We start from the raw sequence: 114,229 nt of genomic DNA on the forward strand, positions 1-114,229 counted from the left end.
AACGTTCATTTTTTCATACCCCCATATAAACCATTAAGGACTTCTTCTTTGATATGAAATGTATGCTTGTCTTCTGGAAATGTGTGTGCTTTTACTTCTTTCGTATATTGAATAAGCGCTTCTTCTAGTACAGTATCAATTTGCGCGTATTGTTTCACAAACTTAGGTGTTCTAGACACCCCGTATCCTACCACATCATGGTAAACGAGAACTTGTCCGTCTGCCTCAGCTCCTGCACCAATCCCGATGACAGGAATTTTCAGCATGTCGGTAATACGTTTTGTCAGTTCACCAGGTACGCATTCAAGCACAAGTGCAATCGCACCAGCTTCCTCACATTTTAAGCTGTCTTCAATCAATTTCTGCGCACTTTCGTGGTCTTTTCCTTGCACTTTATATCCGCCAAGTACTCCAACTGACTGAGGTGTGAGGCCTAAATGACTGACGACAGGAATCCCGCCTCTTGTGAGAGCTTGAATGGATTCAAATACGCCATCTCCGCCTTCTAGCTTTAAGGCATCCGCACCGCTTTCTTGCATGATGCGTGCTGCGTTTTTCAATGTTTCTGCTAATGAATAATGGTAAGACATAAATGGCATATCCGTCACAATAAATGTGTCTTTTGCGCCTCTTTTCACTGCTTTTGTGTGATGAATCATGTCATCGATTGTGACTTGTACTGTCGAATCGAGTCCAAGTACAACCATCCCAAGTGAATCACCAACTAAGATCATGTCGACTTCCGCTTTTTCTGCTTGCTTTGCAGATGGATAGTCGTATGCTGTCAGCATCACAATCGGTTCGTTTTGTTCTTTCATTTTGAAAAAATCTAGCTTTGTCTTCATTTGTTCCTCCTCATTCTGGAGAGGAGATGGCTTGCCTCACATCACATGTTTTGATCTCTCATGCGCGGCGAATCATCCCTCTGTCCAAGTCCCTTAGGATCAAGGCAGAAATTTATCAAATTTTTGTTTCTACAGGTACAGCTCTTTTTCAGATACTGCCCACACGAAGTATATCAAAAATGTGCCGGGTGTTCCACTTAAGTTAACTTTATCTCGATGTCTGCGGAGTAGATTTTTTGAATACCTTCCTCCGTTTCAAGCAATAAAACACCTTCTTCATTGATTCCGAGCGCTTTTCCAGTGTATTGCCCATTGACGGTGCGGGCAACAATATGCTGACCGATCGTCATCGCAAACGATTCCCATAATTGTTTAATCGGTGTAAATCCATGCTTCATATAATCGTCATACCTTTTTTCAAAGGTGGACATGATCTGTTGTATGAGGGCAGCACGGTCCACTTTTTCATTCAGTTCCATTCGCAGGCTCGTGGCGACATCCTTTAGTTCATCCGGAAAGTCATCAGCCGTTTGGTTCACATTAATGCCCGGGCCAATAATCACCGCATGAACCTGGTCCGCCTCTGCTTTTAATTCAGTCAGAATGCCAACGACCTTTTTCCCGTTTAACAAAATATCGTTTGGCCATTTAATGGATGGACTGAGTCCTGTTTGCTCTGCAATGGCTTCTGCGATGGCTACAGATGCTAAAAGCGTCATCTGCGGCGCTTTGTGCAGCGGAATTTCAGGCCGTAGAACGAGACTCATCCAGATGCCTGTCCCATTTGGTGAATGCCACGTTCTTTGAAGGCGGCCTTTCCCATTTGTCTGATGATCACTGACAACGAGCGTACCGTGGGGCGCACCTTCATTTACAAGATCATGGGCAATCAGCTGTGTGGAGGCGACTTCTTTCTGAAAATAAATGTGCCTGCCAAAGCTCTCTGTTTCTAGACCAAACAGAATTTCATCCTCACTAATTTTGTCCGGTTTACGAAGCAGGCGGTACCCCTTTCTTCTGACGGCTTCTACCTCATAGCCCTCTTTTCTGAGGCCCTCTATATGCTTCCAGACAGCCGTTCGAGAACAGCCAAGCTCATCACATATTTGCTGACTTGAGACAAAGTCCTCACTTGATGCTGTAAATAGTTCGATTAATCGTTTTCTAATTGCTGATCGCATGCTGTAAGCCACTCCTCTATGGCTTCTTTTCGGTTTTCCAAATGATTTTGCAGAACGGCTTTTTTCACCAAATCGAGCTCTTCTGCGATCCATTTTCCTGATGTCTTTTGCCGAAAGGCCATTAAATCTTTTCCTGAAACAGCGAGGTCTTGAAGCGTTTTAATCGGAAGGGCATCATAAGAACGCTTCGCTGCCTCAAGCTCGTCAAAGAAAATGCGGCGCTCGTGTTTTAGCTGTGAGATCTTCAAGCTAGATAAGAGCACGTGTTCACCAGCCTCAAACATCTTATCCGCATCCCAGTCACAATCGACGTATTGGCTAATCGCCACCGCGTCTTTCAAAAGCTTTGTTGACAGCTTCCATTCTTTTAAGAAGAGCACAGCCTCCGCTTCATCTAAGCCAAGCAAATGGATAACAGCCCCCCATACTTCTTCTAGTCCATCCAGTAAATAATACGGAAATGATTGAAAGGATTCTTGCAGACCATCCTTTTTGAGACCCGGCAATTCTTCATACAATTTGGTAGAAATGAGCACCTTAATCGCCCGCTCACAATAACGGCCTTTTAAAAGCTTCTCCATTTCAATCTTTTTGCGTTCAACTGATATGTTGGCAAGCAGGTGCTTATCTTTTTTCATCGCTTCAGCCGTTTCTGCAGCGAGCTCAAAGCCAAGCTGGCTTAAAAAACGGACCGCTCTCATCATACGAAGCGCGTCTTCCTGAAAGCGGCACGCAGGATCTCCTACGGTTTGAATTCGTTTCCGCTCAATATCCTGTTTGCCCCCTACATGGTCAATGATCTCCCCATTTATATCCATGGCCATCGCATTGATCGTTAAATCTCTTCTTAAAAGATCTTCCTTCAATGATGTGATAAACGCCACTTCTTTCGGTCTGCGAAAATCTTCATATTCTGATTCAGTTCGAAACGTCGTCACCTCATAGCTGACCCCATCATGTAACACGATGACAGTGCCATGCTCTTTGCCAACATCAACTGTTTTTTCAAATAAGGATTCGACCGTATCAGGCGTTGCATCTGTTGCTATATCGATGTCGCCGATTTCCCTGCCTAAAAGGACATCTCTCACTGCTCCGCCGACAAAGTAAGCCTGATGCCCATGTTCGTGCAGTGTATGTAAAATAGGGATCGCATGTGTGAATGGTTCATTCATGTTCATCATCACCTTCGATCAATTCTAGGTAAAGCTCTTCATATTCACTCACAATTTTTTCAGAAGAGAAATGGGCCTGAACACTAGACTGGGCCGCCGCAGACACTTGTTCATGAAGCGCTTTGTCTTTGAGTATAGAGACTGCGTGTTTAGCTGCCGCGTCTATATCGCCGAGCGGGACAAGGAAACCTGTTTCTCCATGTGTAATGACCTCTGGAATCCCGCCAACATCAGTCCCAATACATGGGACACCGCATGCCATCGCCTCAAGAAGCACAAGTCCGAAGCTCTCTTTCTCAGAAAGAAGCAGCTTCAAATCACTGATGGAATACAGCTCTTCTACTTTCTCTTGCTTTCCTAAAAATAACACGCGGTCTGTCAGCCCCAGTTTTTTCACGAGTTCGCATACGACCGATTTTTCAGGACCATCACCGATGAGCAGCAGCTTTGCCTGCACCCGTTCTGAGATCTTTTTAAACACATGAACGACATCATGCACCCGTTTGACCTTTCGAAAATTTGATACATGGATGACGACCTTATCGTCCGGTAAAAGACCATAATGTGTCTTTAGCACTTCGTGATCTTCGCGCAAATACACCCGTTCATCGACAAAATTATGGATCGTCTCGATCTTTTTATTTGGTTTGATAAGGTCATACGTCTGCGCAGCTAATGAATGCGATACCGCCGTTACCCGGTCTGATGATTCGATCGCAAATCGAATGACTTCCTTTAGTGATGGATCATAGCCTAATACCGTAATATCCGTCCCGTGAAGCGTCGTGACGACTTTCACAGAGTGTCCCGTCATCTGCTTCGCTAAGAACGCACAGACGGCGTGCGGAACCGCATAATGCGCGTGAATAATATCAAGCTTCTCTCGTTTTGCGACTTCTGCCAATTTACTTGCTAATGCAAGGTCATAAGGCGGATATTGAAAAACAGCATATTGATTGACATCCACCTCATGAAAATAAATATTCGGATACACTTTATTGAGCCTAAACGGAATACTTGAGGTAATGAAATGAACATCGTGCCCTTTTTCAGCTAAACGTTTTCCAAGTTCCGTAGCAATAATGCCCGAGCCGCCGACACTTGGATAACAAGTGATTCCGACCTTCAGTTTTTTCATAATTACCCCCCAAGTAAGTCGTCATCTATCAAAAGTGGTTTCTTTGTGATAAACCCTTCTGCATAAGCTTTATTGACTTCCCTTCCATACATAGACTCTCTCATTTTGACAAAATCAATATAACCGTTCACAAGAGGTGTCTCAACTGAATTCGCCGATTTAACAAATTGACTTTTATACGCATGCAAGCTATCAATTTTTTGGTGCATTTCCTCAGAAATATCAATCACAAAATCTGGACGATGATGGCCGTTAATCATGTAATAATACATCTGACTTATTTTATGCGCTGGCTGCTTGTATGAATCTTCAAATTTATGTATACCTGCCGAAAAAGCAGCCTCTTCTACAAGTGAGCCCGCATGACCATGATCTGGATGCCGATCTTGGTGATGCGGAGCAAAAATCAGTTTTGGCTTGTATGTTCGAATCACGCCTGCAATGTCCTTCATCGCTTCGTCATTTAGATAAAGTCCTCTGTCTGGCAGTGTGAGCTGGATTCGCGTTGACACACCTAAAATGGCGGCAGCAGCTTTTGCTTCCTCTTTACGGCTCTCTACCGTTCCATTCGAAGATAATTCGGCCTGGGTCAAGTCGCAAATCCCGACACGCGCCCCTTTTTTTACGTATTTTGCAATCGTTCCGCCCATACCGATCTCAACATCATCGCTGTGGGCACCGAATGCAAGGATATCAAGTCGTTTCATTTGTTCCTCCGTTTTTTGCTACATCTCGAAAATCAAACGTGCCTTTATTTAAATTCCTGACTAAAATTTCAGCGGTCCCCATATTGGTGGCTAGTGGAATGGTATACACATCACAAAGCCGAATGAGTGCAGATACATCCGGTTCATGCGGCTGCGCGGTAAGCGGGTCTCTAAAAAAGAGCACAAGATCCATTGCATTATCAGCAATTAAAGCACCAATCTGCTGATCTCCTCCAAGTGGTCCTGACTGGAAACGATGAATGGGAAGCCCCGTCGCTTCTTTCACTCTCAAACCTGTTGTCCCTGTTGCGTAAAGTGTATGATCTGCCAATATATCACGGTACGCAATGGCAAATTGGATCATGTCACTTTTTTTCTTATCGTGAGCGATTAAAGCAATGTTCATCAGGAATCCACTCCTTATTAGTCGATGATATTTTCTAAACCATAGACGAGCTGATCAATGTGCATGACCTGTTCAACTGAAAGCTTCACACCTGACATAAATGATGCACGGTTATAAGAATCATGGCGAATTGTGAGCGTCTGTCCGTCCATTCCAAACAGTACTTCTTGATGTGCAATCATACCCGGAAGTCTTACGCTGTGCAGACGGATACCGTCATAATCTGCGCCTCGTGCACCTTCGATTAATTCTTTCTCTTCTGGATGTCCCTGCTTTTTGCTTTCTCTGACTTCTGCAATCATTTCAGCTGTTTTAAGCCCTGTACCGCTCGGAGCATCTAGTTTTTTATCATGGTGAAGCTCAATGATTTCAACGTCAGGAAAGTAATTCGCTGCCATTTTGGCAAACTTCATCATTAAGACCGCACCGACAGCAAAGTTTGGCGCAATAATACAGCCTATGCCCTTTTCTTCTGTTAATTGCTGTAGCTCTTTCAGGTCAGCTTCAGAAAATCCAGTGGTTCCTACGACTGGTCGGACGCCATGTTCAAGTGCCTTTTTTGTATGTACTTTCCCGATTTCTGGTGTCGTCAAATCAATTAATACATCAGGTGCTGTCTCTGAAAGACACACATCAATATCTGTATAAATTGGCGCCTCAGATGTCGTATGAATCACATCAGATAATTTTTTTCCTTCGTGCGCGTGATCAAGGGCTGCCACAAGCTCAAAATGGCTCGTTTCTTCTGCCAGCTTCACAGCCTCTATCCCCATTCTTCCTCTTGCTCCAGCGATTACTACTTTGATGGTTTGGTTCGTCATCGTCTCTACTTCCCTTCTTTTTTCGTCCAGCGGTCTTTGTCTCTTGTATTGAATTTATGCATCACACGATCGTGTGCTTCCTCTAGTGATATATCTAGTGAATTAGCGAGGCATGTTAACACAAACAAAACATCGCCAATTTCTTCTTCCATGCTTCTTTCTGTTTCCGTTGTTTTTTTCGGCTTTTCTCCATAGTAATGGTTAACCTCTCTTGCTAGCTCGCCTAATTCTTCTGTCAGACGGGCCATCATGGCAAGCGGGCTGAAATAGCCTTCTTTAAATTGTCCTATGTAATCATCTACTTCTTGCTGCACGTGACGCAGCGTTTTTTCATTCGTCATGAAGCTCATCCTCCTATCCATCTCTTACATGTTAGCGAAATCATAAATATTTGACAAATGTTTAAGACTCAGTTTGCTTGTTTCTCTCCCATACCATATAATATTATCGCTGTCTAAGCAAAAAAAGGAGTGGTCTCTTGCTAAAAGAAATTCGTCTTAAAAATATCGTATTTATTTTAATAGGATCTGCGATTTTTTCTTTCGGTCTTGTTCATTTTAATATGCAGAACAATTTGGCGGAAGGCGGATTTACAGGTATTACACTGCTTTTATATTTTCTATTTCACATTGATCCATCCATTTCAAACCTTGTCTTAAACATTCCGATCTTTTTTATCGGCTGGAAAATGCTCGGCAGAACCATGTTTACTTATACAATTGTAGGAACCGTCAGTCTTTCTGTCTTTCTTGCCATCTTCCAGCGCTTTCAAATACATATGCCTCTCCAGCACGATTTGGCTCTAGCCGCGCTCTTTGCTGGTGTGTTTATCGGAACAGGCCTCGGGATCATCTTTAAGTTCGGCGGTACAACCGGCGGCGTGGACATCATCGCAAGACTCATCAACAAGCATTATCAGGTGGCCATGGGACGAACAATGTTCATCTTCGACGCATGTGTCATTACGATTTCTCTTACTTATTTAAATTACAAAGAAGCCATGTATACACTCGTCGCAGTGTTTGTTGCCGCAAAGGTCATTGACTTCATGCAAGAAGGCGCTTACGCAGCCAAAGGCGCCATGATTATCTCTGAAAAAGATGACATCATTCAAAAGAAAATCACAGAGGAAATGGAGCGCGGTGTGACCATTTTAAAAGGGGTTGGTTCCTATACAAAACAGGAGCGCAACGTCCTTTATTGCGTCGTCCCGAAAAACGAGCTTGTCCATCTCAAAAGCGTCGTGACCTCAGTCGATCCTCATGCATTTGTATCCGTCAGTGACGTGCATGATGTGCTTGGTGAAGGCTTCACATTAGATGAACACAAAAAGCCGCTTAATCCGCATTAAAAAAAGAAGCCCAAAAATGGTGCTTCTTTTTTTATGATTTCGGATAATCAGCCTGACGCTTTTGCTTCTTCTCTTTTTCAGCACGGTATTTCCGAAACCCAACATACGTTAACGTTAATAAAATGATACTCCCTGTTGTTAAAATGACCCATAAAAGCGATGGATCAGCTTCATCTTGATCGACGTGAGCAAACACACTCGATAAATCCTCTTCGAGCTTCGTGAGACGCTCAAGCTTTGTCCCACTTGATGCTTTTAAAAATTCACCTTGCTCAATCACTTCCATATGCTGCTTAATCGTTTGCAGCTTTTCAGGCGAAACATCAATGGTTAAACTAGGGTATATCATATCGTATAAAGAAACCAGCTCATTCCAAGTTTCATAAAACGTCGTCGACTCCGGATCCCTCACTTCTTTTTTCAAAGTAGGAAAAGACCCCATAATGGGCTTCTCCAGCGAACCCCAAAGAGGCTCAGAGTCTGACTGGATCGCATCGAGCAGCATTCTAAACTGAGAGGCATAACGAAGCTTTTCGCGCTCATTCAATTCTTCCTGCGGCAGCCCTTTTATAATATCTTGATAGCCAAGTGTAATTTGCCGAATCTGCGTATTTGTCAGAGTACCACGCCAATTCTCAGCTTTAAATGTCTTTTCAACATACAATGCGACCTGTAACGCCTCATCATATTTAGCTTGTCTCGTTAATTGAAAGATTGAATCTGATAGTTCCGTTAATTCTTGCAGCACGTTAGCGGCTGTTTCCTCGCCTTTGGCAACAGGTGGCTGTAATACGAGAAAAAATAATAGAATCATCGCGATTGGCTTTCGTTTCATGCAAGTCCCTCCTAGCCCTTCTCCATACAGCGTATGAAGAAAAGGACAAGGTTAGACCAATATTGTTAAGGGAGTTCAAGCTTGACCGATTTTTTCGATAGGACGAGATAATACGAAACAAGAAGAACAGCAATACTTAACCAAAACGTGACATAGCCGATCTCGTTTGAATAGGCAGACAGCATAGAATAACGCGGCATCATACCAAATACATAATCAATCACATCGTTATGTAAAATCCATATGCCGGCTACCACCAAATGACGCATTTTAAAACGATAATACGGTGCAAACAATACAGCTTGAACCGCCATCGCAAAGTGAGACCCAATCAGCATGTATCCTTCCCACGGAAAGTCATCAACAGATAAAAGCACAAAGATATTCATTCCTACAGCCCATAACCCGTACTTAATCAAGGTCACAAGGGCAAGTGCTTCAAAATAAGGAGCGTTTCGTTTCATCAAAAACGCAAGTAGTACAAATAAAAAGAAAAAGCTTGCCGTTGGGCTGTCTGGAACAAAAGCTAAAAAGATAGCCGGCGTCTCTACAAGCTGAGGAATATACCAATAGTAGCCGTACACAGTGCCAAGGAAATTGATCATCAGGACTAGCACAAGCATGTAGCGCGTGGCTAGCAGATATTGAATCCATCTCATACGTCTCTTCACTCACGATCTGTTAAAATCAGAAAAAAGCTGACAGCGCCAGCTTTTTCTCTTTTGAGTATATCCTTGTACTTGCTTTTAAACAACTGAATTATTTAGATTTGACCTCAGATAAATATTTAGAAAGCTTTTCAAGTTCTTCATCGCTGCCTTTAAAGATACCCTTAGGCATGTTGCCTTTTCCTTCAACAGCGATTTTAGCTATCTCCTCAGGTGCAAGACCGTTGTCAACAAGTGACGGTCCGGCTGCTCCGCCCTGCATGTTATCCCCGTGACAGGAGATACATGTCTGCTCCTGATAAATTTTATACTCTTCCGCTGAGGTATCAATCTCTGCTTCTTTCTTAATTTCACCTTGCTTCGCCGCTGCTTCCCAATCATGAGTAGCAACAGACTCCCACGTTAAATATGTTGCTGCGCCGACTGCAAGGATCATCATCCCCACTGCAACCGGTCTTCTATACGGTCTGCGTTCAGGACCAGAATCAAGAAATGGTGCGAGCAAAAGTGCACCAAACGCAATTCCAGGCATAATCATCGCGCCAACTACTGTATAGCCTCCTGCAGCAAATTCATATTTTAATAACTGGTACAAGAATAGGAAATACCAGTCTGGCAGCGGAATATAGCCGGTATCTGTTGGATCAGCCATCCGCTCAAGCGGAGGTGCATGAACAACAGTTAGGACAAGAAATCCAATTAAAAAAACGGCACCTACAAGCCATTCCTTTAAAAGAAAGTTCGGCCAAAAGGCTTCTGTTTTTCCCGGATATTCGGAATAGTCTTTAGGTATGTTAGGTTTTCTTTCTGCCGGAATTCTGGAGTCTCCGACAAACTTCATCCCTTTTCCCCTATGCAAAGTCATCCCCTCCTCATTGAACATTCATCAAACGCAACTTTTTTTATAGCGGTCCAGAAATTCCTTGCTTACGAATCATAATAAAGTGGGCAGCCATCAGCCCAAATAATGCCGCTGGCAAGAAAAAGACATGGATAGCGAAAAATCTCGTCAGCGTTTGTGCCCCTACAATGTCAGGATGACCTGCAAGCAGCGTTTTGATCTCTTTTCCAATGAATGGTGTGGCTTCTGCAATTTGAAGACCAACCTTCGTCGCAAATAGCGCCTTCATATCCCATGGCAAGAGATATCCTGTAAAACCAAGTCCAAGCATCACAAAGAAAATGAGCACACCAACAATCCAGTTCAGCTCTCTAGGCTTTTTATACGCCCCTTGGAAAAAGACCCTTAGCGTATGTAAAAACATCATGACAATGACTAGACTCGCACCCCAGTGGTGCATCCCTCTGACAATCTGACCAAATGCCACTTCATTTTGCAAATAATAGACAGATTCCCAGGCATTTTTAATATCCGGCACATAATACATCGTTAAAAACATGCCCGAAAGGACTTGAATGACTGTCACAAAAAACGTTAAACCGCCAAAACAGTACACAAAAGCGGAGAAATGATGTGCTGGATTGACATGCTCTGGCACCTCATGATCCGCAATATCTCTCCATATTGGTGTAATGTCTAGCCGCTCATCTACCCAATCATAAATCTTGTTAAGCATCGTTACCCTTCCCCTTTCGGCACAGCTTTTCCAAGATAGAGGTATCCGTCCTTCACTTGCTGCTTATAATGGTCAAGCGGTGCAAGCGGTGGAGTTCCGGGTACGTTTGTACCATCCTTGTCGTACAGCCCATAGTGGCATGGGCAGAAAAATTTGTTTGGATTTTTCGGATCACTGTTCCAGTTCACTGTACATCCTAAATGTTTACAGATTGGCGATAAAGCGACAATTTCATCCCCTTCTTTGTACACCCATGCTGACCTAGATTCCTTTGACTCATACCATGCATCTACTTGATCAATTTTAAAGTCAAAGCGCTTCGGTTCCTTCGTCAGTTCATCTACACTGACAACTTGAACCATATCCTGATCCTCTGTTCCTTTTAGCACAGGGTCAAGCGCAAAGCGAACCATAGGCATGAGCATTCCAGCGGCCATAAATCCCCCCACGCCGGTCAACGTGTAATTCAAAAATTGACGCCTGGACACTCCATGTCTCTTCTCGCTCATTTTTTTCTCCCCCCCTCAGGTCGTCAGCTACTTTATAACTGAATTAGAAAAAATTTCATAAAACTAGGACACCCTCATAATATATCAATCTATTCACAAGGTCAACAGCCTAAAAAGCTATGTACAATGCAAATGTAAGGGTTTTTATGAAGGGTTCCACTTTTGTAACAAAAAGTTCAAAATTTGTTCTACACTGTCTTGAACGATTTTTTGCTTTAATTCTACCTTTAAATGCTCGAGCGGAACCGGCTTTAACAAAAATAGCGCTTCACTAACCGCCGCTTGCTCTTTCCATTGATGATCAGATGAGATCAACACGACATGCTGAAAATGATCTTCTAGCGACTGCTTCATCGTGAAGATGTCTTCTAGTTTTCGATCATTGATCTCTACATATGTATGTGGCGGAAAAAGAAAGACCCGCCCTTTCAGCTGCCTTTCAAGTTCCTCTGCTACAAGAATGGTAAACTCACCTAAAGATACAGTTTGTTTGATTTGATTCGCATCTATTCCAACTATTGGAATGATAGAGGTATCAATGTAATCTTTAGATTGCAAAAAGCGATCCGCATCCTCCGCTTGAAACTTCATCAATTTCCCCTCTTTCATGACATAAGCCCTGCCTGTATAGGGCAAGGCTTATTCGTTCAGTTTATGACAATAGGCTTAATTCTTTTGCTAACTTATTAAATGTTTCTTGATCATGACGGTCAAGTGCCTCATCTATCTCTTTCATAAGCCGTTCTTTTTGGAACGTTGCGATCGAGTGTTCAAGCACTTTCTCCGCAAGATCCTTATCTTTTTCGTTCTCATAAAGATCCTTTGGAATATGAGGATTTGTTTCAAGCACAGCTGCATATTCCGGCGAACGATAAGCAGAACGGAAATTCAATTGAATAAACAAATCTTGCTGTTTATTCAAACGAATATCATGAAATGACTTTTCAGCATCTGTCGTCATGATGTTTTCTTTATAAAATCTAAAGGGAACTTCATCCACACAGTGTGTTGACATAATGATTCCCCTTGGGCAAAATTCTGCTTGCTCTACAAAATGAACCTTTTCCATCAAAGAGTCGTGACTCATTAAATAATTTAATATCCAAACACACTCTCTTCGTTTTAGCTGATAATGGTTTAAAAACCACCGGATGAATTCCTTCTTTTCATTGACAGAAACAGGGGTCTGCATGTTATTCCCTCCTCTATCGTAAATTAAATTGCTATACATGAATTATTCAACAAACCAGTTCTTCATTCCTGCAAACTATAAGGAAATTTCGTCTTCAATTCTTAAAATCGTTTCTTCGATTTCTTCATTCGTGCCATCTTTCTGAAGAACTTTGCGTAATAGCGGCAATGCTTCTTTTTGTCTGCCTTCTTCTAAAAGGAACGAAGCGTATTCATATAAAAAGTCACGCTCCTCATCAAAATCAGGCAGAGCCAGCTTGAAGTAATCGGCGGCTTCTTTGTATTCCTCTCGTCCAACAGAAGCAGATGCAGCATACCAATTCCATTTTGGATCAACTTCCCCAAAGCTTTTAACCTCTTTAATGACATCCAGGATTTCATCAAAAAGCTCTTCATTTAAATAGATCGCGAGCAATGTTTGAACCGCTTCAATATATCCCGGATCAAGAGCAAGTGCTTCTTGAAGCAGCTTTTTCGCATCTTCTGAATCCCCATTTTTCAAGTCAATCTTTGCACCATATAAATATAATTCTTTGTTATACTCATCAACTTTAATACCCTCTTTTACTACCTCTAAAGCCTCCTGATATAGTCCTTCTTCCTCATAACTTTTCGCTAAAGGCATATAAAGAGACGAATAAGACGGATCAATATCTTTTAGTTCTGAAAGCTGCTGAATGGCTGTTTTCGTTCTGCCGGCCCTCATCGCTGTAAATCCGTAGCCAAAAAGTGTATTCGGGTCTGTTTGATCTTTTACTGCCTTTTCGTACCATTCAAGCGCATCTTCAAATTCTCCAGCTGTGCTGAGTGATTCAGCGAGTCTCTGGTAAACATTGACGCCGCCAACCTCATGTTGTTGATCTGCGACTTTGTAGAAATAGTCGGCGGCTTTCTTTGAAAGACCTTGTGAAAAATACAATTCACCTAACGCAAAATCAATGATGGCTTCATTTGGAAGCAGTTCTTTCGCTTTTAAGAGCTTTTGTTCACTGACTTCAAATAGTCCTTGCATTTGATACAAATCTGCCATTAACAATAAACTCTCTGGATACGCATCATCATCTTCAGGAATCGTCTCTAATACCGAAATCGCCTTTTCTTCTTCATCAGAGTCAATCAGTAGCTCTGCATAAAAACATGTTAACCCTGTTTCCTCTGGATATAAATCATGTAAATCACTGATGAGATTCCGCGCTTTATCGATATCTCCCCAATCATAATATAACTGAGCTGCCTGCGCCTTTTCTTCATCATGCAAATGCTTTTCTGCCTGAGCAAGTGTTTGGAGTCCTTTTTCAGTCTCACCCGCCTCAACTAATTTTATGGCTTCTTGTAATGAACTATTCAAATCAAACCGTTCCTTTCTGTTTCCAAAAACCTAAACTATTGTTACTTCATATCATAATCGACAGGTACTCATCCAGCAAATATGTTGCTCTTTTAAAATGAACCCATTTTTTTGTTTTAAAGACTGTTTTTCATTTCATCCTTTACGAAACGGAAGTTTTGTAAACTGCAAGCACCTGAAATTCATTTTTTTATCGGATAAAATGATTTTTTTCCAGGTTTCATCTTGAGACAAGCTATGCTATCTTTCTTACAAATATGCATAAGGAAAGAAAAAGCCTGAGGACATCCTCAGACTGTTTTGGTTAAGTATTCAATGTGTTCAAAGAAATTCGGGTATGATACACGAACAGCATCTGTATCTTCAATCTCAACAGCTTGCTTTGTGATGCAAGCAGCAACCCCCAGCATCATACCGATTCGGTGATCTCCGTAGCTTGACACGACCGCGCCGCCTTGAAGTGTGGTTTTACCATGAATCTTCATACCATCATCAGTTGCTTCAATATCAGCACCGAGTTTTTTAAGTTCTGACACGACGGTATCAATTCGATTGGTCTCTTTTACTTTTAACTCAGCAGCATCTTTAATAATCGTTGTTCCTTCTGCTTGTGTCGCTAGAAGCGCTATAATCGGGATTTCGTCGATGAGTCTTGAAATCATGTCACCAGAAATTTCAATCCCTTTTAATGAAGAGGTTGAAATCGTTAAATCACCATACGGTTCTCCGTCTTTTGCATCTACTTCTTTGATCTCAAGATTCGCACCCATTTGTTTCAGTACATCGATAATACCCGTTCTTGTTTTGTTTAGCCCGACATTTTTTAACACAATCCGGCTGTTAGGAACAATAGATCCAGCAACAAGGAAAAATGCAGCTGAAGAGATGTCTCCAGGAACAAATATATCTGTTGCTTTTAATGTTTGACCGCCTTCAATGGAAACACTTTGTTCATCTTCGTCTAGTTTTACACCAAACATAGAGAGCATTCTTTCTGTATGATCTCTTGATTTATGCGGTTCAGTTAATGTTGTTGTTCCCTCTGCTTGAAGCCCCGCTAAAAGGACAGCGGACTTAATTTGGGCACTTGCCACCGGAGACTCATATGAGATACCTTTTAAATGACCGCCACGAATAGACAGTGGCGTATACTCGCCGTTTGCTCTGCCATCTATTTTCGCTCCCAGTTGTTTAAGTGGACCTGTTACTCGTTGCATTGGTCTTTTAGCAATACTCTCATCACCGATCAGTGTACTGTGAAACTCACAACCAGCTAATATTCCCATCATTAATCGAATGGTTGTACCAGAATTCCCAACATCGAGGACGTCAGACGGCTCCTTGAGCTCTTTCAGTCCCTTACCGTGGACCACAACATCTGTCCCTTTTTGTTCAATTTCAACGCCCATCTTTCTAAAGCAATCAATCGTACTTAAACAATCGGCTCCAGGAAGAAAGTTTTTCACCACTGTAGTCCCATCAGCAATTGCACCAAACATCACTGATCTATGAGAAATGGATTTATCACCTGGAATATGAATGACTCCATTCATAGGAGCATTTTTATGAATTTTCATGTTTGTCACCTCAGTCAGCATAAAATGTATCGTAATTCGCTCTATTTTTTATACAGATCTCTGCACGCTTACGGTCGTCATCTGTTTGAAAACTAATGCGCAAAATCCCATTAATGTCTTCTCGCGTTTCAATAATACGGATATTCGTAATACTGATGTTTTCATTTGCTAAATGCCCTGTAATCTCCGAAATGACCCCAGGGTGATCTGGAACATCCACATAAAGGTCATAAAAAGCAGGAATGGCACCTTTTTTCCTAAGAGGAAGTCCATCGCGATATTCCTTTGCCTCTTGAAAATAAGAGAACAAGCCTTCAGCGTCTTCTTGCTGTACAAAGGTCTCAATGCGGTCGATCTCTTTTTTCCATTCATGGAACCGGTCTAAAATCTTGTTTTTGTTGTGCAGAAGGATATCTCGCCACATTGCAGGATTGCTTGAAGCAATACGTGTAATGTCACGAAAGCCTCCAGCAGCAAACCGTTTGACAAGTGGGAATTGTTCTTCAAAATGATGTGCTTGATGCACAAGGCCGGCTGCAACAATATGAGGGAAATGACTAATCACACTTGTTACACCATCATGTTCTTCTGGGGTCATCTCAATGAAATGAGCATTTGTCCCTTTTAACAAGTCCTTCAAACGATCAACAGCCTGGCGATTTGTTTCCTTTGCCGGCGTTAAAATGTAGAATGCATTTTCAAATAAAAAGTCTTTCGCTGCAATGACTCCTGACTTATGAGAGCCTGCCATCGGATGTCCACCAATAAATTGGTAGTGCTTAGGAAGCGTTTTTTCAGCAAAATGGACGACCTTTTGCTTTGTGCTGCCAACATCGGTAATTGTGAGCTCTCTCTCAATTCCAGAGTTTGCAATATCACGAAGCATCTTGACTGTTTGCTGAACTGGTGTTGCCAATATAATAGTCGCAGATTCATCCAAACCTGCCGCAAATGAATCAGCTGCTAAATCAATGATACCCAACTTTGTTGCCGCAACCATTTGTTCTTTGGACACATCGTATCCTACAATTTTTTTATGGGGATACTCTTTTTTAATCGACAGTGCGATGGAACCTCCAATTAAACCAAGTCCAGCGATTAATATTGTTTCGTTTGCATCATTCATGTTCATCACCTGTTTTTTCACGAAAATTAAAAAAGCCATTTCAACAGCTTATATGTATATGAGGTTGGTACAATGAAAGCCATATCCTGCCTTAGGATATGACTTTATGGTTATGCTACGCACGAATGCCTTGCATTAAATCGGCAAGTGTACTTAGAATTTCTGCATTTTGCTCCATTGTTCCGACCGTAATACGTAAAGAAGTCGGAAAACCAAGTGCTTTACCAGAACGAACAATGTAGCCTTTTTTCAATAATGAATTGAATAATTCATCTGCATCTCTCTTAAAATCAATCAGCACGAAGTTTGTTTGAGACGGATAAATAAAAAGTCCAAAACGGTCAGCAAATTCTTGATATTGCTTGAGACCTGCTTCATTTTTCTGTCTGCAAGATTGAATGAAATCCTGATCTTTTATCGCTGCACGTGCAGCTGCCTGAGCGATACGACTCGTATTAAACGGCTCTCTCGCTGGTTCAATCGCAGTAATCAACTCTTCCGACGCAATGCCATAGCCTACTCGAAGTGCAGCCAGTCCATACGCTTTTGAAAACGTTCGGAGTACGATGACATTTTGATAGGAATGTAATAAAGATAAGCTGTTCGGAAAGTCTTCCGCACGAACGTATTCGACATATGCTTCATCTAGTACAACAAGCACATGAGCTGGTACTTGGTCTAAAAACGCCACAAGCTCAGATTCTGACAAATGATTTCCCGTCGGGTTATTCGGGTTGCATACCCAGACGACCTTCGTGTTCTCATCAATCGCATCCAGCATGCCCTTCAGATCGTGAGCTCCTCCGTCTAAAAGCGGCACCTCTCGAATCTCTGCCTGCTCAATGACGGCATTGTGACGGTATTGCGGAAAAGATGGAGCTGGGATGACGGTATTTGTATGTTGGTCAAGGAATGCCCTAGCAATAATTTGCACAAGTTCATCTGAGCCATTCCCGAATATTAATTGTTTTTCATTTACTTGAAGAAACTCAGCAAGCTCCGTTCTTAAACTTGCGCTGTATCCATCTGGATAGATCGCTAAATGTTCGAGCTCAGCTTGTATCGCCTCTCTTGCATGTAAGGAACATCCAAAAGGGTTTTCATTTGAAGCCAATTTCACAATCTTGTCTAATTGATATTCTTTTTTGACCTCTTCAATTGGTTTCCCAGGCTGATACGGTTTTAGTTGTTTTAATTGATCTTTGATTTGCAAAAGTTTCACCTCATTTGAATGAATAGAGGGGACTAAATGTTTTTGCATAGGTTTCAAATTCTCTTAAAGCTTCTTGACGTGTATCACTTGCTAACAATTGATCTTGAAGTTCTTCAATTTTTTTCACAAGTGCACTGCCTACAACGACACCGTCACTCAGTTTATTCATTGAGTCTACCTGCTCTCTTGTTGAGATGCCAAAACCGACCGCAACCGGTATGTGACTCAGCTGTTTCACTTGTTGAATAAAATCAGTAATCGATTCGTCAAAGGTTTGTCTGACACCTGTTACACCAAGAGATGAAACACAATACACAAAACCTTCTGCCTGCTCTACAATGTTTACTAATCGTTCCTTGCTGGTTGGTGCAACGAGCGAAATATATGAAATGTCATAAGTTTGACAGTTCCTTTGCAGCTCACTGCTCTCTTCAAACGGCAAGTCGGGTGTTAAGAGTCCCGAAATATGATTTTTGCGCAGTAAAGCGAAAAAGTATTCTGTGTCTAATTGTAACACAGGATTATAATACGTAAATAGAATTACAGGAATTTTTACACCGTTTTTTTTCATCTTCCCTGCTAATTCTATCGCTTTTACAATATTCATGCCATGATTTAGAGCTCTTTTGGAGGCTCTTTGAATGACAGGACCGTCCGCTAGCGGGTCGGAATAAGGGACACCTAGTTCAATCGCATGTGCACCGGCTGCTTGAAGGGACACAGCTAAATCAATCGTGACTTCTTCTGACGGATCTCCTGCCGTGATAAATGGGATGAATAACTTCTCGCCTTGCTCTAATTGAAATGTGATCATTTGGTTTTGCCCTCACTTTCAAGCACATTCATTAATGTATGCACATCCTTATCTCCTCTTCCTGACAGGCAGACAAGGACGATTTCATCTTCATTCATCGTCCTGCTCATCTCAAACGCCTTGGCTAAAGCGTGTGCTGATTCAATCGCTGGCAGGATTCCTTCCTTTTCCGTCAGCAGCTTTAGCGCATCCAGTGCTTCTTGATCTGTAGCACTCACATATTGAACCCGGCCGCTCGCATGTAAATATGCGTGCTCTGGCCCGATCCCAGGATAATCTAAACCAGCTGAAATGGAATAGGGCTCAATAATTTGGCCAAATTCGTCTTGGATTAAATATGTCAAAGATCCATGAATGACCCCTTTTGTCCCCTTCGTAATGGTTGCTGCATGAAGCGGCGTATCGATTCCTTTTCCAGCGGCTTCTACACCAATAATATCAATCTCTTCATCTAAAAACGCTCGGTACATTCCAATGGCATTACTTCCGCCGCCGACACAAGCAATGACTTTATGTGGGAGCCTGCCTTCTTTTTTAAGTATCTGCTCTTTTGCTTCATCACCAATCATCCGTTGGAACTCACTGACGATTTGGGGATACGGGTGAGGTCCTACAACTGAGCCGATCATATAGAAATGATCACTGCAGTGCTGGACCCAGTAACGAATCGCTTCGTTGGTTGCATCTTTTAATGTGCCGTTCCCGCTTGTGACAGGTATAACCTCAGCGCCAAGGAGCTTCATTCGGAATACATTGAGTGATTGTCTTTCCACATCCTCTTTTCCCATAAATACTGTGCAGGATAATCCAAATTTTGCGGCCACCGTTGCAGCTGCTACTCCGTGCTGTCCTGCGCCTGTTTCCGCAATGATGTTCGATTTCCCCATTTTTTTTGCGAGCAGGGCCTGCCCAAGTGCATTGTTGATTTTATGAGCGCCTGTATGGTTTAAATCTTCTCTTTTTAAATAGATTTTTGCGCCGCCGAGGTATGCTGACAATTGATCAGCATATGTCAGCGCAGTCGGTCTGCCTGAATAGTTTTGCAAAAGGGAAAGATACTCTTGCTCAAAAGCAGGGTCTTCTTTTAATTCGTTAAATGCTTGTTCGATTTCTTCGAGCGGCTGCATGAGCGTCTCAGGAACAAATTTCCCTCCAAATTCTCCATATCTGCCAAGCTCATTTGGATATGCGTACATCGTTTAACATCCTTTCTTCGAGCGCTTTGATCTTAGCGCTGCTTTTATTCCCGTTTTCTTCTATGCCGCTTGAAAGATCGATCGCTTTTGGGCCATAGGCAAGCAGCTCTGGCAGCGTTTCTGGTGTTATTCCGCCTGCAATGATACATGTTTTCTCCAGTCGTTTTGCCTGCTGAATGTATACAGGTACCGCTTCCCATGTAAAAGCTGTGCCAGAACCACCTCTCATCCCTTTTACTTTCGCATCAATGAGGAAGCCATCGACAAACGGCGCAAATGCCGTCATTTTATCGAGTGTTTCTTTTACATCGGGCTCGTGGTGAAAGACTTTCCACACAATCGCTCCTGTTTGTTGTTTTATTTCTTTTGCATCCTCTCGTGTTTCATCTCCATGCAGCTGCACGATATCTAAAGGAATATGCTTTGTGATGTCACACACTTTTTGGATTTTTTCATTTACAAATACACCAGTAATCTCTTTCTCGCACTGCGACTCGGTGAGCCATTGTTTCACTTGTTCTGGATCGACTTGTCTTTTACTTGGAGCAAAAATAAACCCGATCGCATCTGCTTGAGATTGCGCAATGCAATCTACATCTTCTTGTGATACCGCCCCGCAATATTTTAAAAAAGGCTTCATCTTCCTCATTCTCCAAATAACGTCTGAACGGCTTTTTCTTGTGATGGTTCTCTCATTAATGATTCACCTACAAGGACAGCACTCGCTCCATGTTTTTTGACAAAGGTCAGATCATCAAATGTCTGAATACCGCTTTCACTCACTAGTAAGACCTCCTTTGGAACAAGTGGTGCAATCTCTTTTGTTTGTTCAACTGTTGTTTTAAATGTCTTTAAATTTCGGTTATTCACTCCAATGATTTCAGGGGTGAATATGTTTAAGATATTTTCCAGTGTATCTGCTGCATGAACTTCGACAAGAATATCTAGTCCTTTTTCCTTCGCTTCAGCATAGAGCTCATGCAGCTGTTGCGGTTCAAGTACTTCTCCAATTAATAAAATTGCATCTGCACCGATACGTCTTGACTCTTCTATCTGTATGGAGTCGATGATAAAGTCTTTTCTTAAAATTGGACGTGCGACGTGTTCTTTAATTAAGGAAAGATACTCGTTCTTCCCTTGAAAAAATGGTTCATCTGTTAAGACAGATAAGCAATCAGCATTTGATTTTTCGTATGCTTTTGCTGTTTGCAGAGGATCAAAATTCGGCTGAATGATTCCTTTAGAAGGAGATGCCTTTTTCACCTCAGCAATTAGACCAATCGAGCGGTGAGGGTTCATGAGCGCTTCTTTAAATGATCGTCTTTCAAAGTCTCCATCCACAGGTAACTGCAACGTTTGAATATGTTCTTTTTTGCGTGCAATGATTTGATTAAGCATAGATCTCTTCCTCTTTCTTTTTTTGTTTTAAACGAGCCAATTGTTCTTTGGCTGTGCCGTTTTTAATCGTTTCTAACGCTTTTAATGTTCCTGCCATGAGGCTTTCTGACTTGCCTGCGACATATAAAGCCGCCCCGGCATTCAGAGCTGTAATATGAAGCGGCGCCCCTCCTGTTTGATGATTCAATATATTCTGAATCAATTTTGCGCTCTCTTCCGGTGATTGGACCTGAATATCTGATAAGTATCCTTTTTCCAGTCCAAAGTCTTCCGGGTTTAGCGTATATTCTGTCATGGTACCTTTTTTGAGTTCAATCACATATGAATTTGCTGTAATCGTTAATTCATCCAGCCCGTCTTCCCCGCTCACAAACAGGACATGTTCTGGCTCTAATGGGGCAAGGGCTTTCGCCATTAATTTTGCCTTTTCCTTTGAGTACACACCGATGATTTGCTTTTTGGCTTGCATCGGGTGGCAAAGCGGTCCTAATAGATTAAATACCGTCCGGAAGCCGAGCTGCTTGCGGACTGCTGCTACTTGTTTCATCGATGAATGGTACAGTGGTGCAAATAAAAAGCCCATGTTTTTGTCTTGTATTTGTCTTCTCGTTTCTTCTGGAGTGGATTGAATGTGAATGCCAAGACACTCTAGCACGTCGGCACTTCCGCTTTTAGAAGAGACTGAACGATTTCCGTGTTTTGCGATTTTAGCACCAGCGGCGGAAGCCACAATGGCAGCTGCAGTTGATATATTAAATGTAGAGAGTCCATCGCCTCCTGTACCGCATGTGTCAACGACATCGAGCGATCTTTCCGCTGGTGCTGCCTTTTGCCGCACGGCCCTCACGAAGCCTGTCATTTCTTCAGCGGTTTCTCCTCTGTGCGCTAAAATCGATAGACTTGCAGCGACTTCAGAGTCTGTTAAAGATCCGCTCATCATATCATGCATTAGCCTATGGGCTTCATTTTCTGATAGGAAGCCTCCGTTAACAAGAGCTGAAAGTCGCTGATTCATCCTGCACACTCTCCTTTTCTGAGAAAATATGTTCAGCAAGCTGAATGGCCTTCAGAAGCGCTCCTGCCTTGTTACAAGTCTCTTCCCATTCATTTTCTGGAACAGAATCTGCGACAATGCCAGCGCCTGCTTGTATGGAAGCGGTCTGATCTTTGATGCTCATGGTGCGAATGGTAATACAAGAGTCGATATTGCCGTCGAACCCAATATAGGCAATACAGCCGCCATACGTTTCCCTTGGCTCAGGCTCCATTTCATTTAATAATTGCATCGCTCTTATTTTCGGTGCCCCTGTTAATGTGCCTGCAGGAAAAGCGGACATGAGCGCATCGACTGGGTGTGTATCCTGCTTTAGCTTCCCTGTCACAATGGAGATGATGTGCATGACATGTGAAAAGTTCACAACTTTTGTAAAGGTCGGTACGGACACGCTGCCGTATTCTGCTACGCGGCCGACATCATTTCTGGCTAGATCTACTAACATGTAATGTTCTGCTTTTTCTTTCTCATCCTCTAACAGCTCTCTTGCAAGCGCAGCGTCCTCTTCTTTTGTTGTTCCTCGTTTTCTTGTGCCTGCAATGGGGTGAATTTCTAAGTGCCCATTTTTGGCATGGATTAATCGTTCTGGCGAGCTTCCGACTAAATCACGGTCTTTTAATTTCATAAAATACATGTATGGAGATGGATTCACAATGCGAAGCACACGGTATAATTCAAATGAACTCACTGACACTGGGATATCAAAGCGCTGTGAGAGTACGCCTTGAAAAATATCACCCGCTCGAATGTATTCTTTGATTTTTTCTACGTCCTTTAGAAATTGTGTTTTTTCATAGGTTGATGTCACATGTTCAAAGGACGGTGATTCGTTCATATTCCCTGATAAAATCAGTTCTTTCATATCGACCTTTGTATGGAGCTTGTGAATCATCTGTTCAAGCCGCTTTTGATTTTCTTTGTAAGCTCGTATTTTTTCGTCTTCTGTTTCATTTCCGGTTAGCTGGGTGTATTGGATAAAATGAACATGATTCGTTTCATGATCAAAGGCAATCATCGTTTGGCAGACAAATAGAGTACAATTGTCTGTCGTCGATGCGCTCAGGTGAGGCCTGACAGAAGGTTCAATGCTTGGAATAAGATCGTAACTTAAGTACCCAACTGCCCCGCCTGTAAATGGGATGTCAACATCTGGTGTCTTGATTTGGTATTGCTCTTTCATCCAGTCTAGTAAGTCTTTCAGTTCTTGCTTTTTCATGACTTCCTGCCCTGCATCGTCACGTGCAATATATTGGTTTTGGTCATCATGTAAGGTTAAAAAAGGATGTAATCCGATGAAGGAATATCTCGACCAGCTAGAAGACTCGTCTCTGCTTTCTAGCAGATACACAATATCTTGCTTGAGTTTTTCGACAATTTGAATCGGTGAGAGCGTATCAACTGTAATGGTTTCAACAATCGGGATTGTTTTGTGGGACTCGCTGTCCCTTAAAAATTGGGTCAGGTTTGATTGGGAATTCATAAGCACACTCCTTAAATGGGATTAAGGAGAATGAGGGGACATATAGAGGGTTTGTATGAGTATACGAAATAAGCCTAAAAGAGGGTTGCTCTTTTAGGCAGTATGATGAAATAGACGTATCGTATCTCTGCTCAACTCTACTCATCTCAACTACCCTAGTCTCATTCTCATCTTCTCTAAGCTTGCAATGCCGTTTACACCTGTGTGTAAACTTCGGCTGTTCATATCGTATTATAATTCCTTGTTTTTTGTCAACTGTAAATCAGGGCGAAGCGTCACAGCTTCTTCCAAGTACACATGCTGCACATCTTCCTGCTTTGTGTCTGTTTGGACCGTCATTAAAACGCGAATGCAATGCTTTAGACCGCCTTGAATGTCCAGCTCCTGCATACAAGTAACAGGCACATACGTCCATCCTTCAAACTGACGAAGGGCTTTTGCCGGAAAAACGGAGTGAATATCTTGTGTAGCTGAAATTAAGATCTGCACGACACGTTCTGGATCTACTTGATTTCTTGAAATAATCGCTTCTAGCAGCTGTTTCGTTTTGTTTAACACTTCTGTTTCTGTATCTTCTGTCACAGTTGTAGCTCCACGTATCCCGCGAAACATCATAGACATCCCTCCTCCCGTTTCCATTCTTCGAGCCAGTGATGCAGCTCATCTTTTGTGAAAGACTGCAAGACAGCGTCTCCAACCTGTTTTAATAAAACAAATTGAACGGTTCCGCCTCTTGCCTTTTTATCACCAATCATTCGGTCAACAAATGTTTTCGTGGAAATGTTTTGAGTGACTTGTACCGGGAATCCGAGTTCTTTCATCCAATTTTTTAGTTCCATCCGATTGAGGCTGAGTCCCAGCTTCTTTTCGCTCACATATAGCGCAAACTGCATGCCGATTGCAATAGCATCTCCGTGCGTGATAACGCCGTATCCATACTCTGCTTCAATGGCGTGCCCAAGTGTATGACCTAAATTCAAAAATGCACGCACGCCTTGTTCTCTTTCGTCTTTTTGAACAATCGACGCTTTGACTTGAATCCCTTGATACAGCATATGTGCCAGCTCGCTCTTTGAACATTCCGCCAAAGAACGAATGGACATCAGTTCTGATAAAAAGTCTTCACTTGAAATGAGGGCATGTTTGATGACCTCAGCAAAGCCTGACCTCAATTCAATTTGAGATAGTGTCTCAAGCATACTCGTATCATAGATCACAGCTTTCGGCTGATGAAATGCACCGATTAAATTTTTACCGAGCGGGTGGTTAATCCCTGTTTTCCCGCCAACTGCACTGTCATGTGCCAGCAGCGTCGTCGGAACTTGAATAAAATCAATGCCTCTCATATAACTAGCAGCAACAAAGCCAGCCAAATCCCCAATTACGCCTCCTCCCAGCGCAATGATGCACGAGGAGCGATCCAGCTGAAACTGAATGGCCTTCGTATGAATATGCTCAAACTCAGCAAAAGATTTCGACTGCTCTCCGCTTGGCACAACCACTTTATGCACAGACCACTTCTGCTTAAGTAATCGAACCATTTCATCACCGTAAATGGCATCAACAGCTGTATCTGTAACGATTAGGAGCTTCGTATAGGAATGCCCCGTGGAAGTCATCAAGTCGACGATATTGCGTTTAATCCCATCACCGATGTATACAGGATAAGTGGCTGAAGACGTCTTAACTTCCAGTGTTTTCATTAAAATTCCCTCTGAAGCTGGCGCATTTTTTCAACATTTTCTTTAATGCGGTCGATTTGATCAAGACCAAACTGCTCAACAACAGCATTGGCAATTTCCCAAGCCACGACTGCTTCTGCGACAACACTTGCGGCAGGAACAGCACAGCTGTCAGAACGTTCAATACTTGCGGAGAAAGGTTCTTTTGTTTCAATGTCAACGCTTTGAAGCGGTTTATAAAGCGTTGGGATTGGTTTCATGACCCCTCTTACGACAATTGGCATACCAGTTGACATTCCGCCTTCAAGACCGCCTAAGCGATTTGTTTTTCTCGTATAGCCCTTTTCTTCATCCCAGATGATTTCATCATGGACCTCACTGCCATTTTTAGAAGCCGCCTCGAAGCCGATACCGAATTCAACCCCTTTAAAAGCGTTGATACTCAGAACAGCACCTGCAAGCTTGCTGTCTAATTTGCGGTCATAGTGAACATAGCTTCCGACTCCAACCGGCATTCCTTCAACGATGACTTCAACAATTCCGCCAATTGAATCACCGTTTTTCTTCGCTTCATCAATGGCATCCATCATTTTTTGACCTGCTTCACTGTCGTAGCAGCGAACAGGCGACTCTTCCGTTACCTTTTGCAAATCTTCAATCGATTTATATGTCGTATTAGCTGCTTTCACTCCGCCAATTTCAAGAACGTGGCCAGCTACCTTGATTCCTAGATGAGCCAAGATTTGTTTGGCGACTGCGCCTGCTGCTACGCGAACGGTTGTCTCGCGGGCTGATGAACGCTCTAATACGTTTCGCATATCACGATGTCCATATTTAATCGCACCATTTAAATCCGCATGTCCTGGTCTAGGGCGTGAAATTTGACGCTTCATTTCACTCTCTTCTTCTTCTGTGATCGGCTCTGCCCCCATCACCTTTGTCCAATGCTTCCAGTCGTTGTTTTCAACGACAAGTGCAATAGGAGAACCTAATGTTTTCCCGTGGCGAACACCACTTAACACTTTCGCTTGGTCTTTTTCAATCTGCATTCTTCGCCCGCGGCCGTGACCTTTTTGTCTTCTAGCCAATTCATAATTGATGTCATCCTGCTCTATGTAAAGTCCCGCTGGAACGCCTTCAATAATTGTGGTCAATTGTGGACCATGTGATTCACCTGCTGTTAAGTATCTCATGACTTGATCTCCCTTCATCGCATTAACGCTTTTAAGTAAAACTATGATAACACACTTACTACTAAAAAGTCAGCTACAACCCCTTCTTTTGATAAAAGAAAGTATCAGCAGATGTCAGTCCAAACTTTTCTGGGTGAAAAATTTGTTCAGTAGAACCAACAAATAATACGCCATTTGGTTTTAAACTGCTGCTCATTTTCATGTAAATTTCTTCTTTTGCCTCTTCTGTAAAGTAAATGAGGACATTTCGGCACACGATAAGATCAAGCTGTTTTTCATAAGGATCTGCTAAAAGGTTGTGCTTCTTAAATTGAATGTGCTTTCGCACCTCATCCTTCACAGTGTAAAATGAAGAATCTTCTTTTGTGAAATATTTTTGCTTGATTTGATCTGGTACCTCTTGCAATGATCGTTCATGATATCTTCCTTTTTGAGCTGATTGCAGAACTTTATCATCAATATCAGTTGCAATAATTTGGAAGTCCTTCACAAGCGGATGGCTTGATAGAAGCATTGAGAGTGTATACGGCTCCTCTCCTGTCGAACATGCTGCACTCCATATTTTTAGGGTGCCGCTGTTTTTCGAAAGCAGCGGAAGAATTTTTTGGTCAAGCACTTCCCAGCGCTGATAGTTTCGGTAAAATTCTGACACATTGATCGTCATTCGATCCATCGTCTCATCTAATAGTGCTCTATCTTTTTCAAGGGCAGCCGCGAATGCTTCAAAATCTCTATATCCTTTTTTATCATAAAGTGATGTTAATCTTCGTTTCATTTGTGCTTCTTTATATAAATTCAGATCCACCCCGGTTAGTTTTTTCCATTTTCCGACAAATACTTGATATTGATCCATCAAAGTCCTCTCCTGTCTCATCTATCTTTGTCCTAGTATAGCTGTTTTTATCGAAAATTTGTATCTTCTCATGCGAAATTTCGTGTAGAAATATTCATATAAAAAAGCCAAGGTGCTCATTTGATGAACACCTTGGCTTGAACATTAATAAATCCAGCTTGAGATGGTTTGATCCCAGCTTGTGAGTTCTTCTTGTTTGAAGAATAAGTTGATTTCTCTTTCAGCACTTTCTGGTGAGTCTGAGCCATGGATAATGTTTTTTCCAACCGTCAATCCATAGTCTCCTCTAATTGTGCCTGGAAGCGCTTCCTTCGGGTTTGTTTTGCCGATAATCTGTCTTGTTACATCTACTACCTGTTCACCTTGCCATACCATTGCAAATACTGGTCCTGACGTAATAAAGTCAACCAATTCCCCGAAAAATGGTTTTTCTTTATGCTCTCCGTAATGTGTTTCTGCTACTTCTTTTGGAATACTCATTAGTTTTGCACCAACAAGCTGAAGCCCCTTTTTTTCGAATCTTGACACAATTTCACCAATTAATTGTCTTTCCACACCATCAGGTTTGACCATAAGAAATGTTTTGTCCATATACGTTCTCCACCCCGTCGTTATGTATGTATAGGCTTACATTGTTACAAAGTGATCGTATCATTTTTTTTTATAATAATCAATTTTTGACAAAAAATTTCACAAAAAAACCAATCAACAACATGTTGATTAGAATTTTCGTTTACCAATATATTTGGCAATGGAGGCGAGTGACGTTTTCGCTCGTCCTCGAGGAAGTTTGTCCAGCTGTTCAAATGCCTTCTTCAAATACATTTCACTCACTCGAATCGAGCGGTCGATCGCATCTGTTTGTTTGAGATGTTCAATCACAGGCTTCAGCTGCATTTCCGTTGTTTCACTATTAATCAGCTTTAATTGGCCTTCGAGTGCCTGGTTCTTCAGTGCATATAAGACCGGGAGTGTGACATTTCCTTGTAAAAGGTCTCCCCCAACAGGCTTACCAAGCTCTTCTTCAGTTGATGTGAAATCAAGCACATCATCAATGATCTGATAGGACATACCGACATAATAGCCAAACCAGTAAAGGGCTTTATGTGTTTTCTCATCTGTACCTGCTGCTATCGCACCTAACTGGCAGCTGCCTGCAATGAGCAAGGCTGTTTTTCGTTTGATTCTTCTTAAGTATGTACGCAGGTTTTGATCCATATTGTATTTGTCTTTCACTTGCTCGATTTCACCAAGACAGAGCTCGACGACCATCTTTGACAAAATTTCATGCGCCATTGGGTGATTGATCTTTGTCATATACTCAAGCGATCTTGCAAACATATAATCTCCTGTGTACATGGCAATTCGATTGTCCCATTTTGCCTTAATCGTTGGCTTGCCTCTTCTCAGCTCAGCATCATCAATGACATCATCATGAACGAGCGATGCCATATGAATCAGCTCAAGAGCAACGGCAACATATTTAATTTTATTAATGTCATAGTCGCCAAACATGCCTGAAAGGAGAACAAAAACGGGGCGGATTCGTTTTCCGCCCGCTTGCAGCAAATGAAGACCTGCTTCACTTAATAATGCATAATCAGAGCGAACTGTTTGTTCAAGCTCTTTTTCAATAATATCGATATCATGATTTAAAAAAGAGATCATTGCTTTTAGTTTCATTATTTTCACCCAAATATCGTTTATTCAAAGCTTCTTTCCGATATGTGTTGCTGCTACACCGCCTGTAAATGGATGATACGAGACATCAGACAGACCCGCCTCTTCGAAAAGAGCCGCCAGTTCTTTCATGCCAGGGAACGCTTTGGCTGATTCTTGAAGCCATGAATACTCCTGATAGCTTTTGGCAAACAGTTTACCAAAGAGCGGCATGATGTATTTGAAATAGACATAGTAGCCTTGTTTAAACCCAATCATTTCAGGCTGTGATGTCTCAAGACAGACAACCATTCCACCAGGCTTCACGACTCTTGTCATTTCCTTTAGCACCGTTAAGTAATCAGGGACGTTTCGTAGGCCAAAACCGATCGTGACATAATCAAATGTGTTATCCTCAAAAGGAAGCTCCATCGCATTGCCGTGAAGCAGTTCAATTTGATTATAGTCCCCAGTTTTCACCTTCGTTTCTCCAACACTCAGCATATTTTTACTAAAATCAAGGCCTTTGACTTCGCCTTTTTCGCCTACAGCATCAGCAAGCGCAATGGTCCAATCGGCTGTTCCGCAGCATACATCCAATGCTTTGGCTCCTTTTTGAACATTCATGAGTTTCATTGTTTTATCGCGCCACTTTTTATGCTGCTTAAAGCTGATGACAGAGTTCATTTGATCATAATTTTTATAAATTTTTTCAAATACACCGTGTACTCGCTGTTCTTTTGATTGCTGCATGACTTACCCTTCTTCCACTTTCTGATGGTACGCAGGCTCATTTTTCATATGATCCAAGCGATTTAATAGCTCTTTTTGAACGACCGGAGATGAAACAAGAAGCTCCTTGATCGATCGTTTGGCTTGCTCATAGCCTTCCTTCTCAAAGTTGTCAAAACATGTATAGGCGTCCGTATAGCTATCGTTCAAAAAAAGTTTTAAATGTTTGTCATCTTCTGCTTGTTTCATGAAACGCTTATAAACAAGGAAACGACTTGCAATCTCATTCCAATGCGTTAATTGAAAATGCTCAGAAACCCTTTGGAATAACGCAGACTCAACAGTTGCTACACTTTTGTAAAAGTGCGCTGCATCTTGAATGGATCGATCATACAGTCTAATTTTATGTTCATTGATCTCTTTGATCGCCGTTGCGAGCGTGCGAATCATGTAGATGTCTTTCATGTCAGAGAGAAGAGAATAATAGAGACCGCTGAAATAGTCTCCTGCTAGGATGGTCAGCTGACGATTTTTGAATTCGTCTTGTTTGATGGCTGCAGCAGTTGTGACTTCGTCATGGGTATCAAGGGCAATTTGTACAAGCATCGCCGTTAAAATATAATTTTCTTTTTTCTCTGCATCAATTTGAGCTTCATCAAACATTGCATGAAAAAGAAGGAGCTTATCTTCATCGATGAGTGGCGCACGTAAATGCTTCGCCAAATAAGGATGAGAAAGCTTTTTATTTAATTTTATATTTAGATTAGATAAAATTCCGTAGATGTCTTGCAAAGATATCACCCTTGTCCCAAAAATTACAGTTTCATATGTAGCCCTGCACATTGTATAGAGATTTATTATACCATATCAGCTCTCACTTTTATGCTATCAAGTGCATTCAAGTGCTTATTTCTTTGCTTCGCTTTGAATTTCACCGAAGCTCGTTTGAATGACAGCATCGCCTCTTACTTTGATCGCTGACGTATGCTCAGTAAATTGTGCAATGATGACTTCACCTTTATCGAGCTTTTCGGAATGGTGAAATCTTGTATCAGAGCCTCTAGTTAAGCCGATGACATTTACACCATTATCAATGGCTTTAATCACTACAAAATCAGATGCTTTATTTTCACTCAATCTGTTCACCTTCCATCTATTGAATTAGTCGTTTTTAATAAAGGAAAGCACTTCTGCTCTTGCCGCCGTATCATTTGCAAATGTACCGCGTACTGCTGATGTCACGGTTTTAGCACCTGGCTTTTTCACTCCGCGCATCGTCATACACATATGCTCTGCTTCAACGACAATCATCACGCCATGCGGATTGAGTGTTTCCACCATACTATCTGCAATGGTTGATGTAATGCGTTCCTGAAGCTGCGGGCGTTTGGCAACAGCCTCTACAGCTCTTGCAAGTTTGCTAAGTCCCGTTACTTTTCCGCCGCGCGGAATATAAGCGACATGGGCTTTTCCGTAAAAAGGTACAAGGTGGTGTTCACACATTGAATGGAAAGCAATATCTTTTACAAGAACGAGTTCTTCGTGGTCTTCACCAAAAATGGTTTTAAAATGTTCTTTTGGATCTTCATTTAATCCCGAGAACACTTCTTCATACATTTTTGCTACTCGTTTTGGGGTATCAAGAAGTCCTTCACGATCTGGATCTTCTCCGATGGCTTTTAATATATCGCGTACTGCGTGTTCGATTAGTTCTTTATTTATTTCACTCATGTATTATATCCTCCAAAGGCGATTACATTTCAATCAGATTCTAGCACACTTCAGATCCTAAAAGCAAAGGAGAGCGTTCTAAACGAACCTTTTGATTCAAAAGGAAAAGCCCCTTATGAAAGGGGCTTTTCTAGACCAGTGTGAAACTGTATATGTATAACTCCTGCAATAGGATCATTACACATAACGATTATTTACCTGCCACCGCGTCTTTAAGTGCTTTACCTGGTTTGAAAGCAGGTACTTTGCTTGCAGGGATTTCGATCTCTGCACCAGTTTGTGGGTTACGTCCTTTACGAGCTGAACGCTCACGTACTTCAAAGTTACCAAAACCGATAAGTTGGATTTTGTCACCATTTTTAAGTGCATCTAAAATTGTATCAAAAACAGAATCAACTGCTTTTGTCGCGTCTTTTTTAGATAACTCGCTTGCTTCAGCAACCGCGTTAATAAGTTCTGTCTTGTTCATGCCTTTCACCTCCTCCCAAAAATATGCATTCAGTAGATTGTTATCATTTCTTCACAATTCATCTTCTTTCTATACACTTTTTTCGAAAAAAAGAGCGTCTAGAAAGCGTTATACATGGCTATTCATTAGAAAACAACTCTTTGAAGGAATGTTTGTCCAACAAAGTGAAGATTTTCTGTAAGTAGATTAACACATATGAAATACCATATCAAGCATTTTAAAGGGAAGAATCCTTATTCGTCAAGGATTAAGGGCACTTTTACGAACGAATATTCCTAATTTCAGCCTGAATCTGACTAATCTTTATACAATTGTCTTTTTATGACTCATTCAATACGCAAAAAAAGACCCCTGTCAATGAGAGGTCTCACATGCTATAGAATAATGGCGATCAAACCGCCTGATCCTTCGTTGATGATTCTTTCAAGCGTTTCTTTCAGCTTATATCTTGCATTTTCTGGCATCAGCGACAGCTTTGCTTGAATACCTTCTCTGACAAGGGAGCTGAGTGAGCGCCCAAATATATCAGAATTCCAAATCGAAAGCGGATCATCTTCAAAGTCTTGCATTAAGTAGCGGACGAGCTCTTCACTTTGTTTCTCTGTTCCAATAATCGGTGCAAATTCACTCTCTACATCTACCTTAATCATATGAATAGATGGCGCAACCGCCTTTAATCTCACGCCGAATCTCGAGCCCTGCCTAATGATTTCCGGCTCATCTAAACTCATATCTGACAAGGCCGGGGCCGCAATCCCGTATCCCGTCTGCTTCACCATTTTTAATGCGTCTGATACTTGATCATATTCTGTCTTCGCATGCGCAAAATCTTGCATGAGCTCTAGAAGATGGTCTTTCCCTCTAATTTCCACACCAACCACTTCTTTTAGAATATGATCATATAGATCATCTGGGGCGTACAGGTCAATCTCCGCAATCCCCTGACCCATTTCAATCCCTGCTAAGCCCGCTCTTTCAATAAAGTCAAATTCGCTGAATTGACCAACGACACGGTCAACATCTCTTAATCTTTTAATATCCTTTACGGTTTCCTTCACTGAATCCTGATAACTTTCTCTCAGCCAATGATCTTCTTTCAGCACCATGACCCAGCTTGGCAAGTTCACATTCACCTCTAGGACTGGGAATTCATATAATGCTTCACGAAGCACACTAAGGACGTCTTGCTCTCTCATACTTTCTACACTCATGGCGAGTACTGGAATATCATATTTTTGGCTGAGTTCCTGCCGCAGCGCTTCTGTTTCAGGGTGATATGGCCTCACAGAGTTGATCACCATAATAAACGGCTTTCCAACCTCTTTGAGCTCATCAATCACACGTTCTTCAGATTCAATATAATCATGTCTTGGGATTTCTCCAATGGAACCATCTGTTGTAATCACAACACCGATGGTTGAATGCTCTTGAATGACCTTGCGTGTGCCAATTTCCGCTGCTTCATGGAACGGGATTGGCTCTTCATACCACGGCGTGTTGATCATTCTTGGACCATTTTCATCTTCATACCCGCGCGCACCAGGGACTGTGTATCCGACACAATCAACAAGCCTGATGTTGACATCAAGACCGTCACTCACATGGATCGATGCCGCTTGATTCGGTACAAATTTTGGTTCAGTGGTCATAATGGTTTTTCCTGCTGCACTTTGCGGCAATTCATCCTGTGCTCTTGCACGATCTGCCTCATTATTGATATTCGGGAGCACCACGAGCTCCATAAACTTTTTAATAAACGTAGATTTCCCTGTACGAACAGCGCCAACGACTCCTAAATATATATCGCCTCCTGTTCGTTCAGCGATATCCTTGAAAATATCGACTTTTTCCAAGTGATCCCCTCCCGGACTTGCTATCCTCGTTTTCAAATAAAATACTCTATTCTTCAATCAAACTGTGCTTGAAAGGTGTCTGGACAATATATGTGTATGACGTTGTCCTATTTGAATATGACACCTTTTTTGTTTTGAGAGTATGTTTAGCCATAAAAAAACCTTTCTCCTCATTTATATGCAGAGGAAAAAGGTTCATTCTTGTTTATGACGTCTTTTTTTCTAAAAAGTCAGGCTCACCTTTTTTGTTGATGGTATATGGGACAGAAAACGCGGGTACAAACGGGGTTTCCTGCCAATAGACATCTTGAATGTTTTCACCTGGTTTGAGCTTTTGTTTCGTATTCTTCAAAATATGAGCAAAATCACTGCGGTAGTCCACATAGATTTCGCCATTTGATGAAATCAGTAACGGGAGGGAATTCCCCGTCACCGGACTCATGACCGTAGGCGGCGATTTTAAGCCTAGCTTTTTTTCATTTAACGTATATAAATTGCTTGATACTACTTTGCCATATGGCGGATATGTATGTTCATCTTGATATATTTTGATTCTAAGCCGTAATTCACTGATGGTTTGCGTCATTTTGACATCAAGCAGTTTCACCGTTGGTTTTTTTTCGACGTCTGTGAGGACATACATATATTCGCCCCCGCCTTCAAAAGATGTAGACGGTACATCGTGTAAATATCTTGGTGACAAGCGCTTAAAGTCGATGACGTACTTCTGATAAACCGGCGTGTCTGCTTCTTTCGTTTCAATCGGCAAAAGGCCATTAGTTGCTTTTTGAAATTCCTCAATCGCTGTCTGAACGCTTTGCAGCTGTTCTTCATATGGCACATGGTTTTCAGTTTTGCGATTTTCTGGATACAGACATCCTGTTAGTAAAATAAGTGCTAACAACGTGACACTGACTTTTGCTTTGATCATCACATTCTTCCTTTTTCTTTATTCATTGACCGGCCCGCTAAATACAACTAAAAACACAATGATACCTGATATAAGCATCAAGCTGTATGCAACGGTCGAGGCTGTTATTTTAAGAAACCGGCTTTTCAGCTTAAATCGACTGAAATAAATGGTTACTACGGCTAAAAACATGAGCCCCATGGAACCAAGCGCAAACCACATCTTGATTAAAGCAAAACTCATCGTGCCTGTCCCCCTTCAAAACGAACAAATTGTAAGCGTTTATATTTCATTCTAAACCAAAAATAAGGTAAATATCAATCATTTTTCCAATCATTCAGAAAAAAGCGCATAAAAAAACTGAAGCAAAGAGGGGGACTCTGCTTCAGTCATTAAATCGACTATTTTTCCTCATTCTGTAGAGGCAAAGCTCTATTCAAACTTCATTGCTATGTTATGCAAGTCTTCCCCTTCTTGCATCCTCTACATGCCTAAGTTCAGTCTTCCATTTATTTTGTTTGGTTTTCAAACATGTTCACAAGGTCTTCCATTTCATGTGTTTTCACACGTGCCATCAATGATTCTACAGCATCGTCGACCTTTTTCCCTTCAAATAAGACGTGGTAAAGCGCCTCTGTAATCGGCATGCTGACCTTGTATTCTTTGGAGAGCTGATAAGCGCCTTTTGTTGTACGGACGCCTTCAACAACCATCCCCATTTTTTCAAGCACTTCTTCAAGCTTATACCCTTTACCAAGCAGATTTCCGCAGCGCCAGTTACGCGAATGAACACTTGTACATGTCACGATCAAATCTCCCACGCCTGTTAATCCGGCAAATGTCAGAGGATTTCCTCCCATTTTCGTACCAAGACGTGCGATTTCAGCGAGTCCTCTAGTGATGAGCGCCGCTTTCGCATTGTCACCATATCCAAGTCCGTCTGTGATCCCTGCCGCAAGAGCAATGATATTTTTCAGTGCTCCGCCTATTTCTACACCAATCACATCAGGGTTTGTGTATACTCTAAAGTTGTTGTTCATGAACAAATCTTGAACAAATTGAGCTGCTTCAATATTTTCTGATGAGACAGTGACAGTTGTCGGATGACGCAAGCCTACTTCTTCGGCATGGCTCGGCCCTGATAAGACAACAACAGCTTCTCTTTTCTCAGCAGGTACTTCTTGTTCAATCATTTGAGAAATTCTAAGAAGTGTATCTGGTTCAATCCCTTTACTTACATGGACAAACGGCACTTTCGATGTGATCAGCTCATTTGCCTGCTTTAATACTTCGCGAATGGCCTTTGTTGGCACAGCGACAATAATAGCGTCTGTCCCCTCTAACGCCTGCTTCATATCTGTCGTCGCCTGAATAGACGCTGGCAGTTCGACATTAGGCAAGTAATCATGATTTTCATGTTTCTCATTGATTTGATCAATAAGCTCTTGTCTATGTCCCCACATGTGTACATCATGATGATTATCAGCTAATACAAGCGCAAGAGCTGTTCCCCAGCTGCCTGCTCCAAGTACTGAAATTTTCTTCATCCTGCTCACCCTTTTTATTTTCTCGCTCTCGCAAATATTTTAATCGGTGTTCCTTCAAAACCAAATGCATCTCGAATGCGGTTTTCTAGGAAACGTTCATAAGAAAAGTGCATAAGCTCTGGATCATTTACAAACACCACAAAGGACGGAGGCTTAATAGCCACCTGTGTCGCATAGTAAATTTTCAGACGCTGTCCATTATGAGTCGGTGTTGGATTCATTGCCACTGCATCCATGATGATATCGTTCAAAATATTCGTTTGAACGCGCATCGCATGATTTTCACTAGCTGTAATAATGGATGGCATTAACGTATGAATTCTCTTTTTCGTAAGAGCAGACATAAACAAGACAGGTGCATAATCCAGAAATTGAAAATGCTCGCGAATGTTTTGCTCAAATTCCTTCATTGTACGCTCATCTTTTTCAACAGCGTCCCATTTGTTCACAACGATCACAACAGCTTTACCAGCTTCGTGTGCATAGCCTGCAATACGTTTATCCTGCTCAATAATGCCTTCTTCACCGTCTAGAACAACAGCGACAACATCAGAACGATCAATGGCTTTTAATGCACGAAGCACACTGTATTTCTCTGTTGTTTCATATACTTTTCCTTTTTTCCTCATACCTGCTGTATCGACAATGACAAAGTCACGCTGATTGTACGTAAACATCGTATCCACAGCATCTCTTGTCGTACCAGCGATGTTGCTCACAATGACCCGGTCTTCTCCAAGCATTGCATTCACTAAAGAAGATTTCCCTACATTCGGACGGCCGATTAAGCAGAACTGAACAACTTCTTCCGCATACTGTGTATCCGGTAAGTTTTTGAAGTGTTCTGCGACAGCATCAAGCAGATCACCTAGACCTAATCCGTGCGTTCCAGAAATCGGATACGGTTCGCCAAACCCTAGTGCATAAAAGTCATACACGTCACTTCTCATTTCAGGGTTGTCCAGTTTATTGACAGCAAGTACAACTGGCTTTTTCGTGCGATATAAAATTTTTGCGACTTCTTCATCCGCAGATGTGACACCATCTCGTCCATTCACCATGAAGATAATGACATCCGCTTCATCCATTGCGATTTCCGCCTGATGGCGAATTTGAGCTAAAAATGGCTCATCTCCAATATCAATTCCACCAGTATCTATTAAGTTAAAGTCATAATTTAACCATTCAGCAGAGCTATAGATTCGATCTCTTGTTACACCAGGTGTGTCTTCTACAATCGATATTCTTTCGCCTGCGATTCGATTAAAAATTGTAGATTTTCCAACGTTGGGCCTTCCAACAATGGCTACGACAGGTTTACCCATAGTACCCTTCCTTTCAATCCAGCCGCGATTCAATATGTTCATCATCATGTTTCAACCGGGATTTAAAATTTTCATTCAGTTTTATGAAATAAACCCTTCAAACATGAAGGGTTCAACTTATATATTATATCAATTTTTAATCAGACCACAATGAATAACTTAAAAATGTTTGACAATCAAGTAAAGATCTTCTCCAATTCCGTGTGCAATTCCATCTAAAATGGCCTCTAAATTCATGGCGTACATGTCGAGTTCTTCTTTATTTTCACAGAAAAAAACGGCTGTTCCGCCCATGACCCGCTCTTTATTTGTTGTAGCCACAGCGAGTATAAATTGTTCAATGGTGTTCGCCATGCCCTATTACCTCACTTTCTTTTTTATGAACTCTGTCGGCATTCTGATGGCATTTTCTAAAATAGGTACTTCTTCCAATACACGGACAGCCAAATCTTCACGATACCATTGCGGTAAAATGAACACGCCAAGTGTGCCGTTATTTAGATCACGTTTTGCGAGCGGACAGAGCGATGGTTCACCAGAGTCGCGATACACGCCAAGTACGTTGGATAAATCAAATAAAATGGCTTGCCGCTGCCCAAGATTGGCAATCGTTGTGGCTGAGTTGAAATTTTTCGGCGTCAAAATAAAGCCCATCCCATGCTCTAAAATGAGCTTTTGCTTTTCGGGCAGTCCGATATTCATGATGTAAATATCATTCACATAAAGCCCTGCCCCATCAAAGCGAAGCTCTCCTTTTTGTATATTGACAATATCCTTTAATTGGCTGCCAGACATTAATAGCTTTGCCAAGAAAAAACAAAGAATACCGACCACTGTACCAATAACGAGCGAGAAGAAAATACAGGCTGTGGTAGTAATCAGTGCCGTGAGAATCGCAATATAATTCCGGCTTTCAAAGGCAATGGCTATGCCTTCTATATATGTACTGCCTCTTGAGACTAGCTCATATGAATCCATTTGAGTTAACGTATTTCTTTCCATATTGCGGACATCTCGGAATTGCGTGGCCGCCAGCGTGAGAAAGGTAATCGCCGTAAATTCCTCCTGAATGAGTGCAGGCATAATGATCGCACCAAGTCCTGAAGCGATAAAACCAAGCGCAATATGAATCACTTGTCCATGAATATACGTGGGGTATTGCCGGTAATCTGTTCTTAGCATATAAAGTCTGGCCGCCATCCCAAAGATGACACCAATAATCACAGGAAACGTATAATCCGTCATGTTGATTTTGCAGCCCCTTTTACTGGTTTTCTCGATGAACGGGCGTTCAAGAGCTTTTCAAGCTGATCGACACCTAATAGGAAGATGGACCCTTGAACAACAAGGGACAGAAAAGAGAGATCTCCTATGACAATCGATGATGTCAGGCGGTGAATCGTCAGCGCATAAAGGGCTTCGCCAAGACATACAGACATCATCCATAGGGTGACTCGTTCTGTGAAATGATGTCCATATGTCAAAGACATCAAGATCAGCAAGGCAAATACGACCCAATCCACTTTTATTAGCGTGAACCAAACCGGGTCATATAATGCAAAAATCATAAAAAAGGCATATGCGCTCACCATAGAGCCTAATTGCATGATTCTCATCATTTGATGGCCAGACCGGAATATAACGAAACCTGCACATGCATATAAAAAGGTCATCAAGTACCCCGCATTGAGGCTCATATCAAACATGGATACCATGAAATGACTACATATAATATGGACGAGGACACAAACGCCTAGCATACTGCGCCATGAGCTTTTTTCCATAATAAATGTCACCATAATCCAAACGAACCATATGGACCAATAATAGTACAAAGCCTCCAACGTCTCATCACCTCAATTACATTATGGGAAAATCCCCAATTTTTAAACGTAAGGGATCGCTTTGGACATTGTATGAAATAAACAAGAGGTGACACTCTAATAATTGAGGAGGGATGCATGATGGGAAAAGATAGACAGGAAAAACGCTTAAAGGCATCAAAAAGAGTGGAATCTGACCGTGATCAATCCATTCATCATAAAGGGGCAACAGCATTAGAAGGTCCAGATAGCGCACGAAGAAGAAATCAATAAAAAAAGGCATGTGATGACCACATGCCTTAGATGTTTAGGGGCTAAACTTGATTTTAGTCCTTTTTCTTCTTTGATCTTAGACTATAGTACGTTGTGTCGATGCCTCTTTCTTTGAGCCAATGACTTGTTTCCCCGGAAATGACAACCTGGGTTTGTCTCAGTTCTTCAATGGTCTTCACGCCAAGCACTGTCATCATCATCTTCACATCTTCTTGAAGATCTATGATATCAGCGATGAGGCCGCTCTCCCCTCCGCCAGTCAGTGATTTTAAGAAAAAGCCAGCTAGACCAGCAGCGGATGCGCCAAGAGCAATTGATTTTGTTACATCAAGGGCGTCTTGTATACCTCCAGAGGCTAAAACCGTTTGATCTGGAAAACTTGTATGTACTTCAGCAAGACTCGCTGCTGTTGGAATCCCCCACTGGTCAAAATAATGAAGCGCTTTTTGGCGGCGAAGATTTTCGATCTTTGAAAAGTTCGTACCACCAAATCCTCCTACATCAACGGCCGCAACTCCAGCACGAAATAACTTTTTTGCCGTTTCCTTGCTCATGCCAAATCCGACTTCTTTTACGACAACAGGCACACCAACTGATTCAGCGATGGCTGCGATGCGCTCAAGCGCCCCCCTGAAATCACGGTCTCCTTCAGGCATGACGATCTCTTGGATCACATTTAAATGAATCTGGAGCATATTGGCCTCCAGCATCTCGACTGCTTCCTTCGCTTGCTTAATCGTTGCTTCACTGCCTAAGTTCGCAAACACAATTCCATCTGGATTGACTTTTCGAACAACTTCATACGTACGTCTTTCTTCTTTATCTTTCAGTGCAGCCATTTGTGATCCTACTGCCACCGGAATATTCGTTTCCTTCGCTGCGATCGATAAAGAGCGGTTGATCTCATAGGTCGACTTTCCGCCCCCGCCAGTCATTGCATTGATAAAAATTGGCGAACCGAAAGTCAGTCCGCCAATTGTCGTATGTGTATCAATTTGTGATGTCGCAAGATCTGGTAGACCGACGTGAACGAAGGAAACATCTTTTAAACCTGTTGCTGCATGCTGTCCAGTGGACAAGGCATGTTCAATATGCTGCTTCTTTCTTTCTGCTCTCGTCAATTTTGATCACCAAATTATTTTAATTTATTAAGCTTATCGCCGATCAGGTCACCAAGCTGGAATCCGCTTGTGTTTTCTTCTTTCGCCTGATATTGACGATAATTCTCTTCGATTTGTTTTTCAGGATTTTCTTCTAAATCACGGATGCTTAATGAAATGCGCTCTTCATCTTCATTCACATCAAGCACTTTCACTTTCACAGTCTGCCCTTCTTCAAGGACTTCTTGCGGTGTACCGATATGTTTATGAGAGATTTGGGAAATATGCACAAGTCCTTCGACGCCTGGCAGAATTTCAACAAATGCACCAAAGCTCACAAGACGTTGAACAGTTCCTTCAAGCACATCACCTTGTTTTACCTTTTCGCCAATCTGGCTCCAAGGTCCTGGTAATGTTTCTTTAATAGATAGTGAGATACGTTCGTTATCACGATCAACAGCAAGTACTTTGACCTGGACTTCCTGGCCTTCTTCCACTACGTCAGATGGCTTTTCAACATGCGCATGGGATAGTTGAGAAATGTGAACCAATCCATCAATGCCGCCAATGTCTACAAATGCACCAAAATCAGTAAGGCGCTGCACTTTACCATCAATCACACTGCCTACTTCAAGCTTTTGCAGGAAGTCTTGCTTTTTGTCTAATTGCTCTTGCTCCACTACTGCACGGTGCGAGAGAATCACACGATTTTTTTCGCGGTCAAGTTCGACCACGACAAGTGAGAGTGTTTTACCTTTGTAGTCTGAGAAGTCCTCTACATAGTGCGCTTCTACAAGAGATGCAGGAATAAATCCACGCACACCAATATCTACGACAAGACCACCTTTTACAACGTCTTTTACTTCAGCTTCAAATACTTCTTTTGTCTCAAACTTTTTCTCTAGGTCTTCCCAAGCGCGGTCTGCATCAACAGCACGTTTCGATAAAATCAAAGCATCGTCTTCGACTTTTGTTACTTTAAGCTCTAACTCGTCGCCATCTTTCACGACATCTGATGCTTTTTCAACGTGAAGACTTGATAATTCACTGATTGGGATGATACCAGGCTGTTTCACATTGACGATATCTACATTGACATGCTTGTCCTCAACTTTAGAAACAATCCCTTTCACTACATCTCCAACCTCTGGTACCTGAACATCGATTTGATTCATTTCCTCTGTCATTTCGATAACCTCCTTGGTCCAAACCTACACAGCTTAGTTAAAACGACTGGGCGAATATGTGTCTTAAGCATGATGATTACCAGCCGAATATGTATTAAAGAAACATTCAAATCAACATAATTGCTTGAATGATCAATAAAAATAGTATTAGTATAAACTTCTAATAAAAGACCTTGTTTGTCAAGAGATAAACCTCTAACTTATTAAAGTTTTCTAAAATTTCTTACTGTTTCTCCACGCGGTCTGCTGCATCTAAAATTTTACCTGCTACCTCTTGAATGGAAAGAGAAGTTGTGTCAATTTCAATGGCGTCATCCGCTTTCTTAAGTGGCGAAACTTCGCGCTCAGAATCAAGTTTGTCACGTCTTGCAATCTCTTCGATCAGCTGATCGTAATTGACATCGTAGCCTTTTTTCTGATTCTCTTCAAAACGGCGTTTTGCTCTTTCTTCTACTGATGCAAGCAAGAAAATTTTCACTTCGGCATCTGGAAGAACGTGCGTACCTATGTCTCTTCCGTCCATAACGACACCGCCTTTTTGACCAAGCTCTTGCTGCCTGCGGACCATTTCTTCCCGAACAGCTCTGTGCTTTGCGACAACCGATACTTGGTTGCTCACGCGGTCTGTGCGAATATCCTCTGTGACATCGGTATTGTCTAGATGAACTTTTTGGCCCTCGTCCGTTGAGACCAGATCAATCACAGTTTTTTTTAGTAATGCATCAAGTGCTGTTTCGTCCTCAAGGTCTACACCATGATTAAGTGCCGCAAGTGTAATCGCGCGGTACATGGCACCTGTATCGATATAAATATATGATTTTTTTGCTGCGACAATTTTTGCCACAGTGCTTTTTCCTGCAGCAGCAGGACCGTCAATTGCGATAGATAATTTCTTTTTCATAATACCTCTCCTTGATTGAATCTCCCTTATGAATTGTAACACGATCACCGCTCAAACGGGGGAATTTTCTATCAATCCTTCTGCTTAAACGTTTCGATCCAATCTTCAATGCTCATGTTATTTACACCCTCGTATTGCACGACTTTTGACAAAAAGAGTTCTCCTTTTGTCAAATGAAGTGTGATCTGAACGGCTAATAATAAGACAAGCTGAATGAGCACCGCTTTCAATAACCATCTTTCCATTGTCTTCATACAAAAAGCCTCCACGCTAGATTCTTTCACCTCTAGTATGGAAGCTTTTAACATCCTTTATTCTTATGCTTTTTTTACCCGTGTTAAAAGCTGCTGCTGGAAGCAGTACTTCATAATGTGCTGCTGGTGGTCATTTGTAATCTCAGAAAACTCCATGATCGCTCTTGTTTTGCCAGTCTGCTCATCTTGATATACTCGATTCATCTCTGCAACCGCTTTAATTTTCACAGGCTCTTTCAGCGGAAGTTCAAACTCTGTGACCACTTCTCCGTATTCTTTCAATGAGACACCTTCAGGAACAGCAATAGCTAAGCCGCCAGCACTCATATTGACAATAAACGTGTCAAAGGCTTCTTCATCCGTTGGCGTGATCGTCGCTTTGACCATTGTATCGACTCTCAGGTATTCTCTGCGCTGAAGCCGAATCATTTCTTCTTTTGGCGGAATGGAAATGACAATCATCGGAATATCTTCTTTCCTCTTTCCGATGACTTCGCTTGTACATTTGTATGGAATTTGATTTTCATCGAAAAAGAAAACGGTGATTTCTGTTTGCTGGTTTAAATAGATCGTGCGGCCCGTTTCTTTATCAGCTGGATAATTAATGCAAATATCATCGTTATTATTTTCCAAAACTTTCGATTTTGCAGTTTTCACTTCTTTGTTCTCATTGACGTATTCAATTGTGATTGCATCCCCTATTTGTAACATTCCTCATCACTCTTTTCATCTGTGAAATCATATCCTCTCCTATATTAAACCATGTATAAAACAAAAGGAAAAGGCTTAGTCGCCTTTTCCTCGCTTCCTTTTCTATAGGTCTTTATATATAGGTTCTGCGTTTTTTAGTTTATCTACTCGTTCTTCTTTTCCAGTATCCGCATTAATGAACATTCGGTACGTATCATTCTTAATAGTTCCGAGGAACTCATAGCACAAAACTTCCTCTGACATATCATTTTGAACAATCGCTACATGAGAATCTTCGATTTTTACATGCTGATTCAATGTTTTCTTCGCTTCTTTTTGTGAGATTTTAGGTGCTTTTATGTCTCTTGTTTTATGATTCGTTAAATAGTCTTTCGCTGAAAATCCAACCACCTCACCATCATCTAATGCGACCTTCATGCGTATACTATCTGGATAAAGCAGTACATTTTTTTGAAGAGGTACATAGGTAAATACACCGATATTATCAAATTGCGCGCTTTCATCTAAATGGAACGACTCTGCATCAAATCCTTGCTTCTTTAAGAAGCTGAGTGCTTTTTCTGATGCATCATTTAAACTGATTTTCTGTTTTTTTACGTCTCGATTTTGAAGAAGGTAGACTGGGTGCCCTCCTTTTTCAGTCAAGTCTAAATAGAAATTCGCTTTACTATCAGGATCTGACATCGATAAGCTGTACACATCTCGATTGGTTTTGCTTCCGCTTTTTCTGACCTTAAAATGTTGATTATGATCAGGTGCGAATTGCTGGGCAATGCGTATCGCTTCTTTCTTTGAGATCTTTTTCCCTTTTAAATGATTGTAACCACGTGTTTCTGATTCTGTCGACACATTTGTCGGACCGAGATTGACATCCGCAAATGCATCTGCATTTCTCTCGACTGTTTTCAACCCGTCAATGATGGTGTTATCATTCTTTCGGTCGCCATCAGCAAGCGCCATTTCAACATCCATCCATTTTAAATTTTTATTGAGGACAAGGTGCTGTACTTGTCTCAGTTCGTTTTGGATATCAGCCGCTTGATGATATAAAGACGTAATGGTTTTGTGCGTATTTTTGTTTAATGGTTCATCTGATAAGGATTTGACTGATGATTTGTAGCTAAAGTCTCCGACATTCGCCAAAAATTCTTCCGTTTTGTTAAAAGGCATTAATGTGAGCGGAAGCTGACTCACATTGTTATGTGCTTCTGATGACATTCTCCATACATCTGCAAGTGCTGGTGAAATCGACGTTTGGCTGTTCATCGCAAGCGTTGCCCCAAGTTTGTCGTGCAGCTGATCCACTTGGTACGTTAAATCGTGAAAAGCCCTTTGATAGTTGTTCTCTGCGTGCAGCAGCACTGCGTCTTTTTCTTGATGCTCTTTATAGCCCCAATAACCTGTTGAGATGACAGCAATTCCTAAAATGGCAATCAATATTCCTCTGATCATTTATTTACACCTCTTTTTATTCGCAGAAAATATGTTTCCCGATTCGTTTAATTTGTGGTCTTCCCCAAATCCATGGACTTGTTGCTGTATCAGGATTAAAGTAATAGACGGCGCTCTCAGATGGGTCCCAGCCGTTAATGGCATCAAACACAGCCTTTTTAGCAGTGTCATTTGGCGACATATAAAATTGACCATCCGCCACAGCTGTAAATGCAAGCGGTTCAAAAATAACACCTGCGATCGTATTTGGAAAAGTCGGGTTGTTCAATCGATTTAAGATAACGGCAGCGATCGCCACCTGACCTTCATACGGCTCGCCTCTTGCTTCGCTATAAACAGCTTGTGATAAGAGCTGAATATCATTACTAGAAAAACCACCTGGCATGTTGGCTGCCGTTTGTTTCGGTGTTTGGTTTGCTTGCTGATTGCCTGACTGATTCCCAGTCTTTCCAGATGTCCCGCTTCCTCCGCTTTGACTTTTTTGATTCTCTTTTGCCCCTTGAGCTGTCTTTTTTTGTGAGCTTCTTTTCGCAGAAGCTTTTGTTTGCTGATCAAGAGGTTTCCCGCCATAATGGGTAAACTCATTCCCCTTTTGCAGCTGCTGCTGAACAAAGTCTTTATAGTATTTTGTCTTTTGAACTAATAGGCTTTTTGTTTGTTTACCTACAAGTCCATCGACCTTCTTTACACCATATTGGCTTTGAAAGTTGCGAACGGCCCAGTACGTCCCCCAGCCATATACACCATCAATTTTGCCATTGTAAAAGCCATTATATTGGAGCCGTGCTTGCAGCTCGACTACATCTTCTCCTGTTGCACCTCGCTGGATGACTTGACTGGTGAAGGCTTCACTTTTTTCAGCTGACATCAGTGAAGTTGCGAGTAGAACAATTGAGAAGATAAGGACGATTTGTTTCATGAAACGAGCTTTGTCCATATTTGATCCTCCTGTACTTTTGATGTTTGAATATATATTTCTTCCGATCCCTATTTTTATACATTCATCACAGGAGTGAATTGGATGAAAAGACAAAAAAAACGCCCTATCAACTGATAGGACGTTTTCCACATTAAATTTGCACCATTTTCACTGAACGGGCCTTTTTTGCTTTCCGCAGGCCAAACCACCATAAAAAAATCATGAATGGCAGCATAATATATCCCCAATTTCTCATGCCAAGAAGAATAAAATCATATAAGCCGTGAAAAAGTACTGGGAGCGTTAAAGATAGGATCAACCATTTCACTTGCTCTTTTTTTGCAGAGAAACGGGCTTTCCCGATATAAAACCCCATCACAACACCGAATAAAGCGTGACTTGAGACGGGTAATAAAGCACGGGTGAACGCATATTCAACCCCATGCCCGACCAAGTAAAGAATATTTTCTAATGTTGCAAAACCAAGTGAGACACTTGTTCCATACACAATCCCATCATAGTGTTCGTCAAACTGGGCATGCGCATAGACGCTGACCATTAAAATAAACCATTTTAATGATTCCTCTAAAAAGCCCGACGTCACAAATGAAATCAAGATAGGGTTCGTTGCGATATTTTCCTCTTGAAGGACATATTGAATAAACATGGTTGGAAACACAAGTATGACACCTAGCATAAAAGATCTGATGACCATGTGAACCGGCTCATTGTCGTACTGATCTTTCAAATAAAAATAACTTAAAAGTGCGATGCCGGGAGCTAAACCTGCTGAGATGATTGCGATCATAACCAGACCTCTTTCCCTACATTATCCTTCATTATCGTACCATGATTTACCCTTTTTTTATATGACTCGAGCCCATTTTTATGAAAATATTCTTCTATATAATCCCATTTTATATCAAAAAGAACCGAATCCCTTGTAAGGATCCAGTTCTTTTTTTATCCGTTCATTCTTTTGTTGATTTCTTCTGCAATAAGCCCCCCATGAAACCTTCCATTTTCAATGAAAATTTCATTGGCATTATTTCCAGCTGCAATGACTCCTGCAATGAAAATACCTTCTACGTTTGTCTCCATCGTCTGTTCATCAAATGCTGGACGGCCTGATTCTTGATCAATTGTCACACCCATTTTTTCTAAGAAAGAATGATCTGGATGATAGCCTGTCATGGCAAAAACATAATCACTTTTCACTCGCTCCGTTTGATCTTGCTGGTTTGTAAAAATCACCTCTTCTTCTGTGATTTCCTTCACCTGCGCTCCAAACTCCATTCGGATGGTTCCATTCCGCACAAGCGCTTCAAACTCTGGTAAAATCCAAGGTTTGATGCTAGACGAATATTCAGTTCCTCGATACAGCACAGTGACTCTGCTTCCGCATTTCACAAGTTCTAGCGCTGCATCGACACTTGAGTTTTTCCCGCCGATCACCGTCACATCTTTATCAAAGTAAGGGTGTCCTTCTTTAAAATAATGATACACATGAGGAAGGTCTTCTCCTTTGACGTTCATATAGTTTGGATGATCATAGTAACCAGTAGCAATCACGACATAATCACATGAATAGTCGTCTTTTGATGTGCTCACGGTAAAACAGCCATCTTTTTTCGTCACAGCGGTTACTTTTTCAAAGGCATGCACACGCAGGCTTTTTCGTCTGACTACTTCTCGGTAATAAGAAAGCGCCTGGATACGAACGGGTTTGCGATTTTCAGTAATAAAAGCGACATCACCAATCTCAAGCTTTTCACTTGTACTGAAAAAGGTTTGATGTGTTGGGTAATGATAAATACTGTTAACGACATTCCCCTTTTCAATGACAAGTGCATCAATTCCGATTTGCTTGAACGCGATGGCAGCTGATAGCCCGCAAGGGCCGCCTCCTATTATGATCGCTTTTTCTTGTTTCATTTGTTCCACTCCTGTCGTTTCAATACAATAACAACTGCTAGCTGTTTGATGATTTGTTCCATTCCATAAAAAAATCTCCTATTTAAGGATAGGAGATTTTAAGGCGCGATGCAAATAAGCCGCTTAAATCCAGCCTCTGAATCGAGAAGCTTCAGCCATTTTACGTACGCCGACCATATATGCAGCAAGACGCATATCGATGCGGCGGTTTTGCGCCATTTCATAAATATTATTAAATGATTTCACCATCATATCTTCTAAACGAGTTTCGACTTCCTCTTCAGTCCAGTAGAACCCTTGGTTATTCTGCACCCATTCAAAGTAAGAAACCGTTACACCACCCGCACTCGCAAGTACGTCTGGGACAAGCAGTACTCCACGATCTGAAAGAATTTTTGTTCCTTCAAGTGTCGTTGGACCATTTGCTGCTTCTACGACAATTTTGGCTTTAATGTTTGCCGCGTTATCTTCAGTGATTTGGTTCTCAATGGCTGCAGGTACTAAGATATCACAATCAAGCTCAAGCAGCTCTTGGTTTGTAATGGTATCGTTAAATAATTTAGTCACGGTTCCAAAGCTGTCACGCCGGTCTAGCAAGTAGTCAATATCAAGACCATCTTCATCGTATAATCCGCCATAAGCATCTGAAATCCCTACGATTTTTGCTCCGGCATCATACATGAATTTAGCCAAGTAGCTTCCTGCATTTCCGAATCCCTGTACGACAACACGAGCCCCGTTGATGTCAATTCCTTTTTTCTTCGCCGCTTCTTTGATGCAGATCGTCACACCTTTTGCTGTTGCAGTATCACGTCCGTGTGACCCTCCAAGAACAATTGGTTTTCCTGTGATAAATCCTGGCGAGTTAAATTCATCAATTCTAGAATATTCGTCCATCATCCATGCCATAATTTGAGAGTTTGTAAACACATCTGGTGCTGGTACATCTTTTGTTGGACCAACGATTTGACTGATTGCGCGAACATAGCCGCGGCTTAGCTTTTCAAGCTCTCTAAATGACATTTCTCTTGGATCACAGATAATACCGCCTTTTCCTCCGCCATAAGGAAGATCCACAATACCACATTTTAAACTCATCCAAATTGAAAGCGCTTTTACTTCTTTTTCAGTAACGTTTGGGTGGAAACGAATGCCGCCTTTTGTCGGTCCGACAGCATCATTGTGCTGTGCGCGGTAACCAGTGAAAATTTTCACTGATCCATCATCCATCCGTACTGGAATTTTGACCGTTAATAGACGAATTGGCTCCTTCAGCAATTCATACACTTCTTGCGGATACCCTAATTTGTCTAGCGCTTTATGTATGACGGTTTGAGTTGACTTTAAAACATCTAGCTTATCTTCTGCGTTATGAGCGGCGTTTTGATCGGCTGCCATTAAAATAAACCCCCTAGAAATCTTTCATGATCTACTGCTCCCTTTCAAGCAATAGTATACACCTTCGTACTGGTAAAGCAAAGGTAAAAAACGTTTTTTATCAAAATAAAATATCAGTGTTTATAAATATAAAAAAGGATATAAAAAATACTGTTGTTTCATCACAACAGTATTAAATATAATAGAAAAAAGTGATTAAAAATACATTTGAATCGTTTTCACTGCATCATCTTGCATGATCACTTTTCCATATTCTTTTAGCCGATGAATCGTTAATGTCGTAGGAGAACCAAACTCCGCTAAAATGGAAATGACTGTATCAGCAGACAGTTCTTCAAAATCATCTAGGCTGAGAAAATATTGACCTTCATAATGGTAAACTGTACCCCCTAAAAGCCCAATACGACTTAAACTATGGGACAGCTGAATCACATCTTCAAACGAGGCAAATTGATAGAGCACATGATTACTCTCGTCGAGCTTGACTTGCATCTCAATGTAATCTTCATCAAACTCATCATCATCAGCATCTTCCTGCTGACTCTTTGTGACAATGACGACCATCCCCTGCGCCTGAAGAGAAAATACTTCAACAGCAATCGGTCCACTCGCTTCAAAACCGAGCTCCTGATTCGCCTCGTTCATCATGTCTTTAAACAGCTGATGGACTTTGAACGAATCTTTCCAAAGGTCTTCTTTCGTAAGACCCCGGTCTGTCAGGTCATCTAGTGTGAGAAAAATTTTGATTTTATTATAATTCAGACGCTCCAGTCGCATAACGTTCCCTCCTGCCTCTTCTAAACACACATCATACTGTAGTATATGAGATGATGAGTCATAGGTTCTTAATTTTGTATTCAGTTTACACTGTGTCAAGACGGAAGACAAGCATGAAGCTATGCTTACGGTGACTTTTATGGAAAATATTGAGGGTGCAGCAAGTCATCGCGTTTTTACAGGCATTAAATAGATCAGATGGGTTTCTGGTTCTGCCCCGAGACGCATTGGAATCTTTGTTGTTCCATAGCCATTACTAATGAGAAAAAACGCGCCTTTGACCTGACCTGTTCTTCCTTTTTCATATGGACCAAATTTTCCGATTCGGATCTGACCTCCATGCGTATGACCGCTCAGAACAAGGTCGATTCCCTCTTCTTCACTCATCAAATGATGTACATCTGGGTTGTGTGATAAGAGAATATTCACTTCATCTTTCACAAACTCAGGCCGTATCGCTTCATAATCCGCCTTTTCAAGCCGAATATCATCGATACCTCCAACTTTGATTGGCTGGCCTTCGAAATCCCACACAGCCGTTTCATTTTGCAGAGTCGTGACATCATATGCATGAAGTATCTCTTTAAACTTCTGCTGGTGCAGCTCATGATCATTATTTCCCCAAACAAAATAAACGGGCGCAATTCTTGATAAACGTTTCACATTTTCTTCAATCCTGGCGTAGGGTACACCTTTTTCTGCTAAGTCCCCTCCTACCATAATGACATCTGGTTCTTCTTGTGTGACTTCTGCTAATAATGAGTCACTAATAAGACGCCGGTGTGTATCAGAAATAAAGAAAATCACTGCTGGTCGATCTGATTGAAGTGCCTCTATTGTAAAGTAATGCTTTTTGATGTTGTTTTGTTTTGCCGTTTTCACCATTTTTGCCGTTACACACACACCTGTTGTAACAGCCGCAATGGCGGCAGTAAATCCGATGGCATATTTCATCATAAATGGCTCCCTTGCATTTGTTTCGTTCATAAGACGCTTGAATGAAAAAAGACGTTTCAACTATTAAAACGTCTTTTTACACATTTATTTACTTTCATAATAGAGATTAATGTCATATTGCTTCTGCATATAGTGAAAAACCGCTTCACGCTCTTTCCACTGGTCTGATTGCGGCCATAAGTCTGTGCTTTTTTGTATAATCTCACATCTAAGCCGATGATATTCATCCTCAGCCTTTTCCTCTTTTTTCTTATAGTAATAAGATGCGTAAAAAGCAAACACCTCAGCCATTATCCAAAATAGAAAGATCTCATGACCAAGCAGTGTTGCAATCATCGCTTCCGGCTGAAGAGAGCCTCCCTTATTTGCCGTTATTACAAAATAAAACAAAAGAATCGCCAGCGACAATAGGGCTGTCCATTGCCATCTTTTGCACTGCTTAGCAAAGCCCTCATATTTGTGCTTTCTTTTGATCAACGTTTCCATCATTTTCTGTGTCGGCTGATCCATATAGCGGCTGATTACGTGCAATGTCATCACATACACCCTGTCCCTTTTTTCTACATATGTATGTGCTTTTTCATTCGATCATGTCAGGTAATTAGTTTTCCAATGGAATGTTGAGTACTTGACCACTGTATACACTGTTCCCATTTAAATGATTATAGGCTTTAATTTTCTCTTCACCCGATCGGTTTTTGTAATATTTCATCGAGATTCGATACAGGTTTTCCTCTGGGCCCACAGTGTGCTGTACGACACGAACCGGCTTTTCTTCCTGCTTCTTTTTCTCTTCGGCTTCTTTTCGTTTTTTCTCTTCTTGTTGTTTTTGCAGTGCGAGCTGCTGCTGTTCACGCTTTTTCGCAGCTGCGGCTTTTTCACGCTCTTCTTTCTCTTTAGCGGCTTTTTCTTTTTTCTTCTGCTCTGCTTTTTCTTTTGATCGCTGCTTTTCTTTTTCTTCATCTTTCTTTTTCTTCTCTTCATCAGACGCATCCGCTTTATCATCGCTAGCGTCATTTTTTGTTTCGACAAGTGCTGACGGAACTGGGTCTGTGTCAGCACTTGAGGTTTTATCGATGTATACACCTTGATTGTTATTATCGTTGATTTCCTTTGATGTGTAATAGATCAATAGAAAGAAAACAGTGATGACGATGATAGGAAAGATAATAGCCAATGTCGTAAACAAAGGATTGCGCACTTTTTTCGTGCGCTGCTTCTTATATTCATGAAAGTCTTCTCGTGTAGGAAAGTGAGAGTCATCAGAAGGATGTACTTTTTCTTCAAGAATTTCCTCTACATCGTCGTCATGGTTGTTTGTCAGCTGCTCCTTCTTTCTCTGCATTCTCGACATTTCTTCCATGTTCATCCCTCCCCTTATATTTCAAACGAATTTGACAAGCAAAGACTAAGTCAATGATAAAATGAGTCATGACAGGAACAAATAAATTCCCCGTCCACTCGTATAAAAGTCCTAAAAAAATACTAATGGAAACCACGAGGATAAACAAGAGTATTTTTGATAAATAGCGAAAGTGAAGAAGCGCAAACACGATGCTGGCAATCTCCAGCCCAAATTGCTGTTGAACGATTCCGCGAAATAGTATTTCCTCTGAAAAAGCGATGAGAAGTGCTAACCAAACAATATGCGGGATGCTTCGGTTTTTGAACATCTTTTCATTTAAACCGCCATCATCATACATATGAGCGGGAAACACCTTCATGACAATCGCATCCACAATGATGACGAGCAAAGCACCGCCAATTCCATATGTCAGAATGCGCATATCATGAATCTGCCAAAGTGCTGTAAAATCCATCCATTGATCGAACATAAATATGCCTAGTAAAAAAGAAACGATAAGCATGAGGAGCTGCGTGAAATACAGCTGTTCTACGACTTGTCGATCGGTTAATTTTTCAATGATTTGACGATGTTGTTCAATCAATGCTGCGCCTCTTTTGTCAGATGAAACATACGATCCAGCACGGTCTTCCAGTGTTTCATTTCATTCAGCTCCAATGATTGATCTTTTTTTTCATAATCAGACAGGTCAAGTCCGCAAGAAGAGCAGCAATGATCAGAGGACGCATGCTCTGTTTGATTAAGCTGTTCGTGAAAGTATGATAACAGAGATTGTCTAAAGCAGTCATGACCCATGATCCGCTCTTTAAATTGCCACACTTTTCTCAGCTTTTCAGTTTGTCTGTCCTGCAATTTTTCTTTTAGATTCATGAGGATTGCCGGGCGCTGTTCGGACTCATGCATCATGTAATAATGCGTCAGCATTCTTGCACGGGTCTCCTGAAGCCCTGTTTCCATTAATCGTTCACGTAATTTTTTTTCATCATTTGTCTGCATTTGTGTGAGCTGGGCTAAGAAGAAATCAATTTCTGGATCGTCAAATCCTTCTGCTTGGATCAAGTGTTGCTGAATATCTGCATCCTCTTCTGTATATAAAAGAATGCTCACACTGTTTTTCCCGTCCCTTCCCGCTCTTCCAATCTCTTGCATAAATGCTTCAATCGATTGCGGCGGGCTCATATGAATGACAAATCGGATATTTGCTTTATCAATTCCCATGCCAAAAGCACTCGTGCAGCAAATGAGATCAAGCTGACCGCTGATAAATTGCTGCTGAATGAGCATACGGTCTCCTGCATCCATTCCGCCATGATAAAACTCAACACGCTGATTGGTTTTTTGTTTCATCCAGAGTGCAAGCTCTTCTGTCATTTGCCGGGTCGGGCAATAAATAAGACCTGGTCCTTGCAGGAAGTCCGCAAGCTCAATGGCCCGTTTCTCTTTTGCTTCTTTCGATTCGTGCGCTTCTTTGACGAAGGCAATGTTCGGGCGGTTGACGGAATGAATATGAAAGTCAGGATGCTGTAATCTTAGCGTTTGCACTGTATCTTTTAGCGTTTGTTTCGTTGCTGTAGCTGTAAGAGCTAAAGCAACAGGATGACCTAACGCTTCTCTCCATTCTCCCAGCTTTGAATATTCAGGACGGAAATCATGCCCCCATTCTGATATACAATGCGCTTCATCGACGACAAACAGACCAATATGCATCGACTTGAGTTGTTCTAGCAGCACTTCTGACATTAATGCCTCAGGTGCGACGAATAAAAATTTATATGATGGCAAATGCCGAATGATATGTCGTCTCTCCTGAAAAGACAATGTGCTGTTAAGCGCCGCCACTCGTTTTTCTCCGCGCATTTTCATTCGTTCGACTTGATCCTCCATAAGCGATAAAAGAGGCGAAATAATCAGAACTAATCCTTCTGTCATATAGCCAGGAATTTGATAGCAAAGTGACTTCCCTCCGCCAGTAGGCAGCATGGCAACCGTATCTTTTTGATGCAGTACACTTTGAATAATGTCCTCTTGACCCACTTTAAATGTGTCGTGGCCAAAGTATCGCATGAGCGTCTGATGAAGCTTATCCATTTGCTTTCACCATCCTTGTCAGTGCCAATCGTATTTGAAAATAAGTAAATGGATGCTCGAGTTTTTCTTTAATCAGCTTCATTTTATTTGTTTGAAGCTCCCTGGCTACAGTAAGGATCGCCCGCTGCTCTTCTATACTCACATACGGATCTATTGAAAAGCTTGGCTCATGTATCGACAGCTCCACGATATGATCTTCGATCGTTGCCTTTTTTAGTGAACGAATGTGAGCAATCTGTTCAATATCAAATCCTTTTTGGACAAGCTCAAGTGTTTTATGGGTAGAAGTTGTTAACACGCGTTTGAATTCAAGGTCACCTACGAGCTGCTGCAAAATCGGTGCCTCACCTTTTTGGGCAGATTGAATAAAATAATGGAGTACATTCCAAAAAAGCAGGTACACATACCACACATCTTCTTTCATCCACTCCGCCATTTGCTGATACGTACGCCCGATTCGTTCATTTGAGGTCAATGAATAAACAAAAATCAGTGCCTCTTGATCGCTTAAACAAACAAGGAGCTTTTCTAGTTCATGATGCAGATCTTCTGAAAGCTTGCTTTTCTGCTGATGCTGTTTCAAGAAAGATTTCGTCCAGCTTTGAACCGAGACATCTCTTTGTATCGGAACATATTGATGCGATCCAGCCATATAGTGAGAAAGCACTTGTACAAGTAAAGAGAGCCTCATCCATAGCATCTTTGCTTTATCGTGATATTTGGCACCATGAAAATAAGCGGGCATCGGTTTTTCAGAAAAATGCTGGTTTAGCATTCGCTGCCCTGCTTCAGTGATGCTGAATGTCTCATCGTTTTTTCTAATGTAGTGCTTCTCTTCAAGCTTTAAAGCAGAACGATTCAGCAGATCCCTCGTAAACCCCGGGTAACAGCCGAAGTACCTGGAAAGCTCAAACAAGCTGGCATCCTGTATGGTTTGTGATGATTTTTTTCCTTTAAAAAGATGGTAGACAGCACTAATGGAGCGTTCGCCGTTCAATTTATATACGCTGTCCATTAACATGACATCCAAATAATGAAGAGTCATTCATCAAAGCACCTGTCTTCCTGACAAAATTCGAATATTTTCTCCCTTTATTTTAACAGATTTCATACAAGAAGAAATGTTTAAACTCAATTTATGGGGGAAAGTTATGAACAAACCCTTATGTGATAAGCATTCTCAATCACTTTACAGTTGAAATGTGAATTTAAAATCATTACAATAAGGTTTGAGGAAATTGTTTTTTATCGGTGAAACTAAAAAGGTTAAACCATGTGTTCCATCGAACTATCTGGGAGGTATTTTTTAACATGGCAAAATATACAATTGTAGACAAAGACACATGTATTGCTTGCGGCGCATGCGGTGCAGCTGCTCCAGACATTTATGATTATGATGATGAAGGCATTGCATTTGTTACGCTTGACGACAACCAAGGGACTGTAGAAGTTCCAGAAGTACTTGAAGAAGATATGCTTGATGCATTTGAAGGATGTCCAACTGACTCAATCAAAGTTGCGGACGAATCTTTCGAGGGTGACCCACTTAAGCATGAATAGTATAAAAGCCCCTTATGCAGGGGCTTTTTTTATATTAACTATTTTGAAGTCGGCGTTTATTTTCAAACCATGGACGCATTTTCACAAAAATGAAGCTAAACACGATGGTAATGATCATTCCTTTAATAAAGTTAAAAGGTAAGATCCCTGCTGTAATGGTCGTCTTGAGCGCATGATCAGATAGTTCAGGTGCGTTTAAAAACCATGTGTAAGCTGGCAGGAATAAGAAGTAATTTAAAATGCTCATCATCACAGTCATCAGTAATGTACCGATGATCATTGACCATGCCATCCCTTTTGCTGATTTAATTTTTTTGAACATAAAGGCGACTGGTAAGATGAATAATGTGCCTGCAATGAAGTTCGCGACTTGCCCAACTGGAACACCAGACATACTGCCTTGAATGAGATAATGCAGAACATTTTTTAATGCCTCAACTGCAATTCCTGCACCCGGCCCATAAATTAAAATCGCAATAATCGCTGGTATATCACTGAAATCAATTTTCAAATACGCCGGAAGCCCTGGGAAAGGGAAATCCAATAAAATTAACACGAACGAAATACTGCTGAGCATACTGGTGACGACTAAACGTTTTACTTTACTTTGATTCAATATTCTCTCTCCTTTTCGATCAAATCTTTCGAAAAAAGGATTGTTCAATTTCAGCCGCAAAAAAACCGCTCATGAAAACAGGAGCGGGGAATTTGGGCTAGACAAATAAACGTGTGAAAAACCATGTTTTCAACGTTTACGAACCTCCATCTTCTCCCATCCAGACTATACTGTCGGCTTCGGAATCACACCGAATCCTGCCAAAAAAGGCTCGCGGGCTTAGAGACTATGCTCATCACCGCCGGTAGGGAATTGCACCCTGCCCCGAAGATTGATCATTATTCAATTCGACATCATTATATATGATATATGAGCATTTGTACAGATAAAAATCCTGAGCAATTTCATCAGTTTTAAGAAATCGTAAAAAACTTAAAAATTATAATGACAAATGCGCAAAAATTGGTTATCTTTTGTTTAAAGGTGTCCATTCTTTATAAAGATACCAATAAATGTTCGTGTTTTCTTTTTCGCTTTACTGCTTTAATTTGATTGACACAGTGAAAAGGAATATGGTAAATTATCAGATATTTATGACGTTTATTTTAGGAGGAAATCTTACGATGTTTCGAGTATTAGTCTCAGATAAGATGAGCAATGATGGTCTTTTACCACTGTTAGAATCAGATTTTGTTGAAATTGTCCAAAAAAATGTAACAGAAGCAGAAGATGAATTACACACATTTGATGCCTTACTTGTCAGAAGTGCTACGAAAGTGACCAAAGAGCTTTATGAAAAAATGTCTTCATTAAAAATTGTCGGCCGTGCCGGTGTGGGAGTAGACAATATTGATATTGATGAAGCGACCAAGCATGGCGTCATTGTCATCAATGCACCAAACGGTAATACGATCTCCACAGCTGAGCATACATTTGCCATGATCTCTTCGCTCATGCGTCATATTCCACAAGCCAATATTTCTGTGAAATCAAAAGAATGGAACAGAGGCGCATATGTTGGTGCTGAGCTTTATGGAAAATCTCTTGGGATTGTTGGACTTGGCAGAATCGGAAGCGAAATCGCTCAGCGTGCAAGAGCATTTGGCATGACAGTCAACGTATTTGACCCATTTCTCACAAAGGAACGTGCAGAAAAAATTGGTGTCAATGCCAAATCACTTGATGAAGTACTCGAAGTATCAGATATTATCACTGTACATACCCCATTAACAAAAGAAACAAGAGGGCTTCTCAATAAAGAAACAATTGCAAAAACGAAAAAAGGCGTTCGCCTAGTGAACTGTGCGCGCGGCGGTATTATTGACGAGGGTGACCTTCTTGAAGCGCTTGAAAGCGGCCATGTTGCAGGAGCTGCACTCGATGTATTTGAGGTAGAACCTCCTACTGATAATCCGCTTGTAGACCATCCGCTCGTCATTGCGACTCCGCATCTTGGCGCATCGACAAAGGAAGCACAATTAAATGTAGCGGCGCAAGTTTCTGAAGAAGTACTTCAATTTGCAAAAGGACTCCCTGTCATGTCATCTATTAATCTACCAGCGATGACAAAAGACGAGTTCAAAAAGATTCAGCCTTATCATCAGTTTGCAGGAAAGCTCGGACGTCTTGTCTCTCAATCAATGAGAGAACCTGTAAAAGAAGTAAGCATCTCTTACGAAGGCTCTATTTCAAAACTCGAAACCTCCTTTATTACAAAAAGTCTCCTGTCAGGCTTTTTAAAAGAACGCGTCGATTCGACTGTAAATGAAGTAAATGCTGGGATGGTGGCAAAAGAACGCGGCATTAGCTTTAGTGAAAAAATTTCTTCCAGCGAATCTGGTTACGAAAACAGCATTTCTATTGAAGTCAAAGGTGACCTTTCAACCTTTACTCTAAAAGCAACCTACATCCCGCATTTAGGAGAACGCGTTGTTTCCATTAATGGATTTAATATTGATTTTTATCCAGATGGACATCTTGTCTACATCCAGCATACTGATGCACCTGGTGTGATTGGAAAGGTTGGACAAATATTAGGCGACCATGATGTCAACATTGCGACAATGCAAGTAGGACGTAAAGAAAAAGGCGGCGAAGCCATCATGATGCTTTCTTTCGACAAACATCTTGAGGACGAAATTGTCAAAGAATTAACCGAAGTGCAAGATATACTTTCTGTCCGTCTGATCGACCTATAAAAAATAATGTTAAACCTCATGCAAATGCATGAGGTTTATTTTGTTGAAATCATTAAACGGTCTCCCGTTCGAATGAGATGAGTAGTAAGCTCATTGATTTTTTTCAATTGTTCCACAGTCATCTCGTGCGCCTTTGCAATCGACCAAAGGGTATCTCCTTGTTTAATGAGATATGTATTTTTTTCATGCCCGTTTACATGAAGAGCCGGCTCTTGGAAACGATCCATCGCAATGATTGTGAGTGGATCTACCGCATCTTCTTTACTGACTGACCAATTACCCTTGTGCACCTCAAAATGCAAATGAGTGCCTCTAGAAGCCCCTGTGTTGCCGATAATGCCGATCGGCTGCCCTGCTTCTACATGGTCGCCTTTTTTAACAAAACGCTCGTGTAAATGTGCATAGACGGTTTCATATCCATTTGGATGCTGAATAAACACAACCTCTCCATATGTAGCAGATACATACGAACGCGAGACCACACCTTCACTTGCAGCAAATATGGATTCTCCTTCAGGCGCAGCTATATCTAATCCCTTGTGCGAGCCACCTCTTGTCCCAAACAAATCCGTGACTTCTCCTTTTATCGGCTCCACCCATTCGCTTGTTTTCTGTGCATGAGCAAAAGGAGAAAAAATCAACAGCAAAAAACAGCTGGCACATATGAAGCAATACCTTTTCATCAGTGACTCCCCTTCTTTGAGGTTCTTTTTATGACAGCTTAGTATACAGCAAGGAAGCTATTTTCTATACATCAAAAAAGAACGCAATTTCTTGCGTCCTTTAACGGTCTCTTATAACAACTGGATTCGGCAGAGCCGGCACCTCTATGGGTTCTTCTAATTCATATGGACCAACTTGATCTGCCCCCGCCTGTTGAATGGTGACCTCTGTAAAACCAAAATCTTTCGCTGAGAGCAGCAGACCTTCAATGAGTAGAATATGATCATTTGAGTCCGATAATTGCGCTGATGCTCCAAACGTGATAGTCACATGTTTTCCTTTAGTCGTCACTTCTTTAATCGATTCATCTTTAATTAATGGATCAAGTCCGGCATCACTTGTCCGCTTCATGGCCTCTACCGCATCTTCATACGAAGGATAATGGGTTTTTGAAGGCACTAAAAAAGTCCCGCTTTTGTTGTCTAAAACATAATAAGCGTGCTTTGTTTGTTTCTCAATCGACATTGTTCCAATGCGGCCATTTGCTCCTAATTGAAGTTGAGAACCTTTGGATGTCTTGACCTGTACCTGCTTATACTTACTCCATTTTAGCGTTTCTTTTACCATATCTTTAAACCGGTTGGCTTCTTTTAACGTATCGAGGGACAAATCATTTTTTAACTGAAAGATGAGTGTATCTCCTTTTTCTCGAAGATCTACCATATCAATATAAGATTGAAGAGGTTTTGTCATTTCAGGCAGCTGCACCTGCTCATATGTGTTCATCATTTCCTGCAAATGATCATACTCATCCTCTTTTTCAATGCTAATTGGAACTACCTGAGAGGTTGATTCATCTATGTATGCAATGGTCATATACTTTTGCTGCTGCTTACGAGAAACAACGTGTGAGGGCCCATCAGTCTGTTTGACCGCCTCTAATGTGGCGTTCACCTGACTTTTGTCAGCACTTGTTTCCACTTGCTTATGATGATCTTGAGCAGCCGGCTGAAATAAATGAGGAGAAATCAAAAACGCCATAAATAAAACCACAACGGTTGCGACCGCTGGACCAATCCATTTGGCACTTTTCTTTTTCTGCCCGCTTGCCATCAGCATCTGCTGGTATATCTGCTTAGATGAACGGTTGTCCTCCACCTTTGGAAGCTGACTTAGTAACACCTTGATTCGTTCTTCGCTCCAATCGGACCTGTTCGTTTTCATTCACTAGCTCCTCCTTCAAAAGCTCCATATGTTTTCGGAGCACTTTCAGGCCTCGGTGCTGCGTTGTTTTGACTTTGCTTTCCGAGAACTTTAGCGCCTTTGCCGTCTCCATGATTGAGTAGCCCTGGATAAATCTTAAAATGATGACAGCTCGTTGATCAATTGTGCAATGATCAAGTGCGGCATAGATTTCTTTTACATTTTCATCCTGTACAGCTAGTTCGTCTGGGAGCAAGTCTGGGTCCTTTACATCCTGCTTATCCCAATCAAACGTGCCGAGTACCCGTTGTCTAATGGTTTGCTGTTTGCGAAACCAATCAATCGCCACATGCCTTGCAATTGAAAACAGCCAAGTTTTCTCGCTGCTTCTTCCTTCAAAAGTTTTATATGAGTGAAGTACCCGGATGTAAACCTCCTGAACGAGATCCTCTGCCTGATTTTTATCTTTAACCATATAAAATAAAAACTGGTACAAATCTTGATGGTACGAATCATATATTTTTTGAAAGGTTTCATGCATAGGAAACCCCTCCGTTCACTTATTTTTGTCGATTGACTCTTACAAAACGTTACATTACAACTTTATGACAAATATATTACAAGTTCGACAATTTGGGAAGGGCTTTTTGTTTAACTTCTCCTTAAAAATATGAAAATAAAAAAACACTTCTTTTTTTCGAAAAGAAGTGTTTCTCATGTAACAAGATTCTTCGTCAGGATTAGACGAGTTCCTGCTTTTTTCTCGGAATATAAAAGGTAAAGTGTGTACCTGTACCCGCTTTGCTATGTGCATGAATGGAGCCTTGATGCGCTTCTACGATGTTCTTCACAATCGCAAGACCAAGCCCAGTACCAGAACGCCCTCTTGTTCTTGCCTTATCCGCTTTATAGAAACGTTCGAAAATAAATGGCAGATCCTCTTCCGGGATTCCGCTTCCCGAATCTTTTACATCCATTTTCAGACCGCTTTCCACCGATTGAACCGAGAAGTGAACCTCTCCGCCCTCTGGTGTATGACGAATGGCGTTATCAATGAGATTCGTAAACACCTGCTCAATCTTATCCGGATCGAGTACAAAGTGCGGTTCATCCACTTGAATGTCATATGTGAGATCAACTTGTTTTTCTTTCGCAATACCGAGAAACTTGCGGTAAATCTTCTCGGTCAGCTCTTCTGTATCTGTCGATTCAAGATTAAGTGTAATATGGCCCGCTTCCATTCTCGCTAGATCTAGAAGGTCATTCACAAGACGTCCCATTCGAAGTGATTCGTCGTAGATAATTTGCGCAATCTCTTTCTTTTCCTCTTCTGAGCCTGCAATATCATCTACAATCGCCTCACTATACCCTTGCAGCATGGCAATTGGTGTACGAAGTTCATGACTGACATTGGCAATGAAGTCTTTTCTCAGCTTATCAAGTCTTCGTTCCTCTGTCATATCACGAAGGACCGCAACTGCTCCCCTGACATCCTGCTGATTATAAAGCGGGGTCATGAGAAGAACCCAGGTACGTCCTTGCAGCGTGACTTCGATCATTTGCTCTTTTTCTGTGCTGACGGCTGTATGAAACAGTTCTCTCGCTTCTGGCGGCAGTTCATCTCCATCTTTGATCTTCATATTTTGCTCGTAATACCATGCCTGCAAGAATCGTTCTGCAGGAGGATTCGTCATGAGAATCGTTCCATCAATATTGATGGTGATGACACCATCAGCCATACTGCTTAAAATGTTGGACAAATGTTCTTTTTCTTGATTTAAGGCTGTGATATGGAATTTAAGCTGCTTGCCCATTTGATTAAAGGCGATGGCCAGTTCTCCAATTTCGTCTTGCGTTAATATAGGAATCTTGGTATCAAATTTCCCTTTCGCCAGATCCTGTGCCCCCTCTCTCATCTTTCTGAGAGGATAGGTGACACGTGTTGATAAGAAGAAAGCGAAGATAGTGGTCAGAATAATGGCAATTCCGGCTGCTAGGAAGATATAACGCGTCGTATGTTTCGTTGTTTGTTCTACAGCGAGTAATGATTGAGAAAGAAAGACCATGCCTTTTTTTCCGTTTGCCTCAAATGGAACACCGACGACAATTCGTTCATCTTTCTGATTGCCTGCATTTGGTTCTGCACGTTTACTGATTTTTTTACGATCTTTTAGTGCTTGATTTAAATCACTGTCCGCTTCAATTTGTTTCTTTGTAATCGCAGGAAGCTTCCCGTCTTTTTCAGACGAATACCACTCTAGCCCGTCCTCTTGGATAATCGCAATACTCGTCAATTTGTCAGCAAGCTCTGATGTAATCGACCTTGCGAGCGATTGATCCTCGTGGCTTTCTAAAATGACCGCTACTTTGTTTGCCATTTGCGTTAAATCTGACTTTGCTTCTTCTACATGGTAATTCTCAATGAACTCTAAAAGAAGCACGGTTAAAATAGATAAAACGATCAGGACGAGGAAGAGAATGGTTAACCATAGCTTTCCAACGACACTTTTCCACAGTTTCATTCAGCGCCGACCTCAAATTTGTACCCGACACCCCATACCGTCACGATTTTTTTCGCAGCTTCTGGTGACACTTTATTCAGCTTTTCGCGAAGTCGTTTGACGTGGGTATCGACTGTTCTCAAGTCTCCAAAGAATTCATACTGCCATACTTCTTTTAACAGCTTCTCTCTGTCATAAACCTTATCCGGTGTTTTCGCAAGGAAATATAAAAGCTCATATTCCTTCGGCGTGAGACTGACTTCTTTGCCATCAGCCGTCACTCTATGCGCATCGTGGTCAATTGAAAGATGAGAAAACACAAGTACATCTTTTGTTGTTGTCCCAGTATTGAGATAAGACGTTTGAGAAGATCTTCTGAGCAATGCCTTTACACGTAAAACAACTTCACGCGGGCTAAAAGGTTTTACGATATAGTCATCCGTTCCTGCCTCAAACCCTTGGACGCGGTTGGCTTCTTCTCCTTTTGCCGTCAGCATAATGATTGGAGTCGCTTTTTTGTCTCGAATTTGATTACACACTTCGATTCCATCTGTCCCAGGCATCATTAAATCGAGTAAAATGAGGTCATAATCTGTTTGGAGTCCTTTTTGAATCGCCTCATCTCCATTTTCTGCTTCATCGATTTCATAATTTTCACGTTCTAAGTACATTTTTAAAAGGCGGCGAATTCTTGCCTCATCATCTACGACTAATATTTTCGTTTGAGTTGTGTGTTCCATTAGACAATCCTCCTGCTTTCTCCGTTGTTACATTCATTTTAACAAAAAGCCAAATCGATTCATAAAAAGTTGGCCTTTTTCATGTGATTAAGCGTAAGAATGAAGCCCTGCAATCACAAGATTGACAAAGATGAGATTAAACATAATGATGGCGAATCCGATGACAGCTAGCCAAGCGGACTTTTCGCCATGCCAGCCCCTGGATAAGCGAAGGTGAAGGTAGGCTGCATAAAAGAGAAACGTAATCAATGCCCATACTTCCTTCGGGTCCCAGCCCCAGAACCGAGTCCAGGCAATTTGCGCCCAAATCATTGCAAAAATCAGCCCGCCTAACGCAAATACAGGGAAACCAATGGAAACAGCTCTATATCCAATTTCATCGACTAAATCTAGGTTCACCTGTTTCACAAGCGGTTGAAGCAGAGCGCTGAGTCGTTTGCGAATGATCAACCGAATCAGTCCATACAAGATCAGCCCCGTGCCGAATGACCATAACACCGTATTGACCTTTCTTCCTGAAAAAACAGGCGGCAAATCAACAAATGGTTCCAAACGATCTTGCGTCACAAGCTCTCCTTTATGAGGTCCAACTAGAGCTGGCAGCTCATAGACCATCACACTTTCCTCTTTATTTTTATCGACCCAATTAAATTTTGCCTCGTACCCTGTCATTCTAAAGATGGACGTGACAGCGATAAATGCAAGTGTAACAACAATCATAAACATGACGAGCTCTAAACCAAATGTCTTCTTCCCTGGCTTTGTTTGATCGACATGCTTTAATAGGAAGATGACACCTGCCACAAAGCTGATCGCTAAAATGGCTTGCCCAAGTGCTGCTGTTGTCACGTGAATATAAAGCCAATTACTTTGTAGTGAAGGAATCAGCGGTGAAATATCTGATGGGAACATACTTGCATAGGCAATAATCAATAAAGCGATTGGAAGTGTAAATAAACCAAGTACAGACACTTGATACACAAAATATAAAATGATGAATGCGAGCACAAGCATCATGCCAAAAGCGGTTGTGAATTCAAACAAATTACTGACTGGTGCATGACCAGACGCCATCCACCTTGAAATAAAATAGCCAAATTGGCTTAAAAAACCGATGATGGTGAGCGTAATGCCGATAAGTGCTGCCTTATTCCTGCGCGGTCCATCAACTTGCTTTTTTCCTTTAATGGCACCACCAAAAAAAGGAACTGCCGCTAAATACAATAGAAAAGCTGCAAATAACAGGTTTTCACTGACTGCTGCCATCTAATCCTTCCCCCTTGCTTTTGCTGATACTTGTTGTATCAGGCAGTTCTTTTTGATCAACTGGCTGTTTGATGCCACTGTCACTTAGTAACACGTTGAGATCAGACTTTAAGCCGAACCAGTTTTTGTTTGTGTGTCCTGCCACAAATACTTTTCCATCCTTTGCAGACAGCCAAATTCTTCTATGCTGCCAATACATCCCCTGCACGACACCAATCATGAAGATAATCCCGCCTACGATGAGCACCCCGAGAGTTAAATCTTTTCTAACCGTCAATCCCGTGACGTTTTTCGTTTCCACTCGATCAAACTTCATTTTATATATGTTGTTATCAGAGCCTTCTACTGTCTCTTGAATCGCCACAAAGCTTTTTTCACCTTTAGGCTTTTCAGGAGAAATCATTTCAAACACGAAAGCAGGATTATTTGGATTCCTTGTTTTCGTACTCGGCGTTCCATCATCGTCAAAATAAAAATCAGGGAGATAGCTCATCACTTTGACTTTGTAACCGCTACCAAGATCATATTCTGACTTAGGCTCCAGCAGATTAATCTTCACTGTTCCGAAAGATTTTTCTGTATCTTTACGAATCAGTTGAAAGACCATTTGATCGAGTTCATTTTGTTTAAAATCCACTTGATATAATGAGAAATGATCAAACTTGAGCGGTTCGTTCACTTTGATATCGTGTTCTGTTACCTGCTTCAGCTTGGGCTTTTCACCAAACACAACTTCCCCTTCACGTTTGTATAAAGTGGCATCGGTTTTATAACTTTTCACCACTTGACCGTCGCCAGCTCTTTCAATCGCATTCTCAAACACTTCTTTTTCATTTCCAGTTTCATAGCGGTCAATTGAAAACGCATTATTTTTCAAGAAGTATTGACCATCTGTGCCTGGGATTGGGGCCGTTTCACCTTCTCTGACCCAGAGCGTTTCATCCACGTACATGCCTGGGACAAATCGGAGCATCGATCCAATGAGAAAGATGATTAATCCAATGTGATTGACGTAAGGCCCCCAGCGTGAAAAGCGGCCTTTTTCAGCTAAAATATGTCCGTTTTCTTCTCGCACGCGGTAACGCTTTTGTTTCATTGCTCTTATGATGCCTTCATATGTATGCTGATCTAACGTTTTGTCTGTTTCACTGAACAGACGCTGTCTTCTCATAAAGCCTTCTTTTTTGATAACCCCTTGGTTTTTAAGTGCCCGATAAAGAGGAATGACCCGGTCGAGACTGCAAATGACAAGGGAGATTCCGATTGATGCGACTAAAGCTAAAAACCACCAAGAATTATAAAGATCATGGAATCCAAGTATGTAATACAGTTTACCAAACGACCCATATTGCTCTTCATAATAGGTGGAAGCAGATGCACCTGGCGGAATAAACCGCTCCTGCGGAAAAATGGTTCCTAGTGAGGAAGCAAGCAGTGTAATAATTATCAGCCACACACCCACTTTAACGGAAGAAAAAAAGTTCCATACTTTATCCACAATCGTTTTGTTGTATGTTTGCGAGCGTCTTGCACTGCCGTCATATCTCATATCAAGCAGCTTTGAAGAGTTTTTCTCTATAGCTGCAATTGGATTCCCGCATGATTCACATAAAACAGTACCGATTGGATTAATATGTCCACACTCGCACTTTACCTCTTTCATTCTATGACCCCTTTGGTTTAATCAAATTCATATATTCATAGACATTACGTTCTGTCATGGTTCCCTTTATGACTTTGATTACCTTGCCTTCAGGATTAATTAAAAATGTGGTTGGCAGCGGCGTAATATCATATGCCTCTGTCACTTGACGATCTTTGTCCATCGCAACAGGAAAATTCACGCCATAGGATTCCATAAAATTTTTCACGGCAATATTGGATTCCCCAACATTGACTGCAACAATTTCCACACCGCGATCCTTGAATACTTCATATTGATTTGCCATGTAAGGAAATTCTTGTTTACACGGACCACACCAGGTCCCCCAAAAATTAAGGAAGACGCCTTTGCCTTTTAATTCCTTTAATTCAATCCGTTCCCCATCCACTGATTGAAGGACAAAGTTTGGCGCAATAGATCCTTCTTTGACTTGATCCTGTTTGGCAAATACTGAGTTATACATCGTATAACAAAGTGCAGCAAGCATCACGAGGAGAATGCCCGTCCGTATGAAAAACCGTCTTTTCTTCATCTGAAGTACCCCTTCCCCATAGACATTCAGGTAAATTATAGCATTCTCCTTCTTTTGATGCTTCTTCATTTTTTGAAGTTTATGTGAAAATTAAAAAGCGCTTTTCCCATGATCTGCAATCGCTCTCAGGCGCTTGACTTCATGCGGAGACAATTCTCTGCGGTCTCCCGGTCTCATGCCTTCAATATGAAGGAACGCATATTGCTCTCTTTTTAGCTTTAACACATCATGACCGATCGCTTCAAACATGCGGCGCACTTGTCTGTTTCTGCCTTCATGAATGGTTAATTGAACGATAGATGTCTGCTTTCGTTTATCGATAGAAAGCATTTTGGCACGAGCACGTGCTGTCTTTTTATGATCTAACATGATCCCTTTTTCTAGCTTTCTAAGCAATTCCTTTGATGGGATGCCTTTTAGCTTCGCTGCATACGTTTTATCAATTTCATATTTCGGATGCATGAGCTTATGGGCAAATTCCCCGTCATTTGTAATTAAAATCAAACCGCTCGTATCATAATCTAAGCGGCCGATTGGATAAAGGCGCTGCGGGACGTCATCAAAGAAATCTGTGACGACCTTACGTCCTTTATCATCCTCAGCAGCTGAAATGACGCCGCGCGGTTTATAAAGCATAAAGTAAACCGGTTCTTCTCTTTCAAGCTTTAATCCGTTGACTTCAATTTTATCTGAAGAGCCCACTTTTACTCCGAGCTCTGTCACTGTCTGGCCATTAACGGTAACTCGTCCTTCTTTAATTAATTCTTCTGCCTTTCGTCTAGAAGCGACGCCGGCATGTGCAATTACTTTCTGTAAACGTTCCATTTGTCTTTCACCTCATGTACTATCTTACTTGCTTGACTTAAAACAAACAAGCATTCGTGGAAAAATAAGCGATTCGTCTGTCTAATTTCAGCTAAAAAGCGATTTTCCATCCACGAAATACAAAAAAGCGCCTCATTAGGCGCCGCTAAATAACAAACTGACGATGATGACAGATGCAATGATTCCAATGAGGTCCGCTAACAGTCCTACTTTCAGCGCATCCCCCATCTTTTTAATACCGACTGCTCCAAAATAGACCGTTAAAATGTATAGAGTGGTGTCAGTTGACCCTTGCATGACAGCTGCGAGCTGTCCGATAAAAGAATCTGGTCCATATGTCGCAATGAGGTCTGATGTCATCCCGAGTGCGGCCGTGCCAGATATCGGACGAATAAACGCAAGCGGCACCACTTCTGCCGGGAAGCCGATCGCTGTAAACACGGGTTTTAACAGTCCCATGACAAAGTCAAGCGCACCAGACGCACGGAATATCGTAATGGCTACAAGCATGCCGACTAAATAAGGAATGATTGAAAAGGCAATTTGAATGCCCTCTTTCCCGCCCTCGACAAATGTTTCATAGGTCGGTACCTTTTTAATGGTTCCCGCAATTAAAATTCCTGCGATGATCAGTGGGATCAAAGCAAGTGACAGCCAGTTAATTAATGACACGAGATCACCCCCGCCTGCTTCTGCGATAGTGGAAATAGCGATCAATGAGAATTGCACCGATTCCTGAAATGAGTGTTGCCAAAATGGTTGGGCCTACAATGTCTGTTGGCTGATCTGCACCATAGGTCATTCTAATCGCAATGACGGTTGTTGGCACAAGTGTAATAGAGGATGTGTTGACCGCTAAAAATGTAATCATGGACCGGCTTGCTTCATTTTTTCCGCCGTTTAATGCTTTCATCTGCTCCATTGCCTTAATCCCAAGCGGTGTTGCGGCATTCCCGAGACCAAAGAAATTCGCCATAAGGTTGGACAAAATATATCCCATTGCGGGATGGTTAGGCGGAATATCCGGAAATAGCTTTGAAATAAAGGGACGACACAATTTACTAAAGAAATTTAACAAACCTGCCTCTTCTGCAATCTTCATCAGTCCGAGCCAAAAAACGAGGACACTAATCAGACCAATTGAAATCGTAACTGCTTCTTTTGAGCCCTTAAATACAGCTTCGTTTACTTCCTCCATCGTTCCGTTGAACATCGCATACACAAGACCGATGACAGTGAGGAATACCCAAATTAGATTGACCATGAAGATCCGCCTATAGATGTCTGAAAGACAGACTTAAACATTTCTTGAAAGCTTTTTTGAGGCATTCGATTTCGTTTATTTTCATAAAAAATCGGCACTTGCTCGATCACCTGGCCATCTAATAAAAATGTCATTTTCCCTACAACATCCGGGATGGCTTCGGCGTTTTTTTCCCACTTCTTTTGAGGGGTAAGCATTTCCGTTTCAATTTCCACTAGCTTTTTCTCATCTTCATTTAAAAAATAGTCCACATCACGCTTGATAAATGCTTTTTTTTCGTAAAAGGTTCCTTTTAACGAAGCGAGTCTTCCTTTTTCAGCAAGTACGTACGTTTTATAGTGATCAAATGCATATTCAAACATAGAGATATGATCCTTCCAGTCATCTGGGGCATTAATGGTCACAGCGATCAGCGCCGCATCCCCTTTTGCAGCTGTAGAGACAAGTGTGCGTTTTGCAAGCTTCGTATATCCCGTTTTCCCCCCAGTTGAATATTGATATAAACCAGTGAGGAGCTTGTTTTTATTTTTCCAATAGCCTTCCATCGTTTTCGCTTTATAGAAAGTCGTGCCCGCAATTTTTTGATATTGTTTATGCTCCATGGCGTATTTTGTTAAGATGGCCATGTCATAGGCTGATGAATAATGATGTTTATGATCATCGAGTCCATGCGGATTTTGAAAATTTGTATTCTCCATTCCTAGTTCAGACGCTTTTTGATTCATCATAAAAATAAATCCTTCTAAGCTGCCGCCCACATGCTCTGCAATGGCAACAGCTGCATCATTTCCAGAACGCAGCATAAGCCCGTACGTCAAGTCTTCTAAGCTCACCTTCTGCCCTTCTTTTAAATAGAGCGATGAGCCCTCTGCTTGAATCGCGCGTTTTGATACCTTGACGGTGTCTTTCATTTTTCCTGATTCAATGGCTAATACCGCCGTCATAATTTTCGTAATACTGGCGATTCTCCTTTTTTCATGCTCGTCCTTTCCAAATAGGACTCTGCCTGACTGTCCATCTATTAAAATGGCGCTTCTTGCACTCACAGATAATGATATGTCTGCTTTGGCATGTGAGGAAAAAGGCAGTAAGAGTGTAAATAGAAGAAGGACTGCTGTTCCAATTTTTAAATAGGGCATGTTCATTCACGTCCTTGTCCGTTTTGTACAAGTGTATGCGCGCCTGAAAAAGTTATGATGCCTCGTCCATAAAAAAAAGCGTCTCTATATGTAGAGACACTTTTTCCTCTTGCTATACCATTTTCATTTGCTGATGAGATGTCGTATATTCTAGCTCTTCTCTCATCGCTAAAAAATCGTTTTCTAATGAAGAAAATAATCGTTTCATATCAGCGGATACTTCATGGTGGAAAACAATGCTGCCCTTTCCTGTATACGCGGAACGGCTGTCTTCATACCATGTATCCTTTTTCGGCGTGAAAAACTCTTCAATACATTGATGATAAATACGGTGAAGCGTTTGCTGCGCGGCTTGCTGCGGGAATGTCTGCTGCTGGCTGATTTTCCTGCAAACTGCCGCTGCATCCTCGCTGTACACTGCAAGCTTCCGTAATGTATTCAATATGTCACAATAATAGGCTTCCGCTTCAGGGTTTAATCGTTTCATGCTTGATAAGGTAGCTTCATTCAGAAAACCATTCATTTCAGTTGCAACCTTTGATAAAAAGACGCCTGCTTGATCAACTTGAGCCTTTACATTCATATGTGCCATTTGTTTCGTGTTTACCTTCCCCTCATGGCTTTATTACCATTTTATCTGACATCAATAGATGTTAGACCTAAAATCTTTTTTATATTTTATCATACATTTTTCATTCTTTTGAACTATTTTATCTCTTCGAATGTTTGATTGAAGTTTTCAAAAAATAGATCAGCCTCTTCTTGTACACCATCTGCTTCCACATTCTCTGGCAGCGGCGGTAATTCATCCAATGCCTTTAAGCCAAACTGCTCTAAAAAAGTAGGTGTTGTCCCATAAAGAATTGCTCGCCCAGGGCCCTCGGCACGTCCAACTTCACAGAGCAGCGCTTTGGCTACTAAACTATGAAGCACCCGCTCTGATTTGACTCCTCTAATTTCTTCTACCTCACTGCGTGTGATCGGCTGTTTATAAGAAACGATTGCGAGTACTTCAAGCGCTGCCTGTGACAAACCTTTGGATGGGGTCTCGACTAATTTTTTCAAATAAATGCTGTATTCTTTTTTCGTCAGCAGCATATAAGAATCTGCATATTCAATGAGCTCAATTCCTCGTTCTTGTTTTTGATATTCTTCCTTTACGGCAGACATCATGTCGAGTAACGCTGCCTCTTCTACTTCAAGAACAGACATGAGCTGTTTTTTTGTTAAGCCTTCGTCACCTGCTGCATAAAGCAGCGCTTCTATGATGGCTTTCCAATTCACGATATCAAGCGTCATGAATCGTTTCACTCCCTATTATATAAATGTCTTCAAAGTTTCCTTCCTGCTCTAACATGATTTGATGACTTTTCATCAATTCAAGAACAGCAAGAAACGTCACGACAAGGTGCTCCTTTTGATCATGTTGAAATAGAGTCATGAAATTGGTCCGCTTTTTCGTTTTTCTTAAATGGTTCATAATCTCATTCATTTTGTCTTCAATCGGGATTTCTTGTCTTGTAATCTTAGATGGTGCTGGTTTCGTTATTTTTTTTCGGTTCAATACCTTTTGGAACGCACCTAACATATCATACACCGTGACATGTAAGTTTGTGTCCTTCACTTCCGATTCTTTTGCAAATTCGCTTAAATCACTCGGAGGTTTTGTAAAGGCATTTTGCCTTTCTTCCTCGCGTTCCTTTAGTTCTTGTGCTGCATTTTTATACTTGCGGTATTCAATCAATTTGCCAATCAGCTCTTCTCGAGGGTCCTCTTCCTCTTCGAGCAGGTCTTCATCAAATAGCTCTTCCTCTTGTTTGGGAAGGAGCATTCTGCTTTTAATACTCAGGAGGGTTGCAGCCATCACCAAATATTCACTTGCCACATCAAGTTCAAGCTCCCTCATTGTGTGGACATATAATAAATACTGCTCCGTAATTTTAGCAACGGGAATATCATAAATATCGATTTCCAACCGGTTGATTAAATGTAAAAGTAAGTCCAAAGGACCTTCAAACGAATCTATTTTCACCTGATATTCCAGCATTTTTTTCTCACCATTTCTACTGTCTTCTAAGTACCGTTTCACCGGCTAACCTTTAGTATAAGACAGGATAAAGCTCTCGTCCAATATAATTTCGACCATGATGTCCTAGGCAAAACAAGAAAAACAGTGGTTTCGCCCATACCACTCAGGGCATTTATACATAGAATACCATTGTAAACAGAACTGATGAAAAAGGAGGCCGTATCATTATGGGAGATGGCTATAACTTTGGCGGAGGTTTCGCGCTTATTGTCGTGCTTTTCATCTTGCTGATCATCGTTGGCGCGGCTTGGGTTTATTAAAGAAACAGAGCGTCCTTTCACGAAGGGCGCTCTTTCTTCTTTTCTTTTCAATATGTTAGACTGAGAGTGGAAAAGGAGATGACCACTGTGTATCCTGAAGCGTACGTGGCTTTTTTACATGAATTTCATACGACAAGAGATTATTTTGAGTGTCATGAAATTCTTGAGGAATATTGGAAGGAAGACCCGCCTGAGCAGCGCAAAGAATATTGGGTTGGTTTCATTCAGCTTGCCGTTGCTTTGTATCATCAAAGACGGGGAAATGGAAAAGGGGCAAAACGGCTCATTTCAAACAGCCTCCACTTGCTGGAAGCAAACCGGCCCGTATTAGCGAACCTCGGTCTAGATGATGAGGCGTTTCTCATACTTCTGAGAACGCTAAAGAAGAAAATGAATGAAGACATGCCCTACGAAAGTGTGTTGCTCCCGATCAAAGATCAAGCGCTTCTTTCTTTATGCCAAGAAATGGCTCAAAAAGAAGGACTGACCTTTGGACAGGAGAGCAACTTATCCCACACATTTTTGATCGAAAAACATAGACTGCGTGACCGGACAGATGTATTGCTTGAACGAAAAAAGCAGATCGAACGTAAAAAAAGCAGAGGACTGTAGCCTCTGCTTTTACATGTGTGATATTTAATTTGTTTCGCTGTGACACTTATGAAAGAAGCCTTGCGTTAATTCATTTGGAATGAGTGTTTTGGTTTTGAATACCTCTTCCACGGCTAAAACCATTTCCTTGCCGATTCCTTGATCTCGATGGGATGGATTCACACTAATATGCTCGATTTGTACTTGGTCGTCTGTTTTCAACACACCAATGGCACCTACGATATCCTCGCCATCTTTCCAAAGGAACAGCTGCCGATTTTCATCCATTTCATATGACTTCATCGTCTGCTGAAGCTGTTTGACGTCTTTCTCACCCGGCATGAAGGAGAGTAGCCCCATGGCAATTTTTTCAAAAGACCTCTTATAACGAATTAACATATATACCCCTCAATATTCAAATTATCCTAATGTCCAGCAAATGTCTCACGAATCATTTGCTCATCACACATTATAAACATTTTTATACCGTTTTTAAACTCTTTTTCACTAAATTAACGAAAGGTTCGATTGAGATTCGCCATTTCAATGGCAGCTGCAGCCGATTCGCTGCCTTTATTTCCAGCTTTTGTGCCGGCTCTTTCGATGGCTTGTTCAATGGATTCTGTTGTTAGTACACCAAAGATAATCGGTACCCCTGTTGACATGGCACTTTGAGCAATTCCTTTAGCGGCTTCATTACAAACATAATCGTAGTGAGTTGTTGCGCCCCGGATTACGGTTCCTAGTGTAATGACGGCATCGTATTTCTTTGTTTCAGCTAGTTTTTTTGCCATGTACGGAATTTCAAAAGCACCCGGTACCCACACGACATCAATATCGTCACCGTTTGCTCCGTGTCTGAGCAATGTATCTTCTGCTCCGTCAAGCAGTTTACTTGTAATAAAGTCATTAAATCTCGCGACGACGATTGCAAATTTTAGTCCTTCTGCTACTACATGCCCTTGTATTGTATTCATATGTGGATCATCCTTTTTTGTGATTTTTATTTTGTTTCGATAGTTGCTGTTTCGTTATTGTTTAAATAGGTCTGCAATGCTTCGATTGTCAGCATCTTTAAACCGTGCTGTTTTTGGATCTCTTTTAGTTCAGGGACGCGCGCCATTGTGCCATCTACATTCATAATTTCACATATGACACCCGCTGGCTCTGAACCTGCCAGTTTCGCAAGATCTACCGCCGCCTCTGTATGACCTGGTCTTTCTAGTACACCGCCCTCTTTTGCAATGAGCGGGAACACATGACCTGGGCGGGCAAATTCTTCTGGTGTTGCGTCTTTATTTAACATGGCAAGCATGGTCGCAGAGCGCTCAAAAGCACTAATACCAGTCGTCGTTGTCACATGATCAATGCTCACTGTAAATGCTGTATGGTGTGCATCTGTATTTTGTTCTACCATTGGATGCAGGTTCAGGTGTTTGGCGATCGACGTATGGACCGGTGTACAAATGAGGCCTCTTCCATGTAAAGCCATGAAGTTAATGGCTTCAGGCGTGGCATGCTCAGCAAGTGCCACAAAATCTCCTTCGTTTTCTCTGTCTTCATCATCCACTACGATAATGATTTCTCCTTGCTTAAGAGCATTTACTGCTTCTTCTACTGAATGATACATACAATCGCCTCCTAGAATCCGTGCTCTTTTAAAAATGATGGGGTCAATCGGGATGGCTGCTTATCGCCTTGTTCTTTTGTTAAAAAGCGATAAATGTATTTGCCGATCATGTCACACTCTATATTCACGATCTCTCCCATAGATTTAGTCAGGAAAATAGTTCCTTCAAGTGTATGAGGAATAATAGAGACTGTGACGTGTGAATCTTGCAAATCGAAAATGGTTAAGCTGACACCATCTATTGCGATCGAACCCTTTTGCGTGAGCATATCTGTGAGGGTCTTGTCCATCTCTAAATCATAGTAAATGGCATTACTTTTCTTTTCTATTCGGGTAATGACTGCCGTCCCGTCAACATGACCTGAGACAAAATGGCCGCCGAATCGTCCATTCGAGGACATGGCCCGCTCTAAATTCACTGGACTGCCTGATGTCAGCTGATCCAGTGATGTCGCTTTGACCGTCTCTGGCATCACATCTGCTGCGAACTGTACTTTTGTAAAGCTTGTGACTGTAAGACATACACCATTGATCGCAATACTGTCTCCGAGGTGAACATCTTCTAGCACACGGCTGCACTTTATGACAATTTCCATGGCATCTGCTGACTTTTTACTTAATGACTGTACGGTGCCAACTTCTTCAATTATCCCCGTAAACATGTGATCCTCCCTTTCTTTTCATTTGTATTTCTCACTTTATAAAAAAGCGATGTTAGGGACATGTGATCGATTGAGCACCTTCGTCGCTTTTTAAGGTCCATACAAGGTAGATGAGGGATCACCTAATAAACACTGCATGCCGGTCTATTAACTACATGTACATACAGAAAGCCCCGGAAAAAATTCCGGGGCTTTGGCTTTTTTGCATCAGAAATAAAACTATGATCAACAAATATTTTTCGTTCATAGCTTTCTTTATCCTTCTCCCATCCAGACTTTCACTGTCGGCTTCAGCTTTTCACTGAATCAACCGTTAATAAATTAACGGGTCACGGGCTGTAAAGCATTTGCTTTATTACCGTCGGTCGGGATTTTCACCCTGCCCCGAAGGATACAATCGATATTTAGCTGTCCTTAGGGGCTATTATAGCGATCCTTGTTGTCAAATGCAACAATCAAGATTTCTCACAAACAAGTCTCCTTATAGGAAAGGAGACTTGTTAATTAACGACTTTTACTACTTTTATAAGACCATCTATTCTTTTTTCATTACTAAAGTAGGCTTTAATACGATCGCCTTTCTTCAAGTCGGCCACATCATCTTCGAATTTCTTTCCATTAAAAATGATTTTTGTGCCGTTTTTTGCTTGACCGTAATATTCATCTCCATCAATTTTCGTAATGGTATATTCATAGATGGTATAATCTTTATCATTATTTGTTAAGCTTTCACCAATGGCTGTTGGCACATCTTCAATTTTCATGCCATTCATGTATAAATAACCTGCGCCTAAACAAAGCAGTAAAACAAATAAGACGGCAATTTTCAATTTAATTTTCCCCATATTTAGAACCTCCATCATCTGCACTTCGCCTATTTGTATGTTTTATTCCTTCTTTTGATGAAATAAAACCAAAAAAGCTGATTTCCATTAATGGTTACTTATATAACGATTGAGTTGGACCTTTGGTTCCACCTTTTCATCATTACATATGATACGAATATGCGTTCTTTATTAAGGGGGTCTCTTTCCTCTTTATCCGTTAGTAGGGCGCACACCATTGATGATCATCTTTTTTCGAGTGCGAATAGATCTTCCTCTAACAATTGCGATCTCTGAACAGCAATGTTCCGGCTGTCACGAACCCCTTGATTATAATAGTAACTTCCAAGATTTTTTGTGATAAATTCTAGTATATTAATGGCTGCTAATTCACCAATCTCTTCTTCTCGTTCTTCGGCAAAGTAACGCTGAATAGCAATCATCATTTGATTTTTTTCTTCTTTTGTTAATGGTTTCAAATTATCTCCTGCTTTCTTTCAGCATGAAACACGCTTTTTTAATTTGCATTGACATCTGTTTTTCAGTTGAATGTGGCGACACCCACAAATGCGAATATTTGTTCTCTTATCATATCACAAAATCGAGTTCTGTCCATAACTGTCCTAAAAGAAAAAGCGTGTTTTGATAGCTTGATCAAAATACGCTTTCCCTATATTGACTGTTTTCCACGTAGACTGTTTATTTCAATATGGAAAGTATCGTCGCTACAGAATGATCTACAAATGAACGCTCTGGACGAGATTTCATGAGGACGGTAAGTCCAATGAAAGAAACGACCAGTGTCTGTGCTAAAGCTTTAGCATTCAGACTGCTTTCGAGCTCACCCGAGCGAATACCTTGAACAATCCTTTCTTCAAAAATGACCGAAAGATACATCTGATGCTCTCTTGTAAGAATTTCAAATTTCTCTTCGTGTGGCGCAAGTTCCACTATTGTATTGATGCAAAAACATCCTTTACTCGGACCATCTCTATATTCCTCTTCTACTAAATCTGCAAATAATGCATGAAATGCTTTCTTTGCAGAAAGATTGCTTTGAAGTTTTGTTCGAATATGGCCAGCATGCTGCTTTGTATATTTGCGTAATGCGGCCTCAAATAATTCCTCTTTATCTCCAAAAGCTGAGTATAAGCTTGGCCGCTGTATTCCCATTTTTGCAGTCAAATCGCTTAATGTAGTGGCCCTATACCCCTTTTCCCAAAAAAGCACCATTGCCTCATCCAACGCTTTTTCCTTATCAAATTCCCGTTGTCGAACCATCAGCAATTCCTCATTTCAACAATAAAATTTCTTCACAAAGTCAGCCATCTATTTCTTGATATTATTCTCTATTTGGTTACCAATCGGTACATTATAATTTTATTTTATTGACGTACTAATGTCAAATTGCCTTACCCTTTCAAGATCAGCATCAATTAACTGTATCAAAGTCTTGACTTTAAAACGTTTTGTTGGTTATCCTTAACATGAATCATAATATACCAAACAGTATATTATACTTTTTAGTACAAAAGGAGACGATGAAATGCATGGTGAAAGAAAAAATCACTTCCATTGAACATCTTGATATGGAAACGACTCATTTACCAATCAAACCGAGATCAACGATGACTCGCTATATGGCACTGCTGTTTGCGATAGCCTGCGGGATGGCAGTTGCAAACATATACTTTGCACAACCGTTATTAGACTCCCTCGCATCCGAGTTTGGTATCACCTATTCATCCATTGGCATGGTCATTACGATTACTCAGCTTTGTTATGCGCTGGGGCTGCTACTGATAGTACCACTTGGTGATCTATTGAATAGACGCCGGCTCATCATTGGTCAGATGCTTTTATCCGTGTTGTCTCTCATTCTAGTCGGCATCGCTCCTATCGTCACCGTCCTCTTTATAGGATTAGCTGTGGTCGGACTGCTTGCTGTGGTCACTCAAGTACTCGTAGCGTTCGCAGCGACTTGGGCCGCTCCAGAAGAGCGCGGTCGTATTGTTGGCTTGGTGCAAAGTGGAATCGTGATCGGGATTCTTCTCGCACGAACGTTTGCTGGTGTACTAACCGATCTCGCCGGCTGGAGGTCAGTCTACCTAGTTTCTGCCATTATGATGCTTATCATAACTGGCGTGTTGTTCCGAATTCTCCCGGGTGATGACAGCGAAAGAGAGTCATTATCCTATGCAAACCTGCTTCGTTCAATGTTTACATTGTTCAGACAAGAACGAATCCTGCGCATCCGTGGAATTCTGGCTCTTCTTATTTTTATTGTGTTTGGTACGTTATGGACTTCGCTCGTGCTGCCCCTCAGTACCACGCCATACAATCTTTCACATACGGCGATTGGTGCATTTGGTCTTGCTGGAGTTGCCGGAGCTCTAGGCGCTGCTCGGGCTGGAAGCCTTGCTGATCGGGGCTTAGGACAGTTAACAACTTGTATAGCCCTTGTCCTATTAATCGTTTCATGGTTTTTTATCTTTTTCACTGAATATTCACTTATTTTATTGATCATCGGTATTATCATTCTTGACCTATCTGTGCAGGCCGTACACGTGACCAATCAGAGTATGATTTTCACTGTGCGGCCTGAGGCGAGAAGCCGGCTTACTGCTGCTTATATGATTTTTTACTCCATCGGCAGTGCGACTGGTTCTATTGTTTCAACCAGCATATACGCAAACGATGGCTGGATCGGGGTATGTTTATTTGGTGCCTCTGTCAGTGCCATTGCCCTTTTGTATTGGATCATCACCTACCGCCTCACGGAACAAATAACCGTAAAATCAGATTTAACATAAAAAAACACCGCGATTAAGCGGTGTTTTGGATTAAGCATCGACAACTTCGACTTTTTCCATACCTTGGCCTTGTTCCATATCTAGAACAGCCTCGATACCAGATGTTACTTTGCCAAAAACAGTGTGAACACCGTTTAAATGCGGCTGAGGGTCATGTACGATAAAGAATTGGCTGCCGCCTGTATCTTTACCAGCATGCGCCATTGATAATGAACCTCTTTCGTGTTGATGTGGATTCCCTTCTGTTTCACATTTAATTGTGTAACCAGGACCACCAGTTCCATTACCGTTTGGATCGCCGCCTTGGCTTACGAAGCCTGGGATGACGCGGTGGAATTTCAATCCATCGTAGAAGCCTTCATTCGCTAATTTTTCAAAGTTTGCTACTGTACCTGGAGCAGCCTCTGGGTATAGTTCAAACTCAATTTTCTTACCATTCGTTAGTTGTATGTATCCTTTTTTCGCCATTTTTCACATTCTCCTTTCAGGTTAAACAACGCTCATTATAGCACATTTTCGGTGATGTTAAACATCCCCTGCTCTTTGATTGTGATTTACCTCTTTTCTTAGGATTGATACAATAGAAGAGCTTGATCCTTTTTTCCTATTAAATTGATGACAGACTGTGCAACATGTCTTCATTTATTAGAAAAGGAAAACATCTTAAAAAGAAAATTGAAACGTCGAATCGATTTGTTACGTCTATATGATGGAGTGCATTTCTTTACGTGTGCTCAAAAGATGAGTTTCTCTAAAAGAGGAACCCTTTCGACTTGAAGGAGGTCAACATGTTTAAAAAATCAATGCTTGGTATGATGGCAGCGCTCCTTTTCCTCATTGGTGCGCCAAAAGTCAGCTTAGCGGATGCAGCTGTCGGCGATGTCATCGTCACACTTGGGCAAGACTTAACTCCGGCTGATCGCCAGAAGGTGCTTGACGAGTTGAATCCACCTGAAAATGCGACAAAAATTGAAGTAACCAATAAAGAAGAGCATGAATATTTAGGAAAGTATATCCCTCGTTCTTCTATCGGGACGAGAGCATTATCATCTTCATCTATCACCATTGAAAAATCAGGTACTGGTCTGACTGTGGATACACATAACATCAAGACCATTACAGATGAGATGTATTTAAATGCTTTAATGACAGCCGGTGTCAAGGATGCCAAGGTTGTCGTGACTGCGCCGTTTGAAGTTTCTGGTACAGCCGCACTGACGGGTCTATTAAAAGCCTATGAAGTGTCAAGCGACAAAGCCATTCCAGAAGATGTGAAACAGGTAGCAAACGAAGAGCTTGTGACAACTTCTAAATTGGGTGACTCCATCGGGAAAGACAATGCTTCTGCCCTTATTGCAAAAATCAAGGATGACATTGCGAAAAATGGTGTCCCTAAAACAACAAAAGAAGTCGAAGAAAAAGTGGATCAGGCTGCTTCTGATTTAAACTTAAATCTAACGCAAGATCAAAAGGATCAGCTTGTTTCACTATTCGATAAAATGAAGAACATCAATATCGATTGGAGCCAAGTAGGATCTCAAATCGATAAAGCAAAAGACAAGATTACGAAATTCATAGAATCAGATGAAGGGAAAAACCTTCTTCAAAAGATTTGGGATTTCTTTGTCTCCATTTGGAACGCAATCGTCTCTGTATTTACTGGAGGAAAATAAGTCATCATAAAAAGCTGCCTGTACATCAGGCAGCTTTTTTACGTAGATGATTTCACTTTTGATTGATACGGTAAATCAAGTTTGACAATATCGGCATATGTTTCGCGTTCAACGACAAGCTGCGCTTCCCCGTCTTCTACAAATACAACAGCCGGGCGCGGGATGCGGTTATAGTTGTTTGACATACTGTAGCCGTAAGCTCCGGTACAAAAGACAGCTAATAAATCTCCTTGTGATAACTCTGGCAAATCGATATCCCAAATGAGCATATCTCCGCTTTCACAGCATTTCCCTGCAATGGAAACCGTTTGATCATGCGCTTGGCTCATTTTGTTGGCACTTGCCGCTTCATATTTCGCTTGATATAAAGCTGGACGAATGTTGTCACTCATTCCCCCATCTACCGCAATATAATCGCGAATGCCAGGTACATGTTTTGATGAGCCGATCGTATAAAGCGTTGTCCCTGCATCTCCAACGAGAGAGCGGCCTGGCTCAATCCAAATTTCCGGCATATCAAACTCATAGCGGGCTACGTTCTCTTTTACAGCTTGGATAATTTTCTCGACGTATTCTGTCGCAGGAAGTGGTTCATCTTCTTCTGTATAACGGATACCAAAGCCGCCGCCTAAGTTTAACACGGTCGAAATAAAACCAAATGATTCTCTCCATTCATCTAGCTTCAAAAAGATTTTATCTGCTGCAAGGACAAAACCAGCCGTATCAAAAATTTGTGAACCGATATGGCAATGAACGCCTAAAAGCTCGATCACTTCTGATCCAAGCACTTGTTTCACCGCTTCATCTGCTTGTCCATTGTGAAGGTCAAAGCCAAATTTGGAATCCTCTTGGCCTGTTGTAATGTAATCATGTGTATGCGCTTCGACACCTGGTGTAATACGGAGCAGCACTTTCACCTGTTTTGACAGCTCTTGACCAAGCTCTTCAATGAGCTTCATTTCGTAGAAATTATCTACGACAATACAGCCGATCTCGTGCTCTAACGCCATTTTCAATTCTTCCCTGCTTTTATTGTTGCCATGGAAATGAATTTTTTCTACCGGAAACCCGGCGCAAATGGCTGTGTGAAGCTCCCCTCCTGATACGACATCAAGAGATAATCCTTCTTCCTTGGCAAGCTGAAACATGGCGATGGAGGAAAATGCTTTACTCGCATATGCTACCTGCGCTGTTAACTCTTCTTCTATAAATGCTTTTTGAAAGCTTTTTGCACGCTCCCGTATTAAAGCCACATCATATACATAAAGTGGTGTCCCATACGTTTCAGCTAAAGAAACGGCATCAACACCACCAATTTCTAAATGACCGAGTTCATTTTGTCTGCAAGTGCCGTGTAAATACAATGTCATTCCCTCTTTCTCCGCCTCGGCTGAAAAAAGACAGCTGCGTGAGCTGCCTTTTGCCGTTTCTCAAAGTTAAAAATACAATATCACAATCTTCAGCCACTTTCAATGAGCGTTAAGAATTTGGCGGAATTTTTGATCTGTTTTGAGGGTGAACGATGCTTGGCCTTACTTTTGAGCCAGGAACAGACGTCCGAATTAACACTTGCCATAAAGCTTTCCCATTAAAAGGAAGAAACGGCCACATATAAGGCGTCTGCAATGAACGTATGGATGTTAAATATATGATTAACAACGTAAAACCAATGATGAGTCCATTCAGCTTAAAGATCGCAACGAGTGCTAGTATGATGAGTCGTACAATCTTATTGGCGACACTCAGCTCATAGCTTGGCGTTGTAAATGTCCCGATAGCCGCTAGTGAGACGTATAAGATGACCTCTGGCGTAAATAAACCGACATCAATGGCGATTTGTCCAATTAAAACAGCCGCAATCAGCCCCATGGCGGTCGACAAAGCGGTTGGCGTATGAATCGCTGCCATCCTTAAAAATTCCACCCCAAAATCAGCAAGGAATACTTGTAATATGACCGGGATATGAGAAGGTTTATTAAAGCCAATATAGCTTAAATGATCCGGCAGAAGACTTGGTTCGAGGATAAACAGAAACCAAATCGGTAAAAGAAACGTTGAACATAAAATGCCTAAAAAGCGTACCCATCTTAGGAACGTACCAACTGCAGGTGCCTGGCGGTATTCTTCTGCGTGCTGAACGTGGTGAAAAATGGTGGTTGGCGTAATGATGACACTAGGAGATGTATCCGTAATGATGATGACATGACCTTCTAGTATATGGTTAGCGGCGACATCTGGACGCTCGGTGTAGCGTACAAGGGGAAAGGGATTGTATCCTTGTTTAATAATGAATTCTTCAATCGTTTTATCAGACATCGTCAGCCCATCGACTTTGATTCCTGATACTTCTTTCTCTATAATATCGACAAGATCTGGGTCCGCAATATCTTCAATGTAGCAAACACATACATCCGCTTTCGAACGTTCGCCTACTTTGAGCATTTTGTATCTCAGTTTTTCATCTCGCACCCGTCTTCGTATGAGCGCTGTATTGACAATAATGTTTTCAACAAAGCCGTCTCTTGCGCCCCGGACAACCTTTTCTGTATCCGGCTCCTCTGGCATTCTGCCAGGATAGCTTCTGACATCAATGATAAATGCGTAGTTTTCACCTTCTACTACAACTGCCACAAGCCCCGACAGTACTTGGTCTACCGCTTCATCGAGCGTTTCAACCTTTGAGACCTGCTGATTGACTAGACGGTTCTCGACCACACGTGCCAGATCATCTGATTCAGGTTCGTTGTCATTGATTTCAATTAGCTCTTTTAATAAGTAGATGACATACTGTGTATCACACAGTCCGTTTACATAGTAAAGTTGGATTTCCTGATCGTGTATATAAATTTTCCGCACGCCAAGGTCAAAGCTGAGACCCATTCCGACATTTTCCTTGAAGTAATCTTCATTTTTCTTCGGGTCTCGGTACACGTTTACCTTGTCTTTCTTCATGGAAACCACTCCTTTCTAAAATTAATTCAACTGCTTTCATTGTGATCGGAGATCCCTTGCTCAGATCATCTTTACGTCCCATTTTGCCAATATCTCCAATCCCAACAACAAACGGAAGATGGAGCGAGTCAAGACAATACACTGTATCCCCGCTCATTTTATGAGGCTCCATTTCAGGAAGACCATGCTTGTCGACACCGTATTCTGTCAGTTCACCCTCCCGGTCAATGGAAACATGAACTTTTGTCCATTCAGCTTGATGCGTTTTGGATGCAACGGCGATCGCTCCTATGACTTCAATTTCAGGGTGACGCGCCACATGCTTCATCGCCGTCTCCCCTGTTCCTTCACCTGTCAGGCCAGAGTCATCAAACATGACAAACACTGGATCATACGGCGTTTTTAAAATCATCTGTACAAGTTCAGGCCCTGTCCGTTTGCTTGGATTTCCTTTTGAGCTGGAAATACATCGTCCACCGACTTTTTTAGCAGCAAGCTCAATGGTTTTGGCAGCATATATATCTCCGTCTGTCACTAAAATGACTTTCCGTCTTTGCCCCATATTAGGTTATCCTTTCGGTTTAAAGATAAGAGCGATAATAAATGAGAATAAAATCGCAGCTGATATTCCAGCAGAAGTTAATTCAAAAATACCGATCCCGATTCCGATGAACCCGTGTACATCTGCCTGATGCATCGCCCCATGAAGCAAGCTATGACCAAAGCTGACGATTGGTACGGTTGCGCCCGCACCAGCAAATTCAATAAATTTATCATAAATACCGAAACCGTCTAATATGGTACCCGCCACAACAAAGGTGGTCATGACATGTGCAGGCGTAAGTTTGAGTACGTCTAGTAAAAGCTGGCCAATGACGCAAATAAGTCCGCCTGCAACAAAAGCGATAAGATAATCCATTAGCTCTCTCCTCCTGCACGCTCAAATACGACACCGTGCGCAATGGTTGGAATGGTCTCTTTTTGCTGGACCATCGTCGGGCTGAGAAGTGCCCCGGTTGCGACAACCAGTACTCTTTGCAAATTCCCTGCCTTCATTTCTTGAAAGATGTGACTGAATGTCACAACAGCTGAACACGCACAGCCGCTGCCTCCAGCGAACACGTTTTGATCGGGTGTATAGATGATTAATCCGCAATCATCGTGCTTTCGGCCGAGCTGAATGCCGTCTTCTTTGAGCAGATCCTTTAAGATCGGTGAGCCAATGCCAGATAGATCACCTGTTAAAATAAGATCGTAATCGTCAACCGTTCTCCCTAGATCTTCTAAATGCTGCTTGATGGTATCTGCTGCTGCCGGTGCCATTGCCGACCCCATGTCAAATGGGTCTGTAATCCCAAGATCCATAACTCGTCCCACAGTTGCGCTTGTAATTTGAATTTGGGAGGGCTCTTGGCTGATAATAACGGCCCCGCTCCCAGTCACTGTACTTGTCGCTGTATCTGGTTTTTGTCCGCCGTATTCTGTCGGATTACGAAATTGGCGTTCTGCCGTCGCATTATGACTGCTTGTCGCAGCAATGGCTCTTTTTGCAAAACCACCATCTACTAATGCCGAAGCAATGGCGACCGATTCCATTGATGTGGAGCATGCTCCAAATAAACAAAGAAACGGGATTTTAAGTTCTCTTGCCACATAGTTTGCTGTGACGTTTTGATTCAGTAAGTCTCCTGCCAGCAAAAGATCAACATCGCTTTTTTGCAAATTTGCTTTTGATAAAGCGGTTGATATCGCATCATCCATGAGCTGCCTTTCAGCCATTTCCCAGTTCTTTTGATAACAATGCATTTCGTCGTATGTTTTATCAATTAGATGACCGATCGGGCCTTCTTTTTCTTTCGGTCCTGCAGCTGTTCCTTCTGCATTGACATAAAGCTTGTGCTCAAATACCCAAGATTGTTTACCTGTTAGTTTCACGTTTCATTCCTCCTACGAAAACGCCTTTTCCAAGATGTATCGAATGATCCCTACGACATATGCCGAGACGACACCAAAAACAATGACGTTCCCAGCAAGCTTAAACATGTTCGTGGCTACACCTAACACAAGCCCTTCACTTCTATGTTCAAGAGCAGCACTTGTCATGCTGTTTGCAAACCCTGTCACCGGGACAGCGGATCCCGCTCCAGCAAACTGGCCGATTCTATCGTAAATACCGATACCAGTTAATATAGAAGAAATTAAAATGAGGGTCGCTACGGTTGGGTTCCCTGCTGTCTTTTCATTAAAATCAAAAAAGTGAATATAGAAATTTTGCAGCCCCTCACCTATGGCACAGATCAATCCACCAACAAGAAAAGCCTTGATGCAGTTGAGGACATAAGGAGGTTTAGGCTGATACGTTTTCACCTTAGATGGATAGTTCTCTTTTAAACTCGACACGTGTTGTTCCCTCCAAATTCTTAAATATAAATCAGCCAATGAAATAGTGAACCAAATACCTTTCCTAAGACAATGGCCATGAGAAGCAAAACAATTTTCCCGTCCATTCCAATTCTTTTCGTTAATATAGGAAGTACATTTAATACTTCAGTCAGCGCAGCTGCAAGCATGCCGACGAAGATGCCCGCTAAAAGACCGATCGGAAGTGCCAGCCATTTGGATAAATGCAAATGTATTGGACTTAAGGTTGCCCAGCCGCCAACGACCGCCCCGCTGATGACAGCCGCCTCGTACCCTTGTATGAAGCACTGCGTTTTGGTTAATTGCATTAAACGAGGGATGATGCCCAGCACTGTGAGAAATGCCACAAATCCTGCTCCTACCGTTAAACCGCCGCCAAGTCCAACAAGCACGACAAAAAGCCACTTACCGATCATGAATGTCTTTCATTGTCTCTTTATTTTCTTTGAGGGCGACATAATGATCGAGTTCGAGCTGATATTTAAACATTTCCACTTCAAGCGGACTTGGTTCTTCATTTAAACGCTTTTTAAATACATGATTGAAAAATAAAATCATGCCGAAGCCTAGTCCGAAGCTATATGGAATTTGCAATAAATAAGGATGCTCAACCGTTTTTCCTGTGATCATTTCATATAGGCGGATATGAACGAGCCGCATACTGACATCCTCGTGAAAATTCATAATGGCAAGCGCCGCTCCGACAAATAACAGGAGCCATACAAACACAAATAAAACGGGAGAAAGCTGGCGTTTGCCTGTATCAATTTCGACAATGGCCTCAGCGCCTCCAACGGTTTGAATGTCGATGTCTGGCCATGTTTTTTTGATCGTTTTGACCACATGCATGATATCAAGAACGGCGATGTGACGATCCTTTTTACTGACATGATATATCGGCATTTTGCTAAGCTTTTGCACAGCAAACTCATCACCAGTGATTTGGGCGATATCTTCTAAATAAATGAGCTGATCATTACCGGTCTTGATTCGATGGCGCAGCCGAAGAAAGATTTGTCCGTCCATCCAAGTCACTTCCTAAACGATGGGTTAAAAATAGTATGTGGTGAAAAATGGTTCTCATACGATAGAACTTGATTTACCGGTAATTACCACACAAAAAAAGCCAGCCGAATTGGCTAGCTGTCTTTTTGATCCATTTGCATTTGGATTTGTTTTAAAATTTTCTTTTCAAGCCGCGAGACTTGTACTTGTGAAATACCGAGCCTCTCCGCTACCTCAGATTGTGTTTGGTCTTTATAATATCTTAAGTACACAATGAGTTTTTCTCGTTCTTCTAATTCCTTGATCGCTTCTTTCAGGGCGATTTTATCAAACCATCTTTCTTCTGAATGATCCGCAATTTGATCAAGCAATGTAATCGGGTCTCCGTCATTTTCATACACGGTTTCATGAATCGATGACGGTGAGCGGACCGCTTCTTGGGCGAGGACGACATCCTCTGGTGTGATATCAAGATATTCGGCTATTTCCTGGACAGTCGGCATTCTTCCGTGAGACTTAGACAATTCATCTCTTGCCCGCCGAATTTTATTTCCAAGTTCTTTTAGTGACCGGCTCACTTTGACTGTTCCATCATCACGAATGAATCGCTGGATTTCACCAATGATCATTGGAACAGCGTAGGTGGAAAACTTCACATCATATGACAAATCAAATTTATCAACAGATTTCAGCAGTCCAATACAGCCAATCTGAAACAAATCATCTGGTTCATATCCTCTATTTAAAAAGCGCTGAACAACGGACCAAACAAGACGCATGTTTTTTTCTACGAGGAGGTCTCTTGCTTGCTGATCACCGTCTTGGCTTTTTTTGATGAGCTCTTTGACTTCATCATTTGACAGCTGGGCTTTTTTTGCTTGCTTTTTTACCTCCACATCCATATGAGCAGCTCCTTTAATTACAAAGCGCTTTGCTTTTTGATAGATGCTTTGTTAAACGGATGGTCGTGCCCATTTCTGGAGATGAGTCTATCATGACATCATCCATAAAATTCTCCATGATGGTAAAGCCCATTCCAGAGCGTTCTAAGTCTGGTTTTGTGGTGAATAGCGGCTGTCTTGCTTCTTCAAGGTCTGTAATGCCCATGCCTTCGTCACGGATGGTGAGGTACACAACATGGTCATCAAGTGTGACATGGATATGCACCTTGCCATCTGGATTTCCATCATAGCCATGGATAATGGAGTTTGTCACCGCCTCTGACACAACGGTTTTGATTTCTGTTAATTCATCTAATGTCGGATCAAGCTGGGCGATAAACGCTGCGACTGTCACCCTTGCAAAGGATTCATTTTGACTTAAAGCAGAGAAGGTCAGGTTCATTTCATTCCTCATGATGCCACCCCCAATGTTTGCAATGCCGTTTGCTCTGAAGGCTCCATACGGATGATTTTAAATAAGCCAGACATATCAAATAATCGGTTCACTGCTGGCGAGATAGCACAGACGACCATTTCTCCGCCAAGCTGCTTAATTTCTTTATATCTTCCTAAAATCACTCCGAGACCTGAGCTGTCCATAAACGTTAAATCAGCCAAATTCAGCACGATGTGGCGAATGTCCTCTGTTTCCAAATAATTCGTCACCTTTTGTCTCAATGTTTCTGCGGAGTGATGATCAAGCTCTCCTGTTAACCGAATGCAAAGTACGCTCTCTTTTACTTGAAAATCAATTTCAAGGCTCATCTTTTTATTCCTCCTTGCTCTAATTTCGGATAAAGATTGTTTCTCTTTTTTATCAAGTAAATCCTTCACCATGACAAAACTAGTGACCATTCGTCACATTTAGATGTTCTTTTCTTCTTACTCATAGCAAAAAGACTGCCAATTACAGCAGCCTTTCACATTTTTTTATTTCCATTTCACAAATTCCGCCATCGCACGTTTCAAGAAAGTCCAAACGCCTGCTTTTTCCATTCCTTCTTTAGCTTCTACAGGGCTTTCATGCAGCACTTTTCCGTCTTTTTTCAAGACAATTGTACCTAGTTCCGTTCCTTTTGAGAATGGGGCCGTGACATCCTGAGACAATTTGATTTCTTTTTTAATCTGATCCACATTTTCGCCTTTTTTCGTTAAAAGGGAGATTGGCTCAGAGGTGACAAGCTGAATTTTTTTCTTTTTCCCTTTGCTTACCTTGATCTCCGCTACGTCTTGTCCTCGTTTGTAAAGCGGGTGAGTGGTGTATTGACTAAATGCATAGTCTAACATTTTGACCACTTGAGCGTTTCTGTCTTTCGGTGTACTTGCGCCGAAGACAACTGCAATCACGCGCATGTTGCCTTTTTTAGCGGATGCAGTTAAACAGTATTTGGCTTCGCCTGTAAAACCTGTTTTCAACCCATCGACACCTGGATAAAATTTAATCAATCGGTTCGTATTCACAAGCCAGAATTTTTTATCCGTGTTTTGACGGAGATAGTCTTCGTAGACCCCTGTGAATTTAGTGATTTGTTCATATTTCAACAGCTCTTTTGCCATTTTTGCCATATCATGAGCTGTACTGTAATGGTCTTTTTCAGGAAGTCCTGTTGGGTTTTGAAAGACCGTAGAGGTGAGGCCGAGTTCTTTTGCTTTTTTGTTCATTTGCTCCACAAACTGTTCTTCAGACCCTGCAATATGCTCTGCCATGGCAACTGAAGCATCATTTCCTGACGCAATCGCAATGCCTTTCAGCATTTCTTTCACGGTCATTTCTTCTCCAGGTTCAAGGAAGATTTGTGACCCTCCCATTGATGCTGCATAATCACTTGTTCTAACCTTATCAGTCATTTTCAGTTTTCCTTGATCAATGGCTTCCATGATGAGAAGCATCGTCATGATTTTGGTCATACTTGCAGGTGCAAGCTTTTCATCGCTGTTTTTGTTGTAAAGCACTTTTCCCGTGTCACGTTCTATTAAGATCGCTGATTTGGCTTCGTGCACCAATTCTGATGTTTGTTTTTCTCCTGGTTTTTCAATCTTTTCTTTTGCTATCGCTGATGGTGAAACCATTGAGATAAGGATCATTAAAATAAACAATGCACATATATGACGTTTCAAGTGGCAGACCTCCATTATCGTAATCCTTTCTATTTTTTCCTCATACAGGCTGTTTTATTCAGAGATCGTATGATTGCCATAAAAAAACCTTCTGTCGATAAAACAGAAGGCTTCTTGAAACATGCTATGAGAGTTGTTTGACTACATCTTTTACTAAATCAAGGAAACTCGCTTTCACTTTTTCCGTTACTTCAATGACTTCATCATGGGACAGCGGCTGATCTAAAATACCTGATGCCGCATTAGAAATGCATGAAATACCAAGCACTTTGATTCCTGCATGACGCGCAACAATCACCTCTGGAACAGTTGACATGCCTACAGCATCTGCTCCAATTGTTCTGAGGAAACGAACTTCAGCCGGAGTTTCATATGAAGGACCTGTCATCCCTGCATAAACACCATGCTGTACAGATATACCTAAGCGCTGAGCTGTTTCTTCTGCAAGTGCCAGCAAACCTTTATCGTATGGGGCAGACATATCAGGGAAACGAACACCTTGACTGTCATTTGGTCCAATTAATGGATTGGTCCCCATCATATTGATATGATCTGTAATCAGCATGAGATCGCCTGGATGGAAGGATGTATTCACACCGCCGGCTGCATTTGTCACAATGCATGTCTCAATGCCAATTTCTTTCATCACACGGACTGGAAACGTCACTTGCTTCATATCATATCCTTCATAGAAGTGAAAACGTCCTTGCATAGCACATACGACAGTGCCTTTCAGCGTCCCGATGACGAGCTGTCCTGCATGACCCTCTACTGTTGAAACAGGGAATCCAGGAATATCTTCATATTTCAATTTGATTGGATTTTCAATCTCATCTGCTAAAATGCCAAGCCCTGAACCTAAGATCAATCCAACTGTTGGTACGTTTGTCGATGCTTGTTTAATGTATGCCGCCGCTTCTGAAAACTGTGCTCCCACGAGATTTCCCCCTATTTGAGTTTAGATAAAAAGCTTGTGCCGTATTTTGGCATCGTTGACTTGAAATTGTCTGCGACTGTTGCTCCAAGATCAGCAAAGGTTTTTGCTGTTGGCAGTTCATTTGCTCCCTGATGCTTTTTGCTGTAAGCAATGAGCGGAACGTATTCTCTTGTATGATCTGTTCCGTGATGAACCGGGTCATTTCCATGATCTGCTGTGATCACAAGGAGATCATCCTCTTTCAACAGGTCAAACACTTCAGGAAGTCGTGCGTCAAATTCCTCTAGTGCTTTTCCGTAGCCCTCTGGGTCTCTTCTATGTCCGTAAAGAGCGTCAAAATCAACAAGGTTTAAAAAGCTGAGTCCTGTAAAGTCTGTTTTAAGTGTATCGACCAGCTTGTCCATTCCATCCATGTTCGATTTTGTTCTAAGAGAAGATGTGATCCCTTCACCATCATAAATATCAGAGATTTTGCCGATCGCAATCACATCGAGCCCATCATCTTTCAGCTCATTCATGACTGTACGGTCAAATGGTTTTAAAGCATAGTCGTGACGGTTTGGTGTTCTGACAAATGCGCCAGGCTCCCCGACAAACGGGCGAGCGATAATGCGTCCAACCATATATTTTTCATCTAATGTGAGTTCACGTGCAATTTCACAAATACGGTAAAGTTCATCTAATGGCACCACTTCTTCGTGCGCAGCAATTTGCAGCACAGAATCCGCAGATGTATAGACGATTAGATCGCCTGTTTTCATGTGCTCTTCGCCAAGCTCGTCTAAAATTTCAGTACCAGACGCAGGTTTATTTCCAATAATGCCTCTGCCTGTTTTTTCTTTTAGTTCATTTAATAGTTCATCTGGGAATCCGTCTGGAAAGACTTTGAACGGTGTGTCTATGTAAAGACCCATTATTTCCCAGTGTCCTGTCATTGTGTCTTTACCATTTGATGCTTCTTTCATTTTTCCATAATACGCAAGCGGTTTTTCATCCGCTGGAATTCCTTTGATTTCTTTAATATGACTCAGCCCAAGCTTCGCCATATTCGGCATATGAAGCCCGTTCATTTTTTCAGCAATATGTCCTAGTGTATCTGCACCTACATCATTAAAATCAGCAGCATCGGGTGCTTCCCCAATTCCTACTGAATCCATTACGACGAGGAAAATGCGTTTATACTGATAATCAGGCATTAAAAAGCGCCTCCTTCAATATTCTTGTCTTTTGACCTTTCAAAAAGAGAGGTCTGACATCTCAAGTATAAACCGTTTACAAGCCGGTTGACAACCATAAACGGCGCAAACATGAAAAAGCATGACACACGTTCACTGTGTCATGCTTTACTTATGCCCTTGGATGGAATTTGTGATACACATCTTTCAGTCTTGTTTTCGTCACATGTGTATAAATTTGTGTTGTTGAGATATCGGCATGTCCGAGCATCTCCTGCACGGCTCTTAGGTCTGCACCGTTTTCAAGCAGATGTGTTGCAAATGAATGCCTGAGTGTATGGGGTGTGAGTTCCTTTTGAATCCCTGCTTCGATGGTTCTTTTTTTCAAATTCTTCCAGAAACCTTGCCGCGACATCTTTTTCCCGTGATGATTGAGAAATAAGGCATCTGCCGGCTGTTTTTTTAACAGCTTGCTTCTTCCCTTTTCGATATATTCTTCAATCGCACTTGCAGCAGCTTCACCAATTGGCACAATCCGCTCTTTTCTTCCTTTTCCAAAACAACGGATAAAGCCCATTGTGAGGTGAACATCAGCAAGAGTCAGATCCAGCATTTCACTGACGCGAATGCCTGTTGCATATAAGAGCTCGAGCATCGCTTTGTCACGGTAGTCAAAGGGAGTGTGCTGATTTGGTGTATCAATCAGCTTTTCGACTTCCCCTAGTGATAGAACTTTCGGTAGTTTCCGCTCTGTTTTTTGCGTTTCAATGTTCCACGACGGATCATCTGTTGTCACTTTTTCCCGGAGCAGAAATTGATGGAAGGAACGGATCGAGGATAGATGCCGCACTGACGTTTTGCTCGATTTCCCTTCCTTCTTTAGCTGCTTTAAATAATGAATGATATGCAGGCGCGTGACATCTTTGATATCCGTCAGCTGCTCATGTGTCATTAAAAAAGACAAGTAGTTCTGTAAATCTCGTTTATAAGAAACAATGGTATTTTCAGAGAGTCCTCTCTCTACTGTCATAAAATGAATAAAGTCGGATAATTGATCGTTCAATGATTTCTACTCCCCGTTTTGATAAAAATAAATCAATCGGTCTTGCCAGTTGTCTTGATTCGGCTGATCCATTTCCATCACTTTAATTGCTGCACCCTCTGGTTTATCATAACGATGGTAGCTTTCATATTCTGAATTTATCCATATCATAGCATAATAGAACAAGACGGTAAAACCAGTGAACAAGATGAATACTTTCATCACTTCACCTGTTGTTTTGAGCCATTTTCGCATGATTTTCATGTCCTTTCTCAAGCTTCTCATTACTTCAGCATATGCCAGGTGGGACAAGGAATATACAGCGAAAATGCAAAAAACCTCTTCATCTTAAATGAAAAGGTTCCAATTCGGATTATTTGCCGGATTCATCATCATGACACCGGTGGCAAATACCATGGAATGTCAATCTATGATCCTTAATTTTAAATTTCCAGTCACGTTCAATAATCTCTTCAACGTCTTCTAATAAATCATCTTCTATCTCATCGACTGTCCCGCATTCCATGCAGACAAGATGATGATGGAAGTGAGCGGCTCCTTCTTTGCGAAGATCATATCGCGAAACGCCGTCTCCAAAGTTAATTTTATCAACAACTTTCAGTTCAGTTAGCAATTCTAACGTTCGATAAACAGTAGCAAGACCAATTTCAGGAGACTTCTCTTTTACGAGGAGGTATACATCTTCTGCACTTAAATGGTCTTCTTCATTCTCAAGCAGTACTCTTACTGTTGCTTCACGCTGTGGCGTGAGCTTATAGCTGGAAGAATGAAGCTGTTTCTTAATTCGATCAATCCGATTTTCCATTGACTTTCCCTCCTACGCCACATTACTTGATCATTATATCAAATGATGTGCTGAGAGCCAACTATAATCATTTTAAATTGATAAATAAATTGATTATTATTTAATAACGATTATAAAATTATGAAAAAAGAACACCTGCCAGCTTTTTCATGAGCATGAAAGATACGTAAGATTCAAAAAAGGACGAAAGTGCAGCAAGCGTTAAAATCATCAGCAAAACAGATGCATACCGGGCGAACCACTGAACAGGTGCTTGACTGATGGTTTTTTTCATGAACAGCTGCCCAATGAGACGGATGGAAAACGCAATCGCACATGTACCAATCACTAAATAGGCTGGAATAAGCAATATGTTTTGCGGAAGAACCGATACGAACGAAAGGAAAAAACCACTCAGCCCCATTTGATTTACTAGAAAACCAACTGTAAACCCAACGACAATTCCTTTTAAAAAAATCATGAGAAAGATGAGCGGCAGGCCAATGATAGATATTCCTAGTATCCACATAAGACCTAAATATTTCATATGATGCAAAAAGCTTTGCAAAAACATTTCTTTTGATTCTGCTGCTTTCTCATTCGTCAGCTGACCAAAAAATTGATTTAAATAATAGAATAAATCCTCTTTCTGACTAATTGTCATACTATTAACGATGATGGCCCCAAAGATCACGCCCATTAAAAAGAGTACAGAGACAAACAAATAAATCGATAGATGGTCTTTTACGTGCTGAAGAAGATGTTCCTTCCAAGACTTTTTCCGCATGCGTCTTCCTCCCAAATAGTAAAGGTTACTAGATTCTATGAGAGAGATTACGAAACATGACAGTTTTATTGAAAGAAAAAAGAGAAAGCAGCCTAAACACTGCTCCCTCTTATCATTTATCGGGCGGCTTTTTGTACGTTCACAAGCCCGGCACCATAATAAAAAGGATCTCCAAGCTTTGCAGCCGTTTTTGAAAGTCTCTCGCGCACTTCATCGTTTGTCAAATTCGGATGTTTTGATAGAATGACAGCCGCAGCGCCCGCTACATGCGGTGATGCCATGGATGTTCCACTCTTATAGCCATATTCATTATGAGGAATGGTGCTGAGCGTTGAAACGCCCGGTGCTGAGACTTCCACTTCTTCGCCGACAGATGAATCAAAGGCTCTTTGTTTTCTTTCGTCAACAGAGGCAACCGCCATCACTGAGGCGTACTTAGCTGGATAGTCAACCGTGTTGAGAGAGCCATAACTTCCTGCATTCCCAGCAGAAGCCACAATGAGAATCCCTTTGTCGTATGCTCGATCTACCGCTTCTTTCAGCGCTTCAGATTCACTTGCTCCTCCCATACTAATATTGATGACATCCATGTCATTCTCAATGGCCCATTCAATTCCTTTAATGATCCAGCTATAGTAGCCGTCACCATTTTCATCTGCCACCTTGACCGCATAGATAGAAGCCTTTGGCGCAACACCAACGACACCTACCTTATTATCTAACGCTGCAATTGTGCCTGCCACATGCGTTCCGTGTTCATGCGGGTCAACAAGCGGATCTGACTTTGTTGGAACAAAGCTGACTCCGCCGGTGACATGTAAATCTTCATGTTTGCCATCGATGCCGCTGTCAAGAACGGCTACTTTGACATTCTGTCCGGCGTATCCCCGTTTATGTACCTTTTGTGCTTTGATGCTTTTGATGCCATATGGGATCGTTTGACCGCTTGTTTTTGCCTTTTGGTCCTCCTCAATGAAGGTCACTTCTTTTGCCTGATTCAGTTTCTCTTTCGATGCCTCATTCAAGGAAACTTTCATCATATCTATTTGCTCTATGGATTCTTTTACATGCCCACCAGCTTCTTCGACAAGCTGTTTTTGTGTATGGTCTTGAACGGAAGAAGAAAAGCCGATCATGTACTCTTTTTTTGCTTGCTCCTTTGCAGAAATATGTGAGGCGCCGAACGTGACCGATGCCAGCATCATACTTGCCATACAAAGCCTTGCTCCAATTGACTTGACGTTCACAATACTCACTCTCCCTTTCATCTTTTTGTCATTTAACTACATTTTCAGACAAAAAGAAACGACCGTTTGTCCTATTTTTTAAAATTTTTCCATTTATTTGAACTAGTTGTCACAAAAAAGCAAAATAAAAATGCTTATGATCCTCTTGATAGTGATCATAAGCATTCCTTCTTTTATGTTTTTTCATCATGTGCTGCAAGGCTTCTTGTTTTGTTTTTGTCTTTCTTTCATGTGTGCTAAAATGCGGCATGTTTCCTCTCGACAGTTCCGGGTTTCGGCTGTGCTGTCTTTGAATATGTTCTCGTTTTTTCTTTGCATTGCTTTTTCCCATTTGGCAAAACCCCTTTCGTTGACGTTATGATACACGATGTGACATAAAAAAGATAGACGTATACACGCCTATCTTTCTGTTTTCACCATATCAAGATGCGGAATTCCATCTTCATCATAACAATCTGAAACGGCCTTAAAACCAAATGATTCGTAAAACGACTTCAAGTAGGCCTGCGCCTGAATTTTGACACTTGTTTCACCTAATTCACTCAGCTTTTCCAAAGCCTTGCTGAGCAGCATTTTTCCATAGCCTTTTTTTCGGCCTGCCTGCATCACAAGAACGCGGCCAATGGACGCCTCTTCGTACATGATTCCGCTTTGAAAAATTCGGCAATAAGCCACAATCGTGCCGTCCTCTTTTGCAGACAGATGAAGCGCTTCTTGGTCCCGGTGATCAATTTCAGGGTAAGGGCATGTTTGTTCGACAACAAACACATTGACTCTTTCCATTAAAATCAGGTAAAGATCCTCTTTTGTTAATTGGTCAAACGTTTGACATGTCCAGTTAACTTGATTCATGATTGATATCCACCTTACCGTACACTCCGCCCCCGCCAGCGATCAGTTCGACTTCACCTTTTCTTGCTTTGATGATGTAATTGGCTGTTTTTTCTGGCAGGACAGCTTTTAGTTCTTGTTCTGTTGCTTGATGAAGGATATTCATCTCTGTGTGAAACACGGCTTTTAGCTTCTCCAGCGTTTTGGCTCCGACACCCGGAATAAATTGAAGCGGGAGCTGATGAACATAAGGAGGTCTTGTTCCTTTGTCACTTTCTTGGTCAGCAAGCTCCTTTAAACGCTCACTCACCCCTTTTGTCATCCGGGTATGTCCGCATGCGTGGCACTTTTCTTGATCTAGCGCGCTAGGTCTTACTCCGCACTTCTCGCAGGTTGTATGATAGTACTTCCCAAGCCGAGGAGCGAGTCCATAATTTCCTGTAATGGCTCTTCCCTCTTTCCCTTCAAGGGCTAGTTTGAATTCGGCAAAAGAGGCATGATCCATTCGGATTTTTGTATATTCTCGCGCAATTTTTCCTAAAGAATGAGCGTCTGAATTCGTTAAAAAGGGATAACGATTCAGTTCACTTATCTGGGACGCCATTGACGTATCGCAGCTAAGTCCTAGTTCAACAGCATCAATGAGGTCTGGGTCGAATACTTCCGTTAAAGACGTGTTGACTCCTTTGCCAAATAAGCTTTTATGCGGCGTGAAAATATGAGCAGGAATAAACAAGCCTCCTAGCTCCTTGACCTTGCGCTGAAGTGTTTTCCCATCAACATAGAGGCGCTGTGAACTCAAATGCACATTTTTCATATAAAGCGCGAGCCATGCGGAGAACTCAGACATTTTGTGAAGTGTGGGCATAAATGCAAGCACGTGAATTGGACCTTTTGAATGGTTATCGTTAATTTCTAATTCACTGCCTAAAAGCAGCACGGTCTGTCCAAATGATAGACCGCCATCATTTAGTTCAGTGTACTTGCCTTCCTCTACACCCTCTATTAATTCTTCTAGGACTTCTGGAGATTGTGCATCAATCACACCAATCATCCCCATCCCTTTACTTTGCGTTGCTTCAATGAGAATTTGGTCAATTGTCAGTGACCTTGCACCTGTAATTTTAACAGCTCTGCCTGTTCTTGTTCTGCCAATATGAATATGGATGTCTGCAAAAAACTCCCTCATTTTGTTGACTTAAGTACCTCTTGCAATTGTAAGTACTGAATGGCATAGGCTGTTTTTGCATCATAAATGTGCTGCTTTTCAATGAGGTGCAAGGCTTCTTCTAATGAAACTTCCATCACTTCAACAAATTCATCTTCATCCAGCTCTCTTTTTTCTTCAAGCGGAACCAGCTGATCTGCAAGATAAATGTGGACGATTTCATCTGCGAAACCAGGTGATGTATAAAAGGCCGTCAGCTTTTGGAGCTGCTGAGTGGTGTACCCTGTTTCTTCTTCTAATTCTCGCAGTGCTGTATGTGCCGGCTCTTCCCCTGGCTCTAATTTTCCAGCCGGAATTTCAACGATGGCTCTCTCTAGTGCTTTACGGTATTGCTTGACCAAGATGATTTTATTTTCGTCTGTACGAGCAATGACGGCTACTGCACCAGGATGTTTGATGATTTCGCGTTTGCCTTGTTTTCCGTTTGGCAATTCTACATCTTTAAGAACCAAATCAATGATTTTTCCGTTATATAATTCTTTAGTCGATAATGTTTTTTCTTCAAAGTCCTTCAATTTTGTCAGCTCCTCGTTCTACTTTCACTTTTTACTTCATTCATTTTAACATAGATGATTTAGGAGAAGCGAAATGCGAACGCTTGCTTCAATGCGCCACTTGAAATCACCTAGCTTGAATTCCAGATTTTTTTCACTTAATGTGAAGGGATAGGAGTGTGATGGAATTGAAAAAAAGACGAATTGGTACCTCGGATCTTTTGGTGAGCGAGGCAGCACTAGGATGTATGTCCCTTGGAACGGAAAAAGGAAAAGCGCTCTCTTTATTAGATGAGGCTATAGACCTTGGAATTAATTATTTGGATACAGCCGATTTATATGATTTTGGGACAAATGAAGAAATTGTCGGGGAGGCTATTAAAAACAGGCGGCAAGATTTGATTTTGGCCACAAAAGGCGGCAACCGCTTTGAAAAAGGCAAATCTGGCTGGGACTGGGACCCTTCAAAGGCGTACATAAAAAAGGCCGTGAAACAAAGCCTCAAGCGGCTGCAAACAGATTATATTGATTTATACCAACTGCACGGAGGCACGATAGATGATCCTATCGATGAGACGATTGAGGCTTTTGAAGAATTAGTGGAAGAAGGCGTTATTCGCTATTATGGCATCTCTTCTATCCGTCCAAACGTCATTAAAGAATACGCCAAAAAATCCAACATCGTCAGTGTGATGATGCAATATAGTTTACTCGACCGCCGTCCAGAGGAATGGTTCTCTCTTCTTGAAGAACAAGGCATTAGTGTCGTCGCAAGAGGACCTTTAGCAAAAGGGCTTTTAACTGAAAAACCACTTTCGCAAGCAAGTGCAGCGATTCAAAAAAACGGCTATCTTCAATATTCATTTGACGAGCTCCAGCAGGTCATTCCTTCTTTAAAGAAAGTCGCTTATGACCTATCATTCACAGAGCTGTCCATTCAATATTTGCTTAAGCATTCTGCGGTCAGTTCCGTTGTATTTGGCGCAAGCTCGGTGGAACAACTAAAAGAAAATGTAGCAGCGGCAAATGCACGTTCTTTAAGTGACCAAGAAGTAAAAGCATTGACTTACTATACAAAACCATCTGTGTATGAGGCGCACCGGTTTAAATAACATAAAAAGAGATCGCTTTATGTGATCTCTTTTTTATCGTGTTTTTCTCTATTAAAAATGAGAAGGGGCTAAAAGCCCCTGTACTCTTATCTATTTGCACTTTCATAATACGCATAATTTCCGGCTTTGCCTTTAAGGTGAAATGTAGTACCAAAACGTTGAAAATTATTTGCAAATACGCCATTATCTGAATGCATACATAATCGATTACCTCCACCTTTAAAAGGAGTTACAGAACAATCAACAATTGTAGTCACCGACGTACGAAAATCCGCTTCCTTTGAATCATTTGTAGCAAGAGCTTGTCCAGAAACAGGTAAAAGCAATCCTAAAGATAAAGCAACTCCAGTCATTGTTCTTCTCAATTTCATGTGAATCATCTCCATTTCCAAATTTTTCAATTCATCTTCATTATAAGAAGAATGCTCCTCTATTAAAAGGGTCTTAATTACTATATTTGTAATAAAAAGGAATTTTAATAAATCAATACTCCCGTTTCTTCTATTTTGATCACGTATAAAATAGGTGATGGGATTTAGTTTTAAATCATATTTTCACGAAGCTGAAATGAAGTGAAATTCGAAGGAGTCAGAAGAGTCTGCTCTCAAATCACCTATGTTTTGAACAAGTTCATTTCGTGTTGATCAATCTCAATGATGACATGAAAAAAAGGAGCATCAGAGCTCCCTTTTTTTAGCTTTTATATTTTCTCCAGTCCAAATGACTTTCATCTAGCAGCTCGGAGAAGCTTTTATTTTTTTCTTTTTCTTTCTGCTGCCTAAGGAGGTCTTGTCGTTTTTGTTCTTCTCTTTTTTCTGTCTGGGCGGCAAGGTTCTGCTTCATTTGAAGAAGCTGCTGTTTGAGATCCTCGTTTATACCGTCCTTTAATTTCGCTTGTTCTTGATTGGTCTTTTTCATCGTGCCTCTCTCCTTTTGTCCTAAGTGTATCATCCGTTTTATTTGCTGAGCAAGAGTCACGCCAATCTCCCAACATGTGGTATGATCGTCATAGGAAAAACTTCGGAAAGGAAGAATCAGCTGGATGAAGAAATGGATCGCTATACTTGCCTTGATATTATGTCCGCTCGCTGCAATCGGTATTTTTTTCACCAATAAAATGATGTATATTCGAAAATTAACAGATGAAGAGCTCATCAAAAGAGAATCAGATGAAGGACACTATCATCACGAAGAGTTTCAACAGCTTAAAAAAGAGAAAGTGTGTATTCCTTCAGCATTTGGTTATGATCTTCATGGCTATTTTGTGCCGCACCCACATCCACATACAACACGCACCATCGTACTTTGTCATGGCGTCACAGTCAGTTTGATTAATTCCGTTAAGTATATGAAATTATTCCAAAAGCTCGGATGGAATGTGATGCTTTATGATCATAGAAGACATGGAATGAGCGGCGGGAAAACCACGAGTTATGGATACTACGAAAAAGAAGATTTAGCGCAGGTCGTGAAGTGGCTCAGACAAAGACTCGGGGAAAATGCCATTATCGGCATACATGGAGAATCAATGGGTGCAGTCACGACTTTGTTATATGCTGCAAAGCCGGAAGCAAGCGCCAATTTTTACATAGCTGACTGTCCTTTTGCTTCTTTTGAGGATCAGCTTCTCTATCGATTAAAAATAGATTTTCGTCTTTCAGGGCAATGGATTCTTCCACTAAGTGATCGAGTGTTAAAATGGCGGGATGGATACAGCATTCGGCAAGTTTCACCGCTGGATGTGATCGATCAGGTGAAAGAACCTGTGCTTTTTATCCATAGTCTTCATGATGACTATATTCCATGCGAGCAGAGTCAGCAGCTATATGCTCGAAAAAAAGGTGATAAACAGCTATTTATAGCGCCGCACGGGGCACATGCGATGTCTTTTAGCGAAAATAAGGCAGCTTATGAACAAGAAGTTCAAGGATTTCTTCAACAATTTGAATCGAATGAAGATAAAAGAGGAGAATGAACAGCGGTTCGTCTCCTCTTTTTGAGCTAACTTATGCGATAGTCACCACTGTTGTATGATGTCTGCCCGCCAGCTCCATATGACTCTCTTCCGATTGCTGCTGACTCATGACCGATAATCCTGCAGTTGCTGCCAATAAAAGAACTATCAAACTCGTTTTCATATAAATGACCCCCATTTTGAATTTTTGATATGGCTTGAATCTTCCTTTCGTAAAACCGTGTAGATGCTTCATACAGTCCAAGCTCATTGTAATAATGAGCCGCATCAAGTGCCAATCCCTCAATATCTGGGTATAAGCGCTTGTCCTCGAGCAGGTCTAATGTATCGTCTATGATCGTTATTTCTGCATCAACGTATAATGCTTTTAAGAACTGAAATTTGCAGATGTAAATTTCATCTTCTAATTCACAGGCTTTCATAATACCTTGTTGATAGAGAGTTAACGACTCTTCTATTTGTTTTTGTTTAAACAGGATTTGGGTCAGCATAAATAGTGGGTCTAGAGAGCGATTAAGATGGGTTAAATTCTCCTTTTCAAACACTTCAAGAGAGTCTTTCAGATAACGGCTTGCTTCCGCAAGATCGTTCATTTGGTAATAACAGTTACCTAAGTTGAAAAGGGCCGAACCTATGACTCGAGGGTTTCCAATTGAGCGTGCTCGATTTAGAGCATTTTTAAAGTAGGGTAATGCATGTTCATAGCATTTCAAATCATCATAGTTTGCACCGATGACAAATTCACAGTGGATGATTCTCAGCGTGTACGTTCTGTAGGCAGAGTACGTATCTAACGCTTGCAAGGCATAGTGCATCGAAAAGTGGGTTTGTTTCATGTGGTAGTATATTTCAGCTAATTTAAAGTAAAATTCTGCTCTTTCTATATCATCTGATATAAGATTGAGCTTTTTTTCTGCTGAACGGTAATAAGCAATGGCACTTAAATAGTTTTGCTGTTCAAACTCAAACATTCCTGTGAAAAAATGAACATAGTATTCAAGCATGTCCGTTAATTTCGTTTGCGAATGTTCGATCGTTTCTAGCAGGTTCTTAATTTCTTCATCATTTGAGGCTTTCTTTGCCGGTTCAAAATATTCAAGCATCACCTTATGGCGAAAATCCATCAGCTGGTAAAACAGCAACAAGTTTTGATCCTGTTCCATCTCCAGAATTTCCTGCTCGATCTCGGCCTTCAGCTTCTCTGCTTTCATGACATGAAATCCGCAAATCTGCCTATACCATTCGTTTATTTTGATTCCAACCTGAGGCGATGACAGCTTGAGCTTCAATTCACTTTAGCACCTCCCTTCTCATATACGATACATGTTGTATTCTATCACATTCCCTCGAATGGAAGAAATATGAAATGTCATTTTTCGCAAAGTTTTCGGTATCCCGCAATAAACGCTTTCATTGCCTATTTTTCGGCATTTATAACCACGGTTTTTTCATTTCTATTTTTCTCATTTTGTCGAATTGGTTGTTATAAAACGGTTTTTTTGCGTTTTAAAAGATCATTTTTCAGATTAGACATCCCTGCTGTTTGATGAGATGATGAAGGCACGAAAAAAACCCTTTTGTCAAAAAAGGGCTTTTATAATACATCTGTTACCTGTTCCATATTCTCTTTGATCCAATTGACAGCTAATTCGAGCGTTGGAAATTCTTCCGTTTCAAATGTGACTTCATCTTGAAGAAGCCAAACGTCCTTTTTCACCGAATCCATTCCACCTATTGACCAGTGCAAAAGGGTATAGGGATGATTGTTATTTAAAAACGACACCCATGTTTTATTTTGTGCCGTGTTTTGTATCACTCTAAGCTTCTGATCCACTACGTTTCCACCTTACTTTACAAGTATGCCCATTCTTGGACTGAGTATTTGCTGAGGACTTTTCAGCATCAATGTATTAGCTTTTTCATTAAAATCGATGGTCATTTCCTCATCAAAAAATACCTTCTGTGCAATGTGTATATATAGTTTTAAATGTTGGCTATTATTCAGTTGTTCCCATTCACCTGTTCTTTCACTTGTTAACCAAAGCATTGGTACGCCACTCACTGCACAGCCACAACCTTCTGAATCGTAGCGAAGCAGTAATTCCTTAGTTTCGTTTCCTATTTGCTGTTTTTCTATATATGTTTTAGCCAGTTCTGTGATGTGAATATACATGGCGAACATCCTTTTTAAATTGATGCTTACATTGTAACACATAAAACACCATAAAACATGACACACGACTAAATCCGAAAGTCATATTCTTTGAAATACACGCTCTTCTCACTAGGATTATATCTATCTATTGGCTCTTTTCGCTTCTTGTTTTTTAGAATTATACTTATGACGCTACCAATTTTAAAAGAATAAACAGGAGGTTTTAGATCGTGAAAAAAAGATTATCTCTCTGCTTCATCGGGGCACTGATATTTATGTTGAGTTTCGCTGTGCCAAACATGAAAGCGGCATCTGTCCTTGATGAAGTACGAGAAAGCTATGCGACTTATACGGGATCTGGTTACTCAGGGGGCTCCGCATTATTAGATCCTATTCCATCTGACATGAAAATTACGGCTTTAAATCCCCATGACTATAACTATAAAGGGGTAAATGCGGCACTTGCAGGTTCTTACCTTGAAGTAAAGGGTCCAAAAGGAAAAACCGTTGTGTATGTAACCGATAAATATCCAGAAGGAGCAAAAGGAGCTCTTGATCTTTCTCCTAATGCCTTTGCCAAAATCGGTAATATGGCAGATGGAAAAATCCCAATTAGTTGGAAAATTGTAAAAGCACCGATTAGCGGAAATGTAGCTTACAGAATAAAAGAAGGCAGCAGTGAGTGGTGGGCTGCGATTCAAGTGCGCAATCATAAATATCCGATTATGAAAATGGAATATTACAAAGATGGACAATGGGTGAACATGGAAAAGACAGACTACAACCATTTCCTTGGATTTAATATGGGGTCTAAATCTCTTCCTGTTCGAATCACAGATATCCGCGGGGTCATAGTAAAGGATAAATTACCCGCTCTTCCATCTACTGCTGCTTCACAGGCCTATATTGTAAAAGGCAATGTTCAGCTTCCTAATTAACGAGGGAAAGAGGTAGCTTATTTAAGAGCTTCCTCTCTTCCTTCTCTATCCCAGTGATATGCCTCATTTTCTATTTCTTTTATGATTTCATTCTTTCCTGCCATATAGCTTTGTATATCTTCCGGATACTGATTTGCTAATTGTTCCTTGACAGACGCATACGCTACAGCTCGTTCTGGATGGGCCCTTAAGTAATCTCGAAACAATAAATGCCTTTTCACATCAGGGTGATTTCTCTCATAAACATGGACATGATGCGTACGATTCAAGCCACCCTTTTGAAAAAAACGTCTCCCTTTTATGCCATTTTCACCTAGCGCTTGATATCCAAGATGTTCAAAGCTCTCTCTTTTTCTATCGATCTCTTTTATATGACTTACTTCTATTAAGATATCAATAATTGGTTTGGCAACAAGCCCTTCAACTGACGTACTACCAATATGATGTCCTTCTATCCAGTTCTTTTGAATGATTTGCTTGAGTTGCTGCTTTTCTTGATGGAATTCTTCATGCCACTCTTTTTTGAATTCGACAACCTCAACCTTTCGCCTTGGTCTCCATTTCATTTTTGATAAGGTGAGCTCTTTTGCAACATGAATCACATCTGTTTCAAGAAATCCTAACTTTTCGTATAGCCTTTTTGCAGGGGTATTTTTTTGCCCTGTGGTCAGTTCTATAGGGACATTTTTCTCCATAATTGTGGACATAAGTTTTGTTCCAATACCCTGCTTTAGCGCTTTTGGATGTACAGCCAATCGACTAATGATCAAATAATCTTTCTGCTCTTCATAAGAGGCAACGCCTAGTAAGATTCCCTTTTGCTCAAAACCAATAAATTGCTCTTTTGCTTTCATTACATCTTGAATGGTCTCTTTTAATGGTGGGAGATCGGCATAGCCAATTTGTTCAGCTTCTTGTTGGTATGCAGCTAGTTGAATATGTAAGATCTGCTTTGCTACATCACTTATTGTTTGATCTAAATTGATAATCATTGCATTGCCTCTAATTTTTTCACAAATAAAACACGATCTTCATTTATTCCATCATAGTCTGAAAACACGGAGATTCCTTCTACAGTTTTGTCCCCTTTTTCAATTTGAAAGCCCAATTTTGCATGATAGGCAATCGATACTTTATTTACAGGTGCTGTTACCGCTTTAATGGTTGTTCTTCCTTCCTGTTTTGCCACATCATAAAAGGCTTGATATAGGATTTTTCCTATCTTTAATTTCCGATGGTCTGGATGTACACCTACAAAATGAATATACGCTTCATCTGAATGAGATTGCGATAAAAAACCGACTAAAAAGCCAATCAGTTCACCTTTTTCAACGACGACAAAACTTGTTTGCTGAAAATGTTCAAAAAATAGCTTCGGCAATTTTGCGCGCAAATCTCTGCCTCCCCACCAGCTTTGGATGACGGATGTGACGGCGTAAAAATCTGACGGCTTCACTTGACGTATCATGATGACCTCGCCCCTTTTCATTTTTGGCTTACCGCTCTTTTTTTAAAAAAAACTGTTGTTTCAATAGTCTACCTGTCCGATTAATTGTTTGTAAAGATCACGTGTCAGCCTTTTTTCCTTTCAGCTTTGTTGATTCTTCGTTCTTTCGCCGTCATCTCCTTTTAAATCTTCACACTTATTTCAAAAAGTTCACTTTTTGTGCGAAAGTTTCATTCTTTTGGTATGTTAAGATGGTTCATATAGGAAATGTAACAAATGTTTATTGGAGATGATGATATTGGTTTGGATTGTTACTTCACTTGTTGTGTTTAGTCTTTTAAAGCTTCTTGTCACTTCGCTGCCTTCTGGTGTTGTGGAACGCCTTTTTAGTCGTTATGCGGTGCATGCAAAAGTAACAAGTGATCAAACAACGATCATGTTTGAAGATCGTCCGCTCAATGATCAGCAAGTATCTGAAATTATTCAACATTTTAATGATGCGATCTTTATTGAACGCTATTATATTTATCCTGGTGATGAAGAGCGTTTTCTTCATCCGCAGGAAGGGCCGGCACCGCTTACCATGCAAACAAAGCTTGGCAAACATGATGTGACCCTTTATCTGTATCATTACGATGACCACGTGGATGTGGTGCGGCAGTTTACACATAAGCCTAAGAAAAAATTGACGGCCTATCGTTTGCGTTCTGAGCCGCTCCAAACATCCCACAACTTGGCACATGCTTAAAATATGTTGCATCAAATGAGACGAAGTGGAAGACACTTCGTCTTTTTTGTATGGATTTACGCTCTTTTCTTTGAATGATTTACCAGTATCAATTTCGCCTCCTGACGGTTACAATATAAACGGAACATATGTTCTAAGAGGTGAAAATAATGAATGAACGAGCCATTCTGCTTGTGGATATGCAATCGTTTTATGCGTCAGTCGAAAAAGTGGAGGCTCCCCACTTGAAGGATGTGCCGCTCATCGTCTCTGGAGATCCTGAGCGGCGGAGCGGGGTCGTACTTGCCGCCTGCCCGCTCGCTAAAAAACGAGGCGTACAAAATGCATCAAGATTATGGGAAGCGCAGGAGAAATGCCCCGAAGCTGTCGTCGTACGCCCCCGTATGCAGCGCTATCTTGATATCTCTGTCATGATAACAGAGCTGCTCGAACAATACACAGATCTTGTCGAACCCTATTCAATTGATGAACAATTTCTTGATATTACAGGCAGTCTGACACTACTCGGTTCTCCCCGCGAGATCGCTCAAAATATACAAACAACCATTATGAACCAGACTGGCATTTACGCACGTGTTGGCATCGGTCCTAATAAAGTGCTCGCTAAAATGGCCTGTGACCATTTTGCTAAAAAAAACACATCTGGTATCTATGAACTTCGTACAGACAGTGTTGCGGCTGATTTATGGCCGCTTCCGATTGGAAAATTATTTGGCGTCGGCAAACGAATGGAGCACCATTTAAAACGAATGGGCATCAGTACCATTGGGACGCTTGCTGCTTATCCGTTAGACCGGCTTAAAAAACGCTGGGGAATCAACGGAGAGCTTTTGCAGCGAACAGCTTTAGGGCATGATCCCTCTCCGGTCACCATTCACACACATGATCAGCAAAAAGCGGTTGGACATCATATGACTCTTCCCCATGATTATGCGTCTTTTGAGGATATCAAAGTCGCTCTTCTTGAATTGAGTGAAGAAGTGGCAAGACGTGCACGCTTTAAGCATTATCTTGGGCAAACAGTGTCTGTTGGCGTGAGAGGCGCTGATTTTTCTCATCCGACTGGATTTCATAGACAAATCAAGCTTCATTCACCTACACAGTACGGGACAGATATTGCAGACGCAGCCATTCAGCTATGCAAGCAGCACTGGGATGGCCAGCCCATTCGCAGTGTGGGTATTACTCTCTCACAGCTGCAGTCTGACAGCCAATATCAGCTGACTTTATTTGATCACCATGTTCAAAAAGACAAACTCAGCAAAGTATTTGATGCGATCCACATGAAGTATGGACCTGCTGCCCTGCTGCACGCTTCGTCACTGACAAGCGCAGGGCAGGCGTATCACCGCGCCGAAAAAATTGGCGGACATTACAAATAACGGAGGCGAACAGCCATGAATCCCAATAAATTAACACCTGGATACAACCTCATGTGGGAATCAAGCCGAATGATGCTTCCAGAGCACCGGGAGCAGCTGCTTGCTCAAAAACGGAAGAAAAAAGAGTACACCCCTCCCCCGCTGAGCACCGATCAACTGGAGGAAATGAATTTTTTGATCACACAGTCGATTACCGAGGATCAAGCGATTTACGTGACATATGCCGCAGCAGGTATGAAAGAGCAGTTTTGGGGCTGGGTAAAAGCCATTCATTATGAAACGCAGCGCATAAAAATCGTCAATGATGAGGATGTTCTCAACCTGTCCTTGCAGCAAATCGTCGCGATCGACCTTGATTAAATTTTCGCCAAATGACCGCGCGAATCAGTGACATAGAAGCACTGGCAGCAAAAAGCAAACCTCCAAATGGCGAGCCAATCTTGCTTCTTTGCCATATGGCAGATGTCTCCTCCATCAAATTGTGTATTTAATTTGCACAATTTTTCATGTATGATTGGAACATCTTACAAACTCAGGGGAGAAACAGCATGAAAAATAACTTACGTACGTTACATCCGCTTAGTTGGACGATCATCATCGGCACCATATTTGGCCGAATGGCGACGTCCATGAGCATTCCTTTTTTGGCCGTTTATTTGACACAAGTCAAAGGCGCCTCAGCGTCTTCTGCTGGATTAATCATTGCCGTTAGCTCTCTGATTGGGATCGTTGCGAGTTTTTACGGCGGATATATTTCTGATCGTATCGGCAGAAAAAAGGTCATGCTTCTATCGATCTTCGGTTGGTCACTTGTCTTTGTTGGCTTTGCATTTGCAGATGCCATTTGGGTCTTCTTTATCATGAACGCTTTAAACGGACTGTGCCGGGCACTGTTTGAACCAACATCTAAGGCGCTCTTATCTGATGTCACCCCATCAAGTATTCGGTTGTTTGTGTTTAATTTACGGTATACAGCCATTAACATAGGGGTCATCTTCGGTCCTCTGCTTGGCTTATATCTCGGGTCATCGAAAACAACGTTCCCATTTCTCGTTGCTGCCTTCATTTACTTGTTATACGGATTAACGCTGGTCTGGCAATTTCAGAAACATCCAGTTGCTGCTCCAGAAAGCACGAAACAAATTGGTGTCAAAAAAGCCCTTTCCATTATCCAAAAAGATACGGTCTTTAGCATTATCCTCATCGGCGTGACCTTATGTTCGTTCGGGTATTCGCATTTGAGCTCAACGCTGCCTCAATATTTATCCGCTTCACCTATGATTGAGGATGGTCCGAAACTGTTTGGATACCTTTTATCTTTAAATGCAGTTGTTGTCATTGTCGTACAATATCCGCTCATCATGATCGCCAAGCGCTACTCCACCATTTTGTCGCTGACCACTGGGAATATTCTTCTTGCCGGCAGTTTGTTTGCTATTGCTTTTTCACAGAGTCTCGGCATGCTTGCTTTCATCATTGTCGTGTTTACAATTGGAGAGGTTCTGCTGTTTGCGATGATGGATCTTTTTGTAGACAATGTGGCAAAGCCAGAAGTAAAGGGATCGTACTTTGGTGCGATGGGATTTTCTCAGCTCGGCAGCGTCATCGGACCATTTGTCGGCGGACTGTGCATTGACTATTTTGGCGCAGCCCATCCCTTCTCCATTTTTTCAGTCTTGTCGATGGTCACCATCGCAGGTGTCCCGTTCTTACTCATTGGATACTACCGCCTGAAAAAGCGATCCGCAGCTGCGGTCGCTGTTAAAGTCAGTGGAGATCATTAAAAAAACCGCTCTCGTTTGAGCGGTTTTTCTTTATACTCGGCGGATAGCAATCTCTTCCACCTTATGCTGATCACCTTTTTTCAAAATGAGATCGGCTCGATATTTTGTCGGTAAAATATTTTGATATAAATTAGGGCGATTGACGGTATTCCAAATCGTGCTTGCCATGTGATCTGCCTCTTCATCCGTCAAATCTTTGTATTGATGAAAGAAGGATTCAGGGTCTTGGAAAGCTGTTTCCCTTAGCAAACGGAACCGTTCTTCATACCATGATTGAATTTGCGTTTCAGCAGCATCTACATAAATTGAAAAATCAAAGAAATCTGATACAAACACACGCGGTTCATCCTTCAGATCATCCAGCGCTGGGGATTGCAGCACATTGATTCCTTCAATGATGACAATATCGGCATCCTCCACTGTTTCATACACCCCTTCAAGCCGGTCATAGGTCAGATGCGAATATACCGGTGCATGAACAGTTTGTTTGCCCGATTTTAATTCGTTTAAAAAAGACAACAAGGCTTTGACATCATAGCTTTCCGGGAAGCCTTTCTTTTCCATGAGTCCTCGATCCTTTAATTCTTTTTGAGGATACAAAAAGCCATCTGTTGTCACAAGACTCACTTTCAGCCCATCTCCAAGCCTCGATAAAAGCGTTTCAATGATACGAGCCGTTGTACTTTTCCCGACAGCCACACTTCCAGCAATCCCAATTAAAAAAGGGATTTTCGCATGATGCGGGTAGTTTAAAAAGGCATTTACATGCTGATTTTTTTGTTTTTCTGCAAAGACATGCAATGTCAGAAAACGAATAAGTGGTATGTAAATATCTTGAACTTCTTCAAGCGATAAATAGTCATTTAATCCTTGAAGTGCTCTCGCTTCCTCTTCTGAAACAGATACCGGCATATATTCCCCAAGAGCAGACCAAGCCTCTCTTGTATGGCGTGTATATAAAGTATTAAAATCTAGTCGCGTGTCACTCAAAGTCTTTCCCACCAATCTTCACTAAACTCGTAACCAAAAAGACGATAATCCGATTGTAGCTTAAAATGAAGGCGCTGTCTTTATTTTTCAACTAAAGTTTGCTTCTTTTGCGAAAAAAAGCATTAAAAAAAGGAAAATGAGGGTAAATAAGAGTATTCAGTTCGATAGATAGAAGGGAGCACACCAAATGAAATATGTGATGATTGGCGGAGATGCAGCAGGAATGAGCTGTGCTATGCAAATATATAGAGAGGATCCAGAGGCACATATTGTCGCTTTTGAAAAAGGAGAGATTTTCTCATATGGACAGTGCGGCCTTCCCTACTTGATCGGCGGTCTCATTGATCATCACAGCAAGCTGATTGCACGCAGCGCTGAAACCTTTCGCGACAAATATGGAATTGATGCTAGATGCTTACACGAAGTGACCTCCATTGACCCAAAGCAAAAAACGGTGTCAGGTCATCATACGAAAACAAAAGAACCATTTACCGAAAGCTATGACCGCCTCTTAATTGCGACAGGAGCAAGCCCCGTCACACTGGGTTTAGACAATCAGCCGCTAGAAGGCGTACACGTATTAAAAACCATTCCGCATGCGCTGTCCATTTTAGACCATTTAAAACAAAATATCACACATGTCACCATCATTGGCGGCGGGTATATCGGCTTAGAAATGGCTGAAAATTCAAAAGCGCTGGGAAAAAAAGTACATATCATTCAGCGGGGTTCAACACTAGGTCCGGGCTTTGACCCCGATATGGCAAAGCATCTGAAAGAAGAGGCGGATGCCCAAGGTATTCACGTGACACTCGGGGAAACCGTGCAGACATTAGAGGGCGAGTCACATGTAACAGCTGTTCAAACAGACAAACAAACCATTAAAACGGATATGGTCATCATGGCCATCGGCGTCACACCGCAAACATCCTTTTTAGACAAAACAGGAATCAAGCGGCTTCCAAATGGCGCCATTGTTGTAAACGAATACATGAAAACCAATGTAAAAGACATCTATGCTGCCGGGGATTGCGCAGCAACTTATCACCGCATCAAACAATCACTAGATTATATTCCGCTCGGCACAACGGCGAATAAACAAGGAAGAATCGCTGGTTTTCATATGACGGGAACAAACCGGGCGTTTCAAGGCGTGACTGGAACAGCAGTCATGAAATTTATGAGCATGACAGCGGGACGAACGGGCTTATCAGAAAAGGAAGCACAAGCAGCTGACATTCCTTATTCCACCATCACCATTGACAGTACGGATCACGCTGGATATTTTCCAGATGCGCAGAAAATGAAAGTCAAACTGATTTACAGAAGTGATGACTACACCTTGCTCGGTGCCCAAATCATCGGAAGAAACGGTGTAGATAAACGGATCGATGTGATGGCAACAGCCCTTTACCAACAGCTGACCATAACAGATCTAGAAGATTTAGATATTAGCTATGCCCCGCCTTTTAACAGTGTGTGGGACCCGCTTCAGCAAGCGGCAAGGCGGAGATAAAAAGACGGTCACAATGGCGTCTTATCTCAAAAAAAGAAACCAGCTCACGACCGGTTTCTTTTTGTTATTTTTTCATCATCGCTTTGCGTGCTGCTTTTTCAAATAAAAACGGGAATAATTGATACAATTTACTGCCAGCGTTCATCCATCCAGGCAGATTAATCTCTCTTTTTTTCGTCATCATGGCGGATACGACCTTCCCAGCCACCTTGTCCGCACTAAGCATCATGAATTCAACATTCTTCACATATTCACCGCTGCGATCGGCGATGGTAAAAAAGTCAGTGGCGATCGGTCCTGGATTCACCGTGGTGACGTGAATGCCGAGGTCTGCCAGCTCCATTCTGAGGCTGTTTGAAAATCCAAGGACGGCATGCTTTGATGCCGAATAAATGGCTGATTTCGGGGTGGCAATCTTTCCTGCTTGGGAGGCAATATTGATAATATGTCCATGTCCTCTTTGTTTCATCTCTGGAATGACCTTTTTCGTGCAGGCGATTAAGCCAAACACGTTTACTTCAAACATCGACACCATTTCCTCAATGGACGCATCTTCAACGAGATCAAACGCACCAAAACCGGCATTGTTAACCAAAATATCAACAGCCCCCACTTCTTGATATGCGCGATCAACGTCCTCAAGGTGACTGACATCTAGCTGAGCGATGTGACACACCCCGCCAGCACTCATAATCTTTTCTTTTACACCCGTCAGCTTTTCGATTCGTCTTGCTGAAATAATGATTTCTGCGCCTTCTTCTGCTGCCAAGTACGCCATTTTTTCACCAATGCCCCCAGATGCGCCTGTAATCCATATCCTCTTTCCTGTTAATCTCCCCATG

Annotated in this window: 133 protein-coding genes, 1 pseudogene and 2 riboswitches (1 of these 136 cut by a window edge); of the genes and pseudogenes, 16 read left to right on the forward strand and 118 right to left on the reverse strand. The window is 41.5% G+C overall.

Annotated elements, in window-relative coordinates:
• The 9 genes from panC to GKC25_RS09730 form a co-directional block, all read right to left on the reverse strand.
• Positions 1–9: the 5' portion of a pantoate--beta-alanine ligase gene (gene panC, locus GKC25_RS09690; RefSeq protein ID WP_106037936.1), read on the reverse strand. 858 nt of this gene lie to the left of the window's left edge; only the first 9 of its 867 coding nucleotides appear in the window; the start codon lies at positions 7–9; its stop codon lies beyond the left edge, outside the window.
• A complete protein-coding gene (panB, locus tag GKC25_RS09695) occupies positions 6–845 on the reverse strand; it encodes a 3-methyl-2-oxobutanoate hydroxymethyltransferase (RefSeq protein WP_334749512.1) in 840 nt (279 codons plus the stop codon). Before panB ends, panC begins: the two co-directional genes overlap by 4 nt.
• A gap of 197 nt (positions 846–1,042) precedes the next feature.
• Positions 1,043–2,026 (reverse strand): biotin--[acetyl-CoA-carboxylase] ligase, encoded by a 984-nt coding sequence (locus GKC25_RS09700; protein WP_342689778.1) that lies wholly within the window; start codon positions 2,024–2,026, stop codon positions 1,043–1,045.
• Complete coding sequence (locus tag GKC25_RS09705; RefSeq protein WP_342689779.1) at positions 1,999–3,201, reverse strand: CCA tRNA nucleotidyltransferase; 1,203 nt, start codon at positions 3,199–3,201, stop codon at positions 1,999–2,001. Before GKC25_RS09705 ends, GKC25_RS09700 begins: the two co-directional genes overlap by 28 nt.
• Positions 3,194–4,339 (reverse strand): N-acetyl-alpha-D-glucosaminyl L-malate synthase BshA, encoded by a 1,146-nt coding sequence (bshA, locus tag GKC25_RS09710; protein ID WP_342689780.1) that lies wholly within the window; start codon positions 4,337–4,339, stop codon positions 3,194–3,196. Before bshA ends, GKC25_RS09705 begins: the two co-directional genes overlap by 8 nt.
• A 2-nt stretch (positions 4,340–4,341) precedes the next feature.
• Positions 4,342–5,046, reverse strand: coding sequence for a bacillithiol biosynthesis deacetylase BshB1 (bshB1, locus tag GKC25_RS09715; protein WP_034661049.1), 705 nt, complete (start codon positions 5,044–5,046; stop codon positions 4,342–4,344).
• Positions 5,033–5,452: a methylglyoxal synthase gene (mgsA, locus tag GKC25_RS09720; RefSeq protein ID WP_012010363.1), complete on the reverse strand. Its 420-nt coding sequence runs from the start codon at positions 5,450–5,452 to the stop codon at positions 5,033–5,035. The genes bshB1 and mgsA overlap by 14 nt, the downstream gene beginning before the upstream one ends.
• Positions 5,453–5,469: 17 nt before the next feature.
• Positions 5,470–6,273 (reverse strand): 4-hydroxy-tetrahydrodipicolinate reductase, encoded by an 804-nt coding sequence (dapB, locus tag GKC25_RS09725; RefSeq protein ID WP_058014826.1) that lies wholly within the window; start codon positions 6,271–6,273, stop codon positions 5,470–5,472.
• Between the two features lie 5 nt (positions 6,274–6,278).
• Positions 6,279–6,614, reverse strand: a complete 336-nt coding sequence (locus tag GKC25_RS09730) for a nucleotide pyrophosphohydrolase (protein WP_342689781.1) — start codon at positions 6,612–6,614, stop codon at positions 6,279–6,281.
• A 137-nt stretch (positions 6,615–6,751) separates the two neighbouring features.
• Between GKC25_RS09730 and GKC25_RS09735 the strand changes: the two genes are divergently transcribed.
• A complete protein-coding gene (locus GKC25_RS09735; RefSeq protein ID WP_003215598.1) occupies positions 6,752–7,624 on the forward strand; it encodes a YitT family protein in 873 nt (290 codons plus the stop codon).
• A 31-nt stretch (positions 7,625–7,655) separates the two neighbouring features.
• On the opposite strand, the gene ypjB is transcribed toward GKC25_RS09735, so the two are convergent.
• From ypjB to GKC25_RS09915, 36 genes are all read right to left on the reverse strand, one after another.
• Complete coding sequence (gene ypjB / locus GKC25_RS09740) at positions 7,656–8,459, reverse strand: sporulation protein YpjB (RefSeq protein ID WP_106042263.1); 804 nt, start codon at positions 8,457–8,459, stop codon at positions 7,656–7,658.
• A gap of 65 nt (positions 8,460–8,524) precedes the next feature.
• Positions 8,525–9,118 carry a DUF1405 domain-containing protein gene (locus GKC25_RS09745; protein WP_034661054.1) on the reverse strand — a complete coding sequence of 198 codons (594 nt, stop codon included), beginning with the start codon at positions 9,116–9,118 and terminating at the stop codon, positions 8,525–8,527.
• A gap of 100 nt (positions 9,119–9,218) precedes the next feature.
• Positions 9,219–9,986, reverse strand: coding sequence for a menaquinol-cytochrome c reductase cytochrome b/c subunit (locus GKC25_RS09750; protein ID WP_003215888.1), 768 nt, complete (start codon positions 9,984–9,986; stop codon positions 9,219–9,221).
• A 43-nt stretch (positions 9,987–10,029) separates the two neighbouring features.
• Positions 10,030–10,704: a menaquinol-cytochrome c reductase cytochrome b subunit gene (gene qcrB, locus GKC25_RS09755; protein WP_003215804.1), complete on the reverse strand. Its 675-nt coding sequence runs from the start codon at positions 10,702–10,704 to the stop codon at positions 10,030–10,032.
• Between the two features lie 2 nt (positions 10,705–10,706).
• Positions 10,707–11,213 (reverse strand): ubiquinol-cytochrome c reductase iron-sulfur subunit, encoded by a 507-nt coding sequence (locus tag GKC25_RS09760; RefSeq protein WP_007500911.1) that lies wholly within the window; start codon positions 11,211–11,213, stop codon positions 10,707–10,709.
• 144 nt (positions 11,214–11,357) lie between these two features.
• Complete coding sequence (locus tag GKC25_RS09765) at positions 11,358–11,804, reverse strand: YpiF family protein (RefSeq protein ID WP_342689782.1); 447 nt, start codon at positions 11,802–11,804, stop codon at positions 11,358–11,360.
• 61 nt (positions 11,805–11,865) lie between these two features.
• Complete coding sequence (locus GKC25_RS09770; RefSeq protein WP_008344562.1) at positions 11,866–12,405, reverse strand: ReoY family proteolytic degradation factor; 540 nt, start codon at positions 12,403–12,405, stop codon at positions 11,866–11,868.
• Between the two features lie 75 nt (positions 12,406–12,480).
• Complete coding sequence (locus GKC25_RS09775; protein WP_034661056.1) at positions 12,481–13,752, reverse strand: tetratricopeptide repeat protein; 1,272 nt, start codon at positions 13,750–13,752, stop codon at positions 12,481–12,483.
• 290 nt (positions 13,753–14,042) lie between these two features.
• Positions 14,043–15,329 carry a 3-phosphoshikimate 1-carboxyvinyltransferase gene (gene aroA, locus GKC25_RS09780; RefSeq protein ID WP_095285332.1) on the reverse strand — a complete coding sequence of 429 codons (1,287 nt, stop codon included), beginning with the start codon at positions 15,327–15,329 and terminating at the stop codon, positions 14,043–14,045.
• A 10-nt stretch (positions 15,330–15,339) separates the two neighbouring features.
• Positions 15,340–16,455: a prephenate dehydrogenase gene (locus GKC25_RS09785; RefSeq protein ID WP_342689783.1), complete on the reverse strand. Its 1,116-nt coding sequence runs from the start codon at positions 16,453–16,455 to the stop codon at positions 15,340–15,342.
• A 115-nt stretch (positions 16,456–16,570) separates the two neighbouring features.
• Complete coding sequence (gene hisC, locus GKC25_RS09790; RefSeq protein ID WP_187703939.1) at positions 16,571–17,668, reverse strand: histidinol-phosphate transaminase; 1,098 nt, start codon at positions 17,666–17,668, stop codon at positions 16,571–16,573.
• A 10-nt stretch (positions 17,669–17,678) separates the two neighbouring features.
• Positions 17,679–18,482 (reverse strand): tryptophan synthase subunit alpha, encoded by an 804-nt coding sequence (gene trpA, locus GKC25_RS09795; protein ID WP_034661058.1) that lies wholly within the window; start codon positions 18,480–18,482, stop codon positions 17,679–17,681.
• Entirely contained in the window at positions 18,479–19,678 is a 1,200-nt protein-coding gene (gene trpB / locus GKC25_RS09800) for a tryptophan synthase subunit beta (protein ID WP_034661059.1), read from the reverse strand. The genes trpA and trpB overlap by 4 nt, the downstream gene beginning before the upstream one ends.
• Positions 19,659–20,318 (reverse strand): phosphoribosylanthranilate isomerase, encoded by a 660-nt coding sequence (locus tag GKC25_RS09805; protein WP_342689784.1) that lies wholly within the window; start codon positions 20,316–20,318, stop codon positions 19,659–19,661. Before GKC25_RS09805 ends, trpB begins: the two co-directional genes overlap by 20 nt.
• A gap of 5 nt (positions 20,319–20,323) precedes the next feature.
• The gene (gene trpC / locus GKC25_RS09810; protein WP_187703941.1) at positions 20,324–21,076 is read right to left on the reverse strand and encodes an indole-3-glycerol phosphate synthase TrpC; all 753 of its coding nucleotides are present in this window, start codon (positions 21,074–21,076) and stop codon (positions 20,324–20,326) included.
• Positions 21,069–22,091 carry an anthranilate phosphoribosyltransferase gene (gene trpD, locus GKC25_RS09815; protein WP_342689785.1) on the reverse strand — a complete coding sequence of 341 codons (1,023 nt, stop codon included), beginning with the start codon at positions 22,089–22,091 and terminating at the stop codon, positions 21,069–21,071. The genes trpC and trpD overlap by 8 nt, the downstream gene beginning before the upstream one ends.
• A complete protein-coding gene (gene trpE / locus GKC25_RS09820) occupies positions 22,063–23,610 on the reverse strand; it encodes an anthranilate synthase component I (RefSeq protein WP_342689786.1) in 1,548 nt (515 codons plus the stop codon). Before trpE ends, trpD begins: the two co-directional genes overlap by 29 nt.
• Positions 23,611–23,841: 231 nt before the next feature.
• Positions 23,842–24,225: a chorismate mutase gene (aroH, locus tag GKC25_RS09825; RefSeq protein WP_034661065.1), complete on the reverse strand. Its 384-nt coding sequence runs from the start codon at positions 24,223–24,225 to the stop codon at positions 23,842–23,844.
• Positions 24,222–25,313: a 3-dehydroquinate synthase gene (aroB, locus tag GKC25_RS09830; protein WP_034661067.1), complete on the reverse strand. Its 1,092-nt coding sequence runs from the start codon at positions 25,311–25,313 to the stop codon at positions 24,222–24,224. The genes aroH and aroB overlap by 4 nt, the downstream gene beginning before the upstream one ends.
• Positions 25,313–26,485, reverse strand: coding sequence for a chorismate synthase (gene aroC / locus GKC25_RS09835; protein WP_034661068.1), 1,173 nt, complete (start codon positions 26,483–26,485; stop codon positions 25,313–25,315). Before aroC ends, aroB begins: the two co-directional genes overlap by 1 nt.
• Positions 26,486–26,558: 73 nt before the next feature.
• On the reverse strand, positions 26,559–27,338 hold the full coding sequence (locus GKC25_RS09840; protein ID WP_034661070.1) for a CheR family methyltransferase: 780 nt from the start codon (positions 27,336–27,338) through the stop codon (positions 26,559–26,561).
• Positions 27,339–27,482: 144 nt separating this feature from the next.
• Complete coding sequence (gene ndk / locus GKC25_RS09845) at positions 27,483–27,929, reverse strand: nucleoside-diphosphate kinase (protein ID WP_034661072.1); 447 nt, start codon at positions 27,927–27,929, stop codon at positions 27,483–27,485.
• A 129-nt stretch (positions 27,930–28,058) separates the two neighbouring features.
• A complete protein-coding gene (gene hepT / locus GKC25_RS09850) occupies positions 28,059–29,021 on the reverse strand; it encodes a heptaprenyl diphosphate synthase component II (protein ID WP_034661075.1) in 963 nt (320 codons plus the stop codon).
• A gap of 24 nt (positions 29,022–29,045) precedes the next feature.
• Positions 29,046–29,750 (reverse strand): demethylmenaquinone methyltransferase, encoded by a 705-nt coding sequence (locus GKC25_RS09855; RefSeq protein WP_095285339.1) that lies wholly within the window; start codon positions 29,748–29,750, stop codon positions 29,046–29,048.
• Positions 29,751–29,753: 3 nt separating this feature from the next.
• Positions 29,754–30,521, reverse strand: coding sequence for a heptaprenyl diphosphate synthase component 1 (locus GKC25_RS09860; protein ID WP_187703944.1), 768 nt, complete (start codon positions 30,519–30,521; stop codon positions 29,754–29,756).
• A gap of 114 nt (positions 30,522–30,635) precedes the next feature.
• Complete coding sequence (gene mtrB, locus GKC25_RS09865) at positions 30,636–30,866, reverse strand: trp RNA-binding attenuation protein MtrB (RefSeq protein WP_008344541.1); 231 nt, start codon at positions 30,864–30,866, stop codon at positions 30,636–30,638.
• 24 nt (positions 30,867–30,890) lie between these two features.
• Entirely contained in the window at positions 30,891–31,460 is a 570-nt protein-coding gene (gene folE / locus GKC25_RS09870) for a GTP cyclohydrolase I FolE (RefSeq protein WP_034661079.1), read from the reverse strand.
• Between the two features lie 190 nt (positions 31,461–31,650).
• A complete protein-coding gene (gene hbs, locus GKC25_RS09875; RefSeq protein ID WP_003215863.1) occupies positions 31,651–31,929 on the reverse strand; it encodes a non-specific DNA-binding protein Hbs in 279 nt (92 codons plus the stop codon).
• A 374-nt stretch (positions 31,930–32,303) separates the two neighbouring features.
• Positions 32,304–33,782 carry a stage IV sporulation protein A gene (spoIVA, locus tag GKC25_RS09880; RefSeq protein ID WP_008344534.1) on the reverse strand — a complete coding sequence of 493 codons (1,479 nt, stop codon included), beginning with the start codon at positions 33,780–33,782 and terminating at the stop codon, positions 32,304–32,306.
• 205 nt (positions 33,783–33,987) lie between these two features.
• A complete protein-coding gene (locus tag GKC25_RS09885) occupies positions 33,988–34,713 on the reverse strand; it encodes a hypothetical protein (RefSeq protein ID WP_106037944.1) in 726 nt (241 codons plus the stop codon).
• 18 nt (positions 34,714–34,731) lie between these two features.
• Entirely contained in the window at positions 34,732–34,935 is a 204-nt protein-coding gene (locus GKC25_RS09890) for a DUF2768 domain-containing protein (RefSeq protein WP_034318888.1), read from the reverse strand.
• Between the two features lie 266 nt (positions 34,936–35,201).
• Positions 35,202–36,239 carry an NAD(P)H-dependent glycerol-3-phosphate dehydrogenase gene (locus tag GKC25_RS09895; RefSeq protein ID WP_034661081.1) on the reverse strand — a complete coding sequence of 346 codons (1,038 nt, stop codon included), beginning with the start codon at positions 36,237–36,239 and terminating at the stop codon, positions 35,202–35,204.
• A 14-nt stretch (positions 36,240–36,253) separates the two neighbouring features.
• Positions 36,254–37,564 (reverse strand): ribosome biogenesis GTPase Der, encoded by a 1,311-nt coding sequence (der, locus tag GKC25_RS09900; RefSeq protein WP_034661082.1) that lies wholly within the window; start codon positions 37,562–37,564, stop codon positions 36,254–36,256.
• A gap of 159 nt (positions 37,565–37,723) precedes the next feature.
• Positions 37,724–37,918, reverse strand: coding sequence for a capping complex subunit for YIEGIA (locus GKC25_RS09905; protein WP_003215794.1), 195 nt, complete (start codon positions 37,916–37,918; stop codon positions 37,724–37,726).
• A gap of 6 nt (positions 37,919–37,924) precedes the next feature.
• Positions 37,925–38,809: a YIEGIA family protein gene (locus GKC25_RS09910; protein ID WP_034661083.1), complete on the reverse strand. Its 885-nt coding sequence runs from the start codon at positions 38,807–38,809 to the stop codon at positions 37,925–37,927.
• Positions 38,806–39,408, reverse strand: coding sequence for a YphA family membrane protein (locus GKC25_RS09915; RefSeq protein WP_223249886.1), 603 nt, complete (start codon positions 39,406–39,408; stop codon positions 38,806–38,808). Before GKC25_RS09915 ends, GKC25_RS09910 begins: the two co-directional genes overlap by 4 nt.
• 120 nt (positions 39,409–39,528) lie before the next feature.
• On the opposite strand from GKC25_RS09915, the gene GKC25_RS09920 reads away from it, so the two are divergent.
• A complete protein-coding gene (locus GKC25_RS09920) occupies positions 39,529–39,660 on the forward strand; it encodes a YpzI family protein (protein WP_066030721.1) in 132 nt (43 codons plus the stop codon).
• A gap of 53 nt (positions 39,661–39,713) precedes the next feature.
• On the opposite strand, the gene fni is transcribed toward GKC25_RS09920, so the two are convergent.
• The 17 genes from fni to GKC25_RS10005 form a co-directional block, all read right to left on the reverse strand.
• A complete protein-coding gene (gene fni / locus GKC25_RS09925; RefSeq protein ID WP_342689787.1) occupies positions 39,714–40,781 on the reverse strand; it encodes a type 2 isopentenyl-diphosphate Delta-isomerase in 1,068 nt (355 codons plus the stop codon).
• Positions 40,782–40,795: 14 nt separating this feature from the next.
• Positions 40,796–41,947 carry a 30S ribosomal protein S1 gene (gene rpsA / locus GKC25_RS09930; protein ID WP_034661087.1) on the reverse strand — a complete coding sequence of 384 codons (1,152 nt, stop codon included), beginning with the start codon at positions 41,945–41,947 and terminating at the stop codon, positions 40,796–40,798.
• Between the two features lie 223 nt (positions 41,948–42,170).
• A complete protein-coding gene (gene cmk, locus GKC25_RS09935) occupies positions 42,171–42,848 on the reverse strand; it encodes a (d)CMP kinase (protein WP_034661088.1) in 678 nt (225 codons plus the stop codon).
• Positions 42,849–42,919: 71 nt separating this feature from the next.
• Entirely contained in the window at positions 42,920–43,102 is a 183-nt protein-coding gene (locus GKC25_RS09940; protein ID WP_034661090.1) for a YpfB family protein, read from the reverse strand.
• Between the two features lie 63 nt (positions 43,103–43,165).
• The gene (locus GKC25_RS09945) at positions 43,166–43,813 is read right to left on the reverse strand and encodes a flagellar brake protein (RefSeq protein ID WP_034661091.1); all 648 of its coding nucleotides are present in this window, start codon (positions 43,811–43,813) and stop codon (positions 43,166–43,168) included.
• A 102-nt stretch (positions 43,814–43,915) separates the two neighbouring features.
• Complete coding sequence (ypeB, locus tag GKC25_RS09950) at positions 43,916–45,265, reverse strand: germination protein YpeB (RefSeq protein WP_034661094.1); 1,350 nt, start codon at positions 45,263–45,265, stop codon at positions 43,916–43,918.
• A 16-nt stretch (positions 45,266–45,281) separates the two neighbouring features.
• Complete coding sequence (gene sleB, locus GKC25_RS09955; protein ID WP_034661097.1) at positions 45,282–46,202, reverse strand: spore cortex-lytic enzyme; 921 nt, start codon at positions 46,200–46,202, stop codon at positions 45,282–45,284.
• Positions 46,203–46,335: 133 nt separating this feature from the next.
• On the reverse strand, positions 46,336–46,992 hold the full coding sequence (gene prsW / locus GKC25_RS09960; RefSeq protein ID WP_034661098.1) for a glutamic-type intramembrane protease PrsW: 657 nt from the start codon (positions 46,990–46,992) through the stop codon (positions 46,336–46,338).
• A gap of 155 nt (positions 46,993–47,147) precedes the next feature.
• On the reverse strand, positions 47,148–48,119 hold the full coding sequence (locus GKC25_RS09965; protein WP_034661101.1) for a YpdA family putative bacillithiol disulfide reductase: 972 nt from the start codon (positions 48,117–48,119) through the stop codon (positions 47,148–47,150).
• Between the two features lie 123 nt (positions 48,120–48,242).
• On the reverse strand, positions 48,243–49,517 hold the full coding sequence (locus tag GKC25_RS09970) for a Glu/Leu/Phe/Val family dehydrogenase (RefSeq protein WP_007500982.1): 1,275 nt from the start codon (positions 49,515–49,517) through the stop codon (positions 48,243–48,245).
• A gap of 195 nt (positions 49,518–49,712) precedes the next feature.
• Positions 49,713–50,294: a genetic competence negative regulator gene (locus tag GKC25_RS09975; RefSeq protein WP_034661102.1), complete on the reverse strand. Its 582-nt coding sequence runs from the start codon at positions 50,292–50,294 to the stop codon at positions 49,713–49,715.
• A gap of 165 nt (positions 50,295–50,459) precedes the next feature.
• Positions 50,460–51,248: a metallophosphoesterase gene (locus GKC25_RS09980; RefSeq protein ID WP_034661982.1), complete on the reverse strand. Its 789-nt coding sequence runs from the start codon at positions 51,246–51,248 to the stop codon at positions 50,460–50,462.
• An 87-nt stretch (positions 51,249–51,335) separates the two neighbouring features.
• The gene (locus GKC25_RS09985; protein ID WP_060596753.1) at positions 51,336–51,788 is read right to left on the reverse strand and encodes a DUF2663 family protein; all 453 of its coding nucleotides are present in this window, start codon (positions 51,786–51,788) and stop codon (positions 51,336–51,338) included.
• Positions 51,789–51,852: 64 nt separating this feature from the next.
• Complete coding sequence (locus GKC25_RS09990; RefSeq protein WP_034661106.1) at positions 51,853–52,614, reverse strand: LysM peptidoglycan-binding domain-containing protein; 762 nt, start codon at positions 52,612–52,614, stop codon at positions 51,853–51,855.
• On the reverse strand, positions 52,559–53,200 hold the full coding sequence (locus GKC25_RS09995; RefSeq protein WP_342689788.1) for a CPBP family intramembrane glutamic endopeptidase: 642 nt from the start codon (positions 53,198–53,200) through the stop codon (positions 52,559–52,561). The genes GKC25_RS09990 and GKC25_RS09995 overlap by 56 nt, the downstream gene beginning before the upstream one ends.
• Positions 53,197–54,705, reverse strand: coding sequence for a RecQ family ATP-dependent DNA helicase (locus GKC25_RS10000; protein WP_309415598.1), 1,509 nt, complete (start codon positions 54,703–54,705; stop codon positions 53,197–53,199). The genes GKC25_RS09995 and GKC25_RS10000 overlap by 4 nt, the downstream gene beginning before the upstream one ends.
• A complete protein-coding gene (locus tag GKC25_RS10005; RefSeq protein ID WP_309415599.1) occupies positions 54,698–55,750 on the reverse strand; it encodes a helix-turn-helix domain-containing protein in 1,053 nt (350 codons plus the stop codon). The genes GKC25_RS10000 and GKC25_RS10005 overlap by 8 nt, the downstream gene beginning before the upstream one ends.
• A gap of 266 nt (positions 55,751–56,016) precedes the next feature.
• On the opposite strand from GKC25_RS10005, the gene GKC25_RS10010 reads away from it, so the two are divergent.
• Positions 56,017–56,265 (forward strand): ferredoxin, encoded by a 249-nt coding sequence (locus GKC25_RS10010; RefSeq protein WP_003215700.1) that lies wholly within the window; start codon positions 56,017–56,019, stop codon positions 56,263–56,265.
• Positions 56,266–56,299: 34 nt separating this feature from the next.
• Here the strand turns inward: GKC25_RS10010 and GKC25_RS10015 are convergent, their stop codons facing one another.
• Positions 56,300–56,881 (reverse strand): ECF transporter S component, encoded by a 582-nt coding sequence (locus tag GKC25_RS10015; protein WP_034661112.1) that lies wholly within the window; start codon positions 56,879–56,881, stop codon positions 56,300–56,302.
• Between the two features lie 144 nt (positions 56,882–57,025).
• Positions 57,026–57,157, reverse strand: a riboswitch (FMN riboswitch).
• Between the two features lie 287 nt (positions 57,158–57,444).
• Here GKC25_RS10015 and serA point away from each other — a divergent pair.
• Positions 57,445–59,019 carry a phosphoglycerate dehydrogenase gene (serA, locus tag GKC25_RS10020; protein WP_095285345.1) on the forward strand — a complete coding sequence of 525 codons (1,575 nt, stop codon included), beginning with the start codon at positions 57,445–57,447 and terminating at the stop codon, positions 59,017–59,019.
• 35 nt (positions 59,020–59,054) lie between these two features.
• On the opposite strand, the gene GKC25_RS10025 is transcribed toward serA, so the two are convergent.
• The 15 genes from GKC25_RS10025 to GKC25_RS10095 form a co-directional block, all read right to left on the reverse strand.
• Positions 59,055–59,702 carry a M23 family metallopeptidase gene (locus GKC25_RS10025; RefSeq protein ID WP_095285346.1) on the reverse strand — a complete coding sequence of 216 codons (648 nt, stop codon included), beginning with the start codon at positions 59,700–59,702 and terminating at the stop codon, positions 59,055–59,057.
• A gap of 100 nt (positions 59,703–59,802) precedes the next feature.
• Entirely contained in the window at positions 59,803–60,906 is a 1,104-nt protein-coding gene (locus GKC25_RS10030; RefSeq protein ID WP_106039219.1) for a sigma X negative regulator, read from the reverse strand.
• Complete coding sequence (gene sigX, locus GKC25_RS10035) at positions 60,818–61,426, reverse strand: RNA polymerase sigma factor SigX (RefSeq protein ID WP_034318821.1); 609 nt, start codon at positions 61,424–61,426, stop codon at positions 60,818–60,820. Before sigX ends, GKC25_RS10030 begins: the two co-directional genes overlap by 89 nt.
• A gap of 199 nt (positions 61,427–61,625) precedes the next feature.
• Positions 61,626–63,407 carry an ATP-binding protein gene (locus tag GKC25_RS10040; RefSeq protein ID WP_034661118.1) on the reverse strand — a complete coding sequence of 594 codons (1,782 nt, stop codon included), beginning with the start codon at positions 63,405–63,407 and terminating at the stop codon, positions 61,626–61,628.
• Positions 63,404–64,126, reverse strand: a complete 723-nt coding sequence (locus GKC25_RS10045) for a response regulator transcription factor (protein ID WP_003215596.1) — start codon at positions 64,124–64,126, stop codon at positions 63,404–63,406. The genes GKC25_RS10040 and GKC25_RS10045 overlap by 4 nt, the downstream gene beginning before the upstream one ends.
• A gap of 87 nt (positions 64,127–64,213) precedes the next feature.
• Positions 64,214–65,392 carry a c-type cytochrome biogenesis protein CcsB gene (gene ccsB, locus GKC25_RS10050; RefSeq protein WP_034661119.1) on the reverse strand — a complete coding sequence of 393 codons (1,179 nt, stop codon included), beginning with the start codon at positions 65,390–65,392 and terminating at the stop codon, positions 64,214–64,216.
• A complete protein-coding gene (resB, locus tag GKC25_RS10055) occupies positions 65,376–67,055 on the reverse strand; it encodes a cytochrome c biogenesis protein ResB (protein ID WP_034661120.1) in 1,680 nt (559 codons plus the stop codon). Before resB ends, ccsB begins: the two co-directional genes overlap by 17 nt.
• A 1-nt stretch (position 67,056) precedes the next feature.
• Positions 67,057–67,587, reverse strand: coding sequence for a thiol-disulfide oxidoreductase ResA (gene resA / locus GKC25_RS10060; RefSeq protein WP_034661121.1), 531 nt, complete (start codon positions 67,585–67,587; stop codon positions 67,057–67,059).
• Positions 67,588–67,677: 90 nt separating this feature from the next.
• A complete protein-coding gene (gene rluB, locus GKC25_RS10065; protein ID WP_034661122.1) occupies positions 67,678–68,412 on the reverse strand; it encodes a 23S rRNA pseudouridine(2605) synthase RluB in 735 nt (244 codons plus the stop codon).
• Positions 68,413–68,547: 135 nt separating this feature from the next.
• Positions 68,548–69,084, reverse strand: coding sequence for a spore maturation protein (locus tag GKC25_RS10070; RefSeq protein ID WP_034661123.1), 537 nt, complete (start codon positions 69,082–69,084; stop codon positions 68,548–68,550).
• A gap of 4 nt (positions 69,085–69,088) precedes the next feature.
• Positions 69,089–69,676 (reverse strand): nucleoside recognition domain-containing protein, encoded by a 588-nt coding sequence (locus tag GKC25_RS10075; protein WP_012010425.1) that lies wholly within the window; start codon positions 69,674–69,676, stop codon positions 69,089–69,091.
• Positions 69,664–70,815, reverse strand: coding sequence for a D-alanyl-D-alanine carboxypeptidase family protein (locus GKC25_RS10080; RefSeq protein ID WP_060596760.1), 1,152 nt, complete (start codon positions 70,813–70,815; stop codon positions 69,664–69,666). Before GKC25_RS10080 ends, GKC25_RS10075 begins: the two co-directional genes overlap by 13 nt.
• 112 nt (positions 70,816–70,927) lie before the next feature.
• The gene (locus tag GKC25_RS10085; RefSeq protein WP_095285350.1) at positions 70,928–71,407 is read right to left on the reverse strand and encodes a YpuI family protein; all 480 of its coding nucleotides are present in this window, start codon (positions 71,405–71,407) and stop codon (positions 70,928–70,930) included.
• Between the two features lie 113 nt (positions 71,408–71,520).
• Positions 71,521–72,114, reverse strand: coding sequence for an SMC-Scp complex subunit ScpB (gene scpB / locus GKC25_RS10090; RefSeq protein WP_095285351.1), 594 nt, complete (start codon positions 72,112–72,114; stop codon positions 71,521–71,523).
• A complete protein-coding gene (locus GKC25_RS10095; RefSeq protein WP_034661986.1) occupies positions 72,104–72,862 on the reverse strand; it encodes a segregation/condensation protein A in 759 nt (252 codons plus the stop codon). The genes scpB and GKC25_RS10095 overlap by 11 nt, the downstream gene beginning before the upstream one ends.
• 209 nt (positions 72,863–73,071) lie before the next feature.
• Here GKC25_RS10095 and GKC25_RS10100 point away from each other — a divergent pair, with 209 nt between their 5' ends.
• On the forward strand, positions 73,072–73,164 hold the full coding sequence (locus tag GKC25_RS10100) for a YjcZ family sporulation protein (protein WP_012010430.1): 93 nt from the start codon (positions 73,072–73,074) through the stop codon (positions 73,162–73,164).
• 87 nt (positions 73,165–73,251) lie between these two features.
• Positions 73,252–73,776: a DUF309 domain-containing protein gene (locus GKC25_RS10105; RefSeq protein ID WP_034661127.1), complete on the forward strand. Its 525-nt coding sequence runs from the start codon at positions 73,252–73,254 to the stop codon at positions 73,774–73,776.
• A gap of 24 nt (positions 73,777–73,800) precedes the next feature.
• Here the strand turns inward: GKC25_RS10105 and GKC25_RS10110 are convergent, their stop codons facing one another.
• From GKC25_RS10110 to GKC25_RS10140, 7 genes and pseudogenes are all read right to left on the reverse strand, one after another.
• Positions 73,801–74,154: a GNAT family N-acetyltransferase gene (locus GKC25_RS10110; RefSeq protein ID WP_003215830.1), complete on the reverse strand. Its 354-nt coding sequence runs from the start codon at positions 74,152–74,154 to the stop codon at positions 73,801–73,803.
• A 113-nt stretch (positions 74,155–74,267) separates the two neighbouring features.
• Complete coding sequence (gene ribH, locus GKC25_RS10115; protein WP_060596841.1) at positions 74,268–74,732, reverse strand: 6,7-dimethyl-8-ribityllumazine synthase; 465 nt, start codon at positions 74,730–74,732, stop codon at positions 74,268–74,270.
• 47 nt (positions 74,733–74,779) lie between these two features.
• Positions 74,780–75,385, reverse strand: a pseudogene (gene ribB / locus GKC25_RS10120) (3,4-dihydroxy-2-butanone-4-phosphate synthase); the annotation flags it as partial.
• A gap of 11 nt (positions 75,386–75,396) precedes the next feature.
• On the reverse strand, positions 75,397–76,047 hold the full coding sequence (gene ribE, locus GKC25_RS10125) for a riboflavin synthase (RefSeq protein WP_187703948.1): 651 nt from the start codon (positions 76,045–76,047) through the stop codon (positions 75,397–75,399).
• A 254-nt stretch (positions 76,048–76,301) separates the two neighbouring features.
• Positions 76,302–76,443: riboswitch (FMN riboswitch) on the reverse strand.
• Between the two features lie 104 nt (positions 76,444–76,547).
• Positions 76,548–76,892: a hypothetical protein gene (locus GKC25_RS10130; RefSeq protein ID WP_034318777.1), complete on the reverse strand. Its 345-nt coding sequence runs from the start codon at positions 76,890–76,892 to the stop codon at positions 76,548–76,550.
• Between the two features lie 224 nt (positions 76,893–77,116).
• Positions 77,117–77,350, reverse strand: coding sequence for a DUF2164 domain-containing protein (locus GKC25_RS10135; protein ID WP_003215556.1), 234 nt, complete (start codon positions 77,348–77,350; stop codon positions 77,117–77,119).
• Positions 77,351–77,570: 220 nt separating this feature from the next.
• Positions 77,571–78,152 (reverse strand): TetR/AcrR family transcriptional regulator, encoded by a 582-nt coding sequence (locus GKC25_RS10140; protein WP_106037954.1) that lies wholly within the window; start codon positions 78,150–78,152, stop codon positions 77,571–77,573.
• Positions 78,153–78,421: 269 nt separating this feature from the next.
• Between GKC25_RS10140 and GKC25_RS10145 the strand changes: the two genes are divergently transcribed.
• Positions 78,422–79,684, forward strand: a complete 1,263-nt coding sequence (locus tag GKC25_RS10145; protein WP_034661131.1) for an MFS transporter — start codon at positions 78,422–78,424, stop codon at positions 79,682–79,684.
• Positions 79,685–79,714: 30 nt separating this feature from the next.
• Here GKC25_RS10145 and GKC25_RS10150 read toward each other — a convergent pair whose 3' ends face one another.
• On the reverse strand, positions 79,715–80,152 hold the full coding sequence (locus tag GKC25_RS10150) for a peptidylprolyl isomerase (RefSeq protein ID WP_008359679.1): 438 nt from the start codon (positions 80,150–80,152) through the stop codon (positions 79,715–79,717).
• Positions 80,153–80,472: 320 nt separating this feature from the next.
• Between GKC25_RS10150 and GKC25_RS10155 the strand changes: the two genes are divergently transcribed.
• Entirely contained in the window at positions 80,473–81,357 is an 885-nt protein-coding gene (locus tag GKC25_RS10155; protein ID WP_034661133.1) for a DUF1002 domain-containing protein, read from the forward strand.
• Positions 81,358–81,395: 38 nt separating this feature from the next.
• Here GKC25_RS10155 and lysA read toward each other — a convergent pair whose 3' ends face one another.
• The 23 genes from lysA to GKC25_RS10270 all read right to left on the reverse strand — a co-directional run bounded on the left by lysA (position 81,396) and on the right by GKC25_RS10270 (position 99,361).
• Complete coding sequence (gene lysA, locus GKC25_RS10160; RefSeq protein WP_034661135.1) at positions 81,396–82,721, reverse strand: diaminopimelate decarboxylase; 1,326 nt, start codon at positions 82,719–82,721, stop codon at positions 81,396–81,398.
• Between the two features lie 115 nt (positions 82,722–82,836).
• Positions 82,837–84,309: a spore germination protein gene (locus GKC25_RS10165; RefSeq protein ID WP_034661136.1), complete on the reverse strand. Its 1,473-nt coding sequence runs from the start codon at positions 84,307–84,309 to the stop codon at positions 82,837–82,839.
• On the reverse strand, positions 84,263–84,871 hold the full coding sequence (locus tag GKC25_RS10170; protein WP_034661137.1) for a stage V sporulation protein AE: 609 nt from the start codon (positions 84,869–84,871) through the stop codon (positions 84,263–84,265). The genes GKC25_RS10165 and GKC25_RS10170 overlap by 47 nt, the downstream gene beginning before the upstream one ends.
• Positions 84,872–84,877: 6 nt before the next feature.
• Positions 84,878–85,228 (reverse strand): stage V sporulation protein AE, encoded by a 351-nt coding sequence (spoVAE, locus tag GKC25_RS10175; RefSeq protein ID WP_007501045.1) that lies wholly within the window; start codon positions 85,226–85,228, stop codon positions 84,878–84,880.
• Positions 85,228–86,244, reverse strand: coding sequence for a stage V sporulation protein AD (gene spoVAD, locus GKC25_RS10180; RefSeq protein WP_095285354.1), 1,017 nt, complete (start codon positions 86,242–86,244; stop codon positions 85,228–85,230). The genes spoVAE and spoVAD overlap by 1 nt, the downstream gene beginning before the upstream one ends.
• Positions 86,245–86,256: 12 nt before the next feature.
• Positions 86,257–86,709: a stage V sporulation protein AC gene (spoVAC, locus tag GKC25_RS10185; RefSeq protein ID WP_034661140.1), complete on the reverse strand. Its 453-nt coding sequence runs from the start codon at positions 86,707–86,709 to the stop codon at positions 86,257–86,259.
• A 20-nt stretch (positions 86,710–86,729) separates the two neighbouring features.
• A complete protein-coding gene (locus tag GKC25_RS10190; RefSeq protein ID WP_187703949.1) occupies positions 86,730–87,146 on the reverse strand; it encodes a stage V sporulation protein AB in 417 nt (138 codons plus the stop codon).
• The gene (locus GKC25_RS10195; protein ID WP_342689789.1) at positions 87,136–87,756 is read right to left on the reverse strand and encodes a stage V sporulation protein AA; all 621 of its coding nucleotides are present in this window, start codon (positions 87,754–87,756) and stop codon (positions 87,136–87,138) included. The genes GKC25_RS10190 and GKC25_RS10195 overlap by 11 nt, the downstream gene beginning before the upstream one ends.
• Positions 87,757–87,869: 113 nt before the next feature.
• Complete coding sequence (gene sigF / locus GKC25_RS10200; RefSeq protein ID WP_024422864.1) at positions 87,870–88,637, reverse strand: RNA polymerase sporulation sigma factor SigF; 768 nt, start codon at positions 88,635–88,637, stop codon at positions 87,870–87,872.
• Positions 88,638–88,650: 13 nt separating this feature from the next.
• Positions 88,651–89,091, reverse strand: a complete 441-nt coding sequence (spoIIAB, locus tag GKC25_RS10205; protein ID WP_034661145.1) for an anti-sigma F factor — start codon at positions 89,089–89,091, stop codon at positions 88,651–88,653.
• Positions 89,088–89,441, reverse strand: coding sequence for an anti-sigma F factor antagonist (gene spoIIAA / locus GKC25_RS10210; protein WP_034661146.1), 354 nt, complete (start codon positions 89,439–89,441; stop codon positions 89,088–89,090). Before spoIIAA ends, spoIIAB begins: the two co-directional genes overlap by 4 nt.
• Positions 89,442–89,606: 165 nt before the next feature.
• On the reverse strand, positions 89,607–90,761 hold the full coding sequence (locus tag GKC25_RS10215; RefSeq protein ID WP_376745181.1) for a D-alanyl-D-alanine carboxypeptidase family protein: 1,155 nt from the start codon (positions 90,759–90,761) through the stop codon (positions 89,607–89,609).
• Between the two features lie 157 nt (positions 90,762–90,918).
• Positions 90,919–91,731 carry a purine-nucleoside phosphorylase gene (locus tag GKC25_RS10220; protein ID WP_187703950.1) on the reverse strand — a complete coding sequence of 271 codons (813 nt, stop codon included), beginning with the start codon at positions 91,729–91,731 and terminating at the stop codon, positions 90,919–90,921.
• Positions 91,732–91,742: 11 nt separating this feature from the next.
• A complete protein-coding gene (gene deoB / locus GKC25_RS10225; protein ID WP_187703951.1) occupies positions 91,743–92,927 on the reverse strand; it encodes a phosphopentomutase in 1,185 nt (394 codons plus the stop codon).
• Positions 92,928–93,078: 151 nt separating this feature from the next.
• Complete coding sequence (xerD, locus tag GKC25_RS10230) at positions 93,079–93,969, reverse strand: site-specific tyrosine recombinase XerD (protein ID WP_187703952.1); 891 nt, start codon at positions 93,967–93,969, stop codon at positions 93,079–93,081.
• A 6-nt stretch (positions 93,970–93,975) separates the two neighbouring features.
• The gene (locus tag GKC25_RS10235) at positions 93,976–94,203 is read right to left on the reverse strand and encodes a YqzK family protein (protein ID WP_003215798.1); all 228 of its coding nucleotides are present in this window, start codon (positions 94,201–94,203) and stop codon (positions 93,976–93,978) included.
• A 118-nt stretch (positions 94,204–94,321) separates the two neighbouring features.
• A complete protein-coding gene (gene fur, locus GKC25_RS10240) occupies positions 94,322–94,774 on the reverse strand; it encodes a ferric iron uptake transcriptional regulator (RefSeq protein ID WP_003215577.1) in 453 nt (150 codons plus the stop codon).
• A gap of 118 nt (positions 94,775–94,892) precedes the next feature.
• A complete protein-coding gene (spoIIM, locus tag GKC25_RS10245; protein ID WP_060596772.1) occupies positions 94,893–95,540 on the reverse strand; it encodes a stage II sporulation protein M in 648 nt (215 codons plus the stop codon).
• A gap of 116 nt (positions 95,541–95,656) precedes the next feature.
• Positions 95,657–96,787: a S8 family peptidase gene (locus tag GKC25_RS10250; protein ID WP_081311399.1), complete on the reverse strand. Its 1,131-nt coding sequence runs from the start codon at positions 96,785–96,787 to the stop codon at positions 95,657–95,659.
• A 109-nt stretch (positions 96,788–96,896) separates the two neighbouring features.
• A complete protein-coding gene (locus GKC25_RS10255) occupies positions 96,897–97,118 on the reverse strand; it encodes a hypothetical protein (RefSeq protein ID WP_034661160.1) in 222 nt (73 codons plus the stop codon).
• Between the two features lie 68 nt (positions 97,119–97,186).
• Entirely contained in the window at positions 97,187–97,639 is a 453-nt protein-coding gene (locus GKC25_RS10260) for a GNAT family N-acetyltransferase (protein ID WP_187703953.1), read from the reverse strand.
• Positions 97,626–98,807, reverse strand: coding sequence for a TIGR00375 family protein (locus GKC25_RS10265; RefSeq protein WP_034661164.1), 1,182 nt, complete (start codon positions 98,805–98,807; stop codon positions 97,626–97,628). Before GKC25_RS10265 ends, GKC25_RS10260 begins: the two co-directional genes overlap by 14 nt.
• Positions 98,804–99,361 (reverse strand): NUDIX hydrolase, encoded by a 558-nt coding sequence (locus tag GKC25_RS10270; protein WP_034661167.1) that lies wholly within the window; start codon positions 99,359–99,361, stop codon positions 98,804–98,806. The genes GKC25_RS10265 and GKC25_RS10270 overlap by 4 nt, the downstream gene beginning before the upstream one ends.
• A gap of 167 nt (positions 99,362–99,528) precedes the next feature.
• Between GKC25_RS10270 and GKC25_RS10275 the strand changes: the two genes are divergently transcribed.
• On the forward strand, positions 99,529–100,452 hold the full coding sequence (locus GKC25_RS10275) for an aldo/keto reductase (RefSeq protein WP_034661169.1): 924 nt from the start codon (positions 99,529–99,531) through the stop codon (positions 100,450–100,452).
• Between the two features lie 86 nt (positions 100,453–100,538).
• On the opposite strand, the gene GKC25_RS10280 is transcribed toward GKC25_RS10275, so the two are convergent.
• Both GKC25_RS10280 and GKC25_RS10285 read right to left on the reverse strand, forming a co-directional pair.
• Complete coding sequence (locus GKC25_RS10280; RefSeq protein ID WP_034661170.1) at positions 100,539–100,823, reverse strand: LCI fold-containing protein; 285 nt, start codon at positions 100,821–100,823, stop codon at positions 100,539–100,541.
• 322 nt (positions 100,824–101,145) lie between these two features.
• Positions 101,146–101,370: a YqkE family protein gene (locus GKC25_RS10285; RefSeq protein ID WP_034661172.1), complete on the reverse strand. Its 225-nt coding sequence runs from the start codon at positions 101,368–101,370 to the stop codon at positions 101,146–101,148.
• 124 nt (positions 101,371–101,494) lie between these two features.
• On the opposite strand from GKC25_RS10285, the gene GKC25_RS10290 reads away from it, so the two are divergent.
• The gene (locus GKC25_RS10290) at positions 101,495–102,427 is read left to right on the forward strand and encodes an alpha/beta hydrolase (protein WP_187703954.1); all 933 of its coding nucleotides are present in this window, start codon (positions 101,495–101,497) and stop codon (positions 102,425–102,427) included.
• Positions 102,428–102,453: 26 nt separating this feature from the next.
• Here the strand turns inward: GKC25_RS10290 and GKC25_RS10295 are convergent, their stop codons facing one another.
• The 3 genes from GKC25_RS10295 to GKC25_RS10305 all read right to left on the reverse strand — a co-directional run bounded on the left by GKC25_RS10295 (position 102,454) and on the right by GKC25_RS10305 (position 104,600).
• Complete coding sequence (locus tag GKC25_RS10295) at positions 102,454–103,716, reverse strand: Rap family tetratricopeptide repeat protein (protein ID WP_342689790.1); 1,263 nt, start codon at positions 103,714–103,716, stop codon at positions 102,454–102,456.
• A gap of 305 nt (positions 103,717–104,021) precedes the next feature.
• On the reverse strand, positions 104,022–104,261 hold the full coding sequence (locus tag GKC25_RS10300) for a YqkC family protein (protein WP_003215790.1): 240 nt from the start codon (positions 104,259–104,261) through the stop codon (positions 104,022–104,024).
• A gap of 12 nt (positions 104,262–104,273) precedes the next feature.
• Positions 104,274–104,600 (reverse strand): iron-sulfur cluster biosynthesis family protein, encoded by a 327-nt coding sequence (locus tag GKC25_RS10305; protein WP_034661177.1) that lies wholly within the window; start codon positions 104,598–104,600, stop codon positions 104,274–104,276.
• 257 nt (positions 104,601–104,857) lie between these two features.
• On the opposite strand from GKC25_RS10305, the gene GKC25_RS10310 reads away from it, so the two are divergent.
• Complete coding sequence (locus GKC25_RS10310) at positions 104,858–105,520, forward strand: expansin EXLX1 family cellulose-binding protein (protein WP_254637674.1); 663 nt, start codon at positions 104,858–104,860, stop codon at positions 105,518–105,520.
• Positions 105,521–105,537: 17 nt separating this feature from the next.
• Here the strand turns inward: GKC25_RS10310 and GKC25_RS10315 are convergent, their stop codons facing one another.
• Both GKC25_RS10315 and GKC25_RS10320 read right to left on the reverse strand, forming a co-directional pair.
• Complete coding sequence (locus GKC25_RS10315) at positions 105,538–106,512, reverse strand: GNAT family N-acetyltransferase (RefSeq protein ID WP_034661182.1); 975 nt, start codon at positions 106,510–106,512, stop codon at positions 105,538–105,540.
• Positions 106,509–106,988 carry a GNAT family N-acetyltransferase gene (locus tag GKC25_RS10320; RefSeq protein WP_034661184.1) on the reverse strand — a complete coding sequence of 160 codons (480 nt, stop codon included), beginning with the start codon at positions 106,986–106,988 and terminating at the stop codon, positions 106,509–106,511. The genes GKC25_RS10315 and GKC25_RS10320 overlap by 4 nt, the downstream gene beginning before the upstream one ends.
• 277 nt (positions 106,989–107,265) lie before the next feature.
• Between GKC25_RS10320 and GKC25_RS10325 the strand changes: the two genes are divergently transcribed.
• The 4 genes from GKC25_RS10325 (at position 107,266) to GKC25_RS10340 (ending at position 110,881) form a co-directional block, all read left to right on the forward strand.
• Positions 107,266–107,715 (forward strand): YfmQ family protein, encoded by a 450-nt coding sequence (locus GKC25_RS10325; RefSeq protein ID WP_034661187.1) that lies wholly within the window; start codon positions 107,266–107,268, stop codon positions 107,713–107,715.
• A 149-nt stretch (positions 107,716–107,864) separates the two neighbouring features.
• Positions 107,865–109,097, forward strand: a complete 1,233-nt coding sequence (locus GKC25_RS10330; protein WP_034661188.1) for a DNA polymerase IV — start codon at positions 107,865–107,867, stop codon at positions 109,095–109,097.
• Between the two features lie 15 nt (positions 109,098–109,112).
• Positions 109,113–109,457, forward strand: a complete 345-nt coding sequence (locus GKC25_RS10335) for a YolD-like family protein (protein WP_034661189.1) — start codon at positions 109,113–109,115, stop codon at positions 109,455–109,457.
• A 188-nt stretch (positions 109,458–109,645) separates the two neighbouring features.
• Positions 109,646–110,881 (forward strand): MDR family MFS transporter, encoded by a 1,236-nt coding sequence (locus GKC25_RS10340; RefSeq protein ID WP_034661190.1) that lies wholly within the window; start codon positions 109,646–109,648, stop codon positions 110,879–110,881.
• A 30-nt stretch (positions 110,882–110,911) separates the two neighbouring features.
• Here GKC25_RS10340 and coaA read toward each other — a convergent pair whose 3' ends face one another.
• Positions 110,912–111,871, reverse strand: a complete 960-nt coding sequence (gene coaA / locus GKC25_RS10345; RefSeq protein WP_187703955.1) for a type I pantothenate kinase — start codon at positions 111,869–111,871, stop codon at positions 110,912–110,914.
• 187 nt (positions 111,872–112,058) lie between these two features.
• Here coaA and GKC25_RS10350 point away from each other — a divergent pair, with 187 nt between their 5' ends.
• Positions 112,059–113,387, forward strand: a complete 1,329-nt coding sequence (locus tag GKC25_RS10350) for a CoA-disulfide reductase (protein WP_095285360.1) — start codon at positions 112,059–112,061, stop codon at positions 113,385–113,387.
• A 64-nt stretch (positions 113,388–113,451) separates the two neighbouring features.
• Here GKC25_RS10350 and GKC25_RS10355 read toward each other — a convergent pair whose 3' ends face one another.
• On the reverse strand, positions 113,452–114,228 hold the full coding sequence (locus GKC25_RS10355) for an SDR family NAD(P)-dependent oxidoreductase (protein ID WP_106037960.1): 777 nt from the start codon (positions 114,226–114,228) through the stop codon (positions 113,452–113,454).
• Position 114,229 lies beyond the last annotated feature (1 nt).

The sequence above is a fragment of the Bacillus pumilus genome (assembly GCF_038738535.1).
Taxonomy (GTDB): Bacteria; Bacillota; Bacilli; order Bacillales; family Bacillaceae; genus Bacillus.

Excerpts from the sequence above, each read along its gene's own strand:
- panB (WP_334749512.1), bottom strand. The coding sequence starts at position 845 with ATGAAGACAAAGCTAGATTTTTTCAAAATGAAAGAACAAAACGAACCG.
- GKC25_RS09700 (WP_342689778.1), bottom strand. The coding sequence starts at position 2,026 with ATGCGATCAGCAATTAGAAAACGATTAATCGAACTATTTACAGCATCA.
- GKC25_RS09705 (WP_342689779.1), bottom strand. The coding sequence starts at position 3,201 with ATGAATGAACCATTCACACATGCGATCCCTATTTTACATACACTGCAC.
- bshA (WP_342689780.1), bottom strand. The coding sequence starts at position 4,339 with ATGAAAAAACTGAAGGTCGGAATCACTTGTTATCCAAGTGTCGGCGGC.
- bshB1 (WP_034661049.1), bottom strand. The coding sequence starts at position 5,046 with ATGAAACGACTTGATATCCTTGCATTCGGTGCCCACAGCGATGATGTT.
- mgsA (WP_012010363.1), bottom strand. The coding sequence starts at position 5,452 with ATGAACATTGCTTTAATCGCTCACGATAAGAAAAAAAGTGACATGATC.
- dapB (WP_058014826.1), bottom strand. The coding sequence starts at position 6,273 with ATGACGAACCAAACCATCAAAGTAGTAATCGCTGGAGCAAGAGGAAGA.
- GKC25_RS09730 (WP_342689781.1), bottom strand. The coding sequence starts at position 6,614 with ATGACGAATGAAAAAACGCTGCGTCACGTGCAGCAAGAAGTAGATGAT.
- ypjB (WP_106042263.1), bottom strand. The coding sequence starts at position 8,459 with ATGAAACGAAAGCCAATCGCGATGATTCTATTATTTTTTCTCGTATTA.
- GKC25_RS09745 (WP_034661054.1), bottom strand. The coding sequence starts at position 9,118 with ATGAGATGGATTCAATATCTGCTAGCCACGCGCTACATGCTTGTGCTA.
- qcrB (WP_003215804.1), bottom strand. The coding sequence starts at position 10,704 with ATGCTTAACAAGATTTATGATTGGGTAGATGAGCGGCTAGACATTACA.
- GKC25_RS09760 (WP_007500911.1), bottom strand. The coding sequence starts at position 11,213 with ATGAGCGAGAAGAGACATGGAGTGTCCAGGCGTCAATTTTTGAATTAC.
- GKC25_RS09765 (WP_342689782.1), bottom strand. The coding sequence starts at position 11,804 with ATGAAGTTTCAAGCGGAGGATGCGGATCGCTTTTTGCAATCTAAAGAT.
- GKC25_RS09770 (WP_008344562.1), bottom strand. The coding sequence starts at position 12,405 with ATGCAGACCCCTGTTTCTGTCAATGAAAAGAAGGAATTCATCCGGTGG.
- aroA (WP_095285332.1), bottom strand. The coding sequence starts at position 15,329 with ATGAAAATTCATAAAAATGCTCCTATGAATGGAGTCATTCATATTCCA.
- GKC25_RS09785 (WP_342689783.1), bottom strand. The coding sequence starts at position 16,455 with ATGAATGATGCAAACGAAACAATATTAATCGCTGGACTTGGTTTAATT.
- trpA (WP_034661058.1), bottom strand. The coding sequence starts at position 18,482 with ATGATCACATTTCAATTAGAGCAAGGCGAGAAGTTATTCATCCCATTT.
- trpB (WP_034661059.1), bottom strand. The coding sequence starts at position 19,678 with ATGTACGCATATCCAAATGAGCTTGGCAGATATGGAGAATTTGGAGGG.
- GKC25_RS09805 (WP_342689784.1), bottom strand. The coding sequence starts at position 20,318 with ATGAAGCCTTTTTTAAAATATTGCGGGGCGGTATCACAAGAAGATGTA.
- trpC (WP_187703941.1), bottom strand. The coding sequence starts at position 21,076 with ATGCTTAATCAAATCATTGCACGCAAAAAAGAACATATTCAAACGTTG.
- trpD (WP_342689785.1), bottom strand. The coding sequence starts at position 22,091 with ATGAATCAGCGACTTTCAGCTCTTGTTAACGGAGGCTTCCTATCAGAA.
- trpE (WP_342689786.1), bottom strand. The coding sequence starts at position 23,610 with ATGAATTCCCAATCAAACCTGACCCAATTTTTAAGGGACAGCGAGTCC.
- aroH (WP_034661065.1), bottom strand. The coding sequence starts at position 24,225 with ATGATGTTTCGCGGGATACGTGGAGCTACAACTGTGACAGAAGATACA.
- aroB (WP_034661067.1), bottom strand. The coding sequence starts at position 25,313 with ATGAAAACACTGGAAGTTAAGACGTCTTCAGCCACTTATCCTGTATAC.
- aroC (WP_034661068.1), bottom strand. The coding sequence starts at position 26,485 with ATGAGATACTTAACAGCAGGTGAATCACATGGTCCACAATTGACCACA.
- GKC25_RS09840 (WP_034661070.1), bottom strand. The coding sequence starts at position 27,338 with ATGGATCAATATCAAGTATTTGTCGGAAAATGGAAAAAACTAACCGGG.
- ndk (WP_034661072.1), bottom strand. The coding sequence starts at position 27,929 with ATGGACAAAACATTTCTTATGGTCAAACCTGATGGTGTGGAAAGACAA.
- hepT (WP_034661075.1), bottom strand. The coding sequence starts at position 29,021 with ATGAAACTAAAAGCAATGATCTCTTTTTTAAATCATGATATCGATATT.
- GKC25_RS09855 (WP_095285339.1), bottom strand. The coding sequence starts at position 29,750 with ATGCAGCAATCAAAAGAACAGCGAGTACACGGTGTATTTGAAAAAATT.
- folE (WP_034661079.1), bottom strand. The coding sequence starts at position 31,460 with ATGAGTGAAATAAATAAAGAACTAATCGAACACGCAGTACGCGATATA.
- hbs (WP_003215863.1), bottom strand. The coding sequence starts at position 31,929 with ATGAACAAGACAGAACTTATTAACGCGGTTGCTGAAGCAAGCGAGTTA.
- GKC25_RS09885 (WP_106037944.1), bottom strand. The coding sequence starts at position 34,713 with ATGATCAAAGCAAAAGTCAGTGTCACGTTGTTAGCACTTATTTTACTA.
- GKC25_RS09890 (WP_034318888.1), bottom strand. The coding sequence starts at position 34,935 with ATGAGTTTTGCTTTAATCAAGATGTGGTTTGCGCTTGGTTCCATGGGG.
- GKC25_RS09895 (WP_034661081.1), bottom strand. The coding sequence starts at position 36,239 with ATGAAGAAAATTTCAGTACTTGGAGCAGGCAGCTGGGGAACAGCTCTT.
- der (WP_034661082.1), bottom strand. The coding sequence starts at position 37,564 with ATGGGTAAACCTGTCGTAGCCATTGTTGGAAGGCCCAACGTTGGAAAA.
- GKC25_RS09905 (WP_003215794.1), bottom strand. The coding sequence starts at position 37,918 with ATGGCGAACACCATTGAACAATTTATACTCGCTGTGGCTACAACAAAT.
- GKC25_RS09910 (WP_034661083.1), bottom strand. The coding sequence starts at position 38,809 with ATGACGGATTATACGTTTCCTGTGATTATTGGTGTCATCTTTGGGATG.
- GKC25_RS09920 (WP_066030721.1), top strand. The coding sequence starts at position 39,529 with ATGGGAAAAGATAGACAGGAAAAACGCTTAAAGGCATCAAAAAGAGTG.
- rpsA (WP_034661087.1), bottom strand. The coding sequence starts at position 41,947 with ATGACAGAGGAAATGAATCAAATCGATGTTCAGGTACCAGAGGTTGGA.
- cmk (WP_034661088.1), bottom strand. The coding sequence starts at position 42,848 with ATGAAAAAGAAATTATCTATCGCAATTGACGGTCCTGCTGCTGCAGGA.
- GKC25_RS09940 (WP_034661090.1), bottom strand. The coding sequence starts at position 43,102 with ATGAAGACAATGGAAAGATGGTTATTGAAAGCGGTGCTCATTCAGCTT.
- GKC25_RS09945 (WP_034661091.1), bottom strand. The coding sequence starts at position 43,813 with ATGTTACAAATAGGGGATGCAATCACAATTGAATACGTCAATGAGAAC.
- ypeB (WP_034661094.1), bottom strand. The coding sequence starts at position 45,265 with ATGATCAGAGGAATATTGATTGCCATTTTAGGAATTGCTGTCATCTCA.
- sleB (WP_034661097.1), bottom strand. The coding sequence starts at position 46,202 with ATGGACAAAGCTCGTTTCATGAAACAAATCGTCCTTATCTTCTCAATT.
- prsW (WP_034661098.1), bottom strand. The coding sequence starts at position 46,992 with ATGATCGCAATCATCTCAGCAGGTTTAGCTCCCGGCATCGCACTTTTA.
- GKC25_RS09965 (WP_034661101.1), bottom strand. The coding sequence starts at position 48,119 with ATGAAACAAGAAAAAGCGATCATAATAGGAGGCGGCCCTTGCGGGCTA.
- GKC25_RS09970 (WP_007500982.1), bottom strand. The coding sequence starts at position 49,517 with ATGGCAGCCGATCAAAACGCCGCTCATAACGCAGAAGATAAGCTAGAT.
- GKC25_RS09975 (WP_034661102.1), bottom strand. The coding sequence starts at position 50,294 with ATGCGACTGGAGCGTCTGAATTATAATAAAATCAAAATTTTTCTCACA.
- GKC25_RS09980 (WP_034661982.1), bottom strand. The coding sequence starts at position 51,248 with ATGAAATATGCCATCGGATTTACTGCCGCCATTGCGGCTGTTACAACA.
- GKC25_RS09985 (WP_060596753.1), bottom strand. The coding sequence starts at position 51,788 with ATGACATTGCACGTAATCAGCCGCTATATGGATCAGCCGACACAGAAA.
- GKC25_RS09990 (WP_034661106.1), bottom strand. The coding sequence starts at position 52,614 with ATGGAAGAAATGTCGAGAATGCAGAGAAAGAAGGAGCAGCTGACAAAC.
- GKC25_RS10000 (WP_309415598.1), bottom strand. The coding sequence starts at position 54,705 with ATGGATAAGCTTCATCAGACGCTCATGCGATACTTTGGCCACGACACA.
- GKC25_RS10005 (WP_309415599.1), bottom strand. The coding sequence starts at position 55,750 with ATGACTCTTCATTATTTGGATGTCATGTTAATGGACAGCGTATATAAA.
- GKC25_RS10010 (WP_003215700.1), top strand. The coding sequence starts at position 56,017 with ATGGCAAAATATACAATTGTAGACAAAGACACATGTATTGCTTGCGGC.
- serA (WP_095285345.1), top strand. The coding sequence starts at position 57,445 with ATGTTTCGAGTATTAGTCTCAGATAAGATGAGCAATGATGGTCTTTTA.
- GKC25_RS10025 (WP_095285346.1), bottom strand. The coding sequence starts at position 59,702 with ATGAAAAGGTATTGCTTCATATGTGCCAGCTGTTTTTTGCTGTTGATT.
- GKC25_RS10030 (WP_106039219.1), bottom strand. The coding sequence starts at position 60,906 with ATGAAAACGAACAGGTCCGATTGGAGCGAAGAACGAATCAAGGTGTTA.
- sigX (WP_034318821.1), bottom strand. The coding sequence starts at position 61,426 with ATGCATGAAACCTTTCAAAAAATATATGATTCGTACCATCAAGATTTG.
- GKC25_RS10040 (WP_034661118.1), bottom strand. The coding sequence starts at position 63,407 with ATGAAACTGTGGAAAAGTGTCGTTGGAAAGCTATGGTTAACCATTCTC.
- GKC25_RS10045 (WP_003215596.1), bottom strand. The coding sequence starts at position 64,126 with ATGGAACACACAACTCAAACGAAAATATTAGTCGTAGATGATGAGGCA.
- ccsB (WP_034661119.1), bottom strand. The coding sequence starts at position 65,392 with ATGGCAGCAGTCAGTGAAAACCTGTTATTTGCAGCTTTTCTATTGTAT.
- resB (WP_034661120.1), bottom strand. The coding sequence starts at position 67,055 with ATGAAAGAGGTAAAGTGCGAGTGTGGACATATTAATCCAATCGGTACT.
- resA (WP_034661121.1), bottom strand. The coding sequence starts at position 67,587 with ATGAAGAAAAGACGGTTTTTCATACGGACGGGCATTCTCCTCGTGATG.
- rluB (WP_034661122.1), bottom strand. The coding sequence starts at position 68,412 with ATGGAACGTTTACAGAAAGTAATTGCACATGCCGGCGTCGCTTCTAGA.
- GKC25_RS10075 (WP_012010425.1), bottom strand. The coding sequence starts at position 69,676 with ATGGTCAATCTAATTTGGGTATTCCTCACTGTCATCGGTCTTGTGTAT.
- GKC25_RS10080 (WP_060596760.1), bottom strand. The coding sequence starts at position 70,815 with ATGCCCTATTTAAAAATTGGAACAGCAGTCCTTCTTCTATTTACACTC.
- GKC25_RS10085 (WP_095285350.1), bottom strand. The coding sequence starts at position 71,407 with ATGGCACATATGAATGTAAAGGCTCAAGTTGATCAAGCAGGCGTCTTT.
- scpB (WP_095285351.1), bottom strand. The coding sequence starts at position 72,114 with ATGACGCTTGATATCGTGAATTGGAAAGCCATCATAGAAGCGCTGCTT.
- GKC25_RS10095 (WP_034661986.1), bottom strand. The coding sequence starts at position 72,862 with ATGCTGGAATATCAGGTGAAAATAGATTCGTTTGAAGGTCCTTTGGAC.
- GKC25_RS10100 (WP_012010430.1), top strand. The coding sequence starts at position 73,072 with ATGGGAGATGGCTATAACTTTGGCGGAGGTTTCGCGCTTATTGTCGTG.
- GKC25_RS10110 (WP_003215830.1), bottom strand. The coding sequence starts at position 74,154 with ATGTTAATTCGTTATAAGAGGTCTTTTGAAAAAATTGCCATGGGGCTA.
- ribH (WP_060596841.1), bottom strand. The coding sequence starts at position 74,732 with ATGAATACAATACAAGGGCATGTAGTAGCAGAAGGACTAAAATTTGCA.
- ribE (WP_187703948.1), bottom strand. The coding sequence starts at position 76,047 with ATGTTTACGGGGATAATTGAAGAAGTTGGCACCGTACAGTCATTAAGT.
- GKC25_RS10130 (WP_034318777.1), bottom strand. The coding sequence starts at position 76,892 with ATGGGGAAAATTAAATTGAAAATTGCCGTCTTATTTGTTTTACTGCTT.
- GKC25_RS10140 (WP_106037954.1), bottom strand. The coding sequence starts at position 78,152 with ATGGTTCGACAACGGGAATTTGATAAGGAAAAAGCGTTGGATGAGGCA.
- GKC25_RS10145 (WP_034661131.1), top strand. The coding sequence starts at position 78,422 with ATGGTGAAAGAAAAAATCACTTCCATTGAACATCTTGATATGGAAACG.
- GKC25_RS10150 (WP_008359679.1), bottom strand. The coding sequence starts at position 80,152 with ATGGCGAAAAAAGGATACATACAACTAACGAATGGTAAGAAAATTGAG.
- GKC25_RS10155 (WP_034661133.1), top strand. The coding sequence starts at position 80,473 with ATGTTTAAAAAATCAATGCTTGGTATGATGGCAGCGCTCCTTTTCCTC.
- GKC25_RS10165 (WP_034661136.1), bottom strand. The coding sequence starts at position 84,309 with ATGAAGAAAGACAAGGTAAACGTGTACCGAGACCCGAAGAAAAATGAA.
- GKC25_RS10170 (WP_034661137.1), bottom strand. The coding sequence starts at position 84,871 with ATGGGGCAAAGACGGAAAGTCATTTTAGTGACAGACGGAGATATATAT.
- spoVAE (WP_007501045.1), bottom strand. The coding sequence starts at position 85,228 with ATGGATTATCTTATCGCTTTTGTTGCAGGCGGACTTATTTGCGTCATT.
- GKC25_RS10190 (WP_187703949.1), bottom strand. The coding sequence starts at position 87,146 with ATGATCGGTAAGTGGCTTTTTGTCGTGCTTGTTGGACTTGGCGGCGGT.
- GKC25_RS10195 (WP_342689789.1), bottom strand. The coding sequence starts at position 87,756 with ATGGACGGACAAATCTTTCTTCGGCTGCGCCATCGAATCAAGACCGGT.
- sigF (WP_024422864.1), bottom strand. The coding sequence starts at position 88,637 with ATGGATGTGGAGGTAAAAAAGCAAGCAAAAAAAGCCCAGCTGTCAAAT.
- spoIIAB (WP_034661145.1), bottom strand. The coding sequence starts at position 89,091 with ATGAGGAATGAAATGAACCTGACCTTCTCTGCTTTAAGTCAAAATGAA.
- spoIIAA (WP_034661146.1), bottom strand. The coding sequence starts at position 89,441 with ATGAGCCTTGAAATTGATTTTCAAGTAAAAGAGAGCGTACTTTGCATT.
- GKC25_RS10215 (WP_376745181.1), bottom strand. The coding sequence starts at position 90,761 with ATGATCCTTATCTCAATGGTTTCACCATCAGCGATAGCAAAAGAAAAG.
- deoB (WP_187703951.1), bottom strand. The coding sequence starts at position 92,927 with ATGCCTGATTATCAGTATAAACGCATTTTCCTCGTCGTAATGGATTCA.
- GKC25_RS10235 (WP_003215798.1), bottom strand. The coding sequence starts at position 94,203 with ATGCGAAAATGGCTCAAAACAACAGGTGAAGTGATGAAAGTATTCATC.
- fur (WP_003215577.1), bottom strand. The coding sequence starts at position 94,774 with ATGGAAAATCGGATTGATCGAATTAAGAAACAGCTTCATTCTTCCAGC.
- spoIIM (WP_060596772.1), bottom strand. The coding sequence starts at position 95,540 with ATGCGGAAAAAGTCTTGGAAGGAACATCTTCTTCAGCACGTAAAAGAC.
- GKC25_RS10255 (WP_034661160.1), bottom strand. The coding sequence starts at position 97,118 with ATGGGAAAAAGCAATGCAAAGAAAAAACGAGAACATATTCAAAGACAG.
- GKC25_RS10260 (WP_187703953.1), bottom strand. The coding sequence starts at position 97,639 with ATGAATCAAGTTAACTGGACATGTCAAACGTTTGACCAATTAACAAAA.
- GKC25_RS10265 (WP_034661164.1), bottom strand. The coding sequence starts at position 98,807 with ATGAGGGAGTTTTTTGCAGACATCCATATTCATATTGGCAGAACAAGA.
- GKC25_RS10280 (WP_034661170.1), bottom strand. The coding sequence starts at position 100,823 with ATGAAATTGAGAAGAACAATGACTGGAGTTGCTTTATCTTTAGGATTG.
- GKC25_RS10285 (WP_034661172.1), bottom strand. The coding sequence starts at position 101,370 with ATGAAAAAGACCAATCAAGAACAAGCGAAATTAAAGGACGGTATAAAC.
- GKC25_RS10290 (WP_187703954.1), top strand. The coding sequence starts at position 101,495 with ATGAAGAAATGGATCGCTATACTTGCCTTGATATTATGTCCGCTCGCT.
- GKC25_RS10305 (WP_034661177.1), bottom strand. The coding sequence starts at position 104,600 with ATGTATATTCACATCACAGAACTGGCTAAAACATATATAGAAAAACAG.
- GKC25_RS10310 (WP_254637674.1), top strand. The coding sequence starts at position 104,858 with ATGTTGAGTTTCGCTGTGCCAAACATGAAAGCGGCATCTGTCCTTGAT.
- GKC25_RS10315 (WP_034661182.1), bottom strand. The coding sequence starts at position 106,512 with ATGATTATCAATTTAGATCAAACAATAAGTGATGTAGCAAAGCAGATC.
- GKC25_RS10320 (WP_034661184.1), bottom strand. The coding sequence starts at position 106,988 with ATGATACGTCAAGTGAAGCCGTCAGATTTTTACGCCGTCACATCCGTC.
- GKC25_RS10330 (WP_034661188.1), top strand. The coding sequence starts at position 107,865 with ATGAATGAACGAGCCATTCTGCTTGTGGATATGCAATCGTTTTATGCG.
- GKC25_RS10335 (WP_034661189.1), top strand. The coding sequence starts at position 109,113 with ATGAATCCCAATAAATTAACACCTGGATACAACCTCATGTGGGAATCA.
- GKC25_RS10340 (WP_034661190.1), top strand. The coding sequence starts at position 109,646 with ATGAAAAATAACTTACGTACGTTACATCCGCTTAGTTGGACGATCATC.
- GKC25_RS10350 (WP_095285360.1), top strand. The coding sequence starts at position 112,059 with ATGAAATATGTGATGATTGGCGGAGATGCAGCAGGAATGAGCTGTGCT.
- GKC25_RS10355 (WP_106037960.1), bottom strand. The coding sequence starts at position 114,228 with ATGGGGAGATTAACAGGAAAGAGGATATGGATTACAGGCGCATCTGGG.